This is a genomic window from Bradyrhizobium sp. SZCCHNRI3043 (assembly GCF_032377735.1).
In the GTDB taxonomy this organism is placed as follows: domain Bacteria; phylum Pseudomonadota; class Alphaproteobacteria; order Rhizobiales; family Xanthobacteraceae; genus Bradyrhizobium.
This window is the reverse complement of sequence record NZ_JAUHID010000003.1, coordinates 225840-339714: the sequence shown is the minus strand read 5'-3', so window position 1 is coordinate 339714 and position 113875 is coordinate 225840. Positions and strand designations below refer to the sequence as shown.

108 protein-coding genes and 1 pseudogene (2 of these 109 only partly in view) are annotated in these 113875 nt (G+C 65.2%); 62 read left to right on the top strand and 47 right to left on the bottom strand.

Features of this window, described 5'->3' with window-relative positions:
- Nucleotides 1-4, top strand: partial view of a glutathione S-transferase family protein gene (locus QX124_RS10355; RefSeq protein WP_315734674.1) — the 3' portion only. 629 nt of this gene lie to the left of the window's left edge; only the last 4 of its 633 coding nucleotides appear in the window; its start codon lies off the left edge, out of view; its stop codon occupies nucleotides 2-4.
- Between the two features lie 107 nt (nucleotides 5-111).
- Here the strand turns inward: QX124_RS10355 and QX124_RS10350 are convergent, their stop codons facing one another.
- The 5 genes from QX124_RS10350 to metF all read right to left on the bottom strand — a co-directional run bounded on the left by QX124_RS10350 (nucleotide 112) and on the right by metF (nucleotide 8106).
- Nucleotides 112-1077 (bottom strand): HlyD family secretion protein, encoded by a 966-nt coding sequence (locus QX124_RS10350; RefSeq protein ID WP_315797080.1) that lies wholly within the window; start codon nucleotides 1075-1077, stop codon nucleotides 112-114.
- A gap of 53 nt (nucleotides 1078-1130) precedes the next feature.
- Nucleotides 1131-1850 carry an ABC transporter ATP-binding protein gene (locus tag QX124_RS10345; protein ID WP_315797079.1) on the bottom strand — a complete coding sequence of 240 codons (720 nt, stop codon included), beginning with the start codon at nucleotides 1848-1850 and terminating at the stop codon, nucleotides 1131-1133.
- Nucleotides 1847-2980 (bottom strand): ABC transporter permease, encoded by a 1134-nt coding sequence (locus QX124_RS10340; RefSeq protein ID WP_315775496.1) that lies wholly within the window; start codon nucleotides 2978-2980, stop codon nucleotides 1847-1849. The genes QX124_RS10345 and QX124_RS10340 overlap by 4 nt, the downstream gene beginning before the upstream one ends.
- 342 nt (nucleotides 2981-3322) lie before the next feature.
- A complete protein-coding gene (gene metH, locus QX124_RS10335; RefSeq protein WP_315797078.1) occupies nucleotides 3323-7189 on the bottom strand; it encodes a methionine synthase in 3867 nt (1288 codons plus the stop codon).
- On the bottom strand, nucleotides 7189-8106 hold the full coding sequence (gene metF, locus QX124_RS10330) for a methylenetetrahydrofolate reductase [NAD(P)H] (protein ID WP_315797077.1): 918 nt from the start codon (nucleotides 8104-8106) through the stop codon (nucleotides 7189-7191). The genes metH and metF overlap by 1 nt, the downstream gene beginning before the upstream one ends.
- A 372-nt stretch (nucleotides 8107-8478) precedes the next feature.
- Between metF and QX124_RS10325 the strand changes: the two genes are divergently transcribed.
- Nucleotides 8479-9498 (top strand): LLM class flavin-dependent oxidoreductase, encoded by a 1020-nt coding sequence (locus QX124_RS10325; RefSeq protein WP_315753467.1) that lies wholly within the window; start codon nucleotides 8479-8481, stop codon nucleotides 9496-9498.
- A 25-nt stretch (nucleotides 9499-9523) separates the two neighbouring features.
- Here the strand turns inward: QX124_RS10325 and QX124_RS10320 are convergent, their stop codons facing one another.
- Nucleotides 9524-10192, bottom strand: a complete 669-nt coding sequence (locus QX124_RS10320) for an SDR family oxidoreductase (RefSeq protein WP_315772621.1) — start codon at nucleotides 10190-10192, stop codon at nucleotides 9524-9526.
- Nucleotides 10193-10277: 85 nt separating this feature from the next.
- Nucleotides 10278-11147: an NmrA/HSCARG family protein gene (locus QX124_RS10315; protein WP_315797076.1), complete on the bottom strand. Its 870-nt coding sequence runs from the start codon at nucleotides 11145-11147 to the stop codon at nucleotides 10278-10280.
- 101 nt (nucleotides 11148-11248) lie between these two features.
- Here QX124_RS10315 and QX124_RS10310 point away from each other — a divergent pair, with 101 nt between their 5' ends.
- Nucleotides 11249-12172 (top strand): LysR family transcriptional regulator, encoded by a 924-nt coding sequence (locus QX124_RS10310; protein WP_315797075.1) that lies wholly within the window; start codon nucleotides 11249-11251, stop codon nucleotides 12170-12172.
- Here QX124_RS10310 and QX124_RS10305 read toward each other — a convergent pair.
- Nucleotides 12153-13013, bottom strand: a complete 861-nt coding sequence (locus tag QX124_RS10305; RefSeq protein ID WP_315734654.1) for a prephenate dehydratase — start codon at nucleotides 13011-13013, stop codon at nucleotides 12153-12155. The two genes, QX124_RS10310 and QX124_RS10305, sit on opposite strands and share 20 nt — an antisense overlap.
- Before the next feature lie 18 nt (nucleotides 13014-13031).
- On the bottom strand, nucleotides 13032-13772 hold the full coding sequence (locus QX124_RS10300) for a 3-deoxy-manno-octulosonate cytidylyltransferase (RefSeq protein ID WP_315783707.1): 741 nt from the start codon (nucleotides 13770-13772) through the stop codon (nucleotides 13032-13034).
- Between the two features lie 255 nt (nucleotides 13773-14027).
- Between QX124_RS10300 and QX124_RS10295 the strand changes: the two genes are divergently transcribed.
- The 8 genes from QX124_RS10295 (at nucleotide 14028) to QX124_RS10260 (ending at nucleotide 23679) form a co-directional block, all read left to right on the top strand.
- Entirely contained in the window at nucleotides 14028-14576 is a 549-nt protein-coding gene (locus QX124_RS10295; RefSeq protein WP_315734650.1) for a c-type cytochrome, read from the top strand.
- A gap of 368 nt (nucleotides 14577-14944) precedes the next feature.
- Complete coding sequence (locus QX124_RS10290; RefSeq protein WP_315797162.1) at nucleotides 14945-16789, top strand: extracellular solute-binding protein; 1845 nt, start codon at nucleotides 14945-14947, stop codon at nucleotides 16787-16789.
- The gene (locus QX124_RS10285; RefSeq protein WP_315797074.1) at nucleotides 16786-18663 is read left to right on the top strand and encodes an extracellular solute-binding protein; all 1878 of its coding nucleotides are present in this window, start codon (nucleotides 16786-16788) and stop codon (nucleotides 18661-18663) included. Before QX124_RS10290 ends, QX124_RS10285 begins: the two co-directional genes overlap by 4 nt.
- Nucleotides 18664-18666: 3 nt before the next feature.
- Entirely contained in the window at nucleotides 18667-19779 is a 1113-nt protein-coding gene (locus QX124_RS10280; protein WP_315734646.1) for a microcin C ABC transporter permease YejB, read from the top strand.
- Entirely contained in the window at nucleotides 19779-20957 is a 1179-nt protein-coding gene (locus QX124_RS10275) for an ABC transporter permease (RefSeq protein ID WP_315797073.1), read from the top strand. Before QX124_RS10280 ends, QX124_RS10275 begins: the two co-directional genes overlap by 1 nt.
- A gap of 5 nt (nucleotides 20958-20962) precedes the next feature.
- Entirely contained in the window at nucleotides 20963-22600 is a 1638-nt protein-coding gene (locus QX124_RS10270; protein ID WP_315797161.1) for an ABC transporter ATP-binding protein, read from the top strand.
- Nucleotides 22601-22659: 59 nt separating this feature from the next.
- Entirely contained in the window at nucleotides 22660-22950 is a 291-nt protein-coding gene (locus QX124_RS10265; RefSeq protein WP_315775487.1) for a hypothetical protein, read from the top strand.
- A 441-nt stretch (nucleotides 22951-23391) separates the two neighbouring features.
- Nucleotides 23392-23679 carry a hypothetical protein gene (locus QX124_RS10260; protein WP_315775486.1) on the top strand — a complete coding sequence of 96 codons (288 nt, stop codon included), beginning with the start codon at nucleotides 23392-23394 and terminating at the stop codon, nucleotides 23677-23679.
- A 743-nt stretch (nucleotides 23680-24422) separates the two neighbouring features.
- Here QX124_RS10260 and QX124_RS10255 read toward each other — a convergent pair.
- The 5 genes from QX124_RS10255 to QX124_RS10235 form a co-directional block, all read right to left on the bottom strand.
- Nucleotides 24423-25229, bottom strand: coding sequence for a DsbA family protein (locus QX124_RS10255; protein ID WP_315734642.1), 807 nt, complete (start codon nucleotides 25227-25229; stop codon nucleotides 24423-24425).
- 87 nt (nucleotides 25230-25316) lie between these two features.
- Nucleotides 25317-27806: a hypothetical protein gene (locus QX124_RS10250; protein WP_315797072.1), complete on the bottom strand. Its 2490-nt coding sequence runs from the start codon at nucleotides 27804-27806 to the stop codon at nucleotides 25317-25319.
- A 38-nt stretch (nucleotides 27807-27844) separates the two neighbouring features.
- Nucleotides 27845-29029, bottom strand: coding sequence for a hypothetical protein (locus QX124_RS10245; protein WP_315797071.1), 1185 nt, complete (start codon nucleotides 29027-29029; stop codon nucleotides 27845-27847).
- Nucleotides 29030-30424: 1395 nt separating this feature from the next.
- On the bottom strand, nucleotides 30425-31270 hold the full coding sequence (locus tag QX124_RS10240) for a C40 family peptidase (protein WP_315797070.1): 846 nt from the start codon (nucleotides 31268-31270) through the stop codon (nucleotides 30425-30427).
- Complete coding sequence (locus QX124_RS10235) at nucleotides 31263-32645, bottom strand: leucyl aminopeptidase family protein (protein ID WP_315797069.1); 1383 nt, start codon at nucleotides 32643-32645, stop codon at nucleotides 31263-31265. Before QX124_RS10235 ends, QX124_RS10240 begins: the two co-directional genes overlap by 8 nt.
- 193 nt (nucleotides 32646-32838) lie before the next feature.
- Here QX124_RS10235 and QX124_RS10230 point away from each other — a divergent pair, with 193 nt between their 5' ends.
- Complete coding sequence (locus QX124_RS10230) at nucleotides 32839-33648, top strand: tetratricopeptide repeat protein (protein ID WP_315753449.1); 810 nt, start codon at nucleotides 32839-32841, stop codon at nucleotides 33646-33648.
- 9 nt (nucleotides 33649-33657) lie between these two features.
- On the opposite strand, the gene QX124_RS10225 is transcribed toward QX124_RS10230, so the two are convergent.
- The 10 genes from QX124_RS10225 to QX124_RS10180 all read right to left on the bottom strand — a co-directional run bounded on the left by QX124_RS10225 (nucleotide 33658) and on the right by QX124_RS10180 (nucleotide 43907).
- Nucleotides 33658-34899: a Zn-dependent hydrolase gene (locus tag QX124_RS10225; protein WP_315797068.1), complete on the bottom strand. Its 1242-nt coding sequence runs from the start codon at nucleotides 34897-34899 to the stop codon at nucleotides 33658-33660.
- A gap of 84 nt (nucleotides 34900-34983) precedes the next feature.
- Complete coding sequence (locus tag QX124_RS10220) at nucleotides 34984-35958, bottom strand: type II secretion system F family protein (RefSeq protein ID WP_315775479.1); 975 nt, start codon at nucleotides 35956-35958, stop codon at nucleotides 34984-34986.
- Between the two features lie 8 nt (nucleotides 35959-35966).
- The gene (locus QX124_RS10215; protein WP_315734628.1) at nucleotides 35967-36941 is read right to left on the bottom strand and encodes a type II secretion system F family protein; all 975 of its coding nucleotides are present in this window, start codon (nucleotides 36939-36941) and stop codon (nucleotides 35967-35969) included.
- 11 nt (nucleotides 36942-36952) lie between these two features.
- Nucleotides 36953-38416 (bottom strand): CpaF family protein, encoded by a 1464-nt coding sequence (locus tag QX124_RS10210; protein WP_315734626.1) that lies wholly within the window; start codon nucleotides 38414-38416, stop codon nucleotides 36953-36955.
- Nucleotides 38417-38437: 21 nt separating this feature from the next.
- Complete coding sequence (locus QX124_RS10205; RefSeq protein ID WP_315797067.1) at nucleotides 38438-39706, bottom strand: CpaE family protein; 1269 nt, start codon at nucleotides 39704-39706, stop codon at nucleotides 38438-38440.
- Nucleotides 39703-40443, bottom strand: coding sequence for a CpaD family pilus assembly protein (locus QX124_RS10200; protein WP_315797066.1), 741 nt, complete (start codon nucleotides 40441-40443; stop codon nucleotides 39703-39705). The genes QX124_RS10205 and QX124_RS10200 overlap by 4 nt, the downstream gene beginning before the upstream one ends.
- A gap of 22 nt (nucleotides 40444-40465) precedes the next feature.
- Nucleotides 40466-41947 (bottom strand): type II and III secretion system protein family protein, encoded by a 1482-nt coding sequence (locus QX124_RS10195; protein WP_315714366.1) that lies wholly within the window; start codon nucleotides 41945-41947, stop codon nucleotides 40466-40468.
- Between the two features lie 17 nt (nucleotides 41948-41964).
- Complete coding sequence (cpaB, locus tag QX124_RS10190) at nucleotides 41965-42765, bottom strand: Flp pilus assembly protein CpaB (RefSeq protein ID WP_315713815.1); 801 nt, start codon at nucleotides 42763-42765, stop codon at nucleotides 41965-41967.
- Nucleotides 42766-42891: 126 nt separating this feature from the next.
- A complete protein-coding gene (locus QX124_RS10185) occupies nucleotides 42892-43416 on the bottom strand; it encodes a prepilin peptidase (RefSeq protein WP_315734617.1) in 525 nt (174 codons plus the stop codon).
- Between the two features lie 326 nt (nucleotides 43417-43742).
- The gene (locus QX124_RS10180) at nucleotides 43743-43907 is read right to left on the bottom strand and encodes a Flp family type IVb pilin (RefSeq protein WP_231317342.1); all 165 of its coding nucleotides are present in this window, start codon (nucleotides 43905-43907) and stop codon (nucleotides 43743-43745) included.
- 452 nt (nucleotides 43908-44359) lie between these two features.
- Here QX124_RS10180 and QX124_RS10175 point away from each other — a divergent pair, with 452 nt between their 5' ends.
- From QX124_RS10175 to QX124_RS10160, 4 genes are all read left to right on the top strand, one after another.
- On the top strand, nucleotides 44360-45187 hold the full coding sequence (locus QX124_RS10175; protein WP_315775478.1) for a sterol desaturase family protein: 828 nt from the start codon (nucleotides 44360-44362) through the stop codon (nucleotides 45185-45187).
- A gap of 135 nt (nucleotides 45188-45322) precedes the next feature.
- Complete coding sequence (locus tag QX124_RS10170; protein ID WP_315734613.1) at nucleotides 45323-45823, top strand: pilus assembly protein N-terminal domain-containing protein; 501 nt, start codon at nucleotides 45323-45325, stop codon at nucleotides 45821-45823.
- 324 nt (nucleotides 45824-46147) lie between these two features.
- Nucleotides 46148-46693, top strand: coding sequence for a TadE/TadG family type IV pilus assembly protein (locus QX124_RS10165; RefSeq protein WP_315734610.1), 546 nt, complete (start codon nucleotides 46148-46150; stop codon nucleotides 46691-46693).
- An 82-nt stretch (nucleotides 46694-46775) separates the two neighbouring features.
- Nucleotides 46776-47336 (top strand): TadE/TadG family type IV pilus assembly protein, encoded by a 561-nt coding sequence (locus tag QX124_RS10160; protein WP_315775477.1) that lies wholly within the window; start codon nucleotides 46776-46778, stop codon nucleotides 47334-47336.
- Between the two features lie 205 nt (nucleotides 47337-47541).
- Here QX124_RS10160 and QX124_RS10155 read toward each other — a convergent pair whose 3' ends face one another.
- The 3 genes from QX124_RS10155 to QX124_RS10145 all read right to left on the bottom strand — a co-directional run bounded on the left by QX124_RS10155 (nucleotide 47542) and on the right by QX124_RS10145 (nucleotide 49780).
- The gene (locus QX124_RS10155; RefSeq protein ID WP_006612155.1) at nucleotides 47542-47754 is read right to left on the bottom strand and encodes a cold-shock protein; all 213 of its coding nucleotides are present in this window, start codon (nucleotides 47752-47754) and stop codon (nucleotides 47542-47544) included.
- 301 nt (nucleotides 47755-48055) lie between these two features.
- On the bottom strand, nucleotides 48056-48346 hold the full coding sequence (gene infA, locus QX124_RS10150) for a translation initiation factor IF-1 (RefSeq protein ID WP_315734606.1): 291 nt from the start codon (nucleotides 48344-48346) through the stop codon (nucleotides 48056-48058).
- 24 nt (nucleotides 48347-48370) lie between these two features.
- Nucleotides 48371-49780 (bottom strand): DEAD/DEAH box helicase, encoded by a 1410-nt coding sequence (locus QX124_RS10145; RefSeq protein WP_315797065.1) that lies wholly within the window; start codon nucleotides 49778-49780, stop codon nucleotides 48371-48373.
- Nucleotides 49781-50289: 509 nt separating this feature from the next.
- Here QX124_RS10145 and urtA point away from each other — a divergent pair.
- From urtA to QX124_RS10070, 15 genes are all read left to right on the top strand, one after another.
- A complete protein-coding gene (gene urtA, locus QX124_RS10140; protein ID WP_315753429.1) occupies nucleotides 50290-51612 on the top strand; it encodes an urea ABC transporter substrate-binding protein in 1323 nt (440 codons plus the stop codon).
- 132 nt (nucleotides 51613-51744) lie between these two features.
- Nucleotides 51745-53307, top strand: coding sequence for an urea ABC transporter permease subunit UrtB (gene urtB, locus QX124_RS10135; RefSeq protein WP_409997686.1), 1563 nt, complete (start codon nucleotides 51745-51747; stop codon nucleotides 53305-53307).
- A complete protein-coding gene (urtC, locus tag QX124_RS10130) occupies nucleotides 53304-54467 on the top strand; it encodes an urea ABC transporter permease subunit UrtC (RefSeq protein WP_315797063.1) in 1164 nt (387 codons plus the stop codon). Before urtB ends, urtC begins: the two co-directional genes overlap by 4 nt.
- Nucleotides 54468-54471: 4 nt before the next feature.
- Nucleotides 54472-55233, top strand: coding sequence for an urea ABC transporter ATP-binding protein UrtD (urtD, locus tag QX124_RS10125; protein ID WP_315783679.1), 762 nt, complete (start codon nucleotides 54472-54474; stop codon nucleotides 55231-55233).
- Between the two features lie 111 nt (nucleotides 55234-55344).
- Nucleotides 55345-56040 (top strand): urea ABC transporter ATP-binding subunit UrtE, encoded by a 696-nt coding sequence (urtE, locus tag QX124_RS10120; RefSeq protein ID WP_315734594.1) that lies wholly within the window; start codon nucleotides 55345-55347, stop codon nucleotides 56038-56040.
- A gap of 60 nt (nucleotides 56041-56100) precedes the next feature.
- Complete coding sequence (locus QX124_RS10115; RefSeq protein WP_315797062.1) at nucleotides 56101-56937, top strand: urease accessory protein UreD; 837 nt, start codon at nucleotides 56101-56103, stop codon at nucleotides 56935-56937.
- A gap of 48 nt (nucleotides 56938-56985) precedes the next feature.
- Entirely contained in the window at nucleotides 56986-57288 is a 303-nt protein-coding gene (locus tag QX124_RS10110) for an urease subunit gamma (RefSeq protein WP_015669637.1), read from the top strand.
- A gap of 131 nt (nucleotides 57289-57419) precedes the next feature.
- Nucleotides 57420-57725, top strand: coding sequence for an urease subunit beta (locus QX124_RS10105; RefSeq protein WP_315775472.1), 306 nt, complete (start codon nucleotides 57420-57422; stop codon nucleotides 57723-57725).
- A 4-nt stretch (nucleotides 57726-57729) separates the two neighbouring features.
- Nucleotides 57730-58269 (top strand): HD domain-containing protein, encoded by a 540-nt coding sequence (locus QX124_RS10100; RefSeq protein WP_315797061.1) that lies wholly within the window; start codon nucleotides 57730-57732, stop codon nucleotides 58267-58269.
- 54 nt (nucleotides 58270-58323) lie between these two features.
- Nucleotides 58324-60039 (top strand): urease subunit alpha, encoded by a 1716-nt coding sequence (ureC, locus tag QX124_RS10095; protein WP_315775470.1) that lies wholly within the window; start codon nucleotides 58324-58326, stop codon nucleotides 60037-60039.
- 47 nt (nucleotides 60040-60086) lie between these two features.
- Nucleotides 60087-60386, top strand: coding sequence for a putative quinol monooxygenase (locus QX124_RS10090; RefSeq protein WP_315734580.1), 300 nt, complete (start codon nucleotides 60087-60089; stop codon nucleotides 60384-60386).
- Between the two features lie 27 nt (nucleotides 60387-60413).
- Nucleotides 60414-61031, top strand: a complete 618-nt coding sequence (locus tag QX124_RS10085; RefSeq protein WP_315775469.1) for an urease accessory protein UreE — start codon at nucleotides 60414-60416, stop codon at nucleotides 61029-61031.
- Entirely contained in the window at nucleotides 61012-61740 is a 729-nt protein-coding gene (locus tag QX124_RS10080; RefSeq protein WP_409997685.1) for an urease accessory protein UreF, read from the top strand. The genes QX124_RS10085 and QX124_RS10080 overlap by 20 nt, the downstream gene beginning before the upstream one ends.
- 69 nt (nucleotides 61741-61809) lie before the next feature.
- Nucleotides 61810-62433, top strand: a complete 624-nt coding sequence (gene ureG / locus QX124_RS10075) for an urease accessory protein UreG (protein ID WP_315797060.1) — start codon at nucleotides 61810-61812, stop codon at nucleotides 62431-62433.
- Between the two features lie 296 nt (nucleotides 62434-62729).
- The gene (locus QX124_RS10070; RefSeq protein WP_315797059.1) at nucleotides 62730-64385 is read left to right on the top strand and encodes an HWE histidine kinase domain-containing protein; all 1656 of its coding nucleotides are present in this window, start codon (nucleotides 62730-62732) and stop codon (nucleotides 64383-64385) included.
- Between the two features lie 137 nt (nucleotides 64386-64522).
- Here the strand turns inward: QX124_RS10070 and QX124_RS10065 are convergent, their stop codons facing one another.
- Both QX124_RS10065 and QX124_RS10060 read right to left on the bottom strand, forming a co-directional pair.
- Nucleotides 64523-65071 (bottom strand): sigma-70 family RNA polymerase sigma factor, encoded by a 549-nt coding sequence (locus tag QX124_RS10065; RefSeq protein WP_006612137.1) that lies wholly within the window; start codon nucleotides 65069-65071, stop codon nucleotides 64523-64525.
- Complete coding sequence (locus QX124_RS10060; protein WP_315734569.1) at nucleotides 65072-65308, bottom strand: NepR family anti-sigma factor; 237 nt, start codon at nucleotides 65306-65308, stop codon at nucleotides 65072-65074.
- Nucleotides 65309-65504: 196 nt separating this feature from the next.
- Here QX124_RS10060 and QX124_RS10055 point away from each other — a divergent pair, with 196 nt between their 5' ends.
- The gene (locus QX124_RS10055; RefSeq protein WP_315713838.1) at nucleotides 65505-66308 is read left to right on the top strand and encodes a response regulator; all 804 of its coding nucleotides are present in this window, start codon (nucleotides 65505-65507) and stop codon (nucleotides 66306-66308) included.
- Nucleotides 66309-66394: 86 nt separating this feature from the next.
- Here the strand turns inward: QX124_RS10055 and QX124_RS10050 are convergent, their stop codons facing one another.
- The gene (locus QX124_RS10050; protein ID WP_315772607.1) at nucleotides 66395-66835 is read right to left on the bottom strand and encodes an energy transducer TonB; all 441 of its coding nucleotides are present in this window, start codon (nucleotides 66833-66835) and stop codon (nucleotides 66395-66397) included.
- 420 nt (nucleotides 66836-67255) lie between these two features.
- Here QX124_RS10050 and QX124_RS10045 point away from each other — a divergent pair, with 420 nt between their 5' ends.
- Nucleotides 67256-67693, top strand: a complete 438-nt coding sequence (locus tag QX124_RS10045) for a hypothetical protein (RefSeq protein WP_315797058.1) — start codon at nucleotides 67256-67258, stop codon at nucleotides 67691-67693.
- A 73-nt stretch (nucleotides 67694-67766) separates the two neighbouring features.
- On the opposite strand, the gene QX124_RS10040 is transcribed toward QX124_RS10045, so the two are convergent.
- From QX124_RS10040 to QX124_RS10030, 3 genes are all read right to left on the bottom strand, one after another.
- Nucleotides 67767-68210 carry a hypothetical protein gene (locus tag QX124_RS10040; protein ID WP_315772605.1) on the bottom strand — a complete coding sequence of 148 codons (444 nt, stop codon included), beginning with the start codon at nucleotides 68208-68210 and terminating at the stop codon, nucleotides 67767-67769.
- A 103-nt stretch (nucleotides 68211-68313) separates the two neighbouring features.
- Nucleotides 68314-68685 (bottom strand): YqjD family protein, encoded by a 372-nt coding sequence (locus tag QX124_RS10035; protein WP_315734561.1) that lies wholly within the window; start codon nucleotides 68683-68685, stop codon nucleotides 68314-68316.
- Between the two features lie 80 nt (nucleotides 68686-68765).
- Nucleotides 68766-69884: an AI-2E family transporter gene (locus QX124_RS10030; protein WP_315797057.1), complete on the bottom strand. Its 1119-nt coding sequence runs from the start codon at nucleotides 69882-69884 to the stop codon at nucleotides 68766-68768.
- Nucleotides 69885-70096: 212 nt separating this feature from the next.
- Between QX124_RS10030 and QX124_RS10025 the strand changes: the two genes are divergently transcribed.
- Complete coding sequence (locus QX124_RS10025; protein WP_315797056.1) at nucleotides 70097-70846, top strand: L,D-transpeptidase; 750 nt, start codon at nucleotides 70097-70099, stop codon at nucleotides 70844-70846.
- A 15-nt stretch (nucleotides 70847-70861) separates the two neighbouring features.
- The gene (locus tag QX124_RS10020; RefSeq protein WP_315797055.1) at nucleotides 70862-71518 is read left to right on the top strand and encodes a DUF2865 domain-containing protein; all 657 of its coding nucleotides are present in this window, start codon (nucleotides 70862-70864) and stop codon (nucleotides 71516-71518) included.
- Nucleotides 71519-71531: 13 nt separating this feature from the next.
- On the opposite strand, the gene QX124_RS10015 is transcribed toward QX124_RS10020, so the two are convergent.
- Nucleotides 71532-73625, bottom strand: coding sequence for a HAMP domain-containing methyl-accepting chemotaxis protein (locus QX124_RS10015; RefSeq protein ID WP_315797054.1), 2094 nt, complete (start codon nucleotides 73623-73625; stop codon nucleotides 71532-71534).
- Between the two features lie 176 nt (nucleotides 73626-73801).
- Between QX124_RS10015 and QX124_RS10010 the strand changes: the two genes are divergently transcribed.
- Nucleotides 73802-73957, top strand: a complete 156-nt coding sequence (locus QX124_RS10010) for a Thivi_2564 family membrane protein (RefSeq protein ID WP_315734551.1) — start codon at nucleotides 73802-73804, stop codon at nucleotides 73955-73957.
- A 73-nt stretch (nucleotides 73958-74030) separates the two neighbouring features.
- On the opposite strand, the gene QX124_RS10005 is transcribed toward QX124_RS10010, so the two are convergent.
- Complete coding sequence (locus QX124_RS10005; protein WP_315797053.1) at nucleotides 74031-76199, bottom strand: malate synthase G; 2169 nt, start codon at nucleotides 76197-76199, stop codon at nucleotides 74031-74033.
- 1086 nt (nucleotides 76200-77285) lie between these two features.
- On the opposite strand from QX124_RS10005, the gene QX124_RS10000 reads away from it, so the two are divergent.
- The 4 genes from QX124_RS10000 (at nucleotide 77286) to QX124_RS09990 (ending at nucleotide 79211) form a co-directional block, all read left to right on the top strand.
- The gene (locus tag QX124_RS10000) at nucleotides 77286-77660 is read left to right on the top strand and encodes a type II toxin-antitoxin system RelE/ParE family toxin (protein ID WP_315734547.1); all 375 of its coding nucleotides are present in this window, start codon (nucleotides 77286-77288) and stop codon (nucleotides 77658-77660) included.
- Nucleotides 77644-77967: a DNA-binding transcriptional regulator gene (locus QX124_RS09995; protein ID WP_315734545.1), complete on the top strand. Its 324-nt coding sequence runs from the start codon at nucleotides 77644-77646 to the stop codon at nucleotides 77965-77967. Before QX124_RS10000 ends, QX124_RS09995 begins: the two co-directional genes overlap by 17 nt.
- Before the next feature lie 97 nt (nucleotides 77968-78064).
- Nucleotides 78065-78391, top strand: coding sequence for a DUF4926 domain-containing protein (locus QX124_RS31850; RefSeq protein WP_409997682.1), 327 nt, complete (start codon nucleotides 78065-78067; stop codon nucleotides 78389-78391).
- A gap of 121 nt (nucleotides 78392-78512) precedes the next feature.
- The gene (locus tag QX124_RS09990) at nucleotides 78513-79211 is read left to right on the top strand and encodes a GIY-YIG nuclease family protein (RefSeq protein ID WP_315783648.1); all 699 of its coding nucleotides are present in this window, start codon (nucleotides 78513-78515) and stop codon (nucleotides 79209-79211) included.
- Between the two features lie 42 nt (nucleotides 79212-79253).
- On the opposite strand, the gene QX124_RS09985 is transcribed toward QX124_RS09990, so the two are convergent.
- On the bottom strand, nucleotides 79254-79616 hold the full coding sequence (locus tag QX124_RS09985; protein WP_315797052.1) for a DUF1493 family protein: 363 nt from the start codon (nucleotides 79614-79616) through the stop codon (nucleotides 79254-79256).
- A gap of 271 nt (nucleotides 79617-79887) precedes the next feature.
- On the bottom strand, nucleotides 79888-80613 hold the full coding sequence (locus tag QX124_RS09980; RefSeq protein WP_315783644.1) for an MgtC/SapB family protein: 726 nt from the start codon (nucleotides 80611-80613) through the stop codon (nucleotides 79888-79890).
- Nucleotides 80614-81072: 459 nt separating this feature from the next.
- Between QX124_RS09980 and QX124_RS09975 the strand changes: the two genes are divergently transcribed.
- Nucleotides 81073-82059, top strand: coding sequence for a cytochrome-c peroxidase (locus QX124_RS09975; protein WP_315797051.1), 987 nt, complete (start codon nucleotides 81073-81075; stop codon nucleotides 82057-82059).
- Between the two features lie 287 nt (nucleotides 82060-82346).
- Here QX124_RS09975 and cysC read toward each other — a convergent pair whose 3' ends face one another.
- Together cysC and cysD are read right to left on the bottom strand one after the other, a co-directional pair.
- Nucleotides 82347-84263, bottom strand: a complete 1917-nt coding sequence (cysC, locus tag QX124_RS09970; protein ID WP_315797050.1) for an adenylyl-sulfate kinase — start codon at nucleotides 84261-84263, stop codon at nucleotides 82347-82349.
- Nucleotides 84264-84277: 14 nt separating this feature from the next.
- On the bottom strand, nucleotides 84278-85072 hold the full coding sequence (cysD, locus tag QX124_RS09965) for a sulfate adenylyltransferase subunit CysD (protein WP_315735681.1): 795 nt from the start codon (nucleotides 85070-85072) through the stop codon (nucleotides 84278-84280).
- A 234-nt stretch (nucleotides 85073-85306) separates the two neighbouring features.
- On the opposite strand from cysD, the gene cysG reads away from it, so the two are divergent.
- From cysG to QX124_RS09895, 14 genes are all read left to right on the top strand, one after another.
- Nucleotides 85307-86737 carry a siroheme synthase CysG gene (gene cysG, locus QX124_RS09960; RefSeq protein ID WP_315797049.1) on the top strand — a complete coding sequence of 477 codons (1431 nt, stop codon included), beginning with the start codon at nucleotides 85307-85309 and terminating at the stop codon, nucleotides 86735-86737.
- A complete protein-coding gene (locus QX124_RS09955) occupies nucleotides 86738-87052 on the top strand; it encodes a DUF2849 domain-containing protein (RefSeq protein WP_315734528.1) in 315 nt (104 codons plus the stop codon).
- A gap of 10 nt (nucleotides 87053-87062) precedes the next feature.
- The gene (locus tag QX124_RS09950) at nucleotides 87063-88718 is read left to right on the top strand and encodes a nitrite/sulfite reductase (protein ID WP_315797048.1); all 1656 of its coding nucleotides are present in this window, start codon (nucleotides 87063-87065) and stop codon (nucleotides 88716-88718) included.
- Nucleotides 88705-89223, top strand: a complete 519-nt coding sequence (locus tag QX124_RS09945; RefSeq protein ID WP_315783638.1) for a DUF934 domain-containing protein — start codon at nucleotides 88705-88707, stop codon at nucleotides 89221-89223. Before QX124_RS09950 ends, QX124_RS09945 begins: the two co-directional genes overlap by 14 nt.
- Nucleotides 89220-89945, top strand: a complete 726-nt coding sequence (locus QX124_RS09940; protein WP_315797047.1) for a phosphoadenylyl-sulfate reductase — start codon at nucleotides 89220-89222, stop codon at nucleotides 89943-89945. Before QX124_RS09945 ends, QX124_RS09940 begins: the two co-directional genes overlap by 4 nt.
- A gap of 481 nt (nucleotides 89946-90426) precedes the next feature.
- Nucleotides 90427-91416, top strand: a complete 990-nt coding sequence (locus QX124_RS09935; RefSeq protein ID WP_315734518.1) for a sulfate ABC transporter substrate-binding protein — start codon at nucleotides 90427-90429, stop codon at nucleotides 91414-91416.
- Nucleotides 91417-91624: 208 nt separating this feature from the next.
- On the top strand, nucleotides 91625-92461 hold the full coding sequence (gene cysT, locus QX124_RS09930; RefSeq protein ID WP_315734516.1) for a sulfate ABC transporter permease subunit CysT: 837 nt from the start codon (nucleotides 91625-91627) through the stop codon (nucleotides 92459-92461).
- 8 nt (nucleotides 92462-92469) lie between these two features.
- Nucleotides 92470-93378 carry a sulfate ABC transporter permease subunit CysW gene (cysW, locus tag QX124_RS09925; RefSeq protein WP_315783634.1) on the top strand — a complete coding sequence of 303 codons (909 nt, stop codon included), beginning with the start codon at nucleotides 92470-92472 and terminating at the stop codon, nucleotides 93376-93378.
- Entirely contained in the window at nucleotides 93368-94405 is a 1038-nt protein-coding gene (locus QX124_RS09920) for a sulfate ABC transporter ATP-binding protein (RefSeq protein ID WP_315734512.1), read from the top strand. Before cysW ends, QX124_RS09920 begins: the two co-directional genes overlap by 11 nt.
- Nucleotides 94406-94855: 450 nt before the next feature.
- Nucleotides 94856-95371, top strand: a complete 516-nt coding sequence (locus tag QX124_RS09915; protein ID WP_315783630.1) for a CAP domain-containing protein — start codon at nucleotides 94856-94858, stop codon at nucleotides 95369-95371.
- Between the two features lie 139 nt (nucleotides 95372-95510).
- On the top strand, nucleotides 95511-96686 hold the full coding sequence (locus tag QX124_RS09910; RefSeq protein ID WP_315734508.1) for a patatin-like phospholipase family protein: 1176 nt from the start codon (nucleotides 95511-95513) through the stop codon (nucleotides 96684-96686).
- Between the two features lie 4 nt (nucleotides 96687-96690).
- Entirely contained in the window at nucleotides 96691-97482 is a 792-nt protein-coding gene (locus tag QX124_RS09905; RefSeq protein WP_315772584.1) for a 3-hydroxybutyrate dehydrogenase, read from the top strand.
- A 113-nt stretch (nucleotides 97483-97595) separates the two neighbouring features.
- Nucleotides 97596-97847: a SemiSWEET transporter gene (locus tag QX124_RS09900; protein ID WP_315713865.1), complete on the top strand. Its 252-nt coding sequence runs from the start codon at nucleotides 97596-97598 to the stop codon at nucleotides 97845-97847.
- A 10-nt stretch (nucleotides 97848-97857) separates the two neighbouring features.
- On the top strand, nucleotides 97858-98409 hold the full coding sequence (locus QX124_RS09895) for an RNA 2'-phosphotransferase (RefSeq protein ID WP_315783627.1): 552 nt from the start codon (nucleotides 97858-97860) through the stop codon (nucleotides 98407-98409).
- Nucleotides 98410-98439: 30 nt separating this feature from the next.
- Here QX124_RS09895 and QX124_RS09890 read toward each other — a convergent pair whose 3' ends face one another.
- The 3 genes from QX124_RS09890 to QX124_RS09880 form a co-directional block, all read right to left on the bottom strand.
- Nucleotides 98440-99099, bottom strand: coding sequence for a L,D-transpeptidase (locus QX124_RS09890; RefSeq protein WP_315797046.1), 660 nt, complete (start codon nucleotides 99097-99099; stop codon nucleotides 98440-98442).
- A gap of 175 nt (nucleotides 99100-99274) precedes the next feature.
- Nucleotides 99275-100651, bottom strand: coding sequence for a lipopolysaccharide biosynthesis protein (locus tag QX124_RS09885; protein WP_315797045.1), 1377 nt, complete (start codon nucleotides 100649-100651; stop codon nucleotides 99275-99277).
- A gap of 111 nt (nucleotides 100652-100762) precedes the next feature.
- On the bottom strand, nucleotides 100763-101602 hold the full coding sequence (locus QX124_RS09880; RefSeq protein ID WP_315797044.1) for a protein-disulfide reductase DsbD domain-containing protein: 840 nt from the start codon (nucleotides 101600-101602) through the stop codon (nucleotides 100763-100765).
- Nucleotides 101603-101738: 136 nt separating this feature from the next.
- Here QX124_RS09880 and QX124_RS09875 point away from each other — a divergent pair, with 136 nt between their 5' ends.
- Nucleotides 101739-102389 (top strand): YqgE/AlgH family protein, encoded by a 651-nt coding sequence (locus tag QX124_RS09875; RefSeq protein ID WP_315713870.1) that lies wholly within the window; start codon nucleotides 101739-101741, stop codon nucleotides 102387-102389.
- 204 nt (nucleotides 102390-102593) lie between these two features.
- Here the strand turns inward: QX124_RS09875 and QX124_RS09870 are convergent, their stop codons facing one another.
- Nucleotides 102594-103481, bottom strand: coding sequence for a TauD/TfdA family dioxygenase (locus QX124_RS09870; protein WP_315797043.1), 888 nt, complete (start codon nucleotides 103479-103481; stop codon nucleotides 102594-102596).
- Nucleotides 103482-103617: 136 nt separating this feature from the next.
- Complete coding sequence (locus QX124_RS09865; RefSeq protein ID WP_315797042.1) at nucleotides 103618-104397, bottom strand: SDR family NAD(P)-dependent oxidoreductase; 780 nt, start codon at nucleotides 104395-104397, stop codon at nucleotides 103618-103620.
- 136 nt (nucleotides 104398-104533) lie between these two features.
- Between QX124_RS09865 and QX124_RS09860 the strand changes: the two genes are divergently transcribed.
- The 3 genes from QX124_RS09860 to QX124_RS09850 all read left to right on the top strand — a co-directional run bounded on the left by QX124_RS09860 (nucleotide 104534) and on the right by QX124_RS09850 (nucleotide 106977).
- Nucleotides 104534-105676 (top strand): PQQ-dependent sugar dehydrogenase, encoded by a 1143-nt coding sequence (locus QX124_RS09860; RefSeq protein ID WP_315797041.1) that lies wholly within the window; start codon nucleotides 104534-104536, stop codon nucleotides 105674-105676.
- Nucleotides 105677-105796: 120 nt separating this feature from the next.
- Nucleotides 105797-106531, top strand: coding sequence for an SDR family oxidoreductase (locus tag QX124_RS09855; RefSeq protein WP_315734491.1), 735 nt, complete (start codon nucleotides 105797-105799; stop codon nucleotides 106529-106531).
- Nucleotides 106532-106605: 74 nt separating this feature from the next.
- Nucleotides 106606-106977 (top strand): CsbD family protein, encoded by a 372-nt coding sequence (locus QX124_RS09850; RefSeq protein WP_315783615.1) that lies wholly within the window; start codon nucleotides 106606-106608, stop codon nucleotides 106975-106977.
- A 138-nt stretch (nucleotides 106978-107115) separates the two neighbouring features.
- Here the strand turns inward: QX124_RS09850 and QX124_RS09845 are convergent, their stop codons facing one another.
- A complete protein-coding gene (locus QX124_RS09845; RefSeq protein ID WP_315797040.1) occupies nucleotides 107116-108864 on the bottom strand; it encodes a DUF459 domain-containing protein in 1749 nt (582 codons plus the stop codon).
- 139 nt (nucleotides 108865-109003) lie between these two features.
- Nucleotides 109004-110398: a lytic murein transglycosylase gene (locus tag QX124_RS09840; protein ID WP_315734484.1), complete on the bottom strand. Its 1395-nt coding sequence runs from the start codon at nucleotides 110396-110398 to the stop codon at nucleotides 109004-109006.
- Between the two features lie 219 nt (nucleotides 110399-110617).
- On the opposite strand from QX124_RS09840, the gene QX124_RS09835 reads away from it, so the two are divergent.
- The gene (locus QX124_RS09835; RefSeq protein WP_315734482.1) at nucleotides 110618-111499 is read left to right on the top strand and encodes a UTP--glucose-1-phosphate uridylyltransferase; all 882 of its coding nucleotides are present in this window, start codon (nucleotides 110618-110620) and stop codon (nucleotides 111497-111499) included.
- Nucleotides 111500-111545: 46 nt separating this feature from the next.
- Here QX124_RS09835 and QX124_RS09830 read toward each other — a convergent pair whose 3' ends face one another.
- Nucleotides 111546-113054: a diguanylate cyclase gene (locus tag QX124_RS09830; RefSeq protein WP_315797039.1), complete on the bottom strand. Its 1509-nt coding sequence runs from the start codon at nucleotides 113052-113054 to the stop codon at nucleotides 111546-111548.
- A 142-nt stretch (nucleotides 113055-113196) separates the two neighbouring features.
- Here QX124_RS09830 and QX124_RS09825 point away from each other — a divergent pair, with 142 nt between their 5' ends.
- Nucleotides 113197-113454: a hypothetical protein gene (locus QX124_RS09825; protein ID WP_315734477.1), complete on the top strand. Its 258-nt coding sequence runs from the start codon at nucleotides 113197-113199 to the stop codon at nucleotides 113452-113454.
- 54 nt (nucleotides 113455-113508) lie between these two features.
- Nucleotides 113509-113875 (top strand): annotated as a pseudogene (locus QX124_RS09820) (peptide ABC transporter substrate-binding protein); its annotated part runs 34 nt beyond the window's last position; the annotation flags it as partial.

Genomic DNA, 113875 nt, shown 5'->3' with positions numbered 1-113875 from the left:
TTGATGGAGTCCATCGAGACGTCAGACCGTGCCGCTTGCTCGGTGCTCACCCTCCCCCTCCAGGGGCGGGTGGGCAGCAGCGCGCGAGGCGTGGGCCGAACGGCGCGGCCCTCACGGCCGGAAATACACGTCCACCTTCATGCCCACCGCGAACGGGCCCGGCTCGGCCAGATCGACCAGCACCTCGACGACATCGACATCGGTCATGTTGCGCTGGCTGAGCGCAGCAGCGCGGCTGCTCTCGACCAGGGGGGCGATGGCGGCGACCTTGCCGGCGACGTCGCGGCCGCGGAAGGCGTCGGAGCGGACCACGGCCTGCTGGCCGACCTTGATCTTGTCGAGGTCGCGCTGGTCGAGCTCGGCGCGCACGCGCAGCGACGACGTGTCGCCGAGCAGCACCATCGGCTGGGTCGCCTGCGGCGAGGCGATCTCGCCGGTGCGCGCATTGACCTGCAGCACCGTGCCGTCGAGCGGTGCGCGGATGGTGAGCTTTTCCAACGTGGCGCGGGCGCCCTGCAGTTCGCTGCGGGCGACGTTGAGCTGGCCCTCGGCGCTGATCGGCAGTGGCGCATCAGCGGTGACCTTGCGCAGCTCGTCGGCCTGCTGCTCCAGCTTCGCCTGCGCGACTGTCAGTTGCGTGCGTGCGGTGTCGACATCGGCATCGGCGCCGTGCCCTGCGCGCCGCTCGGCCACCGCCTTGTCGAGCGCAGCACGCGCGTCGAACACGGCCGCCTGCGCGTCGGCGACGCCGTCTTCGGCCCGGCGCCGCGGACCCGCGCCAGACGGTGTCGACTCCTTGTTGCGCACGCGCTTGCGCATCGCGACCTGCGCCTCGGCGCTGGCGAGCTGCGCGCGGGCTTCGGCGTCGCCGAGCCGCACGAGGGCCTGGCCGGTGAACACGGTCTCGTTCGGCTTGACCAGCACCTCCTGGATCGGCCCGACCACGGGCGCGCCGAGCTTGATCAGGCCGGATGCCGGCTCGACCCGGCCGGGCGCGACGGCCAGCCAGCGTTCCTCCTGGGCATTGGCGGCGCGCGCTGTCGGTGGAATCGAGGTCGGCGTGACGGTGATAGCCAATGCGGCCGCTGCGACGAGCCCGAGCAGGTGAGCGCGTTCTGGAATTCCCGATATCATGCGTGCGAGACTTTCTTCATGGACTCGCCGCCGCTCTCCTCGCGGACGATGCGGCCGTCCTCGATGTGAATGACGCGATTGGCGAACGGCAGGATGCGCGGATCGTGCGTGACCACCAGCACCGCGCGTGAGGGATCCTTGGCGATGTCCGCGAGCAGGGTCATGATGGCATGGCCATTGGCCGTATCGAGCGCGCCGGTCGGCTCGTCGGCGAGAATGACCTGCGCCTTGCCGACGATGGCGCGGGCGATCGCGACGCGCTGCTGCTCGCCGCCCGAGAGCTCGCGCGGGAACGACCGCTTCTTCGGACCGAGGCCGACCCTCTCGAGCACCTCGCGCGCCGCCTTCTTCGCAGACCCCGCGCGTTCGCCGCGCACATCGAGCGCGAGCCGCACATTGTCCTCGGCGTTCAGCGTCGGAAACAGATGATAGGATTGAAAGATGAAGCCGATGCGCTCGCGGCGCAGCTTCGCCAGCGCCTCGGGATCGAGCCCCGCGACCGGCTGGTTGGCAACCCGCACGGCACCGCCATCCGGCGTCATCAGGCAACCCAGGATCGACAGCAGCGTCGTCTTGCCGCTGCCCGAAGGGCCCATCAGCAGCGCCAGCTCGCCGCCCTTCAGCGACAGGCTCACGCCCTTCAGTGCCTGCACCCTGCCGGCCCCCTGGCCGAGGTGATGCACGAGATCGGTGGCCTCGAGCACGGTGTCGGTCATCGCGAGAATACCAGGGTCGGGTCGATGCGCATGACCTTGAGGATCGCCGCGATCGCCGAGCCGACGCACATCGTCACCGTCAGCACGAACAGCGCGACCGTCAGCGTCGGTGTCATGATGACCGGCAGCGCCGATTCCGCGGTCGCCGCCGCCACGATCTTGCCGATCGCCGCAGCGCCGGCGAAGCCGACGATGGCGCTGAGCAGCGCCTGCCAGATGATGACGGTGTAGATGTAGCGGCTGGACGAGCCGATCGCGCGCAGGGTCGCGAACTCGTTGATGTGATCCTTGGTGCTGGAATAGAGCGTCTGCGCCACGATCACGGTGCCGACGATGAGGCCGAGCAGGGCGCCGGCGAACAGCGCGGCACCGGCGCCGGTGCCGAACAGCCAGAACGAGCGGCTGCGGCTCGCGAACTCGGCTGCGGTCAGCACCTCGACATTGGACAGGCTGTCGCGCAGCGCCCGCTGCACGGTCCAGAGGTCGGCCTCGGCCGCCAGCTTGACCACCAGATAGGACGCCTTGTTCGAGGCGATGCCGGTATAGGCGCGGGCGCGGTCGACGTCGGTGAACACGTAAGGCGTTGTCGTGAACGAGCGGATGCCTTTGGTGACAGCCATCACCTGCACCTTCTGGTCGCGGAGCTCTGCAGCCTGGCCGGCGCCGCCGATGCCGAGCCGCTCGAAATAGGTCTGGTCGATAGCGACCGCGCCCGGCACGGACAGGTCGTCCAGCCGTCCCTCCACCACGTTCCAGGGATGCAGCCCGAGCCCGCGCAGTTCCGAGCCGACCACGAAGACCGGCGTCGTGGTGCCCTGCGGCAGCCGCCATTGCGCATAGCCGATCACCAGCGGCGTCGCCTCCGCCACGCCGGGAACCGCCAGCGCCCGGAACCGCTGCCGCTCGTCAAGCAACGAGGGATCCTCGAAGCATTTGGTGCCGACCGGCATGATCCACAGCTCGGCCGGGGAATGGTCGATCATGGTGGTGACCATGCGGCGGAAGCCGACATAGAGGCCCATCTGCACGGTCACCAGCACGATCGAGAAGATGATGCCGATGATGGTGGCAATGAAACGAAGCCTGTCATGGAACAGGTTTCGGGACGCAAGCCTGAACTGCAACGACATGAACGAAAAACCACCCGGAGGCCCCGGCGGCATTTCAGCCGGTTAGCGGGGATAAGTCCACGCTGCATCGCATGGCGCCGGCTGTGGCGCTTTGTCATTCGCGGCGGCCGTGGCGCGGGGGACACGGGGACGGGTCACATGCGGTGCTGCCCCTGCGAACGCATATGGGAGGCGACGGCGGTCCGCCATAACTGGTGTCGTCCCGGCGAACGCCGGGATCCATAACCACAGGGAGGTGTCGTTGCGCTCGGTATCGACCACGGCGGCCGACAGATGCATCACGCGGTATGGGTCCCGGCGCGAGGCCGGGACGACAGTTTGGGGTGGGAGACTGCGCGCCGGCTACTTTGCGCCGACCGCCTTCCTGCGCCAGGCGAGATGAACGGCACAGGTGCAGCCCACCGGATGGCTCGCGAGCTCGGCGGGTGCGGCGTCGTTGGCCGGAGCGGGCGAAGCGACGGCGCGCGCTGCCGCGTCCGCCTGCTGTCCACTCCTTGCCGGAATGTAGTTCAGGATCGGCGCCAGCCAGCGCTCGACCTCGGCCACCGTCATGCCCTTGCGCGCGGCGTAGTCCTCGACCTGGTCGCGCTCGATCTTGCCGACGCCGAAATAGAAGCTCTCCGGCGAGGCAAAATAGAGGCCCGACACCGACGAGCCCGGCCACATCGCAAAGCTCTCGGTCAGCCGCACGCCGGCATTCTTCTCGGCGTCGAGCAGTTCGAACAAGGTCGCCTTCTCGGTGTGGTCGGGCTGCGCCGGATAGCCGGGCGCGGGACGGATGCCGTGATACTTCTCCAGGATCAGATCGTCCGGCGAGAGCGCCTCGTCCGGAGCGTAGGCCCAGAACTCGCGGCGGACGCGGGCATGCAGCCGCTCGGCGAAGGCCTCGGCGAGGCGGTCGGCCAGCGCCTTCACCAGGATCGAGGAGTAGTCGTCATTGGCGTTCTTGAAGCGGTCGGCCACCGCGTCCTCGCCGAGACCGGTGGTGACGACGAAGCCGCCGACATAGTCCGGCACGCCGGAACCCACAGGCGCGATGAAGTCGGAGAGTGCGGTGTTGAAGCGACCCTCGCGCTTCTCGAGCTGCTGGCGCAGGGTGTGCAGGGTCGCGACCGCCGTGGTGCGGCTGTCGTCGGCATAGAGCACGATGTCGTCGCCCTTGGCATTGGCCGGCCAGAAGCCGATCGCGGCGCGCGCCGTGAACCACTTCTCGGCGACGATGCGCTTCAGCATCTTCAGCGCGTCGTCATAGAGCGCCCGTGCGGCCTCGCCGACCTTGGCGTCGTCGAGAATCGCAGGGAAACGGCCGGCGAGCTCCCAGGTCTGGAAGAACGGCGTCCAGTCGATATAGGGCACCAGCTCGGCGAGGTCGTAATCAACGAAGGTCTTGACGCCGAGGAAGGTCGGCTTCACCGGCTTCGCCTTGGCGAAGTCGATCTTCGGCGCGTTGGCGCGGGCGTCCGCGAGCTTCAGCCGCTTCTTGTCGGCCTGGCCGCGCAGATGCGCAGCGGCGATCTTCTGATACTCGCTGCGAATCTCCGTGGCGTAGGTATCCTTGCGCTCCGGCGACAGCAGCGAGGAGGCGACGCCGACGGCGCGGCTGGCGTCGTTGACATGAACGACCGGGCCATTCCGGTAGTTCGGATCGATCTTGACCGCGGTGTGGACGCGGCTCGTCGTGGCGCCGCCGATCAGGAGCGGCACGTTCAGGCCCTGGCGCTCCATCTCGGTAGCGAGATAGGCCATCTCGTCGAGCGACGGCGTGATCAGGCCGGAGAGCCCGACGATGTCGGCGTTCTCGGCCTTGGCGGTCTCGATGATCTTGGCGGCGGGCACCATGACGCCGAGGTCGATGACCTCGAAATTGTTGCACTGGAGCACGATGCCGACGATGTTCTTGCCGATGTCGTGGACGTCGCCCTTGACGGTGGCGAGCACGATCTTGCCGGCGTTGGAGCGCTCGTTGGCGCGGCCCTTGTTGGCGGCCTTCTCCGCCTCCATGAACGGCATCAGATAGGCCACCGCCTGCTTCATCACGCGTGCGGACTTCACGACTTGCGGCAGGAACATCTTGCCGTCGCCGAAGAGGTCGCCGACCACGTTCATGCCGGCCATCAGCGGGCCTTCGATGACGTCGAGCGGCCGCGTCGAGGCGGCTCGGGCTTCCTCGGTGTCCTGCTCGATGAACTCGGTGATGCCGTGCACCAGCGCGTGGGAGAGCCGCTTGCCGACCGGCCATTCGCGCCAGGCGAGATCGGCCTCCTTGGTCTGCTTGCCCTGGCCACGGAATTTCTCGGCCAGCGCCAGCAGCCGCTCGGACGCGCCGGGGTCGCGGTTCAGCACCACGTCCTCGCACACCTGGCGCAGCTCGGGATCGATGTCGTCATAGACGATCATCTGGCCGGCATTGACGATGCCCATGTCCATGCCGGCCTTGATGGCGTGATACAGGAACACCGAGTGCATCGCCTCGCGCACCGGCTCATTGCCGCGGAACGAGAACGACAGATTCGAGACGCCGCCGGAAACGTGGGCATGCGGCAGGTTCTGCCGGATCCAACGTGTCGCTTCGATGAAGTCGACGCCGTAATTGTTGTGTTCCTCAAGTCCGGTCGCGATGGCGAAGATGTTGGGATCGAAGATGATGTCCTCAGGCGGGAAGCCGATCTGCTCGACCAGGATCTTGTAGGCGCGGGCGCAGATCTCGGTCTTGCGCTTGTAGGTGTCGGCCTGGCCGGTCTCGTCGAACGCCATCACGACGACGGCGGCGCCGTGGCGGCGCGCGATCTTCGCTTCATGGATGAACTTCTCCTCGCCTTCCTTCAGCGAGATCGAGTTCACCACCGGCTTGCCCTGCACGCATTTCAGGCCGGCCTCGATGACATGGAATTTCGAGGAGTCGACCATCACGGGCACGCGGGCGATGTCCGGCTCGGCAGCGACGAGGTTGAGGAAGGTCCGCATCGCGGCTTCCGAATCCAGCAGGCCCTCGTCCATATTGACGTCGATGACCTGGGCGCCGTTCTCGACCTGGTCGCGTGCGACCTGCAGTGCAGCCGTGTAGTCGCCGGCGGTGATCAGCTTGCGGAATTTGGCGGAGCCCGTGACGTTGGTGCGTTCGCCGACGTTGACGAACGGAATGGCGGGCGTCAGCTCGAACGGCTCCAGGCCCGACAGCCGCAGCCGCGGCGCGATCTCCGGCACGGCGCGCGGCTTGTGCGGGGCGACCGCGGCGGCGATCGCGGCGATATGGTCCGGCGTGGTGCCGCAGCAGCCGCCGACGATGTTGACGAGGCCGGCGCTCGCGAACTCGCCGATCAGCCGCGCCATATAGGCCGGCGTCTCGTCATACTGGCCGAACTCGTTGGGCAGGCCGGCATTGGGATAGGCGCAGACCAAGGTATCCGCGACGCGGCCGATGTCGGCGACATGGGCGCGCAGATCCTCGGCGCCGAGCGCACAGTTGAAGCCGATGGTCAGCGGTTTCGCGTGGCGGACCGAATTCCAGAACGCCTCCGGCATCTGGCCCGAGAGCAGGCGGCCGGACTTGTCGGTGATGGTGCCCGAGATCATGACGGGCACGTCGACGCCGCGCTCCTCGCAGAGCTCGGCGATGGCGTACAGCGCCGCCTTGGCGTTGAGCGTGTCGAAGATGGTCTCGAGCAGCAGGATGTCGGCGCCGCCGTCAAGGAGACCGCGCGCCTGCTCGCCATAGGCGAGACGCAGGTCGTCGAAGGTCACGGCGCGGTAGCCGGGGTTGGACACGTCAGGCGAGATCGAGGCGGTGCGGTTGGTCGGGCCCATCGCGCCGGCGACGAAGCGCTGTTTGCCGTCCTCGGCCGCAACACGCGTGGCCGCATTGCGGGCGAGCCGGGCGCCCTCGCGGTTGAGCTCGTAGATGATGTCGGACAGGTCGTAGTCGGCCTGCGCGATCGATGTCGCCGAGAAGGTGTTGGTGGCGACGATGTCGGCCCCGGCGCGCAGATATTGGGCGTGGATGTCCTCGATCGCTTCGGGCTGGGTGAGGATCAAGAGATCGTTGTTGCCGCGGAGGTCGCGATGGAAGTCCTTGAACCGCTCGCTGCGGAACGCGGCCTCGTCGAGCTGCAGCGCCTGGATCATCGTGCCCATGGCGCCGTCGAGAATCAGGATGCGCTTAGCTGCAGCGGCAAGGAAGGCGGTACGCGCTGGGGATACGGGGGCGAGCATCAGGCAGCAGCCTTGTTGGCGGACTTCGGACGGATGCCGAGCAGATGGCTGATCGCGAACACGAGGTCGGCGCGGTTCATGGTGTAGAAATGGAAGGTGTCGACGCCATGCTTGGCGAGCTTCTGCACCTGGCCGGCGGCGACGGTCGCCGCGACCAGCTTGCGGGTCTCTGGATCGTCGTCGAGACCGTCGAACTTCTCCGCGAGCCAGTGCGGCACCGTGGTGCCGGCGCGGGTGACGAAGCCGCGCGCCTGCTTGAAATTGTGCATCGGCATGATCCCTGGCACGATCGGAATGTCGATGCCGCGGGCGCGGACACGGTCGAGGTAGCGGAAGTAGAGGTCGTTGTCGAAGAACACCTGGGTGATGGCGCGGGTGGCGCCGGCGTCGACCTTGGCCTGGAGCATGTCGATGTCGGCGTCGAAGTCGCGGCTCTCGGGGTGCTTCTCCGGATAAGCGGAGACCGAGATCTCGATGTCGGGGTGGCGCTTCTTGATGCCGGCGATCAGCTCGGGCGAGGTCTGGTAGCCGTCGGCACGGGTGGAGTAGGGGGTGCCGATGCCGCCGGGCGGATCGCCGCGAAGTGCTACGATGTGGCGGACGCCGACCTCATGATAGCGGTCGACGACCTCGTCGATCTCCCGGCGCGAGGCGCCGACGCAGGTGAGATGGGCCGCCGGCAGCAGCGCGGTCTCCTTCAGGATGCGCGCGATCGTGGCGTGGGTGCGCTCGCGGGTCGAGCCGCCGGCACCATAGGTTACCGAGACGAAGCTCGGCTCCAGCGGCGCGAGGCGCTCGATCGAGGCCCACAGCGTCCGGTCCATCTCCTCGGTCTTCGGCGGAAAGAACTCGAACGAGATCTTCGGCCTGGGAATCGCGGTGTGGCCGTCGGCGATGGCGGTGGCGAGGTCGGTCATGGCAACGCAGGTTCCGAATGGGGCGTAAATTTCAACTCAAGAGGGGCGTCCCCCTCGTGATGTGCCAAGATAAGGGAAGTGCGTCGCAAGTGACAGCCCACCATAAATGGGATTTGGCCCACCGGGCTGCGAATATTGCTGTTTTTGTCGCTGAGCCTGGCTTGATTGTGGGCGAAGAAAACATGAGTTATATCAAAGGGTGTCTGTGTGTCCCGGACGGCTCTCGCTGAAATATCCAGTGGGAGATGCCAGATATCATCCTGTATACAGGCGGAATGTCCCAACTTCGTTGCGGTCGATCTCTGCATTCGCGGCAGGTCACGGTCGCGATCAGCCCATTGTGGCGCGACGCGCAGGCATTAGGTTGAGCCAATGATCCCGCTTTCCGTCCTCGACCTCTCCGTCACCACCACGGCCACCAGGCCGTCGGCGGCGTTGCGCAACAGCATCGATCTGGCCCGCCATGTCGATCAGCTCGGTTATGTCCGCTATTGGCTGGCCGAGCATCACAGCCTGCCGTCGGTGGCGAGCCCGTCGCCCGACATCATGATCGGGCAGATCGCGGCGGTGACGCAGCACATCCGCGTCGGCTCCGGCGGCGTGATGCTGCCCAACCACGCGCCGCTGGTGGTCGCCGAGCGCTTCAAGATGCTGGAGGCGCTGTTTCCCGGCCGGATCGATCTCGGTCTGGGACGCGCGCCCGGCACCGACGGCACCACGGCCTATGCGCTGCGCAGCCGGCTCGATCGCCGCGAGGGTGATGACTTCCTGGAGCGGCTGCACGAGCTGATGCTGTGGGAGACCCGCGAATTTCCCGCCGGCCATCCCTACAACAACGTCGTCGCCATGCCCGACGACGCGCCGCTGCCGCCGATCTGGCTGCTCGGCTCCAGCGACTATTCCAGCGAGCTGTCGGCCCAGCTCGGCATGGGGTTTGGCTTTGCGCATCATTTTGCCAGCCACGACGCGGTCGACGCGATGCGAACCTACCGCGCGCATTTCACGCCGTCGCGCTGGCGGTCGCAGCCGCATGCGATCCTAGCGGTCGCGGTGGTGACGGCCGAGACCGACGCCGAGGCTGAGCGGCTGGCGTCGTCGATGGACCTCAACCGTTTGCGGCGCGACCGCGGCCAGTTCCTGCCGCTGCCGAGCCCCGAGGAGGCGGCGGCCACCATGTATACAGACGCGGACCGCGCCTCGATCGCCCGCAACCGGTCGCGGCTGTTCGTGGGTAGCCCGGCGACGGTGCGAGCCAAGCTCGATCCGATGATCGCGGCAAGCCAGGCCGACGAGCTGATGGTGATCACCGCGACCTTCGACCACGACGCCCGCAAGCGCTCCTACAGCCTGCTCGCCGACGCCTTCGGCCTGGAGCGGAAGGCGGCGGCGTGAGCATCGACGCCGCGCGTCGCTGGTCTCACCACGTGATCAGGGGCGAGCGATGCAGGAAGCTGTCGTCGCTCACCTGATCCAGGACGAAGCGCGCGACGTCGGCCCGCGCGATCGTGCCGCCATGAAAGTCGGTGAGATCCGTCAGCGCGCGCACTGTGTGTCCGCCCGGCTTGTCGTTCAGCACCGAGGGACGAACGACCACCCAGTCGAGCCCGCTATTGCCGATGATCGCCTCCTGCCGATTCTTATCGGCGTAGACCTTGCGCAGCAGCAGCGGAAAGATCAGCCGGTCGAACAGAAAGCCGCCGTGCCCGGCGCTGTCGCCGGCGCCAATTCCCGTGATGGCAACCAGCCGCGAGACGCGCTCAGCCCGCATTGCGTCGAGCAGCGAGCGCGTCACGGTCGAGAGCAGCGTCACCTCCCGGAATGGACCGGCCGGCGTGCCCAAGGCACTGATGACGGCGTCCTGACCCTTCAGCGCCTTCCGCAACGTCGCTTCGTCACGGGCGTCACCGACGATCAGATGCGCGCCTTGCAGATCGCCGGCCTTCCCCGGCGAGCGCACCAGCGCGGTGACATTGTCGCCGCGCGCCAGCGCCTCGCGCACGATCAGCCGGCCGGTGCCGCCGGTCGCGCCGAGAACCAGGATGTTCGGCTTCGCGCCATTGGCGCTATCACGCGTGGAATGAGTCATGATGACCTCCTGAGACTTGGCATGGGACGCGTCCGCGGAGGCGCCCCACAGTTTGGCTTTGGTGGATGATCAGGGCTTGTTGCCGTCAGGCGGCGGTCGCGATGTCAGCGACGAAGTCGCGATAGGAGCGCAGGGGACGACCCAGCAGCGCCGTCAGGCGCGCGACGTCGCCGGCCTCAGGCACCATGCCGTCGGTCAGGAAGCGCTCGGCCATCAGCCGCATGTCGAACGCCATCCAGCTCGGCATGACCTGCCGGAGGTTGGTCTCGAACTGCGCGGTGTTGTCGCCGCCATAGGCGATCGTGCGGCCCAGCACGTCAGACCAGATCGCAGCGGCATCAGCGCCGGTCAGCGTGTCCGGACCGACCAGGTTGATGCGATCGAGCGGCAGCGGCACGGCTGACTGCTCGCGGCGGATCAGCTCGATCGCTGCGATCTCGCCGATGTCGCTGACGTCGATCATGGCAAGGCCCTTGGCTCCGATCGGCATCGGGTAGATGCCGTAGCCGAGCACGATGTCCTTGATCGCGAGATCGTTGGTCATGAAGTAGGCCGGGCGCAGGATGGTGGCGTTCAGGCCCATCTGCTCAATCATCCGCTCGACGGCGAACTTGCCGGCGAAGTGCGGCACGTTGACGTAGACGTCGCTGTGGATCACCGAGAGATAGACGATCCGCGCGATGCCGGCCTCGCGGGCAACGTTGAGTGCGACCAGTGCCTGGGTGAATTCATCGGGCGCGACGGCGTTCAGCAGGAACAAGGTCGAGACGCCCGAAAAGGCAGAGCGCAGCGAATCGATGTCGAGCAGGTCGCCCTGCGCGACCGCGACGCCCGCCGGAAACCTCGCCTTGGCAGGATCGCGGACGAGGGCACGGACGTCGGCGCCGCGCTTGACGAGCTGGTCGACGACGTGACGGCCGACGGTTCCAGTGGCGCCGGTGACGAGGATGGTCATGGGATCACTCCGGGTTGGTTGTTGAGACACCCCGAAAATAGCGATCCATATGCGAGCCAATAGACGCTATAAATGGACAGGTCGTCTCATTGGCGGAACAGATGGATCTGCTGGCGCTCGCCGATTTCACACTGGTCGCCCGTCACGGCGGCTTTGGCCGCGCCGCCCGCGCCAGCGGTCGCCCCAAGGCGACGCTGTCGCGCCGGGTCGCCGAGCTGGAGGCGAGCCTCGACATCAGGCTGATCGAGCGCGGCGGGCGCGCGCTGAAGCTGACCGAGGAGGGGCGGGCGCTGTTCGAGCGGGCGGGCGCGCTGCTCACCGAGCTCGACGAGACCGTGGCTGCGATCTCCTCGGGCGGCGACACGCCTCGCGGCCGCCTGCGGATCAGCGCGCCGCTGCTGTTCTCGCAAACCGCGATGGGCAAGCTCGCCGCGTCGTTCGCGCTTCGATATCCCGAGGTCCGGCTCGACGTGACGACCGACGACCGGGCCGTCGACATGGTCGAGGAGGGCTATGATCTGGTGATCCGGGTCAATCCCGATCCCGATGACCGGCTGGTCGGGCGCATCTTCCTGCGCGACCAGATGGTGGTCGTGGCGAGCCCAGCCCTGACGAGGCCGGCGGACGGCGCGCGCGTTCCTGCGGTCGTTCGCAGCACCGAGCAGATCGCAGCGTGGGACGTCACGGCTACAAAGGGACGATCGCGCATCGCAATCGATCCGATCCTGCGGCTGTCATCGCTGATCATGGTGCGCGATGCGGTCCGTGCCGGGGTCGGCGCCGCATGCCTGCCGCTCTCGCTCGCCAGCCACGACCTCGCTGCAGGCCGGCTCGTGCAGTGGGCGGATCTCGACGCGCCAGCGGTTGCGCTGTGGGCGCTGTATCCGTCGCGGCGGTTGTTGAGCGCGCGCGTCTCCGCCTTTCTCGACCATCTGAAGCAGGCGTTCCCGATGGGAACGCCGGCCGAGCTGGCGGCCTATCTGGAGCTGCGAGATGACGGTCCGATCACTCCATCCGCTCGCTGAATGTCGCCCGGAACGGGTGCGCCGGATAGACGCCGACGATGCGCAGCTCGCGCGAGAAGAACTTCAGCTCCTCCAGTGCGAAAGCGAGGCCCTTGTCGTTCGGGTGGCCGTCGACATCGGCATAGAATTGCGTGGCGAAGAAGTTGCCGTCGACCATGTAGCTTTCGAGCTTGGTCATGTTGACGCCGTTGGTGGCGAAGCCGCCGAGCGCCTTGTAGAGCGCAGCCGGCAGGTTGCGCACGCGGAACACGAAGCTCGTGACCAGCGGCCCGGAATTCTGCTCGGCCCACTGCTCCTGGCGCGCCAGCACGACGAAGCGGGTGGTGTTGTGGGCTTCGTCCTCGATGTCCTCGGCGAGGATGTCGAGGCCGTAGATCTCGGCTGCCAGCCGCGAGGCGATCGCCGCGACGCTCCTGTCGCCGCGCTGGGAGACGTCCCGCGCGCTGCCCGCGGTGTCGCCGGCCACGATCGGCCGGACGCCGAGCTGGCGGATGATGCGGCGGCACTGGCCGAGCGCGTGAACGTGGCTTTCGACGGTCTTGATGTCGGCGAGCTTGGTGCCCTTCAGCGCCATCAACTGGTGGCGGACCGGCAGGAACCACTCGCCGATGATGTAGAGGCCGGAGGCCGGCAGCAGATGGTGGATGTCGGCGACGCGGCCGGCGACCGAGTTCTCGATCGGAATCATGCCGAGATCGGCCTCGCCGGAGGAGATCGCGCTCAGCGCGTCCTCGAAGGTCGCGCAGGGCATGGCCTCGGCGGTCGGATAGGCCTCGGAGATGGCGATGTGGGAATTGGCTCCCGGCTCGCCCTGGAATGCGATTTTCAAGATCTTGCTCATGTGGGGCCTTGTAGCAGCTTAGGTCTTGGACAGCAGCCGGCGTGCGGTTTCGAGATCGGCCGGGGTGTCGACGCCGCGGGGCACGGCGTCGACGACCATCACGTCGATCCGCATGCCGGCTTCCAGCGCCCGCAGCTGTTCCAGCTTCTCCTGCTGCTCCAGCGGGGATGGCGGCAGGCTGACGAAGCGCTCCAGCGCCGCCCGCCGGTAGGCATAGAGGCCGATATGATGGTACCTTGGTCCGTCGCCATGCGGCGCCGTGGCCCGGGTGAAGTACAGCGCGCGCATGCGCCGCCCGCCGAGAGGCGACCCGACCGCCTTGACGACGTTCGGATTGAGGCTCTCCTCCTCGGTATGAATCTGCGCGGCAAGGGTCGCGATGTCGACCGCGGGATCCTCGAGCGGGGGCAGCACGTCGCTGATGTTCTGCGGGTCGATGGTCGGAAAGTCGCCCTGCAGATTGACCACGATCTCCGCCTCGCGGGCCGGGTCGAGCTTGCACATGGCCTCGTAGATGCGGTCTGACCCGGAGGGATGATCCGGCCTGGTCATCACCACCTCGCCGCCCGCCGCGGCGACGGCCGCGGCGATTTCGGGCGTGTCGGTGGCCACGGCCACCCGGCCGATCGCGGCCTCCTGCGCGCGCCGGAGCACCTGCACGATCATCGGCTGGCCGGCGATGTCGAGCAGCGGCTTGCCCGGCAGGCGGGTCGACGCCATGCGGGCGGGAATCAGCACGAGAATTCGGGATTTGGTCATCCGGGAACGGCAGGTCGGAGCCGGTCGCAACAGCGCGGGCCGGACTGGATGGGGACAGCAGAAGCGGCCCGCTTATACGGGTTGCCAGAGCACGGGCAAACCGATATCTCACTTCTGCCGCAGGGGGAGGCGCGACGGCTCGATTCCGCTCGATGCCTTGACGAGTCCTTATCTCGACTCCTGGGGCGATTCGCGGTCGCGGCCTCGCGGCCTCCGACAGAACAATGAAATCCGCCCTCGGAGCCTGATTCCAAGATGGACTCCTTCGAACTGAACAAAATCATCGGCGCCGTGCTGGCTGCCTGTCTGGTCGTGCTGGTCACGAGCTTCTCCGCTGGCGCGATCTTCGCGCCGAAAATGCCGGAGAAGCCGGGTTTTGAGATCGCCGTGAAGGAGGCCGAGGGCGCCGCCAAGGGTGGCGCGGCGCCGGCCGCGGCCGAGCCGATCGAGAAGCTGCTGCAGACCGCCTCGGTCGAGAAGGGTGCTGCCGCCGCCAAGAAGTGCGCGGCCTGCCACACCTTCGCGAAGGGCGAGAAGAACGGCGTCGGTCCCAACCTCTACGGCATCGTCGGCGACAAGATTGGCGAAGGCCGCGGCTTCAACTTCTCGGCGGCGATGAAGGCCAAGGGCGGCACCTGGACGATCGACGACCTCAACAAGTTCATCGCCAATCCGAAGGGCTACATCCCGGGCACCGCGATGGGCTTCGCCGGCATCCAGAAGGACTCGGAGCGGGCCGACGTGCTGGCCTATCTGAACTCGCTGGCCGACAGCCCGGCGCCGCTGCCCACCGCAGCCAAGTGATCGGCTGCTGACCCACCAATTTCCGACGGCCGGGCCCCAAGCCCGGCCGTTTTGCTTTGCGGGGCGAATTTCGCCGCATTTGGGACCTTTGGTCGCATCCACCTCGTTCACAACCCGGTATCATGAGGAAAAAGCAAGGTTATTGGTCGAAACCTTGCCGTATATTGGTCCCCTGAATGGAACGGGTTCGCGGGAGCACCTCGCTGAGGCCGGCGAAACCTGCCCTTGCGAATTGGGTTACGATCAGACGTTGGATCTGGGAGCAGCAGCGGCCACGGCTACCACCTGCTTCAAGCGGTCTTATTCAGAGGAAGTCTCATTTGACGATTACCCGACGACAGCTCCTGCAGAGCAGCGTGCTCGCTGCGATGACCCCGGCGCTCGGCACTGCGGCCAGCCTTGCCCCTCTCGACGCCGCCCGGGCGCAGGCCGGCGAGCAGCTGGTCTGGCGCCACGGCCTGTCGCTGTTCGGCGAGATCAAGTATCCGGCGGACTTCAAGCGCTTCGACTACGTGAATGCGGATGCGCCGAAAGGCGGCGTCGCGCGGATGATCTCGCTCGGGACCTTCGACAATTTCAACATCGTCGTAATGTATGTGAAGGGCAACATCGCGTCCGCGGCGGGGCTGGTTTACGAGACCTTGATGACGCGGTCGCAGGACGAGGTGTCGACCGAATACGGCCTGCTCGCCGAGTCGGCGGCCTATCCGGACGACTACTCCTGGGTCATCTACCGCCTGCGCAAGGAAGCGCGCTGGAACGACGGCAAGCCGGTGACGCCCGAGGACGTCATCTTCTCGCTCGAGGCCCTGAAGAAGAACAGCCCGCACTACTCATCCTACTATCGTCATGTGGTGAAGGCCGAGAAGACCGGCGATCTCGAGGTCAAGTTCACCTTCGATGGTCCGGGCAATCGCGAGCTGCCGCACATCGTCGGCGAGCTGCTGGTGCTGCCGAAGCACTGGTGGGAAGGCACCGACGCGCAGGGCCGCAAGCGCGACGTCACCGCGACCACCCTGGAGCCGCCGCTCGGGTCGAGCCCGTATCGCATCAAGGAGTTCGTGCCCGGACGCTCGATCAAGATGGAGCGCGTCAAGGACTATTGGGGCGCCAACCTGCCGGTCCAGATCGGCCAGAACAATTTCGACGAGCTGCAGTTCGAATACTTCCGCGACAACATCGTCGCCCTCGAAGCCTTCAAGGCCGACCAGGCCGACTGGATCAACGAGAACTCGGCCAAGCAGTGGGCCACGGCCTACGACTTCCCGGCCATCAACGACAAGCGCGTGGTCAAGGACGAATTCCCGATCAGCGATTCCGGCCGCATGCAGGGCTTCGCCTTCAACCTGCGGCGTCCGCAATTCCAGGATGCGCGGCTGCGGCGCGCCTTCAACTACGCCTTCGATTTCGAGGAGATGAACAAGCAGCTGTTCTACGGCCAGTACAAGCGCATCAACAGCTACTTCGAAGGCACGGATCTGGCCTGCTCCGGGCTGCCGCAGGGCCAGGAGCTGCAGATCCTCGAGGGCCTGCGCGACAAGGTGCCGCCGGACGTGTTCACCACGGTCTACCAGGCCCCGGTGGGCGGCAATCCCGAGAATGTTCGCGCCAATCTGCGCGAGGCCACCAAGCTGCTGAGGGACGCAGGCTTCGAGATCAAGGACCGCAAGCTCGTCGATCCCGCCGGCAAGCCGGTCACGGTCGAGCTGCTGGTCCAGGACCCGTCGTCCGAGCGCATCGTGCTGTTCTACAAGCCGTCGCTGGAGCGCCTCGGCGTCGCGGTGACGGTACGCCAGGTCGACAACGTCCAGTATGAGAACCGGGTGCGCACCTTCGACTACGACATGATCATCGATGTCTGGGGGCAGTCGCTGTCGCCCGGCAACGAGCAGCGCGATTTCTGGGGTTCCAAGGCCGCCGACGAGTCCGGCTCGAAGAACACGATTGGCATCAAGAACCCCGCTGTCGACGCGCTGATCGAGAAGATCATCTACGCCAAGGATCGCGCCTCTCTCGAAGCGGCAACGCATGCGCTCGACCGGGTGCTGCTTTGGAATTTCTACGTCGTTCCGCAGTTCACCTATCCATTTGCCCGCAGCGCACGCTGGGACCGCTTCAGCCATTTCACGCCGTTCCCGAAATATGCGCGGTCCGGCTGGCCGAATCTGTGGTGGTACGACGCCGACAAGGCTGCCAAGGTGAAGCGCTCTTGAGCACGCTCCATCACCTGTCGCGCCGCGGCGTGCTCGGGCTTGGGTTCGGCGCGCTCAGCGTCCCCCTCCTGAAGCCGGCCATGGCCGCGGAGTTCGGCGCAGACTCGCACGGCACGTCGGCGTTCGGAGACCTGAAATACCCGGCCGATTTCCACCATTTCGATTACGTCAATCCGGATGCGCCGAAGGGCGGGATGTTCTCGCTGATCCCGTCGGTGCGCGCCTACAACCAGTCCTATCAGACCTTCAACTCGTTCAATGCCTACGTCCTGAAAGGTGAGGGCGCGCAGGGCATGGACATGACCTTCGCGTCGCTGATGGTGCGCGCCAGCGACGAGCCGGATGCGGTCTATGGCCTGGTCGCGAAGTCCGTCGCGATATCAGCGGACAAGCTGACCTATCGCTTCACGCTGCGTCCCGAGGCGCGCTTTCACGACGGGTCCAAGATCACGGCGCACGACGTCGCCTTCTCGCTGAATACCTTGAAGGAGAAGGGCCATCCGCTGATCGTGGTGCAGCTGCGCGATTTCGTGAAGGCCGAGGTGCTCGACGATGCGACGGTCGTGGTGACCTTCGTCGAGAAGCGCGCGCGCGACGTGCCGCTCTACGTCGTGACCCTGCCGATCTTCTCGAAGGCCTGGTATGCGAACCGTGCGTTCGACGAGGGGCCGCTCGACGTGCCGCTCGGCTCGGGGCCGTACAAGGTCGGCAAATACGAGATCAACCGCTACGTCGAGTTCGAGCGCGTCAAGGACTGGTGGGCGGCCGACCTGCCGGTCAGCCGCGGCCTCTACAATTTCGACATCGTGCGCTACGAGTTCTACCGCGACCGCGACGTCGCATTCGAGGGCTTCACCGCCAAGAGCTATCTCTATCGCGAGGAGTTCACCTCGCGCATCTGGGCGACGCGCTACGATTTCCCGGCGATCAAGGACGGCCGCGTCAAGCGCGAGCTCTTGCCGGACGAGACGCCGTCGGGCGGGCAGGGCTGGTTCATCAACACCCGCCGCGATAAGTTTCGGGATCCGCGCGTCCGCCAGGCGTTGACCTATGCGTTCGACTTCGAATGGACCAACAAGACCATCATGTACGGCGCCTATGCGCGCACCGTGTCGCCGTTCCAGAATTCCGACATGGTCGCGGTCGGACCGCCGTCGGCGGAAGAGCTGAAGCTGCTCGAGCCGTTCCGCGGCCAGGTGCCTGACGATGTGTTCGGCGAGCCGTTCGTGCCGCCGGTCTCGGACGGCTCCGGCCAGGATCGCGCGCTGCTGCGCAAGGCCATGCAGCTCTTGCAGCGGGCCGGCCTGCCGGTCAAGGACGGCAAGCGACTGCTGCCGTCCGGCGAGGTGTTCGCGATCGAGTTCCTGATCGACGAGGTCTCGTTCAAGCCGCACCACGGCACCCTGATCAAGAACCTGCAGACGCTCGGCATCGACGCCGAGTTGCGCATCGTCGACGCCGTGCAATATCGCGCGCGGGTCGAGGACTTCGACTTCGACATCGCCATTCAACGCATGTCGATGTCGCCGACCCCCGGCGACGGCCTCAGGGCTTACTTCACCTCGGACACGGCAAAGACCAAGGGCTCCTACAATCTCGCAGGGATCAGCAATCCCGCGATCGACGCGCTGGTCGCCAAGGCGATCGCCGCGGAAAGCCGCAGCGAGCTGACCTTGGCCTGCCGGGCGCTCGACCGCGTGTTCCGCGCCGGCCACTACTGGATACCGCAATGGTATCGCCAGACCCACCCGATCGCCTATTGGGATCAATTCGACCATCCGCCGAAGCCGCCGAAATACGCCTCGGGCGTCGGCGCCCCCGACATCTGGTGGTACGATGCCGCCAAGGCCGCAAAGCTGGAGCAGGCGAAGTAGTTCATGGCCGCCTATATTGCCCGTCGCATCTTGCTGATGCTCCCGACCCTGCTCGGGATCCTCTTCATCTCCTTCGTCGTGGTGCAGTTCGCGCCGGGCGGTCCGGTGGAGCGCGTCATCGCGCAATTGACCGGCGCCGACACCGGCGGCACCTCGCGGATTTCAGGCGGCAGCGGTTCGGATTTCGGCGCGCGTCCGCCGGGACAGGTCGGATCCGGCGGCGAGCTGAACTCGAAATATCGCGGCGCGCAGGGGCTCGATCCCGCCTTCATCAAGCAGCTCGAAAAGCAGTTCGGCTTCGACAAGCCGGCGCCGGAGCGGTTCGCGCTGATGGTCTGGAACTTCGCGCGCTTCGATTTCGGCAAGAGCTATTTCCGTGACACCAGCGTGCTGCAGCTCATCAAGGAGAAGCTGCCGGTGTCGATGTCGCTCGGCCTCTGGATGACCCTGCTGACCTATTTGATCTCGATTCCCCTGGGGATTCGCAAGGCGGTGCAGGACGGCTCGCGCTTCGACGTCTGGACCTCCGCCGTGATCATCGTCGGCTACGCCATTCCGGGCTTCCTGTTCGCGATCCTTCTGATCATCCTGTTCGCTGGCGGCTCGTTCCTCAACATCTTCCCGCTGCGCGGGCTGACCTCGGATGGCTGGTCGGACTTCCCGTGGTATTGGAAGATCATCGACTATTTCTGGCATCTCACGTTGCCGCTGGTGTCGATGGCGCTCGGCGCCTTCGCGACCATGACGCTGCTGACCAAGAACTCCTTCCTCGACGAGATCCGCAAGCAATATGTCATGACGGCGCGCGCCAAGGGCTGCAGCGAGAACCAGGTGCTGTACGGCCACGTCTTCCGTAACGCCATGCTGATCGTGATCGCCGGCTTTCCCGGCACCTTCATCCACGCGTTCTTTTCCGGCTCGCTGCTGATCGAGACGATCTTCTCGCTGGATGGGCTCGGCCTGCTCTCGTTCGAGAGCATTCTCAATCGTGATTATCCTGTCGTGTTCGGCAATCTCTTCATCTTTTCGCTGCTTGGCCTCGCGATCAACCTGGTCTCGGACCTGACCTACATGTGGATCGATCCGCGGATCGACTTCGAGGCGCGGGAGGTCTGATGACGATCACGGCCCCCCCTCCGGTCGAGACCACGGCGCCGTCGCCGCTCGGCGCGGCCGTGCCGCCGACGCGGCATCGCTTCCGGCCGTCACCGCTCAACCAGCGCCGCTGGCAGAACTTCAAGGCCAACCGCCGCGGCTACTGGTCGCTGTGGCTGTTCCTGTTTCTGTTCGTCGTCTCGCTGTTCGCCGAGCTGATCGCCAACGATCGGCCGTTCCTGATCAAGTTCGACGGCCACCTGTACTTCCCGGCGTTCGTCACCTATCCGGAAACGGCATTCGGTGGCGACTTCGAGACCGCCGCGGACTATCGTGATCCGTATCTGCAGAAGCTGATTGCGGACAAGGGCGGCACGGTGATCTGGCCGCTGGTCCGCTACTCCTACGCCACGCACAATCTCGATCTGCCGACGCCGGCGCCATCGCCGCCGACCTGGATGCTGACGGAGGCACAGTGCAAACCCGTGGTCGAGAAGAAGGGGCTGAAGAGCTGCCGGGATCTCGAATACAACTGGCTCGGCACCGACGACCAGGGCCGCGACGTCGTCGCACGGCTGATCTACGGCTTCCGCATCTCGGTGTTGTTCGGCCTGTCGCTGACGTTCTTCTCCTCGATCATCGGCATCGCCGCCGGCGGCGTGCAGGGCTATTTCGGCGGCTGGGTCGATCTTCTGTTCCAGCGCTTCATCGAGATCTGGAACGCCATTCCCTATCTCTATCTGCTCCTGATCTTGTCCGCGGTGCTGGTGCCCGGCTTCTTCACGCTGCTCGGGATCATGCTGCTGTTCTCATGGGTCTCGCTGGTCGGCCTGGTGCGGGCTGAATTCCTGCGCGGCCGCAATTTCGAGTACATCCAGGCGGCGCGCGCGCTCGGCGTCTCCAATGCCGTCATCATGGTCCGCCATCTCCTGCCGAACGCGATGGTCGCGACCATGACGTTCCTGCCCTTCATCGTGTCGAGCTCGGTGATGACCTTGACCGCGCTCGACTTCCTCGGCTTCGGCCTGCCGCCGGGATCGCCGTCGCTGGGCGAGATGCTGTCGCAGGCCAAGTCCAACGTGCAGGCGCCGTGGCTCGGTCTCACCGGCTTCTTCTCCGTCGCGATCATGCTGTCGCTGCTGATCTTCATCGGCGAGGCCGTGCGCGACGCGTTCGACCCGCGCAAGACGTTCAGGTGACCGACATGGATGCGATCAGCCAGCCGCTGCTCTCGGTCAGCGATCTCTCGGTGGCCTTTCATCAGCAGGGCCGCCTGTCGACCGCCGTCGACCATGTCTCGTTCGAGATCAAGCGCGGCGAGTGCGTCGCCCTGGTCGGCGAGTCCGGCTCGGGCAAGTCGGTCAGCGCGCTGTCGGTGCTGAAGCTGCTGCCCTATCCGGTCGCCTCACATCCGTCGGGCAGCATCCATTTCAAGGGCCGCGATCTCCTGCCGTTGTCCGAACGCGAGATGCGCGAGATCCGCGGCAGCGACATCTCCATCATCTTCCAGGAGCCGATGACCTCGCTCAATCCGCTGCACACGATCGAGCGGCAGATCGGCGAGATCCTGCAACTGCATCGGCCGATCTCGAACAGTGCGGCGCGGACGCGCACGCTCGAGCTCTTGACCCAGGTCGGCATTCCCGAGCCGGAGACGCGGCTCGGCAGCTATCCGCATCAGCTCTCCGGCGGCCAGCGCCAGCGCGTGATGATCGCGATGGCGCTCGCCAACGAGCCGGCTCTGCTGATCGCCGACGAGCCGACCACCGCGCTCGACGTCACCGTGCAGGCGCAGATCCTGGCGCTGCTCGCCGATATCCGGGCACGCCTCGGCATGAGCCTTCTGTTCATCACCCACGATCTCGGCATCGTCCGCCGCATCGCCGATCGGGTCTGCGTCATGAACGGCGGCAAGATCGTCGAGCAGGGCCCGGTCGAGCAGGTGTTCACCGCGCCGGCTCATCCCTACACCAAGGCGCTGCTCGCCGCCGAGCCGAAGCCGGACCCGGCGCCGCCGCGACCCGATTCGCCGGTGGTCATGCAGGCCAAGGATCTCAAGGTCTGGTTTCCGATCAAGCGCGGCTTTTTTCGCTCGACCGTCGGTCACATCAAGGCCGTGGACGGCGTCAGCCTTGCCGTGCGCAAGGGCGAGACGCTCGGCGTCGTCGGCGAATCCGGCTCGGGCAAGACCACGCTCGGGCTGGCGCTGCTGCGGCTGATTTCCTCCGACGGCCTCATCGTCTTCCTCGGGAAGGAGCTGCAGGGGCTGTCCTTCAAGGAGGTCCGCCCGTTTCGCCGCGACATGCAGATCGTGTTTCAGGATCCGTTCGGCGCCTTGAGCCCGCGCATGTCGGTCGGCGACATCATCGCCGAGGGACTGAGCGTGCATCAGCCGAAACTGACGGATGAGGAGCGCGAGGCCAAGGTCGTCAAGGCGCTCAAGGAGGTCGGGCTCGATCCGGAGACGCGCTTCCGCTATCCGCACGAATTCTCCGGCGGCCAGCGCCAGCGCATCTCGGTGGCCCGCGCGGTCGTGCTCGAGCCGAGCTTCGTCGTGCTGGACGAGCCGACCTCGGCGCTCGACATGCTGTTCCAGTCGCAGATGGTCGATCTCCTGCGCGATCTGCAGCGCAAGCGCGAGCTGACCTACATGTTCATCTCGCACGATCTGCGCGTGGTCGCCGCCCTCGCCTCCCATCTGATCGTGATGCGCAACGGCAAGGTCGTGGAGGAGGGGCCGGCGGTCGAGCTGTTCAAGGCGCCGAAGACCGACTACACCCGCGCGCTGTTCGCGGCGGCGTTCAGGAACGAGACGGCGGAGAATGGGACGGCGGCGAGCTAGATGTCGCTTGTCGGCAGCCACTCTGCTGCAACTGATGGCGCGAATCCGGAGAGCGTGCCGTGACTGATGCTCCAGGACGTCCAGAATGGATTTCTGGAACCACGCATAAGGATTGGCTGCGTGACGGCTATCGCGTCACCGAAGAACAATGGGCTGATCTCGATTGGAATCGCGCCTGGGTCGATATGGGTCCGTCGCCGGCAGGCAACCTTGGCCCCTACTGGCACGTCCCGCTCAAGAGCGGAGAGACCGTGCACAGGCTCTATCCGAGGCTGCCCTCGAAATGGCGTCGTTTGGTGCAGCAGGCCATCGTCGAGTTGAGCGCATCGGGAAAGAGCGAGCGGCCTTAGGAAACGCACTTGCGAACGTCGACAAAGCTGCTGGGGGATCACCTCTGGTCAGTTCAGGTCATCGGTCGTACCGTGGAGCCGATCAATGGGTCCGGAATGGGCCAAGACGAATTTGATACATTCGCGCGTCTCCAACCTGCATCGGCGCGATCCTGCGATCGAGAGAGGCCGAAGCAAACGGAAGCAATAGGAATGTCCGGCAGGGACACGGTTCGTTGGACCAAGGGATATACGCAATCCGAGCTCGACAGGGCGCAACGTCGATTTGGGTTGGTCTTTCCTCCCGATTTGATGGCGCTTCTGAGACGAAGGCGGCCGACGAATGGACACGACTGGACGGACGATCGTGCGATAAGACGAGCGCTTGAATGGCCGTTTGAAAGTCTTCGTCACTCTGTCGAGAACGGACAATTGTGGTGGTCGGAATGGGGAAGGCTACCTTTGACCGCACGCGCCCGGGAAGAGGCGCTTCGGGAAATCGTGTCCCGGGCGCCAAAACTAATTCCGTTGATTGCTCACCGATATTTGCCTGAGCAGCCGCATGAGTCAGGTAACCCGGTCTTTTCGATCTACGGCGTCGACGCCATCTACTATGGTGCCAATCTGAACGACTATTTCGAACGAGAGTTCACGGGCTGGAGCAGCAAACCCTGGCCTCCGCAAGTCAAGCACATTCCGTTTTGGTCCGACCTCGTCGAGCGATTTGCGCAGGACACAAACACATCGTGATTCCGTCAGTGTAGCTCAGCGCGTTTGCGGGCCACGAGGACCCTATCGTTCGCCCCCGTGGCATGGAAAATGATTTCCCGACGGGCCGTGTCTGCGAAAGCCCGTCCAGCCCCTCCTGAAAAAATATTTCTGTTTCTTATTTTCGGAAATCGTGCATGCTCCGCCCCGTCCTGCCCCACGAGAGGGACGTACGCGTCGTCAGCGATTGCCCGAGCGGGGTGCCGTAGCGCTCCGATTGCTGGAGCGCGAGGCAGACCGACTTCACGCGAGGCGCAACGCCGCGCCATCAACCGACTGCGCCAATCAGCGCCATCAGGATCGACACCTCATGACCGCACAACCGCCATTCTGCAAAGCTGCTCGTCGTGCCCGCCGCTCATCGACCGGCCCGGTGGAATGCGCCCAAACGTCCATCTGTCGTCGTCAATCCGCCGACAATTGATCGCTTGCCACGCCATCCACCGCTCATTCACCCGCCGCGCCATCGTCGCGAAGCTCGCTGCACCATTTCGAGCTCAATCAGCCGGCTCGCCTGCAGCGCTCAAGTCCCCATAGAGCCTGCCGCACCAGTCCTGCCCACCATGCGCGGTTTCCTCCTTTGGAGGCTTTCGGACGCCGGCCGCCCGAATATGCCGCGCCGTCAATCATGCTGCCGGCATCCGAAACCCTTCACAGCAGCGGAATTGCGCGCTGCACAAATCGAGACCTCGGGCGTCGATGCATATCTTCGCTATCGGAGCGTACTACTGGCGAGCCTGCTGAATTCTGGCCTTCAGCGTGGCAAGTCCGACCGCGCCGACGATGACATTCCCGCCGATGACATAGCTCGGCGTCCCGTTCAATCCCAATTTCTGCGCAAGATTGCCGCTCTCATCGAGGCTTTGGCGCACCTCCACGCTGTCCATGTCCTTTTCAAGCTGAGCAACGTCGAGACCGATCGTCTGCGCGATGGCCAACGCGCGCGCCTTGTCGGCGGGTCCGCTGCTTTGGAGAAGCCGCTGATGAAAGTCGAGGTATTTCGCGCCCGTCGGGTCTTGCATGCGTACCGCTACCGCGACGCGCGCCGCCTCCAGCGAACCGGGGCCGAGGATCGGAAATTCCTTGAGCACGATCTTGAGCTTGGGGTCGCTCTTCAACAATTCGAGTATATCGCCGAGCGCACGCTTGCAGTAGCCGCAGCTGTAATCGAAGAACTCGACCAGGGTGACATCACCCAGCGGGTTGCCGAGCGTGACCTGGTGCGCTGACGCGAACAAGGCCGGCGCATTTTGCTTCACCAGTGCAGTCTTGTCGGAACCGGGCGCTGCCGCCGGCGTCGCGGCTTGCCGCTTCTTGATCAGGTCGGAGATGGCCTGTTGCACGGCCTCGGGGTGCTTGGCGAGGTAGTCCTTCACGACCTGCTCGATTTCTTCGGGATGGGTCGCTATATAGTCCTTGACGATCGCCTCGATGTCGCTGCGCGAACTCTCCGCTCGGCCGGGCTGCACGCAAAGCAAAGACAGCGTGAAGACGGCAGCCGCCGTGGCAACGCTACGGATCAAATTGGTCATCGGTCATCCTCCATATGGCTGCCGACTTCCGCAGTTGGCGTGCAGTAATGATTTGCGAATTCGTATCCTCATGCATCGCTGCTTCCTTCATCGTCGCGGCATCATCATGCCGGGCGGGGGGGCCGGTCTGAACCCCGGCATGCGCGGCGCAAATCGGCCGGCCGGCCGGCAGCGCGCGCCAAGCGGCCCCGGAACCCAACCGGGGGGGCAGACGATCGGGCGACCGACATCCGGCGCCCGCCGGTCCCGCGTCACCCCCGGTTTGCGTGCCACGCACACGCCGTTGGCATTGCGCCGCTCACCAGGTTGGCACGTCGTCGGCAGCTTCGGAATCACGGGGACGACCGTGGTGGACTTCTTCTCGATCTTCTTGGAGCACTGGCTTCGATCCTTTGGGTCGACCGGGGCCGCGCAGCACTCGCCGCTCGTCGTCAGATTCGCGGGCGCGCAGCATTTGCCATTCGCAGTCGGCAAGAAGCCCGAGGCGCAACACTGTGAAAGTCTCGGCAGCCAGTGCAGCGGTATGCATAGCGTGCCGTCGGGGCTCGCAATCTGGCCGGCCGGGCAGCACTGTCCCTTCGACGTCGCCTGGCTCTTGAGACAGCACTTGCCGGCGATCTTCACATAGCCGGGCGCACAGCAGCTGGGGCATTTCCAGTCCGGAATTTTCGGCTTCAACGGATCGCACACGCCGTTCACCACGGTCGTCCCGCAGCAAAGTTGTTGGCCAATCGGGCCGGAATAGATCTGGCTGTTCTCGCAGCATTCATTGTTCGGGCCGATCGCCGTCTGGTTGACGCCGCACATCGGCTTGGCGATATCAGTCGACGGATTGTTGTTCGAACAGATGCCCCTCGGCTGCAGGTCTTTGGGCGAGCAGCATTGGCCATTGACCAGAACATTGGGCGGGGCGCAGCTCGACGCGCAGCTCTTGGTCTTGATGATCCAGATCTGATTGGGCGGACAAACCGATCCGTCCGAACCGCAGACATGGGTCTTGCAGGTCTGCAGACCCGGCGGCTTCGGCATGCCGGCGGGAGGCGGCGCGCCGGCTGGACGCGGCGCAAGCCGTATCTGTGCGGCTTCCCTTGTACACGCGCGCAAGATGGCGATATCTCCCATGTGCCCGCGAGCTGATAGATCGGGCGGCGCGTCGGCATAGTCGATGAAGTAACTGAGCAGCGGTGGCTCATCGCCGCGGCGGATGCGCCAGATCGGATTCCCCTGCAGTCCGTCGATCGCAAGCGCGTCGTTCTGGCCGAGTTGAGCCACGAGCTTGGGATCGGTGGCGTGGCGCAATTGTTCGCCGGTGGTCCAGACGAAGCCGCCGCAGGAGGCCGGATTCATGGTACCGCCCATGTCGTAGCTGTAGCCGATCGCGACGCCGCCATTGCCATTGCGGAAACGTTCGGGGAATCCCACCGCATATTCGTCCGGCAAGGGCTGCCAGATCGGCTGCTTGATCTCAGTGACACCAATCAGCGTATAGCGCAGCACGCGGCCGATCGACGGCGCGGACAAGGCCTCGAAATCCTGCGCCCCGGTCGGCGCCGGCCGCTCGGCCAAAAACATCCGTCCCTCATCGTCGAAAGTAATCCTGGAGATCTCGGTGGGGCCGGCGGCGGACGGCGCGACGACTTCGATTCTGGCGTCCGCACCGAACGAGCCGTTCGCGTTGAGCCCGACCGACCACACCCGCAGGCCCTCGGCGACCGCGTAGTAGAGCCGGCGGTCGCGAATGGCGAGGCCGAACACTCGCCGATCCGGTGCCGCGTAGCCCCAGGTCTCGGGCTGCGCGCTGTCGAATTGAGGATTCGTAATATCGACGCCTGGCCCGGCCGGCGCCGGCGTCGTCGGAAGTCCCGCGGCTGCGTTGCCGGCGACGCCGTGATCATAGACACCGAGGTCGACGCCGTTCGGGCCGAAGCGATGGATCAGCCCGGTCTCACGGTCGGCGACGAACAGAGACTTGGTCGCCGGATCATAGGCCAATCCCCCGAGCGCCGCGCCCGAATTGGCCTTGTCGCCCGTGGTGACATTCGCGAACAGCGTCACCGCGCCGGTGGCGCCATTGATCTTCCAGATCGATCCCGGGCCGCCGCCCGGACCCCATTGTGCCGGCATGAAGGTCGCGCCGTTAGTCCCGAGCCTGACATGTTGCGGTCGACCTTCAGGTCCCGGCGCGACGATCGAGAGACCATAGGCGGATGTCGCCGCGACGTAAATGTTGGCGGGGGAACTGTCGTCCAGAGCGACGCCAAACACCTGCCCGATCGACTTCGCGCTGACGGTGAACGGCTTCGGCGCACCGACCAATTGCGCCTGGGGCGGACCGCCCATGCGTCTCAGATCGACGATGCGCAGTGACGGCCCTCCAGGATCGATGATGGTCCGAACGTCGGGATCCTGACCGGGCTCGATCTCGAACGGGCGAATAGCCCCGGAGAATCCGGTGACTGCAGCATCGCCGGGGGTGTAAACGCCGGGCGGCGTTTGCGCCGACGCGGGCCCCCCGAGTGCGAGAGGCAGGATCAGCAGCCAGGCGAGGCGCCGCATCGCACGGACGGCGGCTGTCAAGGACGTCTGTCGGCCAAGCTCGATCATGTCGGTCCGCCTCATTTCGGCTGCTTGGGCCGTGGCTCGCAGGAGCCGGTCTTGACGTTGGGCACGGTGTCCGGCGGGCAACATTCTCCACAATTGGTCATCTGCGCGGGATTGCAGCAGCTCCCGTCAAAGGCCATTCCCTGGCTCTTGTCGGAGCAGGGCGTGACACAGGGGCTGTTCTTGTTGCCGCCGAGTCTTGTCTGTCCGGCCGGGCAGGCCGCGGGCGGACACATGCCGTAGGGCGCAAAGCCGAAAGCCGCCATCTGGTTGGTGTCGTCGCACAGGCACTCGGAGAGCCCGTCCGACTTCAACGCGCCGGGATGGGTGTCCTTCGGGCAATCGCACGAGAACACGTACTTGCTATCGCCGGATCCGGGGTTGGGGACCTGTTGCCAGTGCGGCACCATCGGTTTCGGACAGGTGCAGTAACTGCTCCCTGTGTGGCAGGCATAGGCGCCGGGATCCGTGACCACCAGCGTCCCGTCGCCGGTTTCCACCATGCCCACGCCATATCGATCGTATTGATCCTGATAGACGCCTTTGCTGGAAGGGCTGAAGATCGAGCCGGGACCGCCGATGCCTTGACATTCCGGGTACCTCCACCACTCCATGTAATGTACTTTTTCGCACGTCGCGTTGATCGCGGCGCATGTGGCTTGAACAGGCGGAAGGACCTCGCAATCGCCGCAGGACTGCATGCCAAGCTTTTCCTGCCCCCAGCACAGCGCCTCCTGAAGACATGAGCCGACTTCGGAACCCAATCCAACGGTGCTCTGCTCGCTCTTGCAGGCGCATTTCACGACGTCTGCGGCCGCGCCAACGGCTGCGAGCTCCTTGGAAAGATCGCCGAGAACATTTTCTGCGATCGCGTTGCCAAAGATCGTGTTCAGCTTGCTGACGACTTGGTCGGCGTTGCCCTGCGCCTCTGCGCAGAATTGATTGACCAGGGCTTGCCCTTTCCCCGTGTCCGACCCTGACAAGGCGACGCCGCTGAGTGCTGCGGTCAGTGCAATCGCTGCGTAGCGGCTTGCGTCATTCTCATAGACCGACTTGCACACATATGCGGCGGACAGCGTCCCGATAAAGGCATCCGCGATGTCTTCTGGACTGCAGCCGGCCCGCGCCGGCGACGCCAGCAGAATCATCGCGGCGACGATGGCCGCTCCTTGAACCCGCCAGCGTCCTGCGCGCCCCATGATCCGCCCCTCTGTCGCATCAACGTGGCCGTTCTTCTCAATGTGGCCGTTCTTCTCAATTCCAGCCTTGCGCTAGATCAACAGAGGCGACGGCAGCCGCGCCATCAACCGACTGCGCCAACCAGCGCCATCAGGATCGACACCTCGTGACCGCACAACCGCCATTCTGCAAAGCTGTTCGTCGTGCCCGCCGCTCATCGACCGGCCACGGTGGAACGCGCCTCCGCACCAGTCCTGCCCACCCATGCGCGGTTTCCTCCCTTGGAGGCTTTCGGACGCCGGCCGCCCGAATATGCCGCGCCGTCAATCATGCGGCCGGCATCCGAAACCCTTCACAGAAGCGGCAATCGTCTGCCGGGCACCAATCTGTCGCTATACTCTCGAGATCGGGCGAATTACCAAAAGCGCCGACAGTCAGAATCTCAGATCTCTTGGGCTGCGGCGAGAACCCACGCGATTGCGGGTGATTTGGCCGACGGGCGCGGTCCGCTTACGCCTGTCCAGTCCTCTCGCGAAAAATATTCATCTTTCTTTTTTTCGGAAATCGTGCATACTCTGCCCCGTCCTGCCCCACGAGAGGGACGTACGCGTCGTCACGGACGTCGGGTGCGGGATGCGATGGCCGCGATGATGTTGCAGTGTGCATTCGCGCACCGACGAACGGTGTCATGCGGACGGCGAAGTCGTGTGGTCCTGGCGCCCCGATGCTGGCGTCAAGGTCGCGGGAGCCGATGAGGCCTGCGGCCGACAGGGGCAAGAAAGCCGGTCCCTGGGGAGATCACGAAGTAAGTCGCAAAACATCGCGCAGGGAAGGCCGGATGTTCGGCCCGTACCTGTGGTGACTACCGCGTGCTTGTTGCACGCAACCACGGGTGCGGTCGGCACCCGGCCTTCCCTGCGCCCTCTCATGTTTTCGAGGGCGGATGATTGCGCAAAGCTCGGGCCCATGAGGCCGCGAGAATGCCGACGCTCGTCCTCATGCTGTTTGAGATGTGAAGCTTGATGATGGCTTGATGCACGGCCTGATGAGAGCCGCTGCATACTCCGATGCTCGCTGCCTGATCATGGCACGTCGTCATTGCGAGCGCGGCGAAGCAATCCAGACTGCCGCCGCTGAGAGATCCAGGGTCGCTTCGCTACGCTCGCAATGACGGAGGAGAGAGAGTGTCTCTCTCTGTGCTCATGTGCGCGATGCGCCACGGGCCGCGAACGAGTCGCGATATTTGTTGTTCGTAGGGTGGGCAACGGCGCATGGCGAGCTGGCTGCGCCAAGTGCATCTGTTGCGTGGCGCCGTGCCCACCGTTCGAACCACGCGCTCGTATCTATGACGGTGGGCACGTCACGATCCGCGACGCTGGCGCGTCGCCGATCGCGCCTTTGCCCACCCTACGATTTCAATCGAGCCGCTTGATCGCGAGCACGTCGCTGCCGCCGGCCTGGATGCGCGCGATTGCGCCGCGCGTCGGCTCGATCCGCGTAGCCATATGAAAGGCGTTGGCGTGGACGATCGTGTCGGCATCGCGCACGATCGCGACGTGCCCCTTCCAGAAGATGAGATCGCCGCGACGAAGCTGCGCACGTTCTTGGTCATCGAGCACGCGCCCGAGCGCTGCGAGCTGCATGTCGCTGTCGCGCGGGCACTCCATGCCTGCAGCATTCAGCGCGACCTGCACCAGGCCGGAGCAGTCGATGCCGAGGCTGCTCTTGCCGCCCCACAAATAGGGCGTACCGACGAAGCGCTCGGCGGCGGCGACGTAGTCCAACTCGACATGATCCAGCCCAACAACGTGCTGCTTCGGCACGAACCAGCCATCCGCCGTCACCACGAAGCTGGCCTCCTCGCGCGTCACGGCGATGGTCGATCCCATGAGCAGCGTCTCGACCGGCGGCAGCTTGATCGACGGACCGGGGAACGCGAAGCTGCGCAGCGCGCTGATCTTGTGCGTCGGTGCTGCGGCGGGCGCCGCCAGCGCCGACTCCGGCAGCCAGCCGACATAGCCGTCGGCGGCGAGTTGGCCCCAGGCCCAGCCCTCGCCGTTGCGATCATAGATCGTGACGCGCTCGCCCCTCAGCGCCTGCGTCGCCAGCTCGGCGCCGGAGAACGGCTGCTGGCGCAGCGGGGCGATGGAATCGGCGACCACCAGCATCTCGCCCTCGACGAAGCGCGCGGCCGTCACTTGGCCTTCGAGATGCTTGGCCGCGATGTCGCCGCGCGCGGGCGTGAGGCGCGGATCAGCCATAGCGTTCGCTCAGAAGCTTGTAGAGCGCGCGTGCGGCCTGGCACTCGCCGCCTTCGGGCCGGCCCGGCTTGGCCGACGGCGTCCAGGCGAAGATGTCGAGATGCAGCCAGCTCCTCGCGTGCTCGACGAAGCGCTGCAGGAACAGCGCGCAGGTGATCGAGCCGGCGAAGCCGCCGGACGGCGCGTTGTTGATGGTCGCGACCTTGGAGTCGAGCCACGAGTCGTAGGGCGCCCACAGCGGCATGCGCCACAGCGGATCGTTCTCGGCGGCAGCGCAGCGCGCGACATCGGCTGCGAGCGCCTCGTCCTGGGTGTAGAATGGCGGCAAATCGGGACCGAGCGCGACGCGCGCCGCGCCGGTCAGCGTGCCCATGTCGATCAGCAGGTCGGGCTTGTCCTCGTCGGCCAGCGCCAGCGCGTCAGCCAGGACCAGCCGGCCCTCGGCATCGGTGTTGCCGATCTCGACCGTGATGCCCTTGCGCGAGGGAAACACGTCGAGCGGACGGAAGGCGTTGCCGGCGACCGCGTTCTCGACCGCTGGAATCAGCACGCGCAGATGCAGCTTGAGCTTGGCATCCATCACCATCTGCGCCAGCGCCAGCACGTTGGCGGCGCCGCCCATGTCCTTCTTCATCAGGAGCATGCTGCTCGACGGCTTCAGGTCGAGCCCGCCGGTGTCGAAGCAGACGCCCTTGCCGACCAGGGTCACCTTGGGATGTGATGGATCGCCCCAGACGAGCTCGATCAGGCGCGGCGCGCGGGTCGAGGCGCGGCCGACGGCATGGATCAGCGGATGGTTCGCTTGCAGCAGGTCGTCGCCGACGATGCTGGTGAAGCGGGCGCCGAAGCGGTCGGCGAGCTGCTTTGCAGCGGCCTCGAGCTCCTCGGGCCCCATGTCGTTGGACGGCGTGTTGACGAGGTCGCGCGCCAATGTCGCCGCGTCGGCAAGTCGGTTCAGCTCGGCGGCGTCGACGCCATCCGGCGGAACGAGGCGAACCTCCGGCGTCTCGGTCTTGCGGTAGCGGCCGAAGCGGTAGCTGCCGAGCGCGAAGGCGAGCGCCGCCAGCCGCGCATCATGGGGAGCATTGGCAAAGCGGTAGGTGCCCGCAGGCAGCAGGCCGGGCAGGGCGCCGGGCCGGAACAGATCGCGGTGCCCGGCGTCGTCGTCCTCGATGCCGAACAGGACCTGCGCGATGCGGCCGTCGGCGGCTGGCAGCGCCAGATAGCTGCCGGGCTTGGCGGTGTAGACGTTGGCCTCGGCGAAGTTGCGCGCTTCAACCGACAGGCTCTCCTTGATCCCCGGCCAGTTCGCCTTCGTCACGAAGGTGATCGGGATGGCGGACGTTGTGGAGGCGGTCTCGAACATCGACGGCATGCCTAATGGTTCCCTAACTGGCGCGCGGCAGCCAGACTTCGCAGAGTTTGGAGGCCGCTGCAATCGCGCCGGCCGCATCGCCTGCAAGCCGACGCAAATGTGACGGCTGCGCCTGGAACACGCCATTAACCGGCTGTTAGCGTTAACAGTTTATTGCTGGCGCGTTCAATTCGCCCGTTCGAGTCCAAGTGACATGCGTCAAGCGCCTCCCATTCCCCGGCTCCTCGCGTCCGTTGCCCTCGCCGCGCTCGTCGCTGCGGGCCTCGGCGGCTGCCAGACCATGTCCGACGTCACGGGCTCGCTGCGCAGCCGGGCCGAGCCGCCGCCGCCCGCGACCCCGCAGCGCGCGGTCGAGGTCTATGGCGAGCGCTACCGCGCCAACCCGAAGGATGCGGCCATCGCGCTCGCCTATGGCCAGGCGCTGCGCAACAACGGCCAGCGCGAGCAGGCGGTCGCCGTGCTCGAGCAGGCCACGCTCGCCAACGCCGGCAACAAGACCGTGCTCGCGGCCTACGGACGTGCACTCGCCGACAACGGCAATTTCAAGCTGGCGTTCGACGTGCTGTCGCGCGCGCACTCGCCCGACAATCCCGATTGGAAGCTGCTGTCGGTGCAGGGCACCGTCTTGGACCAGATGGGCCGCCACGACGAGGCGCGGCGCTATTACGACAGCGCGCTGAAGATCGTGCCGGGCGAGCCCTCGGTGCTGTCCAATCTCGGCCTGTCCTACATGCTGACGCGGGAGCTCCCGAAGGCCGAGGAGGTGCTGCGCCAGGCCTACGGCTCGCAGCGAGCGGACGCGCGGGTGCGCCAGAACCTCGCGCTCGTCGTCGGCCTGCAGGGACGCTTCGCGGAGGCCGAGCAGATCGCACGGGCCGATCTGCCGCCGGACGAGGCCGCCGCCAACGTCGCCTATCTCAAGCAGATGATTCAGGGGCAGAGCCAAGGCAAGGGCAAGGCGCGCAACGCGGCGCCGATGGCCGCGCTCAACCAGCCGGACTGACGGCGTGCCCTATCGTGTCGCGCCCGTGAGCAGGCGGCGGCATGTGTCGACGAACACGTCGGCGCCGGTGACGATGTCGGCGTCGGCGGTATTCTCGGTCCAGTGATGGCTGATGCCGCCGATCGACGGCACGAACAGCATGCCGGCCGGCATGATGGTGGCCAACACCTGCGCGTCGTGCCCGGCGCCGCTCGGCATCCGCAGCGACTTGCCGCCGGCGAGATCGCGGCTGGCGGCCTCGATCGCATCCTGGAACGTGCCGTCCATCATGGCCGGCGCGCCGGTGCGGATGCGCTCGACCCCGACCTGACAGGGACCTGCTTCGGACGCCTGCGTGGCCATCTCACGCAGCAGCTCTTCGAGCCGGTCGACCACGGCGGCATTGTCGTCGCGGATCTGGAACAGCATCTCGGCCTGGCCGGGGATGATGCTCGGTGCGCCCGGATCGAGCGTGATGCGTCCCGTGGTCCACACCGTGCGCGGGCCGCAGGCGGCCGGAAAGCGCGCATCGATCGCCACACAGAACTTGGCGAGCGCGAGCCCGGCATCCTTGCGCACCGCCATCCGCGTCGTGCCGGCATGGTTCTGCTCGCCGGTGAAGGTGATGCGGTATTGCCAGATGCCGACGATCGAGGTGACGACACCGATCTTGAGCCCGCTCGCCTCGAGCGTGTCGCCCTGCTCGATATGGGCTTCGAGATAGCCGATATGCCGGCCGCGCTCGGCCTGCAGGCGCGGCCGTCCGGCGAGGCCCATCTCGGCAAGCGCCTCGCGCATCGTGCGCGGGCTGCTGCGGTCGCGGGCAGCATCGATTTCGGCCTCGCTGACGTCGCCGACATAGGACCGGCTGCCGAGCATGCTGCCGAAGTGGCCCTCCTCGTCGCACCAGGAGGCGACCTCCACCGCACCGTTGATGGACGGGTCTGGATTGAGCACGCGCGCCGCCTCCAGCGCGTAGATGACGCCGAGCGGGCCGTCGAGCCAGCCGGCCTGGTTCTGGCTCTCCAGATGCGATCCGGCCAGCAGCTTGCGTCCCGGCTTGGCGCTGGTGCCGAGCACATTGCCGATGCCGTCGATATCAGGCGTCAGCTGCGCGTCGGGCAGGCGCTCGGCGAGCCAGGCCAGCGACTGCCGGTGGGCGTCGGAGAAGGTCGGCCGGTGCACGCCGGTCTTGTAGGTGCCGAAGGCGCGCAACGCGTTCAGATCGGCGAGGACGCGGGCGCCATCGGCGCGGCGGAGCTTGTCGGACATCAGGCGGAGACCTCGATCATGCTCAGCCTAGCTTCCAGGGTAGAGCCGCGACCGCAAGCGAAATTTCTCGCGAGCGGTCTACGTCTACTGCATGGCCGCGACCTTGATGCCGGTCGGTCCCAAAATGACCACGAACAGCACCGGCAGGAAGAACAGGATCATCGGCACCGTCAGCTTCGGCGGCAGCGCCGCGGCCTTCTTCTCGGCCTCGTTCATGCGCATGTCGCGATTTTCCTGCGCCATCACGCGCAGCGACTGTCCAAGCGGCGTGCCGTATCGCTCCGATTGCTGGAGCGCGAGGCAGACCGACTTCACGCCCTCCAGGCCGGTGCGGCGGGCGAGGTTCTCATAGGCGACCTTGCGGTCCTGCAGGTAGGAGAGCTCCGCGGTGGTCAGCGTGAACTCCTCCGACAACGCGATCGACTGGCTCGAGATCTCGATCGCCACCCGGCGGAAGGCGGCCTCGATCGACATGCCGGACTCGATGCAGATCAGCAGCAGGTCGAGCGCGTCGGGAAAGGCGCGCTTGATCGACAACTGGCGCTTGGAGATCGCATTGCTGAGGAACAGCATCGGCGCCTGCAGGCCGAGATAGGCCATGCCGACGCAGATGCCGATCTTGACCGGCATCGACTTCTGCAGATGCGCGATCACGAAGACGTACAGCACGGAGCCGACGAACAGCACCAGCGGCGTCACCATGCGCGCGAACAGGAAGGTGATGTAGGGCGCCTGGCCGCGGTAGCCCGCCATGATGAGCTTCTCGCGGGCCGCTTCCTGGGCGAGCCATTTGGTGAGGTTGAAATCCTCCACGACACGAGAGATGAGCTGCTTCGGCGTCTGCCGCAGCGAGACCTTCTCGCCGGCGTTCAACCGCTCGCGTTCACGCTGCTTGATCCGCTCGCGTTCGCTGGCGACCGCCTTCATGCGCTTGTTCAGGTTTTCGCCCGCGAACAGCGGCATGATCAGCGTATAGACGGTGGCCGTCGCCGCGATGGCGGCGAAGAACATCGTCATGAAGTGCGGGTCGTGCAGCTTGGTGACCAGAAAGTCGACCATGGTCCACCTCAGAAATCGAAATTGATCATCTTCTTCATGACCAGGATGCCCATCGACATCCAGATCACGCAGCCGACCAGCATCAGCTGGCCGGTCGGATGGGTCCAGAGCAGCGAGATGTAGTCGGGCGTGCTCAGATAGACCAGCAGCATCACGATCGGCGGCAGCGATCCGATGATGCCCGCGGAGGCCTTGGCTTCCATCGACATCGCCTGGATCTTCTCGCTCATCTTCTTGCGGTCACGCAGCACCTTCGAGAGGTTGCCGAGAGCCTCGGAGAGATTGCCGCCCGACTTCTGCTGGATCGCGATGACGATGCCGAAGAAGTTGGCTTCCGGCAGCGGCATACGCTCATACAGCCGCGCACAGGCCTCGCCGAGCGGCATGCCGATCGCCTGGGTTTCGATGATCGCGAGGAACTCGCTGCGCAAGGGCTCCGGCGCATCGGCGGCGACGACCTTGATCGATTCGAACAGCGGCAGGCCCGCCTTGATGCCGCGCACGATCACGTCGACGGCGTCCGGCAATGCTGCCAGGAATTTCTTCTCGCGCCGCTTCTTGAGGTAGCCGAGGATCCAGCGCGGCAAACCGAGACCTGCAGCGAAGCCGAGCCCGAGCGCGCCGAGCGGGCCGCCACCGGCGAAGAAGGCGACCGCACAGACGACGAAGCCGAGGACGCCGGAAACGATCCAGAACTTCTGCACGGTCCAGTCGAGCCCAGCCTGCGAAATCCGCATATTCAGCGGGACTTTGCTCTGCTTCTGGGCCTTCGCCTCGAGATCCTTCAGCGACGACTCGACCTGCTCGCGGCGCGAGCGCTGACTGCGTTCGGCCTGGCGGACCACCGGCTCGGACTTGGCGACGGTGCTGCGCCGCTGCTCGGCCTTCCGCTCACCCGACAGCAGGGGATAAAGGAACACCCAGGCGATGCCGCCGATGGCGGTGGCGGCGAGGAAGGCAAGGGCGAGAGCCTGAAGCTTCATGGGGTCTCTCCTCAGTCCTTGCTCGCGACTTCGGCGGCGTCGAGTGCAGCCGCAAGCCGCTTCTCTTCGCCGTAGTAGCGCGCACGCTCCCAAAACCGCGGCCGACCGATTCCGGTCGAGCGGTGGCGCCCGATGATCTTGCCGTTCGCGTCCTCGCCGATCATGTCGTAGAGGAAGATGTCCTGGGTGATGATGGTGTCGCCTTCCATGCCCATCACCTCGGTGATGTGCGTGATGCGGCGGGAGCCGTCGCGCAGGCGCGCCGCCTGGACGATGACGTCGATCGAGGCGCAGATCATCTCACGGATGGTCCGCGACGGCAGCGAGAAGCCGCCCATCGTGATCATGGATTCGCAGCGGGACAAGGCTTCGCGCGGGTTGTTGGCGTGCAGCGTGCCCATCGATCCGTCGTGACCGGTGTTCATGGCCTGCAGCAGGTCGAAGGCCTCGGGGCCGCGGACCTCGCCGACGATGATGCGTTCGGGTCGCATACGCAGGCAGTTTCTCACCAGCTCGCGCATCGTGACCTGGCCTTCGCCTTCGATGTTGGGCGGCCGGGTTTCGAGGCGCACCACGTGCGGCTGCTGCAGCTGGAGCTCGGCGGCGTCCTCGCAGGTGATGACGCGCTCGTCGTGATCGATATAGTTGGTCAGGCAGTTCAACAGCGTGGTCTTGCCCGAACCGGTACCGCCGGAGATCAGCACGTTGCAGCGGACGCGGCCGATGATCTGCAGGATTTCTGCGCCCTCCGGCGAGATTGCGCCGAACTTGACCAGCTGATCGAGGGTCAGCTTGTCCTTCTTGAACTTTCGAATGGTGAGCGCGGGGCCGTCGATCGCAAGCGGCGGAACGATGGCGTTGACGCGCGAGCCGTCGGCGAGACGCGCGTCGCAGATCGGCGAGGATTCGTCGACGCGGCGGCCGACCTGGCTGACGATGCGCTGGCAGATGTTCAGGAGCTGCTGGTTGTCGCGGAACCGGATGCCCGTGCGCTGGATCTTGCCGTTGACTTCGATAAAGACCGTACCGGCGCCGTTGACCATGATGTCGGCGATGTCGTCGCGCGACAGCAGCGGCTCCAGCGGGCCATAGCCGAGGACGTCGTTGCAGATATCGTCGAGCAGCTCTTCCTGCTCGGCGATCGACATCACGATATTCTTGATCGCGATGATCTCGTTGACGATGTCGCGGATTTCCTCGCGCGCGGATTCGCCGTCGAGCTTGGCCAGCTGAGCGAGATCGATCGCTTCGATCAGCGCCCCGAAGATCGTCGCCTTGACCTGATAGTAACTGTCCGAACGCCGGGCCTCGACAACCGGTGGCGGCGGCGGCGGAGCCTGCCGGGTCGGAGCCAGAGGTGGCGACGGCACGGCCGGAGACGCCGCGCGTGGTGCTGCCGGCGCCGGCTCGGGCGCTGGCGCAGCCGGCCTGAGGGTCCTGGTATCGTTGTCCAATCCGCTACGCTTACCAAACACGACTTAGAACTCCACGCGTGCCTACTTCGCCCTCAGCTTGTCCAGCAGAGGCGACAGGAAGGAGCCTTTCGGCTTCTTGGTCTCGCTGCGGCCGGTGAGCCGCTGCGCAATCTGGAGAAACATCTCCGTCGTCCGATGACTGGGAGACATTTCCGCAATCATCTGGCCGTTGTTGGCGGCGGCGCCGAAGATCTGCGGCTCGAACGGGATCGTCGCGATCGGCGGGCTTTCGATCGCCTTGGCGAACTCGCTCGCATTGATCTCGGGCCGCTTGGGAACGCCGACCTGGTTCAGGCAGTAGAGCGGCATGCGATCGTTCGGCCGGGCGGCCTTGAGGAGATCGAACATGTTCTTGGTGTTGCGCAGCGAGGCGAGATCCGGCGCCGCCACGATCAGGATGTCGTCCGCGGAGATCAGCGCCCGCTTGGTCCAGCCTGCCCATTGATGCGGAACGTCGAGCACGATGCAGGGCATCGAGGCCCGCAGCGTGTCGAAGACCGCATCGAATGCCTCGGCGCCGAAATCGTAGACCCGGTCGAGCGTCGCGGGCGCGGCCAGCAGGCTCAGATGATCGGTGCATTTCGACAACAGCCGGTCCATGAAGGCGATGTCGATCCGGTCCGGCGAGAACACCGCGTCCGCGATGCCCTGCGCGGGATCCTGGTTGTAGTCGAGGCCGGCGGTGCCGAACGCCAAATCAAGGTCGGCCACGACGGAATCCATCGACAGGTTGCGCGCGATCGCCCAGGCGATGTTATGGGCGAGGGTCGAAGCTCCGACGCCACCCTTGGCGCCGACGACGGCAATGATGCGCCCGACGGCCTTGGCCTCTGGCGCCGAGAACAGGTTGCAGATCGAGCGGACGACGTCGATCGGCGTCACCGGCGACAGCACATAGTCGCTGACGCCGCGCCGCACCAGCTCGCGATACAGCGTGACGTCGTTGACGCGGCCGATCACGACGACGCGCGTGCCCGGGTCGCAAACCGTGGCGAGCTGATCCAGGCCTGCCAGGATGTCGGTGCGCGCATCCGTCTCCAGGATGATGACGTTCGGGGTCGGTGCCGACCGGTAGGCCTCGATCGCCGCCGCCATGCCGCCCATCTGAACCTTCAGATGCGCCTTGCCGAGGCGCCGGTCCTCACCGGCGGCCTGAACCGTCGCGGCGGTTTCCACCGTCTCACAGAACGCCTGCACGGACACGCGCGGCGCGGGCGCGATGTGATCGTCGGCCGGCGGCGGCACGACGTCAGGGTGCTCCTCTTGGGTCTGTCGGGCGTAGCTGATCATTTGCCTGTGTCGCTGAGTTTGGCCTTGTCGGCCTCTGGATACGTGATCGCGGTTGATTGTCCCTTGCGATATTTGTCGAACAATGCCGTGCGCCGGGTGGTATAGGACGGCGTTTCGGATCGCGGCTGCACGAGATCCGACGGGTTGGCGACCATTGCCGCCATGTTGCGCTGGTAGGCGCAGCCGTAGTTCCAGTCGGGCTTGTTGTCGAACCAGTTCTTGTTCTTGATCGACGGCCCGAGGTCATCCGGCCAGATCCCGCAGGGCCCCACTGTGGCCGACATTTTTGGATAGCTCAGCCGGATCGCGGCCATCTGGCGCGGGTCCTTCGGCTGATAGTTGCGTACGGTAATGCCGTGCGGCGGGACGCCGGCGGCGGCCAGTAGGGAGTGGATCTCCCGCATCGAGTCGGCGGCCGCCCGTGCGTTGGGGGTGCCGCTCGGTACGTCGGCGCTGATCGCGCCCGTGCCTTGGCGAATCCAGCTCTGGGCCAGTCCCATCACGTCGGCGCGCTGCTCGGCCGTCAGGCCGCCACGACCCTGGCCGATGAAGACCACCAGGGAGTCCGGGGCCTCCTGGATCGCGATCGGGTGGCGCAGCCGGTAGTCGTCGGGGATGCTCGCCGTGGTGGCGGCGTCTCTGGTGTAGTTGCAGGCGCCGAGCAGGGCTGCGGCTGCGGCGAGCGCTGCGGCAAGGGGCAGGCGTCGGTATCGGGCGGGGCTGGATGTGGTGGTCATCGTTGCAGGTCCTTGTCCCGGCTCAGTCCGTGATGAAGCCATAGGTGCCGCGATAGTTGCGTCCGGGTTCGACCCGGCCGGGTACGCCGTAGATGCGGTTGATGCTACCCAGGAGATCGGCCTGGGGGTCGGACGCGGCCGCAAAGCCGTCGTCTGGGCGGGAGAGATCCTTCTGTGCCACGGCGCGGACCACGAACGGCGTCACCAGAACCATCAGTTCGGTCTGGTTGTTGACGTAGTCGCGGCTGCGGAACAGCGCGCCGAGGACCGGCAGCTGCATCAGGCCCGGCATGCCGCTGATCGCCTGCTTGGTCTGCTGCTGGATCAGGCCGGCCATCGCCATGGCGCCGCCGGAGGGAATTTCGAGCGTGGTCTCGGCGCGCCGGGTCTTGATCGATGGAACCGTCAACGAGTTGACCGTCGTCGAGCTGACGGCTTGCGACAGCGTGATCGAGTTCTCGTTTGAGAGCTCCGAGACCTCGGTCATCACCCGCATCGAGATCCGGCCCTCGCTGAGCACGACGGGCGTGAAGTTGAGCGAGATGCCGAACTTCTTGAAGCTGATCTGCGTCGTACAGACATGGGTCGTCGGATCGCAGGAGTAACCGGCGGGAACCGGAAACTCGCCGCCGGCGATGAAGGTCGCGGACTCGCCCGAGATGGCGGTCAGATTGGGTTCGGCGAGCGTACGGATCACGCCCGCGTTCTCCATCGCGCGCAGTGTCGCCTGCACCGTCGGGGTCGCCCCGCCCAACGCTGCGGTCACGGCGTTGTTGGAGACGAGATTGCTACCGTAGGCGGTGAATGGATTGGAGTTCGCGAATTTGACGACAGCAGTTCCGTAGTTGAGCTGGCCGGAGAGATCGATGCCGAGCTGCTTGACGACCGAGCGCTGCACCTCGGCGACGGTCACCTTCAGCATCACCTGGTCCCGGCCGCGCACGGTGATCGAGTTGACGACCTTGTCGGCGCCGCCGGCGAGCCGGGCGGCCAGTTCGCCGGCCTGCTGGGCTTCGATCTGGCTCGACGCCGAGCCGGTCAGCACGATGCTGTCGGCGAGGCCCTCGATCTGGATATCGGCATTCGGCAGCAACTGTTTCAGCGCCGCTCGCGCGCCGTTCAGGTCGCGCTTGACCGCGATGTCGTAGGCCGCGATCTGCTGGCCCTGCGCGTCGAAGAAGACGATATTCGTCTGACCGATCGCCGCACCAATGATGTAGGCGCGCTGAGAGGAGCGCACGACGGCATTCGCGATCTTCGGATCGGCGACAAGAACGTCCTTGATATCGCGCGGCAGATCGATGACGACGGACTTGCCGATGCCGAGCGCAAGGAAACGTGCATTGATCTGGCCGTCCGCGGCGGCGGCTGCAGTCGCCGGGCGATAGTCTGCCGCGATCACCGGCGCGATCGCCGGATTGAGGGTCAGCGCAGCGGCGGCCGAAAACGACAGCGCGCGGACCAGCAGGGTCCGCATCTTCCGCTGATTTTCGCTGCAGGTCATCTGGGTGGTCCTCTTGCTCACTTCTGCGTCGTCATCGTGCTGGGAATGCCGAAGCGGACGACGGCAACGCTGTCGCTGCGCTTGCGGCTGGTCTCGTCCGTGCGGCGCTCGGCCACGTTGACGTCGGCGATGCTGCGGAGCGCCAGGGACAGCGTTCCGGTTTGACGGGCACGCGCGAGCGTCTCGGCCTGCTCCGGCTTCAGCTCCAGCGTGACGGTCTTGCCGACCACCGTGGTCTGGCCGTCCTTTTCCTTGGGGGCCTGATCGATCGCCAGAACACGGATGTTCGACAGGATGATATCGGAGCTGACGACGTCGCCCGCGTTGGGCTGATCCGGATTGCGTTCGCGCTTGGACAGGATCACGTCGACGCGGTCGTTCGGCAGGATGAAGCCGCCGGCGCCGGTCTCCGGAGAAATCTCGGTGGAAACGGCGCGCATGCCGGCCGGCAGGATCGCGGCCATGAAGCCCGAGCCGTCGGCCTTGACGAGCTTTTGTTCGCGGATGGGCTCGCCGGCAATGAACGGCGCCCGCGCGATCGTGCCGGTTATCTGCGTCTGTCCTTCAGGCCGCTCGTTGCGGCGGATGAAGCTGGCACTGGCCGTGGCCGCCGGCCAGCTCTGCCACTGCAGATCTTCGGGCTTGAGGGATTGGCCGAGGGCGATGTCGCCCTTGGCGACGAGAACGTCGACGGTCGGCATCTGCGGCGCGGGCGCGGCGACTTGAGCCGGCCGGTCGTCGGACCCGCTCGCGAGATATGCGGCCACGCCGCCAGCGCCTACAGCGATGGTCAGAACCACAATGCGTGCGGTATTCATACGCTTCACTTTCCACATGACGCCGCGACGTTTCCGCCGCCGTGATGGGAGTTGAGCAGTTATTCGTCAAAGCATGGTTAATGAGGCGTATCTAAATCGCCTTAACACCGCGTTGACACGGTGCTTTCAGAGCAATGCAAGACGCGCAGCGTCGATCGCCTTCACCCAATCGGTCTCCGGATAAACCATCAGAGCGCCCAGGGCGAGCGCGATGCCATAGGGCACGCCGCTCTCCTTGGCGTGCAGGCGTGCAAGCCAGGGTTGCCCCGCCAGCATGTAGGGCAACGGCCATTGCCGGAACTGCATGAGGGCGAGAGTGAGCACGCCGCCGAAGATCGAGGCGTACAACAGGTAGTTCATCAGGTGGGCGAAGCCGAACCACAGCGCGGCGGCGGATGCGACCTTGGCGTCACCGCCGCCGATCCAGCCGAATGCAAAGCAGGTGAAAGCAATCACCAGCAGAGTCGCGCCGGCGCCGAGGTGCATGAGCATGTCAGCCATGCTCATGCCGCTCAGCGGCGCCAGAACCAGAAAGCCGGCGACGAGCGCAAGGGAGACCCGGTTCGAAATGGTCATCGTGAACAAATCGCTCGCCGCGGCAAAGGCCATCAGGGCCGGAAACAGCAGAAGGCGCGCGAGATCGAGGGTCATGGGCTCTCAATGGCATCGACGCGGCGCGTGGGTGCGCCGCTGCGCCAGAGTCTAGCTGCAAGAAATAAACGATCGGGAAACAGCCGGAATGGCCGGTTGGCTGTCGATCTCACCAGACGCTGACGATGCGGGCCGCGAGAGCGAGGATGGACAGGCCGAGGCCGCCGCAGATCCAACGCAAGGCGACGTCGGCCCCGCTGGGCGGGGGCCGGGACGCGGCTGCGGACAAAACGTGGTTACGCATCACTGAACGCCGCGAAGCTGAATGTGGAAATGATAAAGGCCCCGGATGTCCGGGGCCTTCTTTGCTCGGCCGTGACGACCGCTTACTTCAGCGAGGTGTTGATCGCGCCGAACTTGGAGCTCAGGCTGGAGCCGAGACCGTTCACCGCGGCAATGATCGCGAGCGAGATGCCGGCGGCGATCAGACCGTATTCGATCGCGGTCGCGCCGGATTCATCCTTCACGAAGCGAGCAAGAAGATTCTTCATAGGTAACTCCATGTACACGTGGCTGGTCGAACAAACTCTGGTCGTTGCGGCGTTCTCAGCACCGTGACCATGCGGCCACCCTAGGGGGCAGGAATTTCGGCGTAGTTAATTCGGTCGCCGAAACACGGCGACAAATGGCTGTTATTGTGCAGAGTAAACATAGGATGAAGCGCGGCGCGATCATTCGAAATGATGCATGGTCGCGCCGCGGTCGGTCTCGTTGAAAAGATGAGCGCAGGGTTTCGGCGATCATGCCCGACCGGTCCATCGCGGGGCCTGCTCCGCATTCCGCACTATATGCATATGGCCGTGTCGACCTGGCTGGCGGAGCATGTGGCTCGATGTCGATCGCGCTGGGCCGATAGGCAGAGCGGTTTTGCCGGCGCCGAGGTTCACGGCTCCTTAAGCGCCAAGGAGTACCCCTCGGAACAGTTCATGAGATGAGGAATGTGATGTCCGGTCTGCCATGGGAAGTCGCGCTGATGCTCGGCCAGACCATCGAGAAGGTGTTGCCGATCACCTTGGTGCTGGCGGTGGTGTTCTCGGTGCTCAGTCACTTCTGGGCCTGCAATCCCGGCAAGCCGTGGTGGCAGAAGCGCGAGCTCGTCACCGACGTGGTCTACTGGTTCTTCGTGCCGGTGTTCGCCCGGGTGCTCCGCATCGGCTTTCTCGTGCTCGGCGCCAGCGTTCTCTTCAAGATCCGCGACGCCGACGAGTTGATCGCCTTCTATGAGAACGGGCACGGCCCGTTGGCGCAGCTTCCCGAATGGCTGCAGGGGATGCTCTTCCTCGTGCTCTCCGACTTCATGCTGTACTGGACGCATCGTCTGTTCCATGGCGGCGAGTTCTGGAAATACCACGCGGTTCACCACTCGTCGGAGGATCTGGAGTGGATTTCGGCTGCCCGCTTCCATCCGATCAACTTGATCCTCGGCACGATCGCGGTCGACGTCATCCTCTTGATGGCCGGCATCTCGCCCAATGTCATGATCTGGGTCGGACCATTCACCACGTTCCATTCGGCCTTCGTGCACGCCAATCTCAACTGGACGCTGGGCCCGCTGAAATATGTCCTCGCCACGCCCGTCTTCCACCGCTGGCACCACACGTCGATGGAGCAGGGCGGCAATACCAACTTCGCCGGCACGTTCCCGATCTGGGACATCCTGTTCGGCACGTTCCGGATGCCGGCGGGGCAGTTGCCCATGGCCTACGGCAAGGACGAGGCGACGATGCCCGGTGAGTTCGGCGGCCAGCTCGCGTTTCCGTTCCGGCGATGAGGGGTTTTGCAACCGCCCCAGATCAAATGGCGACGTTTGCAGATCATTCACCAATTGAGCGCAGATTTGCCGCGTCGGGCGCCGTCACCGCTGCGTATCGCTTGAGACGGCTCGTCAATGTCCCGGGGTTTGAGTATGTCGTTCTGTGTGTCGCGTCGTCCTAGTGTTTCCTTCGCATTGCGGGCAGCTGTCGCCGCGGTGCTGCTGTGGCCGGCTGCCGCCTTGGCGGAGCCTGATCCCGCCATCGCCGTGAATGTCGACCAGGCCAAGCTGGTCAAGCTGCCCGACCGGGTCGCGACCCTCGTCGTCGGCAATCCGATGATCGCCGATGTGACCTTGCAGAGCGGCGGCATCATCGTCGTCACCGGCAAGAGCTATGGTGCCACCAACTTCATTGCGATGGATCGTGGCGGACAGGTGCTGATCGATCGCCAGATCCAGGTCGCCGGGCCCACCGACCAACTCGTGACGGTGTATCGCGGCGTCGACCGTGAGACCTATAGCTGCATGCCGATCTGCCAGCGCCGGGTGACCTTGGGCGACGGCGACAACTACTTCAAATCGGTGCTCGACCAGGCTGGAACGATGTCCAGCACGGCGAGCGGTAACGCGGCGGCGGCCTCGAAGACCAACTGAGCGCTGGCCTTGCCACGCCTGCCCGGGTCGATGGCAGCGCTTGACCGCCTCTCCACGCGTGTCCGCGCCGACGATGCGGCGAGCCTTGCCGCTGGTGCTGCGGCTGGGTCGCCCGATTCGTTTGGTTTCTCGTTTGGTTTCGATGATCGGATCGGGCGGTGACGCGCTGTCTCGAAGGGCTGGCTGCGTGCGAACCCCCAAGCACGGTTAGCGGGACGTTGATGCGGCAGGCCATACTGTCCGCATCGTGGGAAACCCTTTCCCAAGGAGTTTCCGCTATTCCTTTCGCTCAGATTGATGTGCCTTTCCAGTCCGGATGAACCCATGCAAGCCCCCGTCTCCTCGACCGCTTCGATGCGCCGGATGCTGCGCCGCTTCCGACGCAACCGGCGGGCGTCGGCCGCGCTCGAATTCGCGCTGGTCGCGCCGGTCTTCTTCGCGCTGCTGTTCGCGATCATCGAAACGGCGCTGATGTTCTTTGCCGGGCAGGTGCTCGAGACGATCACGCAGGACTCGGCGCGCATGATCCTGACCGGACAGGCGCAACAGGGCGCCTATACGCAGGCGCAGTTCGCGAGCTACGTCTGCACCCAGGTTCCCGCGCTGTTCGACTGCAACAAGATCTATATCGACGTGAAGAGCTACTCCTCGTTCGGGAGCGTCTCGATCAGCAACCAGATCGACAACAGCGGCAACTTCGTCAACAACATGACCTACAGCCCGGGTGCCGCCGGAGACATCGTCGTCGTCAGGCTGTTCTATCAATGGCCGATCTTCGTGACGGGGCTCGGCTACAACATCGCCAACCTGAGCGGCAGCAAGCGGCTGCTGGTGGGCACGGCCGCATTCAAGAACGAGCCGTATTCATAACACGGCTCTCACGACAAGGCTCTCGCGAGCTCCTTCAGAGGGACACCAGGAATTCATCATGCCGTTGGGAAGAATGCCGGGTATGTCTTCGAGCCTGCGCCTGTGGCGTCGCATCGACGCCTTTGCCGCCGATCGACGCGGTGTCGCGGCCACCGAATTCGCATTCATCGTGCCGCTGATGCTGGTGATGTTCTTCGGCACGGTCGAATTCTGCTCGGCGATCGCCGTCGACCGCAAGGTCACCTTGATGGCGCGAACCCTGTCGGATCTGACATCGCAATCGACCACGGTCGGCGATAGCGACATGTCGAACTTCTTCGCCGCCTCGACCGGCATCATGTACCCCTATTCCACCACGCCGGTGAATGCGACGATTACCGAGCTCTATGTCGATCCCACCACCAAGCAGGCGACGGTGAAGTGGAGCAAGGGGTCGACACCGCGAACCGTCGGCATGACGGTCGGCGTGCCGGCTGAATTGCTGGTGTCCGGCACCTATCTGATCTTCAGCGAGGTGAACTACCAGTACGTTCCGACGATCGGCTACGTCATGGGCAAGACCGGCGTCAATCTCAGCGACGTCGCCTATACCCGCCCGCGGCAGTCGACCTGTGTGATGTATAGCCCGGCGACCTACTGCTGAGGTGAGGGCTGCCGCAACGGAGCCCGCCCGCCCCCGGGGCCGCGGTCGCACGCGCCTGCGAACCGGCGCGACATGCGGTCTTTCGGGCGAGCAGAGCGCGACGATGGGCATTCAGGCAGCAAAAAGCAGGCAATAAAAAAGGCCGCGCAAGGCGGCCTTTCGTTGTCCAGGCGGGCAATCGCGCAGGCGATTACCCTGGCGTCGCTCAATTGGCGGCGCGGAGATTATCGGCCGACGACTTGCCCGAACGACGGTCCGCCACGATCTCGTAGGAGATCTTCTGGCCTTCGCGCAGCGTGCCGAGACCAGCGCGTTCGACGGCGCTGATGTGCACGAACACGTCGTTGCCGCCGTCATCCGGCTGAATGAAGCCATAGCCCTTGGTTGCGTTAAACCACTTCACGGTTCCCATGCTCACGGGGGTAGTTCCCTTCTCAGATATCAAATGCGTAACCCAGATTCCTGGGCTGGTTAGATCGAATTTTTGGAAGGGTCGTCAGCGTCTGAACCGGCTGTACCGGTAATAGCTAATCTCGTCCGGCCGAAAATCGATTGCGGGATATACTATTGGAAATGCCCGCGCAAAACAATCCTGAGCTGCGCGAGGGCGCATGATTTTTTGACGCGCCGGCTCGAGGCCGACGCGCTGAATTGTCGCTGATTGCGCAAGAGTTGATCAATTCGCTGGGTTGGGCGGAACCATTGCTCCGCCCAAGGCTCTAGCGCCGCCGGAACTGGCCGCCGCGCTGCGCTGCGCCACGCGGAGGTCCGCCGGTCGAGCTGGGGCGCTCGTCCTTGTGGCGGAAGATCAGCCGGCCCTTTTCCAGATCATAGGGCGACATCTCGACGGTCACGCGGTCTCCCGCGAGCGTCTTGATGCGATTCTTTTTCATCTTGCCGGCGGTGTAGGCGACGATTTCGTGCCCCGCATCGAGTTGTACCCGGTAGCGCGCGTCGGGAAGGATTTCGGTGACCAGCCCTTCGAACTGGATCAGCTCTTCCTTAGCCATGTCTCTCTCCAGATCGATAGACGTCTAGTTTGGCCGTTGGTTGCGGTTGTGAGCGTGGTTTTTGGGTCTGCCCTCGCGATGCAGGAAAGCAACGCCTTGAATCGACCCGGCCTTGCCGCCGCCTTGCGACGGCCGCTGGGGCTCCTGACGATTGCCTGGCAGAGACGCCATCTTAGCATTGGAACGACGGCGACGGCGAGGGCCTTTTGCGGCGGTGCCACCCTCGTTGGTCCGCGCATTCTGCATGCCAGGGCGGCCGCTACGCTGAGGCGGTTTGGCCGGTGCCGCGGCCTCGCGGAGGCCCGGCGTGCGACGATCGTCGCGCGGCAGCGAGATCTTGATCAGCCGCTCGATGTCGCGAAGGTAGGACAGCTCGTCCGCTCCGGCCACGAGCGAAATCGCGATGCCTTCAGCGCCGGCGCGTGCCGTGCGGCCAATGCGGTGGACGTAGGTCTCCGGCACGTTGGGCAGGTCGAAATTCACGACATGGCTGACGCCGTCGACGTCGATGCCGCGGGCCGCGATGTCGGTTGCGACCAGGGTTCGGATCTCGCCGGTGCGGAACGCTGCGAGGGTGCGCTCGCGGTGGTTTTGCGACTTGTTGCCGTGAATGGCCTGGGCGGGGATGCCGGCCTTTTCCAGGCTCTTCACGACCTTGTCGGCGCCGTGCTTGGTGCGGGTGAACACCAGCGCGCGGTTGACCGGCTCCTGCTTGAGCAACTGAGCCAGAAGGTTCGGCTTGGCGGAGTGGTCGACATGGATCACGCGCTGGGCAATGCGCTCGACAGTCGAGGAGACCGGGGTCACTGCGACCCGCGCCGGATCCCGCAGCATGGCATCGGCGAGCTCGGCGATGTCCTTCGGCATGGTGGCCGAGAAGAACAGCGTCTGCCGCTTGATCGGCAGCTTGGCGACGATCTTCCGGATGTCGTTGATGAAGCCCATGTCGAGCATGCGGTCGGCTTCGTCGAGCACCAGGAACTCGACGTGGGTCAGCTTCAAAGCGTTGCTCTGGACGAGGTCGAGCAGCCGGCCCGGCGTTGCGACGAGCACCTCGAGGCCGGGCATCACCGCGCGGACCTGGCGCCCCATCGGCACGCCGCCGATCGCGAGGGCCGAGCTCAGCCGGATGTGGCGGCCATAGGTGTTGAAGCTGTCGAGGATCTGGCCAGACAGTTCGCGGGTCGGGCTCAGAACGAGCACGCGCGCCGTCTTCGGCTGCGGCTTGATCCGGTTCTGCAGCAGGCGGTGCAGGATCGGCAGGGCGAACGAGGCGGTCTTGCCGGTTCCCGTCTGGGCGATGCCGATCACGTCACGGCCTTCGAGGGCGAGCGGGATGGTCTGTGCCTGGATCGGGGTGGGGGTGGTGTAGTTCTCTTCCTTCAGCGCGCGCGTCAGCGCGTCGGCGAGGTTAAAATCCTGAAAGGATGTCAAAAGATTGGGCTTTCCATAAGAGGATGAGGCCCGTGTCGGCAGCCAGCCGGACGCGGGTGGGTGGTTGAAGAGACACCCGCGTGTTTGGAGCGTCGAGATTGGATGGGTGAGAATGCGAAGCCAGAAGCTCTGAACGAGCTAAAGAACACGCGGCTTGCAAAGATCCGGCCGATTCGCCTCGATCTATCAGATATATGGAACAGACTGGCGGCACTTTCAAGGCCGGTGCGCAACGGATCGGCGATTGAGCCGGTACTCTTCTGCTTTAATTTTAGCCATTCAAAACAAAGTGCATAAATCGTGTGCTCGATGCCAGCCGAATAATCACCGTGCCTGCCTAAGCCGGCGGCACGAGATTGCGACCTTCCGTCGCGATTGGCCAAAGTTCCAGATTGGGATCAATGGCTTACGAGATGTGAACGGCATGGCATGCTTCTTGCGATTCTTCCGCCGCAGACCGCCGGCCGCCTTGGCTGTGAAGCACATCTGCGTCAGGGAGATATTACCTCATGCTTACTCGACTCACTCAGGAATTAACGGCGCCATTCAGCCGCCGTCGCTGGCTGGCTGCTGCTGCCGGCCTGGCGCTCGGCGTCGCCGGCTTCGGCCCGGCCATGGCTGCCGACGACACCATCAAGATTGGTGTTCTGCATTCTCTGTCCGGCACCATGGCCATCAGCGAAACCACGCTGAAGGATACGATCCTGTTTCTGATCGACGAACAGAACAAGAAGGGCGGCGTGCTCGGCAAGAAGCTCGAGGCCGTCGTCGTCGACCCCGCTTCGAACTGGCCGCTATTCGCCGAGAAGGCGCGCGAGCTGATCACCAAGAACAAGGTCGCGGTCGTGTTCGGCTGCTGGACCTCGGTGTCACGCAAGTCGGTGCTGCCGGTGTTCAAGGAACTCAACAGCATCCTGTTCTACCCGGTCCAGTACGAGGGCGAGGAGAGCGAGCGCAACGTGTTCTACACCGGTGCGGCGCCGAACCAGCAGGCGATCCCGGCGGTCGACTACCTGATGAAGGAAGAGAAGGTGAAGCGTTGGGTGCTGGCCGGCACCGACTACGTCTATCCGCGCACCACCAACAAGATCCTCGAGGCCTACCTGAAGTCCAAGGGCGTGGCTCAGGATGACATCATGATCAACTACACGCCGTTCGGTCACTCCGACTGGCAGACGATCGTCGCAGACATCAAGAAGTTCGGCTCGGCCGGCAAGAAGACCGCCGTGGTCTCGACCATCAACGGCGACGCCAACGTTCCGTTCTACAAGGAGCTCGGCAACCAGGGCATCAAGGCCAAGGACATTCCGGTGGTCGCGTTCTCGGTGGGTGAGGAAGAGCTCGCCGGCATCGACACCAAGCCGCTGATCGGCCATCTCGCCGCCTGGAACTACTTCGAGTCGATCAAGACTCCGGCCAACGAGAAGTTCATCAAGGATTGGCAGGCCTACACCAAGAATCCGAAGCGCGTGACCAACGACCCGATGGAAGCGCATGTGATCGGCTTCAACATGTGGGTGAAGGCGGTCGAGAAGGTGAAGTCGACCGATCCGGACAAGGTCATCGACGCTCTCCCGGGCACCGAGGCGCCGAACCTGACTGGCGGCGTGTCGAAGATGCTGCCGAACCACCACATCACCAAGCCGGTGTTCATCGGCGAGATCAAGGGCGATGGCCAGTTCAGCGTCGTCTACAAGACCAAGGATCTCGTCCCGGGCGACGCCTGGTCGAAGGAGCTCGAGGGCTCCAAGGACCTGATCGGCGACTGGGTCGGCAAGAAGTGCGGCAACTTCAACGTCAAGACCAACAAGTGCCTGGGCTCGGGCACCTGAGATCGATCTGACGTCCAAGTCACGACTGGAGAAGGCGGTGGATAGCGCCGCCTTCTCACTTCCTCCTGCCGGGGTGGTCCAGTGCCTGCAATTGCTCGCGCGATTCTTCGCAGCCTTCTTCTTTCTATTGTCCTGATTGCCGTCGCCGCGCCTGCATTCGCGGCCAGCTTCGAAGAGTCCGTCGTCAAGTTCGCCAACGACGATTTCTCCGATACCGATGATGCGGTGGGCGAGATCGCCGTGTCGGGCAATCCGCTGGCCTATCCGATCATCAGTGCGCTGCAGGATGAGCGGCTGATGTTCGATGCCGACACCAAGAAGGTCTATGTCAAGCGGACCGACGGCAAGATCATCGATGCCGCCACCGGCGCCACCGTCGAAAAGCTGCCCGACAACGCCGCGGCGGTCAGCCTCAACAACCGCCTGCGCCGCAGCGTCGACGCCGCGCTGGGCGGTCTGACCCTGCTGTCGCCCGACGCGAACACGCGGCTGTCAGCCGCCAAGTCGGTGTTCAAATCGCATGACGAGGCGACGCTGCCGACGGTGGAAACGGCGCTCGCCAAGGAAACCAATCGTTCGGTCAAGCAGGCGCTCGCCGAGGCCCGCGCCGCAATTCTCCTGTTCAAGTCCGATGCCAGCGAGGTGGACAAGCTCGAAGCGGTAGCCACCGTGAAGGCGCGCGGCGACCAGGAGGCGCTGGCGCTGCTCACCGAGATCAGCAGTGGCGATCAGCCCGCAAGCGTCGCCAAGGCCGCGGCAGGTGCCATCGCTTCGATCCAGAGCTCGCTCGCGATCTGGTCCGGCGTGCAGAATGCCTGGTACGGCCTGTCGCTCGGCTCGGTGCTGCTGCTGGCCGCCATCGGGCTTGCCATCACCTTCGGCGTCATGGGCGTCATCAACATGGCCCATGGCGAGATGGTGATGCTCGGCGCCTACACCACCTTCGTGGTCCAGGAGGTCATCCGCACCAGCTATCCGGCGCTGTTCGACTACTCGCTCTTGATTGCCGCGCCGCTCGCCTTCCTGGTGGCCGGAGCCATCGGCGTGCTGATCGAGCGCACCATCATCCGCTTCCTCTACGGGCGGCCGCTCGAGACGCTGCTCGCGACCTGGGGCCTCTCGCTCATCCTGCAGCAGGCGGTGCGCTCCGCGTTTGGCCCGACCAACCGCGAAGTCGGCAATCCCTCCTGGATGAGCGGCGCGTTCGAGCTCGGCCAGATCACCATCACCTATAACCGGCTCTGGATCCTCTGCTTCACGATGGCCGTGTTCGCGATCCTGCTCGCGATGCTGCGCTACACCGCGCTCGGTCTGGAAATGCGCGCCGTGACGCAGAACCGGCGCATGGCGGCGTCGATGGGCATCGCCACCTCGCGCGTCGATGCGCTCACCTTCGGGCTGGGGTCGGGCATCGCCGGCATCGCCGGCGTGGCGCTGTCGCAGATCGACAATGTCAGCCCCAACCTTGGCCAGAGCTACATCATCGATTCCTTCATGGTCGTGGTGTTCGGCGGGGTCGGCAATCTCTGGGGCACCCTGGTCGGCGCCTTCACGCTCGGCATCGCCAACAAGTTCCTGGAGCCGGTCGCCGGCGCCGTGCTCGGCAAGATCGCGATCCTGGTGCTGATCATCCTGTTCATTCAGAAGCGCCCTCGCGGCCTGTTCGCGCTCAAGGGCCGGGCGGTGGAAGCATGATGCCGCATATGCTGACGAGGTCGCTGGACCGCGCCGCGACCATCTTCGTGCTGATCGTTGCGGCCTGCGGCATCCTGATCCCGCTGTCCAACCTGCTGCTGCCGGCCGGCTCGGCGCTGCAGGTGCCGACCTATCTGGTCGCGCTGTGGGGCAAATATGTCTGCTACGCCATCCTGGCGCTCTCCATCGACCTGATCTGGGGTTATTGCGGCATCCTCTCGCTCGGTCACGGCGCGTTCTTCGCGCTCGGGGGCTATGCGATGGGCATGTATCTGATGCGCCAGATCGGCACCCGCGGCGTCTACGGCAATCCGATCCTGCCGGACTTCATGGTGTTCCTGAACTATTCCAAGCTGCCCTGGTACTGGCACGGCTTCGACATGTTCTGGTTCGCAGCTTTGATGGTGCTCGTGGTGCCCGGCCTGCTCGCCTTCTGCTTCGGCTGGCTCGCCTTCCGCTCGCGCGTCACCGGCGTGTATCTGTCGATCATCACCCAGGCGATGACCTACGCGCTGCTGCTCGCCTTCTTCCGCAATGATTTCGGCTTCGGCGGCAACAACGGCCTGACCGACTTCAAGGACATCCTCGGCTTCAACGTCCAGGCGGAGGGCACCCGTGCCGCCTTGTTCGCGCTGAGCTGCGTCGCGCTCATTCTCGCCTTCCTGATCTGCCGGGCCGTGGTGTCGTCGAAACTCGGCAAGGTGCTGATCGCGATCCGCGACGCCGAGTCGCGGACGCGTTTCCTCGGCTATCGCGTCGAGTCCTACAAGCTGTTCGTGTTCACGCTGTCGGCGTGCATGGCTGGCGTCGCCGGTGCGCTCTACGTTCCTCAGGTCGGCATCATCAACCCATCCGAGTTCGCGCCCGGCAATTCGATCGAGGCCGTGATCTGGGTCGCGGTCGGCGGCCGCGGCACGCTGGTCGGCGCTGCGCTCGGCGCCGTCGTCGTGAACTACGCCAAGACGTTCTTCACCTCGGGCGTGCTGGCACCGTACTGGCTGTTCATGCTCGGCGCATTGTTCGTGCTCGTCACCCTGCTGCTGCCCAAGGGCATCATCGGCACGTTCAATACGTGGTGGGATCAACTCGGCACCAAGACGCCCAACGCCGAGAGCGCCGCCCGCGAGGACGGCGTCACCGAACCCAAGATGGCGGAGTGAGCGCATGAACGTGATGGATACCCGCGCGACGTCGTCGCTGCTCTATCTCGACGGCGTGCACGTCTCCTTCGACGGCTTCCACGCCATCAACAATCTCTCGCTGACGCTCGAGCCCGGCGAGATGCGCGCCGTCATCGGCCCGAACGGCGCCGGCAAGACCACGATGATGGACATCATCACCGGCAAGACCAAGCCCGACGAGGGTACGGTGCTGTTCGACGGCAAGACGGATCTCACTCGCCTCGACGAGACCCGCATCGCCGAGCTCGGGATCGGCCGCAAGTTCCAGAAGCCGACGGTGTTCGAGAGCCAGTCGGTCGAGGACAATTTGCTGCTCGCCCTCAATGTCGACCACAGCGTCAAGGGCACGCTGTTCTGGCGCGGATCGAGAAGCGAAGCCGAGCAGATCGACAAGGTGCTCGAAACCGTGCGGCTCAAGGACCTCAGGCGCAAGCTCGCCGGCAGCCTGTCGCACGGCCAGAAGCAGTGGCTGGAGATCGGCATGCTGCTGGCGCAGGACCCGAAGCTCCTGCTGGTCGACGAGCCGGTCGCCGGCATGACCGATGTCGAGACGCATCAGACCGCCGAGCTGCTCAAGGAAATCAACAAGGATCATACCGTCATGGTCGTCGAGCACGACATGACCTTCGTTCGCGAGCTCGGCGTCAAGGTCACCTGCCTGCATGAAGGCACGGTGCTGGCCGAGGGCACCATCGATCAGGTGTCGTCGAACGAGCGGGTGATCGAGGTCTATCTGGGCCGTTAGTCGGCCGGCGAATGGCGAGTAGCGAATAGGGCAAGGGACGATGACGCAGAGAATTCAATCTATTCGCTATTCGCCATTCGCCATTCGCCCATCAGCGGCCGGAGGTCGCTGATGCTCACCGTCGACAACATCAACCTCTATTACGGCGCCGCCCAGGCGCTGCGCGGCGTCTCGATCGCGGCGGAGCCCGGCAAGGTCACCTGCGTGCTCGGCCGCAACGGCGTCGGCAAGACCTCGCTGCTTCGGGCGCTGGTCGGGCAGTATCCGCTGGCCTCCGGCACCATCACCTTCGACGGCGCCGACATCACCCATCTCAAGCCCTATGAGCGGGCGCGCAAGGGCATCGGCTTCGTGCCGCAGGGCCGCGAGATCTTCCCGCTGCTGACGGTCGAGGAGAACCTCAAGACCGGCTTCGGCCCCCTGAAGCGCGCCGACCGCAGCATCCCCGATGACGTGTTCTCGCTGTTTCCGGTGCTCGAATCGATGCTCGGTCGGCGCGGCGGCGATCTCTCCGGCGGCCAGCAGCAGCAGCTCGCGATCGGCCGCGCCATGGTGATGAGGCCAAAGGTCCTGCTGCTGGACGAGCCGACCGAGGGCATCCAGCCCTCGATCATCAAGGACATCGGCCGGGCGATTTCGTATCTGCGCAATCTCGGCAACATCGCGATCGTGCTGGTCGAGCAGTATCTCGACTTTGCCTGCGAACTCGGCGACAACTTCGCGGTCATGGATCGCGGCGCGGTAAAATTTACCTGCACCCGCGCCAACCTCGATCCGGCCGAGATCAGCCGCCAGATGGCGCTCTGATCATCACGTAGCTTCTCGACGCGGACTCGCCCCGCGTCTGGTCCCAGGGGGAGGGGATCGATGCGGGCCGATCCCGCCAACGCCGCCGCCGACATCTTCGAGGCCAACCGCGCCCGCGGCGCGGTGCGCTTCGACGTGCGGCTGCAGGACGGCATGACGCGGCGTCATCATCTGCATGAATCCGGCTCGCTGCGGGTGCGCTTTCCCTCGCCCGAGGACGACAGTCTGTCGGCGATGTTCGTCAATACCGCGGGCGGAATCGCCGGCGGCGATCGTTTCGCAATCGAGGTCGCGGCCGGCGAAGACAGCCGCGTGACGCTCTCGAGCGCCGCAGCGGAAAAGGTCTACCGCGCGGCCGGAAAGCCGGCGGAGCTCGACATTGCGCTGACGGCCGCGGCGAACGCGCACATCTCCTGGCTGCCGCAGGAGACCATCCTGTTCGACCGCGCCCGTATCCATCGCCGCATCGACATCGACCTTGCCGATACCGCCTCCCTCCTGCTCTGCGAGATCGTCGTGTTCGGGCGCACAGCCATGGGGGAGACGATGCGGGAGGGCGAGTTCGTCGATCGCTGGCGGGTTCGGCGCGGCGGTAAGCTCGTGTTCGCCGAAACGATCCGCCTCGACGGCGACATCGGCGCAAAGCTTGCGCAGCCCGCCATCGCCAAGGGCGGCGCGGCGATCGGGACCGCGCTTATCGTGCCCGGGGACGCCGCGCTGGTCGAGCGTATCAGGGAGAGCCTGCCGGCCTTCCGGGGCGAGGCCGGGCTGTCGGCCTGGAATGGATTTGCAATGGTGCGCTTCTGTGCCCAAGATGCCGCGAGTCTGCGCGCCGACATGATGGCGGTGCTCGGCTGTGCTTCGAATAAACCGCTGCCGCGGTTGTGGCTCAACTAGACGTTTACAAACCGACGAATACCAGAAGACGATCACCAGAGAGTCCGCATGAACCTGTCTCCCCGCGAAAAGGACAAGCTCTTGATCTCGATGGCGGCCATCGTGGCGCGCCGCAGACTCGAGCGCGGCGTCAAGCTGAACCATCCCGAGGCGGTCGCGATCATCTCCGATTTCATCCTGGAAGGCGCGCGCGACGGCCGCACCGTGGCCGAGCTGATGCAGGCCGGCGCCCAGGTCCTGACCCGCGACCAGGTGATGCCCGGCATCCCCGAGATGATCCATGACATCCAGGTCGAGGCGACGTTTCCGGACGGCACCAAGCTCGTCACGGTGCACGAGCCGATCCGGTGAAGCGAGCCCAACTCTTTCGGTCGTCATGCCCCGGCTTGACCCGGGCATCCACGCTGTTCGATCTGAATGGAAAAACGTGGATGGCCGGGTCAAGCCCGGCCATGACGCAGTGGAAACCTGCGAGGTAACTCATGATCCCCGGCGAACTCTTCATTCAGGACGGCGACATCGAGCTCAATGCCGGCCGCAAGACCGTGACGCTCTCGGTCGCCAACACCGGCGACCGCCCGATCCAGGTCGGCTCGCACTACCACTTCTTCGAGACCAATCCGGCGCTGAAGTTCGACCGGAAAAAAGCGCGCGGCATGCGGCTCGACATCGCCGCCGGCACGGCGGTGCGCTTCGAGCCTGGCCAGACCCGCGACGTGCAACTGGTGGCGCTTGCCGGCAAGCGCATGGTCTACGGCTTCCGCGGCGACGTCATGGGCAAGTTGTAAGCCGATGCTGACCGGATTACGCCTCGTCTCCGAAGCCGCCGAACTGGCGGCGCGCCGTCATGCCGGCCAGCAGCGCAAGGGCCGCGACGAGGAGCCTTACATCAATCATCTCGCCGAGGTCGCGAACATCCTGTCGGCAACCTGCGACGGCGAGGACGCCGAGCTCGTCGCGGCCGGCTGGCTGCACGACACCATCGAGGACACCGACACCACCCACGACGAGCTGACGCAGCGCTTCGGCCCGCGCGTCGCCGGGATGGTGGAGGAGGTCACCGACGACATGACCCTGCTGAAGAGCGAGCGGCGCGCGGTCCAGGTTATCGCGGCTCCCGGCAAATCGGCTGGTGCTAAGCAGATCAAGATCGCCGACAAGATCAGCAATATCCGCGCGCGCATCTTCTTCGAGCCGGACCTCGAGCAGCAGTTGGAGCTGATGGAGTATCTTGGCTGGGCCGAGCAGGTCGTCGCCGGCTGCCGCGGCGTGAACGCGCGGCTCGATGCGCTGTTCGACGAGACGGTTGCCAACGCGCGGGGGACGCTGTGAGCGGTTCGCCAGCGTCTCGAAATCAAGACAAGCAGAGCTGAGTGGGGGCCATCGATGTCCGTCAAGATCAAGCGTTCCGTCTATGCCGACATGTTCGGCCCGACCACCGGCGACAAGGTCCGGCTCGCCGACACGGACCTGATCATCGAGGTCGAGAAGGACTTCACCACCTACGGCGAGGAGGTGAAGTTCGGCGGCGGCAAGGTGATCCGCGACGGCATGGGCCAGTCGCAGGCGACCAACAAGCAGGGCGCTGCCGACACGGTCATCACCAATGCGCTGATAGTGGATCACTGGGGTGTCGTGAAGGCCGACGTCGCGATCAAGGAAGGCATGATCTCTGCGATCGGCAAGGCCGGCAATCCGGACATCCAGCCCGGCGTGACCATCGTGATCGGCCCGGGCACCGACGTGATCGCAGGCGAGGGCAAGATCCTCACCGCCGGCGGCTTCGACAGCCACATCCACTTCATCTGCCCGCAGCAGATCGAGCACGCGCTGATGTCTGGCGTCACCTCGCTGCTCGGCGGCGGCACCGGCCCGTCGCACGGGACCTTCGCGACCACCTGCACGCCCGGCCCGTGGCACATCGGGCGGATGATGCAGTCGTTCGACGCGTTCCCGGTGAACCTCGGCATCTCCGGCAAAGGCAACGCATCGCGCCCGGCCGCGCTGGTCGAGATGGTCAAGGCCGGCGCCTGCGCGCTGAAGCTGCACGAGGATTGGGGCACCACGCCGGCTGCGATCGACAATTGTCTCTCGGTCGCCGACGACTACGACGTCCAAGTGATGCTGCATTCGGACACGCTCAACGAATCCGGCTTCGTCGAGGACACCATCAAGGCCTTCAAGGGCCGCACCATCCACGCCTTCCACACCGAAGGCGCTGGTGGCGGTCATGCGCCCGACATCATCAAGGTCGCTGGTTTGAAGAACGTGCTGCCGTCGTCAACCAACCCGACGCGACCGTTTACGCGCAACACCATCGACGAGCATCTGGACATGCTGATGGTGTGCCATCATCTCGATCCGTCGATCGCCGAGGATCTCGCTTTTGCCGAAAGCCGCATCCGCAAGGAGACGATCGCGGCCGAGGACATCCTGCACGATCTTGGCGCGCTCTCGATGATGTCGTCGGATTCGCAGGCGATGGGCCGGCTCGGCGAGGTCATCATCCGGACGTGGCAGACCGCCGACAAGATGAAGAAGCAGCGCGGCGCGCTGCCGCAAGACAAGGGCAAGGACAACGACAATTTCCGCGTCAAGCGCTACATCGCTAAATACACGATCAACCCGGCGATCGCGCATGGCGTGTCGAAGCTGATCGGGTCGGTCGAAAAGGGCAAGCTCGCCGACCTCGTGCTGTGGTCGCCCGCCTTCTTCGGCGTCAAGCCGGACTGTGTCATCAAGGGCGGCACCATCGTCGCCGCGCCGATGGGCGATCCCAACGCCTCGATCCCGACCCCGCAGCCGGTGCATTACCAGCCGATGTTCGGCGCCTTCGGCAAGTCGCTGACGGCATCGTCCGTGATCTTCACCTCGAAGGCGGCCGTCACCGGCGGACTCGCCCGCAAGCTTGGCCTTTCGAAGAAGCTCTACGCAGTGCAGAACACCCGCGGCAGGATCTCGAAGAAGAGCATGATCCACAACGATGCGACGCCGAACATCGAGGTCGATCCGGAGACCTATGAGGTGCGCGCCGACGGCGAGCTCCTGACCTGCGAGCCGGCCGAGGTGCTGCCCATGGCGCAGCGCTACTTCATGTACTAAGCTTCCGCCCGGTACCAGAACCAGAAAAGTACCGGGAGGACGAGTTCGTGATCTATGTCGTTGCCACCTTGACCATCAAGCCCGAAACCCGTGCGGAATTCATCGCCGCTGCGACCGCCTGCATTGCGGGGACCCGCAAAGAACCCGGCAATATCGCCTATGATTTGCATGAGAGCGTCACCGATCCGAGCAAGATGGTGTTCGTCGAGCAGTGGGAGAACGCCGAGGCCTTGGTGCCGCACCGCGCGACCGAGCACATGAAGACGTTCGGGCGCGTCGCGGTCAAATGCATGTCGGCCCCGCCGAAGATCGAGATCATCACGCCTGAGAAGGTCGATGTCCGCTGAGCGGAAAAAGAGAATGAGGGTTTCAGCATGATCCGCGCGACACGCGTGTTTGGGCAGCATCGTTGGAAAGAGGCTGCCGCCGATTCCGTCCTGCTCGATTTCGACGACCGGCATCGGCGGCGGCTGGCCATGACCGGAACGCGCGGGTTGGAGTTCCTGCTCGACCTCGAGCACGCCACCGCACTGCGCGGTGGCGATGCGCTGGTGCTGGAGGACGGCCGGCTGATCGAGGTCGTCGCGGCGGCCGAGCCGCTGCTCGAGATCCGCGCCGCTGATCCGCATCACCTGGTGCGGCTGGCCTGGCACCTCGGCAACCGGCACCTGCCGACGCAGATCCTGGCCAAGAGCCTGCGCATCCGCCGCGACCACGTGATCGAGGCCATGGTCAAGGGTCTCGGCGCGCGTGTCATCGAGATCGAGGCGCCGTTCGATCCGGAAGGCGGTGCTTACGCCGAGCCGAGCCATGCGCATGGCGATGATGATCATGATCACCACGGCCACGATCATCATCACGATCATGCCGGGCACGATCATGCGCATCACGGCCATGACCACGGCCACGCGCATGATCATCACGTGCATGACGAGCACTGCGGCCATGACCATCACGATCACGGTCATTCCCATGCTCACGAGCACAAATGAGCCGGAGCTTCGGCCGGCCTCGATCAGCGCCGCGGATTCGGCCGCGCTGTATCGGCTGCTGACGTGGCTGTCGCCGGCGTTTCCGATCGGCGGCTTCTCCTATTCGAGCGGCATCGAATGGGCCGTCGAGGCGGGCGACATCGGCGATGCGGCGGGGCTGCGCGGCTGGCTTGCGACGATGCTGACCAATGGCTCCGGCTTCTGCGATGCGGCTTTCCTCGCGCACGCGTATCGCGCGGTCGAGCTGGACGACAGGACCAGCCTCCGCGAGGTGGCCGAGCTCGCGGCGGCTTTCGTACCGTCGCGCGAACGTCAGCTCGAAACCACCGCGCAGGGCCGTGCCTTCGTCGAGATCGCACGGTCAGCCTGGAACAGCGCAGGTCTCGACGAGGCGGTGGCGCAATGCGAGACGATCGTCTACCCGGTCGCCGTGGGGCTGGTCGGCGCGCTTCATGGCGTTCCTCTGGCGGCCCTGCTGCACGGCTTTCTGCACGCGGTCACGTCGAACTGGATTTCCGCCGGCAGCCGTCTCGTACCGTTGGGGCAGACCGACAGCCAGCGCGTGCTCGCCGCATTGGAACCTGTCGTCGCCGCGACGGCGGACCGCGCTCTGTTCGCCTCGCTCGACGACATCGGCGGCGCAACATTCCGCGCCGATCTCGCCAGCCTTCATCACGAGACGCAATATACAAGGCTGTTTCGGTCGTGATGAAGCGGGGCAAGGGTTGCTCCGATCACGGCTCCGCGCGGTCGCGCGAACGATAGAAGGGTAGATGACATGGCATCGTCTCACGGTCCGCTCCGCGTCGGCGTCGGTGGCCCAGTCGGGTCCGGCAAGACTGCGCTGATGGATCTCCTGTGCAAATCGATGCGGGAGAACTACGACATCGCCGCGATCACCAACGACATCTACACCAAGTGGGACGCGGAGTTTCTCGTTCGCTCGGGATCGCTGACCCCGGATCGTATTGCCGGCGTGGAGACCGGCGGCTGTCCGCACACCGCGATCCGCGAGGACGCGTCCATGAACCTCGCAGCCGTGGCCGACATGCGCGCGAAGTTTCCTGGGCTCGACTTGGTGTTGATCGAATCCGGCGGCGACAACCTCGCGGCAACGTTCTCGCCGGAACTGGCCGACATCACGATCTATGTCATTGACGTTGCGGCGGGCGACAAGATCCCGTCGAAGGGCGGGCCGGGTATCACCCGCTCCGACCTTCTGGTGATCAACAAGATTGACTTGGCGCCCCATGTGGGCGCTTCTCTGGAGAAGATGGAGACGGATGCCAAGCGCATGCGCGGCGCACGGCCCTTCGTCATGACCAACCTGAAGCAGAGCCAGGGGCTTGACCGGATCATCGGCTTCATCGAAGCCAAGGGTGGTCTCAAGCCGTCGGCGTGAGCGCGGGGACCGATCTGCGTCGCACCGTTCTTCGTTGCGCGAGGTATCTGCTGCAACGGCAGACGCAAAAAAGCCTCAACCGGCCGGAACAACTTGAGCCCCTGGGTGTTGCCTCGGCCCGGGGTGCGCCTTGCTCAAGGCGTCTCGGCGGCCGATGGACGGCCGGTATCCTGGGATCGCTTTCCGCTGATCGCTCCGATCGCTCCCGTCGCCCCGAGGTGCGTCCTTGAGTTGCAGGCCCGGTTATTGGATGACTCGTCTCCTTCGCCACCAACCCTTTACCTCAGAGTAAACGAGTGCTCCGGCTGGGTGTCATCATCGGCTTGATCGCGCTGCTCGGGACGGCGCTATCCGGCTTGGCTGCCTACCGCGTACACGACCAGGAGCTGGCGCTCGATCGCATTGCGCTGGCCCGCGCCATCGACGTCCATGCCAGCCTGGTGCAGGACCGGCTGACCGAACGTGAGCTGCTGGCCCGGGTGGCCTCCGGGCTGTTCCGCGCTCCCTCCGTGATCAAGGCCAATATGCTGGAGCCGCTGCGATCGTCGATCTACGCGTTCAAGACCGACTTCTTGGTGGCGTCGTGGATCGCACGGCTGCGGCCGGATGAGCTTCCCATTGCGCAAGCCGAGCTGCGCCAGGCCGGCTTCCCGAATCCGACCATTCGCAATTTCGATGACACGCCGCTGGGGCCGAACGTCGATCGTCCGTTGGACGTTTTAATGGATCTCGAGCCACGCAATGCCGAGACCTCCAAGCTTCCCGGTATTGCCCTCGACCGGCAGCCGATTGTCGGACCGATGCTCGCGCGGGCCATGGCTGAGGGCAAGCCGGTTGCGTCCGATCCCACTCCGCTGGTGCGGAGCGATGGTCCGATCGGGATCGTGCTGGCAGCCCCGGTCGTCCCGCAAGGCGCCACTGCACCGGCGGGCTTCGTGACCTTTTCGTACGAGATCGGGCCGCTGCTGCTTACCAATGACGATCTGTCGTTGTTCTCGGTGGCGTTGAAGGACCCGCGCAACGCGTCGGACGAGCTGGTTGCCAATGATCAGGGAGCGGTGACGAGCCGGACCCGCGGGCCGGACGATCCTGCTCCGTCGTCGACCCGCACCGTGGCCTTCGGCAATCACGACTGGTCATTGGTCTATTACGCCAAGAGCAATGCGGTCCGGCGTGCGCAACAGACCGCGGCGATCGTCGGCGTCATCGGGATGGCGCTCACCGGCATCATCTGCGGCCTGTTCGGCTACGTCGCCTACAACAATCTGCGCCTGAGCCGCGAAATCCAGGTGCGGATCGGCTTCGAGCGCCGACTGACGGCGGTCATCGACGAGCTGAACCACCGGGTCAAGAACATCCTGGCGGTGATCCAGTCCATCGTGACGCGAACGCTGCGTCATGGCAGCGACATGGACGTCGCGCGCGAGCTGCTGATCGGGCGGATCCATGCGATGTCGAACGTCGTCACGCTGCTCAGCGAGAGCCAGTGGCAAGGCGTGCAGCTGCGCGGGCTGTTCGAAGCTCGCGCCATCCCGCATGCCGAGAGGATTGCGGTCAACGGACCCGACATCACCGTGAGCGCGCGTGCCGCGCAGAGCCTTTCGCTGCTGTTCTTCGAACTCGCCTCGCACTCGGACGAGGGCCTCTCGCTGGTGGGAAAGCACCCGCACATCACCGCCAGATGGGAGGTGACGGGCGAAGAGCCGAATGCCGTCTTCCACTTCCGTTGGGAGGAATTGAATACCAGTGAAGCGACGCGGCGGCCCGACAGCGATTTCGGACTGATCCTACTCGATCGCGTTGCGCCGGAAGCACTCGGTGGCACGTCAAAACGCTTCTTCACCGAGGCGAGCTATGTCTATGAGCTGACCGCTCCGATGGAGACCGTCATCGACATGACCGAGCGCGATCGCACCGAGCAGTTCTCCGCGCCGGTGCATCCGCCGCGATAGCTCGCCGGGCTCGTCAGTGAACAGGATATCAAGGCGCACGATGCCCGGCGTAACTGTTCAACAAAGTTCAACAACAAGAAGAGGCGGCTCTTTCGGGAGCCGCCTCTTTGCTGGCTTGTTTGCGACGGCTTGGCTGATCAGCCGCCGCTGCCGCCGATCACCGCCCGCACGGTCTCGTCGGGGCCGAAATCCTCGGCGCCTTCGACATAGAGCAGCGCTGCCAGCTTCGAGCGCGCGCGGTTCACGCGGCTCTTGATGGTGCCCACCGCGCAGCCGCAGATCGCTGCCGCATCCTCGTAGGAGAAGCCCGATGCACCGACCAGGATCAGTGCCTCGCGCTGGTCCTGAGGCAGCTTCTCGAGTGCCGCACGGAACTCCTCGAACTCAAGATGCGCGCCCTGCGAGGGATGCGTCTTGAGCGTCTTGGCGTAGTTGCCTTCGGCATCTTCCACTTCGCGCCGGCGTTTGCGGTAGTCGGAGCGGAACAGGTTGCGCAGGATCGTGAACAGCCAGGCAGGCAGATTCGATCCCGGTTGGAACGAGTCGATGTTGGCCAGCGCCCGGAGCAGGGTTTCCTGCACCAGGTCGTCGGCGCGATCGCTGTTACCACTTAAGGAAATCGCAAATGCGCGAAGGCTGGGGACGGCCGCGAGGATATCGTCCCGCAAGGAATCAGTGAGAGGCATTCACTCCCTCCCGTCGGTTTGGTCGTTGGATCCCCCGCCGTTTTCCACGTGGGACTGTGCTGCCGGCGCATCAAGCTTCCGCACCAACTCCGCGAAGCGGTCCGGCACTCCCTGACGGACGACGTCGTCGTACATCGCGCGGAGTTGATGACCGATCCTGGATTGAATTTCCGCGTTCAGTCCGCCGGGCTTGCGCGGTGCCGCATTCTTGCTGGCTTGAGACTTTACATCTTTCATGACCTTTTCCACGTTTCCCCGAGAGTTAAGTCCCTGAAGCTTCAAGAATTATTCTCGCCACCGAGAGGGTCTGCCGGGAACTAATGCGACGGGGCGACAAAAGTTCCACGGGTTTGGGGAACTTTTCGTCGGTTCGGGCGTAATCAGCCCATGATGGAACCCGGGCGGGAAGCCCAGATGACCGAATGGAGTGGGGATGAGCCGATCACAGCTTGTTGCTGAACATTTGCCGCTGTTGCGCCGGTATGCGAGGGCCCTCACTGGCAGCCAGGGTTCCGGAGACGCCTATGTCGGAGCGATGCTCGAGGCCCTGATTCAGGATCCGGCTCTGCTGGACGAGCGTTATGGACCGCGGGCTGCGCTGTTCCGGCTGTTCACGCAGATCTGGAACTCGGTGGCCCTCAACGACGACGCCGAAGTGGCGACCCTGCCGATGCCGCCGGAGCGGCGGCTGTCAAACATCACCCCGTTACCCCGCCAGGCGTTCCTGCTGCTCTCGCTCGAAGGCTTCCCCGAGGAGGAAGTGGCCTTCATCCTCGATATCGACGTTGCCGAAACCCGCCGGCTGGCGGATGCCGCCGGACGGGAGCTCGCCGCCGAAATCGCTACCGATGTGCTGATCATCGAGGACGAGACTTTCATCGCGATGGACCTCGAGAGCTTGGTCAAGAATCTCGGCCACAACGTCATCGGCGTGGCGCGAACCCATGCCGACGCGGTGGCTCTCGCCAAGAACAAGAAGCCCGGTCTGATCCTGGCTGATATTCAGCTCGCCGATGGTTCGTCCGGCCTGGATGCCGTGAACGAGCTGCTGCGCACCTTCGAGGTTCCGGTGGTCTTCATCACCGCCTATCCGGAGCGCTTCCTCACCGGTGAGCGGCCCGAGCCGGCGTTCCTGATCTCCAAGCCGTTCCAGCCGGCCATGGTGTCGGCAGTCGCCAGCCAGGCTCTTTTCTTCCAGCGCAACTCGCGCAACCGGATGCCGAAGCCGGCGGCCTGATCAGGTCACGGTGTACGATGTCGTCCCGGCGCGTTCGTCATGGAGCGCGCCGGCTTCGTTTGTAGCCCTAGCAACAAAGGGCGAGATCAGCAGCCGCGGCAGACGCCGTCGAGCCGTGCCTTTAGCACCGCGTCGTTCGGCTTGGTCTCTCGGAACTTCAACCTGTTCTCGTCGAGCTGGAAGATTTCAGACGTCCGCCGCGGCGCGAAGACGATTGGCACGAGAAAGGTCAGATCACCATCCGCCAGCTCCGGCGGCGGTGGAGCAAATGGCTGGGCTCGCTCGACCATGGCGACCGCTTCCCGGTCGAGCGCCGGATCGCCAGTCGTTTCCGCCAGCACGGCCGAGATGAGATGACCCTCGCGGTCGATGTGAAACAGGACCTTGGCTGTTCCGCCCTCGCCCGAGGCCTGCAACGGGTAGCGGCGCTGAATCTTCAATTGCGCGACCAGACTCTTGATCCAATTGTCCCTGGCGCTTTCGGCAGCTCCAATCGCAGGAAAGAGGCCTACGAGAGCCAGAGCCAATCCAATCCCCCGCCATACGCCGACGCTATCCAACGTGCTCAGCATTTCGTCCCCACGCGCGGACCATGAAGTCAGCCGCGCCGCTCCAACATATACCTCAGACGAAATGGGGATAAAGCGCCGCGACGGGTGGGCGGAGATCTGACCGGTAGTGCTGGATCAGAAAAGAATGCGGGGCACCGCCGGCATCACCACGGCAGTGCCCCGCGTCGCCGGTCAATGGGGCAGGGGGAATAACCGGCTGCCGAGATGACGCGTGACCCGAAAAGTCGTTCCGTGTGAGACCGATTTTTTTGACGCCATAAAACTGAAGAATGTCGCCGCAGTTTACACACGGTTAAGTGATTTGCCCGACCGAGAACCCGGTTCCTGCGACTTACGTTGGTATGCCGATCGCCTTGCGGCGAGGGGAGCAGAGACATGTCGCAGACCAAGAAAGTTGCCGTTTTGGGTTCGCTTGCGGCGTCCGCCATGCTCGTAGGCGCAATGCAACTGGCTTCCGGCCATGATCTTGGCGCCAGCCTGGCGGTTCAGAACACCACTCGCGAGACGATCGTCGCAACAGCGAACGACGTGAACCGGGCCGCCAAGTCTGACCGCGCCAACCAAAACGGTACTGCGGCGCCGTCACAGACTGTATCGATCAAGCTGGCTGCTTTCACGGATACCTCCTTCCTGGTGCGGCTTCCCGTCAACCCCACGGGTGTAAGCGCGGGCTCCCCGCCGTCGCCGCAGGGATCGCAGCTCATCACCACCGGCAACGAGAAGGCCGCCAAGCACCCGGTGGCCTGCGAGCCGTCGGTGTCGGTGCTGACGGAGATCGCCAAGCGCCTGCAACCGGGACGATGTGTGACTTAGCTACAGCAGCGCCGCGCCCGGTCCGAGGCGTAAGCAGTCGATCAACGCCGGGCAATGACGGTCAGGGCAGCCCTCACTCCGCAGGCGTTTGTTCTTCCGCCGCTTGGCGGCTGACCATGAATCCGAGCGCCAAACCGCCGACAGCCAGAATGGGAATCAGCCGTTTGATGCCGATCATGCGGACGATCTGCAGGCCGCTCGCCAGCAACATCGGGTCTGCAAAAGCGGACTGGACCGCGGACCGCGCCGTTTCCGCGGTCCGCGCGGCACGGATCGCGATCGCGCGCTTGCGCGCCATGTAGCTGATTGCGGCGATCAACGTCACCACGAAGAAGATGGCGGCACCGGTGAGGCACGCGGCCACGAGCCCGTATCGATTCAGCACGGCGACGAAAGCTGCGGCGCACAGAAAGCTCGTGGTGACGAACAGTCCGACCGCTGCAGCGATCGCGAGCGACGTGAGCCGAACGGCATGCCCGGTCGATTCCTGGAAGTCCGCAATCAGGCGCTGCAGCATGTCATTACCCTCGGCGTCTCATTCATCTGCGCAACAAACTCAAATCGGCGCCGAAGACGCGGCGCCGAAACAAGACAAGCCTCTGGATTTCAGGGGCCGCCGCTTAGCGTCTCCAAGCGGCGCCGATGAGGAATCCAAGTCCGAGCGCAAGACCCACGGTGGCAAGTGGGCGATGGGAGATCACGTCCTCGAGGCGCTCCTCGAGTGAGTTTGCGGCATCCTGGGCTGCACCAAACATCGCGGTGCCCCGCTCGGACATGTCGTCGAACGTCTGGTCCACGTTGTCGCGTGCCTGGCGATAGCCGCTGCGGGCCTGCTTGCTGGCCTGCCCGGCGAAAGCATTGAGCGCATCGGTGATCTGTTCGGTGAGGGCTGCGATATCGTTTTTCACGGCGTGGACATCCTTCTGCAGGCGTTCGTAGTTCGCTTTGTCGACGAGATCCTTCAGGGCGGTCTCACCGTCAGTCGGTGGCATGGCAAGCTCCCGGAGCAAGGTGATTGCGTCTGCTCGACAAACGCTGGGTCTCGGCCGAAGTTCCGACGGTGGAAACCGAATTAGTCTGCCGGCAGTTGCGGCGAATCGTCCGGAAGCAGGTGCTCCTTCACGATGAGGGCGACGATCAGGAGCGGCGAGGCGAGGAAGGCTCCCATCGGGCCCCACAGCCAGGTCCAGAATGCCAGCGCGATGAACACCGCGAGTGCGTTGAGCGCAAGGTGCCTGCCGATGATGGTCGGCGTGACGAAGTGGCCTTCCATGAAGGTGATCACGGCGAAGATGGCGGGCGCGACCATGCCGGCGCTCAAGGTCGGGAATGCGATTGCGCCGACCAGGACGAGCACCGCGAACATCGCGATGGGCCCGATGATGGGGATGAAGTTCAGCGTCGCCGCAAGCGCCCCAAGGCCGGCGGGATTGGGCATGCCGGCGATGGCGCAGGCGAGGCCGGCCGCAATGCCGACACCGGTGTTGATGAGCGTCACCGTCAGGAGGTAGTTGCCGAGGTGCAGCTCGAGCTCGTTGAGGATGCGGAGCGTCCGCAGCCGGACCTCGTGATCACCAAAGGTCATGATCAGCGCCCGCCGTAGATCGCGCCAGCTTGCGATGAACAGCACGAGCGTGGCGAAGAACAGTAGGAATTCGGTGAAGGTCGGCGACAGGAATTCGATCGTCGGCTGAACCCAATCGAATTTGGGCAGCTCCAGGCTGGCCGAGGCCGGTGCGCTTCCGCCGCCGATGGCCGCCTGCATTTCGTGCCACAGCGCCAGCGGCCGATCGAAGACGTGCAGCTTCGACTTGAGCGTGGCGGCAAGCTCGGGAAGGCGATTGGTCCAGTCGAGCACCGGCGCCGAGATCAGGCCGATGATGAAGGCAAGCCCCGCCGCAACCGCGAGCACGATCAGCACGGCGCCCACACCGCGCGGCACGTGGAAGCGTTCGAGAAAGTTGGCGGCCGGCGACAGCATGGTGCCGACCACGAAGGCCATCACGATCGGGAGAAAAAATCCTCGGGCGACATAGAGGACACCCGTCACGCAGACGGCCGTGAGGATGATGAGAGCGATGGCGACGACGTCAACCCGTCTTATCACGGGAGGTAATTCTTGGCGACTTTCATTCAGGGCTGAATCGTCGTTCCCGCTGGCGAGCAGCCGCTCGGTGGGAAGTACACGCACCATGAATCTCCCGATCGAGTCGTTCGCGCACAGCTCGCGTGACTTGTCATCTAACAGCCGGGGGGGCATCCGGTTCCGTCGCGCAAACGTGAGAGCTCACACGCTTGACTGACGCAGGGCGACCACACCGAAGCCGGAACTACGACGAGACGTTCGGCGTTTGGAAGGTAATCACGCATCGCACCGCGATGCTCGCATGACAGGGGCATTCCATGACACAGCTCGCTTCCGGCCATCGCCGCAATTCGCGGCGGACGGCTTCGCTGATCGCCGGCGTCGCGGTCCTCTTGCTCGCAGGTGCAACTGCATCTCACGCCCAGATTCTCGGATATGCGCCGGTCAAACAGCAGGCATTTCCGCCGGACGAGGCGACGGCATCTGCGGTGGAGCAGGATGAGGACAGCCGGCTGCCGGACCGTCTGCGCCGCACGATCGTCAACCTCGATACGCGGGAAGCGCCGGGGACGATCATCATCGATACGAGCAACACCTATCTGTACTACGTGCTCGGCGGCGGCCGTGCATTGCGCTACGGCGTCGGCGTCGGGCGCGAAGGCTTCACCTGGGCCGGCGTGCAGACCGTGACACGCAAGGCGGAGTGGCCGGACTGGCATCCGCCGGCGCAGATGATCGCGCGGCAGCCCTATCTGCCGCGTTTCATGGCCGGCGGCCCGGGCAATCCGCTCGGCGCGCGGGCCATGTATCTCGGCTCCAGCGAGTATCGCATCCACGGCACCAACGATCCCACGACAATCGGCAAATTCGTGTCGTCGGGCTGCATCCGCCTGACCAATGAGGACGTCTCCGACCTGTTCAGCCGGGTGCAGGTGGGGACGAAGGTCATCGTGCTGCCGAAAGCCGCCTCGCTGCAGGCGCGCACCAATGCCGGCCGTGCGCCGCGGGTGACGTCGCTGCCGTCGGGGCGGCAGGCGATGTCGCTGCCGGTTGCGGCCGTCAATTAAGCGGGGAGTTGGGTCATGAACGGCCGACGTGCCCTCGCTGCCATCGCAGTGGCAACCATGGCAACCGCGGGCGCGTTGGCAGCGCCGACCACGGCGGAAGCGCAGGATTTTATCTCCGCGCTGTTCGGCGGCTTCAACGCGCCGCAGCGCCAAGCGCCCTATATCCGGATGCCGTTCGCCGACGAGGCGCCGCCGGTGCAGCGTCCAGCGCCGCGCAGCCAGCCGGTCTATTCCGGTGGAGGCAGCACCGCGTGGTGCGTGCGCACCTGTGATGGCCGCTATTTCCCGCTCGGCGCCACCGGTGACCAGAGCAAGGAGGCCGCCTGCAACAGCTTCTGCCCGGCGGCCAAGACCGAGATCGTCTATGGCAGCTCGATCGACGGCGCCGAGACGGATGGCGGCAAGCCGTATTCGGCGCTGCCCAACGCATTCAAGTATCGCACCGAAATCGTCGACGGCTGCACCTGCAACGGCAAGGACCATTTCGGCCTCGCCAAGGTGTCGATCGCCAACGATCCGACCTTGCGCAAGGGTGACGTCGTTGCCAGCGACGACGGCCTCAAGGTCGCCAACCGGACCGGCAGCGGCAAGCGCGCCGAGCTGAACTTCTCGCCGGCGCCCGCGGCGCTGCGCGCGAAGTATGAGCGCGCGCCGGTGATGGCGTCCGACTGATCCTGCGAGACCGTCAGGCCGCGCGGATCTTGCCGAGGAAGTCCGTGACCTGATGACCAAGATTTCTGCTCTGGCTCTCCAGCGTCTCTGAGGCATTGCGCACGTTGTCGGCTGCGGCCGCAGCCGCGTCCGCGTCCGACTTCACGCCGGTGATGTTCTCGGAGACGTTCTTGGTGCCGTCTGCAGCGAACTGGGTGCTGCGCGAGATCTCCTGCGTCGCCGCGCCTTGCTCCTGCACGGCAGCGGCGATCGCGGTCGCCACCTCGTTGACCTCGCCGATGATGCCACCGATCCGCTTGATGGCGTCGATCGCGTCATTGGCGACGCGCTGAATGTCGGCGATCTGCTCGGAAATCTCGTCGGTCGCCTTCGCGGTCTGGCTCGCGAGCGTCTTCACCTCGGAGGCGACGACGGCGAAGCCCTTGCCGGCCTCGCCGGCGCGCGCCGCCTCGATGGTCGCGTTCAGCGCCAGCAGATTGGTCTGCGAGGCGATGCTGTTGATGAGCCCGACAACCTCGCCGATCCGGTTCGCCGATTGCGCCAGCCCCTGCACCGTGCCGTCGGTCATGCGGGCCTGCTCCACCGCCCGGCTGGCGATGCCGGCGGCATGGGAAGCCTGCTTGGAGATGTCCGCGATCGACGCATTCAGCTCCTCCGCCGCGGAGGCGACCGTCTGCACGCTCATCGAGGCGTCGTTCGAAGCCCTCGCGGCGACCTCGGCGCGGGTGTTGGTTTGCCGCGACACGTTGGTGAGGCCGGCCGACGTGGCCTGCATGTCGGTGGAGGCCTGGCCGAGCTGCTCCAGCGACCCGCGCACCAGACTTTCGAACTCCGCGACGTAGGACTCGATCGCGCGCTGGCGCGCAGCTGTCGCGGCGTTGCGCTCGCGCTCCTGGGCCTCGATCGCGAGCTTGTCCTTGGCCTGCTGCTTGAAGGTCTCGAGCGCGTTGGCAAGCGCGCCGATCTCGTCCTGCCGCTGGGTGTAGCCGGTGTCGACGCCGAGATCGCCGCCCGCGACCGCGAGCATGGCATTGCGCATCCGGTGCAGCGGCCGGATCACCCGGCCGCTCACGGCGGCGATCGCTGCGCCGCCCAGTGCGACGGCCAGGAGCAGCAGCGTCAGCTGGAGCATCAGCGACTCCGTCGCAGCGCTCTGCTGCGCGCTGGAATGGTCCTTGGCTGCGTCGAGCGCCGCCTCGGCCAGGGCGACCGCGCTCGTCATCTTGTTCACGGAGAATGGACTCCACTGATATGGCGTCAGCTCGGGCTTCTCGCCCTTTTGCACCGCTGCCAGCAGACGTTCGCGCAGGCCGGCATACTCCGCAGTGAAATAGGCCTGCTCCGTGCCCGACATCGCCGCAGAGAGCGCCGGCGGCAGGCTCATGCCGGAGGTGGCGAGCTGGACCGCCTTCCATGCGGCATCGATGCCGCCGACCAGCTTGGTGTAGGCCAGCACGGCTTCGGGCGACACCTTGCCGGCCGTCAGCGCATTGCTGACGACGAGCGACGCTTCACCGGCCGTGTTGCGCATCAGCCAGGCCATCTGCTTGATCAACAACAGCTGATCGACGGTCGCACTTTGATGATGGACGCTGGCGGCGATATTGACCGTGATCTTGTCGAGCAGGACCAGTAGCGCGTCGAACGTCTCGCCAAGCTCCTTGGGCAGGCCGGCGCGGCGGGCCGCCTTCGGCTTGACGATCTCGGTCCAGAATTCGCTGTGCTCCGCGGTCAGCGTCTTGTTGAGCCGGTCGAGGTCGGCGACCAGGCTCTGATTTTGTTGGAAGTCGATGCTTGGCAGCAGCTCCAGGCTGCGGTTCAGCGCTGGGACATAGATGCCACGCGCGGAGCGCAGGAATTTCTCGGTGTCGCCGTCCATGGCCTGATCGGCGTTGAGGACGCGGATCGTGGTCGAACGGTCGCTGCGCATGCTGTTCATCGCCTTGAACAGGACGCCGGAGACCTCCGAAACGCGCGCGATCCGCTGAGCCGATTGCAGCCTGCTCCAGGAGCTCCAGGCGTTCAGCGCGAACAGGGCGATGACGGCGAAGGCGGCGGTGATGATGACCGTCTTCAGCAGTGAAGAAATGGTCAGGCGGTTCAGCATTTTGATCTCCGATTCACTGCATTCGAGCGCAAACCGGTAAAAGAACTGGATCAGCAGCGACCCGTGGAACTACGGAGAAACAGATTGCGATCGCAAGTTCCGAGAGTGGAACCGCAAGCCGCCGAGTGGGTTAGCTCCACAGCGCCAGCGCATTCTTCATCTCCCAGGGGACTCCCATGCTCATCAGTGCTCTCGTCACCTTCCTCGTCGTCATCCTCATTCTGTATCTGATCAACCTGTTGCCGATCGACGGCCGCGCCAAGCAGATCTGCCGCGTCGTCGTGATCGTGCTCGGCGTGATCTCGCTGCTTCGCTACATCGCGGTCATATGATCTGAGGATCATGTTACCTCTCGCCTGATCAAAAAAAGCCCCGGCGGATCGCCAGGGCTTTTTCACATCAGGCCTAAGCCTTCTCGTTCTGCTTGGCCTCGCGGCGCCGGGCGGTGAGGATGTACTCGGTGTAGCCGTTCGGCTGGGTGCGGCCTTCGAACACGAGGTCGCAGGCTGCCTTGAAGGCGACGCCGTCGAACGACGGCGCCATCGGCTGATACAGCGCGTCGCCGGCGTTCTGCTTGTCGACCACGACGGCCATGCGCTTCAGCGAATCCATCACCTGCTCCCTGGTGACGACCCCATGGTGCAGCCAGTTGGCGAGATGCTGGCTGGAGATCCGCAAGGTGGCGCGGTCCTCCATCAGGCCGACATCGTGAATGTCGGGCACCTTGGAGCAGCCGACGCCCTGGTCGATCCAGCGCACGACATAGCCGAGAATGCCCTGGCAGTTGTTGTCGATCTCCTGGCGCACGTCGTCGGGCGCCCAGTTCGACTGCGACACCGGGATGGTCAGGATGTCGCCGAGCTTGGCGCGCGGGCCCGCCTTCGCCAGCTCATCCTGACGGGCGTGCACGTTGACCTGATGATAGTGCAGGGCATGCAGCGTCGCCGCCGTCGGCGACGGCACCCATGCGGTGGTGGCGCCCGCCTGCGGGTGGCCGACCTTCTGCGCCAGCATGTCCGCCATCTTGTCCGGCGCCGCCCACATGCCCTTGCCGATCTGGGCATGGCCGGGCAGGCCGCAGGTCAGGCCGTTGTCGACGTTCCAGTCCTCATAGGCCTTGATCCAGGGCTGTGCCTTCATCTCGTTCTTGCGGATCATCGGACCCGCTTCCATCGAGGTGTGGATCTCGTCGCCGGTGCGATCGAGGAAGCCGGTGTTGATGAAGACGATGCGCTTCGATGCCTGCTGGATGCAGGCCTTGAGGTTGACCGTGGTGCGGCGCTCCTCGTCCATGATGCCGACCTTCATGCTGTTTTCCGGCAGGCCGAGCAGCTTCTCGACGCGCGAAAACAGCTCGACCGTGAGCGCCACCTCGTCCGGGCCGTGCATCTTGGGCTTGACGATGTAGATCGAGCCGGTGCGGCTGTTCTTGACCTTGGAGTTGCCCTTGAGGTCGTGCATCGCCAGGAGGCCGGTGACGGCGGCATCGAGAATGCCCTCCGGCACCTCCTCACCCTTGGCGTCGAGCACGGCGTCGGTGAACATGTGGTGCCCGCAATTGCGGATCAGCAGCAGGCTGCGGCCGTGCAAGGTGAGCGTCCCGCCGGACGGCGTGGTGTAGCTGCGGTCGCTGTTCAGCGCGCGGGTGAGCGTCTTGCCACCCTTCTCGAAATCGGCCGACAGCGTGCCGTTCATCAGGCCGAGCGTGTTGCGGTAGACCAGCACCTTGTCCTCGGCGTCGACGGCGGCGACCGAGTCCTCCATGTCGAGGATGGTCGAGACCGCGGCCTCCAGGATCATGTCGGAGACGCCTGCCGGATCGTCCTTGCCGATGACATGGCTGCGGTCGATCACGACCTCGACGTGGAGGCCGTTGTTGGCGAGCAGGATCACGGAAGGGGCGTCGGCCGAGCCCTGGTAGCCGGCGAACTGGTCGGCGTTCTTGAGCGCGGTGGCGTTGCCGCTCTTCAGCTTGGCGGAGAGCTGGCCGGCGATGACGCTGTAGGCGGTCACGTCGGTGTGGCTGCCGGTGGCGAGCGGTACGGCGGCGTCGAGGAAGGCCTTGGCCTTGGCGATCACCTTGTCGCCGCGGGCCTTGTTGTAGCCCTTGCCGGACTCGCTCGGATCGTGCGGGATGGCGTCGGTGCCGTAGAACGCGTCGTAGAGCGAGCCCCAGCGCGCATTCGCCGCGTTCAGCGCGTAGCGGGCGTTGGTGAGCGGCACCACGAGCTGCGGCCCGCAGATCTTGCCGATCTCTTCGTCGATATTGGCGGTCTCGACTTTGTGCGTGGCCGGCTCCGGCAGCAGGTAGCCGATCTCCTTCAGAAACGCGGTGTAGGCGCCGAGGTCGAAGGCCTTGCCCTTGTTGGCGAGGTGCCAGGCGTCGATCTTGTCCTGCAGGGCATTGCGGAGGGCGAGCAGGTCGCGGTTCTTCGGGGCGAGATCGCGCAGGATCGCGCTGAGGCCGGCCCAGAATGCGTCCGGATCGATCCCGGTCTTCGGCGTGGCCTCCTTGGCGATGAAGTCGAACAAAACGGGGGCGATCTTCAGTCCATGGGCGTCGATACGGGTCATGATGAGACGTTTCTCTCGAATAAGGGCGACGTTGCGCGTGTCTTGGGCATGCTGAAATGGCCGCCTCGAAGGCGGCGTGTGCAGTGCATTTAGCGCCAAAGCGGGGGCCACGAAAGGGGGGAGGGGTATCGCAGTTGGTCGGGGGGCAGCGGACAGGCGGGCTGGTTCCGGGCGGAGTGATGCCAAGTAATTTCGCAGGACCGCCTCAGAGTTCGGCCGCGAGCCCACAACCGTGCGGAGCTCTCGGATCGGGCACGCTGCCACCCTCCCCTGGAGGGGGAGGGTCGACTCGCAACGAGCGAAGCGAGATGCGAGGCGGGGGTGGGGTGATCTCTCCACGAGCGCCGGTGCGCGTGGCATCACCCCACCCCGTCGCGCATCGCTGCCGCGACGCGCGCCCTCCAGGGGGAGGGTGACAACGCAAAGCGTGCCGCAAATGGCGTTCCGACGTACACCAAACGGCTGCGGACAACTCAACGAAGGTGATCGCTCGTGGAGGTGATGGCTCATGCGACTTCGTCCTCGCGGCGCGTGATCGCGTCCGAGCTTTGCTGACGTGCCGCCCCTCGATCACGAGAGGCGCGGGGAAGGCCGGGTGCAGGCTGCACCCATGGCCCGCCTGCAGAAAAAAATGCAGGCGGCAGTCACCACAGGTACGAGCCGGACATCCGGCCTCCCCTGCGCGATGGCTCTACGGTTGCTCCGTGGTCTCCCCGGTGCGCCGGGCTTTCTGGTCACCGTTGCCCGCGCGACGCATTGGCGTCATCGCAAGCGTGGCATCAGCATCGGGATGCCAGGACCCCACGGCTTGGCCGTGCGCCTCGGGACTGTCCGTCGACATGATTGCTCACGCCGCAGCCCAAAGCGCCCACCGCATCCCGCACCCGACGTCCGTGACGGTCGCGAACTGTCCCTCGTGTGGGACGGGATGCTCAGAGATAAGCATGAATTCGGAAAAAAGGAAAGAGGAATATTTTTGGGCCGAGGACTGGATAGGGCAAATCAGCTTGGCCGGACGAGGGAAACAGGCTTTTCCATGCGAGAGGTGCGCGTTGAAATCTGTAGCACCTAGTGCTATATAAAACCATGGCTGGCCAATTCAAGCGAGTTTTCAAAACCGCATGGTTCTCGAAGGCGGCACGCAAGGCTCGTATCAGGGACATCGAGCTCTGCGAGGCCGTCGAGGCAGTCATCAAGGGCCAGGCTGACGATCTGGGAGGTGGGGTCTTCAAGAAGCGTCTGAACAAGAACATGCACCGGAGCATCATCCTCGCCAAGAGCGGTCGATACTGGATCTACGAATATCTATTCGCCAAGAAGGATAGAGCGAACATCGACGATGATGAGCTGGAAGACTTCCGAACTCTCGCAAAGAGCTATGCCGCATTGAATAGCGCACAACTCGCGCAACTCCTGGCGGACGAAGACTTGGTGGAGATCTGTCATGACGAAAAAAAATAGGTTCAAGAGCGACCTCTCGGAAGCGCTTCATTCGTCCGCCACGATGCTTCACAAAGTCGGCGCGCTCGACAAGGCGACGATGCGGGACTTCGATTCCCGTCATCTAGCCGTCGCCAGTGAAATGAAGCCTGCTCAGATCAAGCGGCTCCGTGAGGCCAACAATGTCAGTCAGCCGGTGTTCGCCCGATATCTCAATACGAGCGAAAGTACCATCGAGAAATGGGAGACTGGAGCCAAGCGGCCGAGCGGCATGGCGCTCAAGCTGCTGACAATCGTCCAGAAGCACGGGTTGAAGATCCTCGCCTGATGCAGTCAGTACCTCGTGGCGGGCGGCTAAACCAGCGTGAACGGGGCGATATATAGGTCTGGCCTTCGGTATCGCTGTTGCTGATACGGAGCTACACGTGTTCCGCACTTTCCGAGCCTGCCTTGCGAGCCTCCGGCGGCGGAAGCGGCTGTTCAGGGAGTACGACGTCGTTCGTCTTCGGAGGTTGGTGCCAACCATACCTCTTCCGATCGGCGCGCAAGGTACCATCGTGATCGATCATCGTTCCAGGCCGCCGGCATATCTGGTCGAGTTCTTTTCTGACGGAGAGCATGCCGGGCTTTATGACGTCGTGCCTGAGGACATCGAGTTGATGATCCCATACGAAGGATGGTTCGTGAAGGGGAGCCCGCGTGAGCTCTCGCGACACGCGGTGCCTGCTCGAAGTGATTGGCGACTGAAATGATCGGCGCGCGTCGTCTCGCCGGCTCTACGGTCTGTGGAGTTTGCAGCGCAATCTTGCTTACTCAAGCGGGCATCAAATAGAGTATTCTCGCAGCAGACTCGATAAATTGTAGAAATTGACAATGCGCGCCAGAATCTTGAGTGAAATAGAGAGACTTGCGGAGGCTAACGGCGGTCAGGCTCCAGGTGTTCGCGCGTTCGAGAGCGCAACCGGCATTACCGAGGGGACTTGGCGCGGCCTGTATTGGGCTCGTTGGAGTGATGCCCTAGCCGAGGCTGGCTACGCGGCGAACAAGTTTCAAGGTAAGTCTGAGGCCGATCATATTCTGGCGAGCTTCGTGGAAGCGGCCCGATACTATAAGCGGCTGCCGACCATTATGGAAATTCGGATGTTCAGGCGGCAGCGCGAGGACTTCCCGAACGAGAAGACAATCCACTCTTATTTTGGATCAAAAGAGGGATTGATCTCGAACCTCAGGGCATGGTTGGAGGGCAGGTCGGGATACGACGATATCGTCCAGATGCTCGGCCAGAAAGTGGAGGCCGAAACTCCGACCAACTCGAGGGAAGGTCTAGTTTATCTCATAAAATCCGGTACCCACTACAAAATTGGCCGCAGCGATGAATTGGAACGCCGAGTCAAAGAAATTCGTATCGCTCTTCCCGAAGCCGCAACGCTTGTTCACTCGATCCGCACCGATGATCCCGCAGGCATCGAGGCATATTGGCATCGTCGCTTCGTAGACAAGCGAGCGAACGGTGAGTGGTTTAAGCTGACTAACGCGGACGTAGCGGCATTTAAGAAGCGAAGATACCAGTAGCGCATCATCGTCAGGCACTGGATGTCGCCCCGTTCATCCCGGCTACGCGCCGTTGTGAGGCCACCGCCTGAGCCGTGCCGCCTCGACCAGCATTCCGATCGTCAAGGGCTGCCGTAGGTGGCGCAAGCTGAGAAGCCGTAGGACAAACCCGGTCAACGTGAAGCCCTCCGGTCCAAAATGACGGTCGAACGCGAAGTCGGGCAGGTCGACTTCGAACTGCCGTTGAAATGCAAGCAGGAATTCGCGCGCATCCTCGCCGTCCACGCCGAGGTCGCGGGCGACGTCGGTCTCGTCGAAGAGCGGCCTGCGCGTCGTCGTCTGCGCCGCGACGAACTGCAGGACGGATTGACGGAGCAGGTCTGTTGTCTGTTGCATTATCTCGTGCCTGACTCTGCATGCTGCCACGCGCCGACTGCCAAAGTCGCTTTTGCCCTCCTACGCAACAATGGATCTATGCCCACGCCATCCCAATCACGATGGCCGGACCGTCGCTTTCCTTGTTGGATCCCTTGGTCACGGGCCTCCGGACGCTTGTGCCGCGCTCGCGCCGTTGCTGTGGCTACAACGCGCCGAAGGTGACGAGCCGGAGCTTCAACCAATCCGAGGGCGGCACATCGCTGGCTTGTCCGATCGGCCCAGTTGCGATCGACGGCCGTATGCTTCCGTCCTGCTCCCCTCATGCCCTTGACGGCGCCAGGCGGAATTCGACCACGTCCTCGGCCGTGGACAGGTCGCGCGCCATCTGGGCGGTCTCGAACCGGCCGGCGGCCTGCAGCACCAGCTCGAAATGGAATTGCCGCTTCGCCTCGCTGTATTCGTAGCACCAGTCCAGCACGTCGAAGCCATAGGCCCGCATGCATTCGCGCAGTTCGGCCTCGCTCGGCTGCAGACCATGGCGGTAGACGACCGACAGCGACAGCGTGGTTTGATGCGGCAGCCATTGTTCGACCTTGCCGAGCAGGGTCATCGCGGCCAGGGACAATGCCGTGGCGCAAAGCGCGGTGCCGTAGAGGCCGATGCCGATGATGATGCCGATCGCCGACGTCATCCAGATCGAGGCGGCCGTCGACACGCCGCGGATGGTGAAGCCGTCCTTGATGATGACGCCGGCGCCGAGGAAGCCGATGCCGGTCATCAGGCCCTGGATCACGCGCGTCGGATCGGAGACGGTCGGCGACACCGCCATGCCGCCATACCAGCTGCCGGGAAAGCCGTTGATCGCCGTCAGCAAGGTCGATGCGACGCAAACCAGCGCGTAGGTCCGCATGCCGGCCGCGCGTCCGTGATAGGTGCGCTCGTAGCCCAGCAGCAGGCCGACGGCTGCTGCACCCATCAGGTGCAGCAGCAGAATCCCGTTCGTCTCCAGTTCTGCCCTCGACCAATAGGCCGCCAGATGCTCCATCCTGCGCCTCGACAGCGTTGCTGCGCGTGCCGTGAACTGTGCGGATCAAGTGCTAATTTCTGCTTGCAGATCGTACGGCGGCCCCATGGGCAGGCTTGGCGTCCAAGAGCGAACCGGCGCACTCCTCCGTAGGTCTTCGGGGAGAAGGTGACCACGCTTGGCTGCGGCTGTCGCTCTGCTCGCCGATGTCGCGCGTGACGTCACGAGGCCGAATTTGAGCCAGGCTGCGGACGGCACCTCGGGTGAGGCGTGTGTGCGGTCGACGATGTCGATCAAGCCGGGGTCGATGTCCCTCTCGCGCAAGATAGCGCGACCTGCTCGCCAAGAGGTGTGGTCCGGCCGGCGCGATGCTGTCGCTCGATCCCGCCCGCGCCGATTCATTGCCCCCGCACAGTCCCACTTCGGACGTAAAAGCTATCGATAACTACTTGCATCTAGCGGGGGTGGGGGAGGCGCATCATGTCGTTCACTGGGCTGCGGTCGATCGTCCTGTGTCTCGGTCTGCTCGCTCTGCCCGCACTCGCAGCCGACAAGTCGACGGCACCGTACCTTGCGGCGGCTCCGGAAAAGCCGACCTTGCTGCAAATGCTCGCTTCGGCGCTGAAGCCGAAATCCGCGCACCCGGCTGCGCCTGAGCACAGGCCGAGAATCCGCCAGGCTGCGGCGACCAGGAAGCCGAAGGCTTCCTCAACACCTGCTGCGACCGAGGAGCCGGCGGCCCTGCCCACCACGGTCGGTGCGGCCGCGACTCCACCTGCACCCCTCTCCGAGGCAGACCCCGCCGCTAAGGGGCTGGCGCTGTTCAACGACGTGAGCCTGTCGGACGGCGGCAAGGCGTCCTGCGCCACCTGCCACTTCTCGACTGGGCATACCAACAACAAGACCTATGTCGGGCTCGACGTCGTCGCCGACGGCGACCCCAACGGCAGGAATACGCCGACCCTGTGGGGCGTCGGCGAGCGCTCGGTGTTCGGCTGGGCCGGGCAGGCGGCGACGCTGGAGGACAGCATTCGCGGCATCATCGTCAACCGCATGAAGGGGCCGGAGCCGTCGAAGGAGACGCTGGCGGCGCTGGTCGCCTATGTGCGGACGCTGAACTATCCGGCGAACTGGCAGGTCAAGGACGACGGCACGCCGAGGGACGATGCCAGCGCGGCCGTGAAGCGCGGCTATGAGCTCTATGTCGGCGATGGGGGCTGCGGCACCTGCCACGTGCTGCCGAGCTTCGACAAGAAGAGCCGCGACGACATCGGCACCGGCGGCAAGTTCAAGGTGCCGACCCTGCACGCGGTGGCGTCGACGGCGCCGTATTTCCACGACGGCCGCACCGCCTCGCTGCGCGACGCGGTCAAGCTGATGTGGGAGGTCTATGCCAAGAAGATGGATTCGCGGCTGCCGACCGAGGCCGAGCTCGACGATCTCACCGCCTATGTCGGCGCGCTGTAGCGTGGCACTGACAAGAAGCTGGCGTCGCGTCTTCACCGTTATTCCGGGCGATTGGCAATGCGAAGGCGCGAAGCGGCTTCGCATTGACGATCGAACCCGGAATCTCGAGCTTGTTAAGAATGGACGCAAGACAATGTCGAGATTCCGGGTTCAAGGCCTGCGGCCTTGCCCCGGAATGACAGTGCGTATCACGAGCCTGACAGGCAAACGTGAGAGGCTTGACTATCTGCCAACCCTGTCATGGACCGCGCGTGCGCGCGGTCCATGATCATGCAGTGACGACGCAATCAGATGTTGGCGCCGAGATCGGCGATGTCGTCGAACAGCACGCCCGTTTTCGACAGCAGCGATTCGAGTTCGTCGGTGGCGTCGGCGATGCCGCGCGTCGCGGTGTCGATGACGAGCTCCGCATCCAGCGGCGGCTCGTAGTCGGTGCCGATGCCGGTGAAGTTCTGCAGATTGCCGGCGCGGGCCTTGGCGTAGTGGCCCTTGGGGTCGCGACTCTCGCAGATCTCGGCGGCTGTGGCGACATAGACCTCGCGGAACAGGTCGCCGGCGACGCGACGGGCGGCCGCGCGGTCCTCGCGCGCGGGCGACACCGCCGCGACGATCGCGATGTGGCCGTTGCGGGCGAGATGGGTCGCGACCTCGGCGAGGCGGCGGATGTTCTCGGCGCGGTCCTCCGGCGTGAAGCCGAGATCCTTGTTGAGGCCGGCGCGGACGGTGTCGCCGTCGAGCAGCACCGGGGCGCCGCCGCGGCCGAACAGCCGCCGCTCCAGCGCACGCGCCAGCGTCGACTTGCCGGCGCCGGGCAGGCCGGTCATCCAGACCACCGCGCCCTTGTGGCGGTAGCGGTCGGCGCGCTCCTGCGGCTGCAGCGCCGATTCCACCGGCATGATGTCGACCGGCGCGGCGCGCTTGCCGGCGTCGACCGTGAGCACCAGACCGCCGCCTGCAATGCGGCCCTGGACCTCGATGACGAGGCGGCCGGTGCGGGCGTTCTCGGCGTAGGGATCGATGGCGACCGGCTGTGTCAGTGCGATCTCGATCTCGCCGACATGGTTGCGCGCGATCGCGGCATTCTGCTCGTTGGACAGCGAGCCCGGATCGACCGCCTTCTCGATCGCGACCACGCTGCCGCGCGCCTCGCGGGTGCCGAGCCGCACCAGGATGCTGTCCCCCTTGGCGAGCGGCTGGTCGTGCAGCCAGAAGATGCGCGCGTGCAGGCGTCGAGCCGCCTGCGGCTCGCGGCCGACATGGGCGATGACGTCGCCGCGCTCGATGAACAGCTCGCGGTCGAGCGTGATGCCGACCGAGCGGCCGGCGCCCTGCGGCGTCGTGACGGGCGTCTGCGGCCAGCCCTCGACGGACTTGATCTTGGCGATCTTGCCGGCCGGCATGATCACGATCTCGTCGCCGGTCTTCAGCTCGCCCGCCTCGATGCGGCCGGCGACGATGCGGCGGTCGTCGAATTTGTAGATCGCCTGCACCGGCAGGCGCAGCGGCAGGCTCGACAGCGGTCGTGCCGGCTCCAGACCGTCCAGCGCCTCAACCACGGTCGGGCCCTTGTACCAGCCGATCCGCGAGGTGTGCTGGGCGACGCCGTCGCCGTCGCGGGCGGAGATCGGGATCACGGCCACCGGCTTGACGCCGAGACCCTCGAGATGCGTCGAGATCTCGGCCTTGATCTCGTCGAAGCGGGACTGGCCGAAATCGACCCGGTCCATCTTGTTGACGACGACCGCGACCTGCTTCACGCCGAGCAGATGTAGCAGATAGCCGTGGCGCCGGGTCTGGTCGCGCACGCCTTCGAGCGCGTCGATGATCAGCACCGCGCCGTCGGCCTGCGAGGCGCCGGTGATCATGTTGCGCAGGAATTCGGCATGGCCGGGCGCGTCGATCAGCACGACCTCGCGCGCATTGGTGCGGAAGCGGATCTGCGTGGTGTCGATGGTGATGCCCTGGTCGCGCTCGGTCTGCAGCGCATCGAGCAGGAACGACCATTCGAACGGCATGCCGCGCCGGGCCGAGACCGCCTGCAGCATTTCGAGCTTGCCCTCGGGCAGGCTGCCGGTCTCATGCAGCAGGCGGCCGACCAGGGTCGACTTGCCGTGGTCGACATGGCCGACGATCACGATGCGGACCTGCGGACGGGTGGTGCCGTTCGGCGTGGCGGGGGCGGCTGACGGGACTCGCATGTTCATCGCCTCGTCCCCGCTCACAGATAGCCGGCGACGCGAAGCCGCTCGAAGGCGTCCTCGGTCTCGTGGTCGAGCGCGCGGCCGGCGCGCTCCGGCACCTTGGTGCTTTCGAGCTCGGCGAGAATCTCGGGGATGTTGGAGGCGTTGGACGCCACCGGGAAGGTGATGTCCTGATCGCCGAGCGAGCGGTAGCGCTTGCCGTTCCTGGACAGATAGAGCGGAATGATCGGGATGTTCTCGCGCGCGGTGTAGGCCCAGATGTCGGCCTCGGTCCAATGCAGGATCGGATGGATGCGCAAGTGAGCGCCCTGCGGCGGCGAGGCGTTGAAATGATCCCAGAACTCAGGTGGCTGATCGCGCACGTCCCAATGGCCTTCGGCGCCGCGCGGCGAGAACACGCGCTCCTTGGCGCGCGTCGCTTCCTCGTCGCGGCGGATGCCGGCGATCAGGCCGTCGAAGCCGTGCTTGGCGAGCGCCATCTTCAGGCCTTCGGTCTTGCGCGCAGCCGAGCGGGCCGCGGGGGGCAGGGTCGGATCCACCGCGTCGATCGGCGGGCACGGCTCGACCTTGAGATCGAGGCCCCATTCCTTCGCGTAGGTGTCGCGGAAGGCGTACATCTCCGGAAACTTCTTGGCCGTGTCGACATGCATGGCCGGAAACGGCACACGGCCGAAGAACGCCTTGCGCGCCAGCCAGATCATGACGTTGGAATCTTTTCCGAGCGACCAGAGCAGCGCGAGCTTCTTCAGCCGTGCAAAGGCCTCGCGGAGAATGTAAATGCTCTGCGCCTCGAGCTGATCGAGATGATCCATGGTCGGCGCGGCGCTGAGGACGCGCGGCATGGAAGATGCTTGCTCGATCTCGGAGGAGGGCAACCGATCTCTGGAAACGTCGTTGGTAAGAATGTGCATGCTATCAGCCATCGCCTGCTTGGGAGAAAATTCTATGGCGAAGCCAAGGAATAATTTTCTCTTTACGTGTGCGGCGTGACACTTATATAGAAAATAATTCCAGTCAACCCCGAAGAGTCGAAACCGAAGAGCGCGATGCAATATCTGCCGGTGTTTCTCGATCTGAAGACCGGCCCCGTGCTGCTGATTGGCGCGGGCGAGCTCGTGCGCGCCAAGCTTCGCGTGTTGCTGTCCGCGGGCGCGCGCATCCGCTGGTTCGCCACCGACGGCGACTTCGATCTCGCGGGTCTGCGCGATGAGCACGGCCAGATCGAGCGCGCCGAAGGCGACCCGCTGAGCGCCGATCTCACTGGCGTCATCGCCGTGCTGTGCGCGGGCGCCGGCGACATCGGCGTTGCGATGTCGGCGCGGGCACGCAGCGTTGGTCTGCCCGTCAACGTGATGGACGATCTCGCGCATTCCAGCTTCATCTTTCCGGCGATCGTCGATCGCGGCGACGTCGTGGTGGCGATCGGCACCGGCGGCTCCTCGCCCGTGGTGGCACGCCGCGTGCGCGAGCGCATCGAGGCGCTGCTGCCGGCGCGGATCGGCGAGCTCGCGAGCTTCATCGGCGACTTCCGCAGGACCATCAATCCGCTGATCACCGAGATGCCGCTGCGCCGCCGCTTCTGGGAGCGCATCGTCGACGGCCCGATCGGCGCGCTGGTGCTGGCGGGGCGCAAGCACGAGGCCGCGGCGGCGCTGCATGGCATCGCCGATCCGACCGCGTTCGCGGGCGCGGATCATGCGGGCCGCAGCGAAGGCCATGTGACCCTGGTCGGTGCGGGCCCCGGTGATCCGGACCTGCTGACGATCAAGGCGCTGCGCGCGCTGCAGGATGCCGACGTCGTGTTCTATGACGAGCTGGTCACGCCCGAGATTCTCGACCGCATTCGCCGCGACGCTTCGCGCGTGCCGGTCGGCCGCCGCGTCGGCAAGCCCGGCATCGGCCAGGATGCCGTCAACAGGCTGCTGATCGAGGCGGCGCGCGACGGCAAGCGCGCGGTGCGTCTCAAGGGTGGCGATGCCTACGTGTTCGGCCGCGGCGGCGAGGAGGTCGACGCGCTGCGCAACGCCGGCGTGTCCTACACGATCGTGCCCGGCATCACCGCCGGCCTCGGTGCCGCCGCGCAGTTCGAGGTGCCGCTGACCTTCCGCAGCAAGGCGCTGCGCATCACCTTCCTCACCGCGCACAAGGAGCGCGATGCCGAGGCGGTGGACTGGTCGGCGCTGACGGACATCAAGATGACGGTCGTGGTCTACATGGGCATGACGGCCGCGCCTGCCGTGCGCACCGGGCTCCTCGCCGCCGGCCGCTCGCCGCAGACGCCGGTCGGTGTGTTCGCCAAGGTCACGCGCCCCGACGCGCAGGCCGTGGTCGGCACCTTGGATCAACTGCCTGACCTCGTGGCCAAGATCGATGGCGGTCCGGCCATTCTCATCATCGGTGATGTCGTGGCGCATTCGGCGCCGTGGCGTCAGCAGAACCTCAGTGGCGTGATCGCAAAACTCCTGGAACCCGTCTGAATGACCTCTCCGCTGCAACAGAAGATCAAGATCACCGGTCCCTCGATCATCACCGCGAACCGGACCTGGGACGGCGCGGTGATCTACCGCACCGGCACCAAGAGCTGGTCGGATGAGCTGAGCGATGCTGCGATCGTGCGCACCGCCGACGAGGCACGTACGCTGTTGTCGGAGGCGGTGGCCGACGATCTCGGCGCGATCGGTCCCTATATCGCGCCGGTCGAGGTTGGCACCGACGGTGCGGTCAAGCCCGGCAATATGCGCGAACACATCCGGCTGACGGGCGCCACCATCGCGCTCCCGGCTCAAGCCTGAAGGCTCTCTCATGTACGCTTATGACGAAATCGATCGGACCCTGGTCAACGAGCGCGTCGCCGAATTCCGCGACCAGGTGAAGCGGCGCCTGTCGGGCGAGCTCTCCGAAGACGAGTTCAAGATGCTGCGGCTGCAGAACGGCGTCTATCTGCAGCTCCACGCCTACATGTACCGCATCGCCATTCCCTACGGCACGCTGTCGTCGAACCAGTTGCGCCGGCTGGCCCATGTCGCGCGCCGCTATGACCGCGGCTACGGCCACTTCACGACGCGGCAGAACATCCAGTTCAACTGGATCAAGCTCGCCGAGCTGCCCGACGCGATGGCCGACCTTGCGGAAGTGGGCATCCAGTCGATGCAGACCTCCGGCAACAACATGCGCAACGTCACCTCCGACCAGTGGGCCGGCGTGGCGCCGGGCGAGATCGAGGATCCGCGCATCTGGGCCGAGCTCTTGCGCCAGTTCACGACCCTGCATCCGGAATTCTCGTTCCTGCCGCGCAAGTTCAAGATCGCGATCACGGCGTCCGAGCATGACCGCGCTGCGATCAAGATCCATGACATTGGCCTGCGTCTGCTCAAGAACGCGCAGGGCGAGACCGGCTTCGAGGTGCTGGTCGGCGGCGGCCTGGGCCGCTCGCCGTTCATCGCCAAGACCATCAAGCCGTTCGTCCATGGCCACGACATCCTCAGCTATGTCGAGGCCATCCTGCGCGTCTACAACCAGTACGGCCGCCGCGACAACATCTACAAGGCGCGCATCAAGATCCTGGTGCACGAGCTCGGTATCGAGAAGTTCGCGTCCGAGGTCGAGGAGGAGTGGCAGCAGATCCGCGACGGCGTGCTCAAGCTCGATCAGGGGATCATCGAGGACATCCGCTCGCGCTTCTTCTATCCGGCCTACGAGACGCTGCCGCACATGCCGGAGGAGCTGAAGCAGGCCGCGCACGATCAGAAGTTCGAGGCCTGGCGCAAGAACGCGGTCTTCCCGCACAAGGCGCAGGGCTATGCGATCGTGGTCGTGTCGCTGAAGCCGGTCGGCAAGCCGCCGGGCGATGCGACCGCCGACCAGATGGATGCGCTTGCCGAGATCGCCGACAAATATTCGTCCAGCGAGATCCGCGTCGGTCATGAGCAGAACCTTGCGTTGCCGCATGTGCGCAAGCGTGATCTGCCGGCGGTGTGGAAGGCGCTCGAGGCGATCGGCCTCGCCATCCCCAACGTCAATCTCGTTTCCGACATCATCGCGTGCCCGGGGCTCGACTACTGCTCGCTGGCGAACGCGCGCTCGATCCCGATCGCGCAGGAGATCACGCGCCGCTTCGCCAATCACGACACGGCGAACCTGATCGGCCGGCTGCACATCAACATCTCCGGCTGCATCAATGCCTGCGGCCACCACCATGTCGGCCACATCGGCATCCTCGGCGTCGAGAAGAACAACGAGGAATTCTATCAGATCACGATCGGCGGCCGCGCCGATGAGGGCGCCGTGCTCGGCACCCTGATCGGACCCGCGGTGCCCTATACCGAGGTCGCCGACGTCGTCGAGGACATCGTCGAGGCCTATCTTGCGCTGCGCGCGAGCCCTGAGGAGCTGTTCGTCGATACGGTGAAGCGGCTCGGGGTCGAACCATTCAGGGAGCGGGTTTATGCCACTCGTTAAGGGCGGACACATCATCGCGGACGCGTTCGTCCGCCTCACCGACGATGCCGAGCTGCCGGCGCAGGGGGCCGTCCTGGTCTCGGAGACGCGTTTTCTCGCCGGCCCCGACGCGCTGGTCAGCCGGACCGGTGGCAAGCTCGGCGTGATCTGGCCGAACAATCGCGACGTCGACGATCTCGTGCCGTATCTCGACCGGCTCGCGCTGGTCGCGCTGGTGTTTCCGAGCTTCCGCGACGGCCGCGCCTATACCCAAGCGCGCCTGCTGCGCGAGCGCTATGGCTATCGCGGCGAACTGCGCGCGACGGGGCAGGTGCTGCGCGACCAGTTCGTGTTCATGCTGCGCGCCGGCTTCGATGCCTTCGAGGTCAAGAAGCAGACGGATGCCGAGGCCTTCACCGAGACCGTGAAACGCTATTCGGTGTTCTACCAGCCGACGGGCGACGGCCGTATCTCGGCGCTGCATCAGCGCCTGCAACTGCGCCATTCGGAGAGTGCCGGGCTGTGAGCACGCTGGCTGCATCGCCTTCGGTTGCGGAGATCCCGGTCGCGGCGCTCGACGCCGCGCTGCGCACGGCCGCGCCGCGCGAGGTCATTGCCGCTGCTCTCGAGGCGATCGGTCACGAGCGGCTGGCGGTGGTGTCGTCGTTTGGAACGGAGTCGGCGGCGCTGCTGAAGGTGACGGCCGACGTTGATCCGGCGATCCCGGTGATCTTCCTCGACACCGGGCACATGTTCGCGGAGACGCTGGCCTATCGCGACCAGCTCATCGAGATTCTCGGCCTGCGGGACGTACGCTCGATCAAGCCCGACGCCGCGGCGCTGGCGCGCGAGGATGCCGACAACGAGTTGTGGTTCTCCGATCCCGACGCCTGCTGCCGCATCCGCAAAGTCGAGCCGCTGGCACGCGCGCTGGCGCCGTTCGCGGCCTGGATCAATGGCCGCAAGCGTTTCCAGGGCGGACTACGTGCGGCCATCCCGGTCGTCGAGCAGGACGGCGCGCGTGTGAAGTTCAATCCGTTTGCGAACGTGACGCGAGAGGACATCGCCGAAATCTACCGCTCGGCCAACCTGCCGCAGCATCCGCTGGTCGCCTCCGGCTTCCGCTCGATCGGCTGCATGCCCTGCACCAGCCGCTCGGATTCAGCCGAGGACGAGCGCGCCGGCCGCTGGCGCGGCCGCGACAAGACGGAGTGCGGCATCCACACGGTGGCGACGTCGTCGGTGTAGGCTGCATGCGGCCATGAACATCGTGTTCGTGGAGAGGGACAGCGCGGATATCGAACGACGTCCTTGGCCTCGCGGACTGCTTCACCCCTCATCCTGAGGAGCCCGCCCCGAGGCGGGTGTCTCGAAGGATGAGGCCCGGACCACCTCCGCCGACGGCACTCCAGCCGTGCGTCTTCAACACCGCCACACGCTCCCACTCAGGGGGTGCATTCCGTGGTGAGAACAAGCGATGAACAAAGTCAAGCGCGATCGGGTGTCATGCGAGTTGGATCACGCCCATTCGCTGTGCTTCGCGCCCTCACGACGACAATGTGTCGCGGCGAAGAACAGCCATCCCATTGCGCCCCGCTTCGTAGCACAATGCCCATGTCCGGCCGGAAACAAGAGAATCCGGTTTCGTTGACTCTGAACCGCACATCCGGCGATCTGCAGTGCGCGCCTGCAGCATTGCGGGCTTTGGTCAAGGGAATGGAGAGCTTGGATGATGCGGCGTGTTCTGGCTGTTGTCGCGGGCCTGGCATGGGCGGGGTCGGCCGTTGCTGCCGACGTAAACCTGCTCAACGTGTCCTACGACCCGACCCGCGAACTCTATGTCGAGTTCAACAAGGCGTTTTCAGCCGCCTACCAGAAGGAGACCGGCAAGAGCGTCGAGGTCAAGCAGTCCCATGGCGGCTCCGGTGCGCAGGCCCGCAGCGTGATCGACGGGCTGCAGGCCGATGTCGTGACGCTGGCGCTCGCCTATGACATCGACGCGATCGCGGGCAAGGGTCTGCTCGACAAGGAGTGGCAGAAGCGGCTGCCGCAGAATGCCTCGCCCTATACGTCGACCATTGTCTTCCTGGTCCGGAAGGGCAATCCCAAGGGCATCAAGGATTGGGACGATCTGCTCAAGAAGGGCGTCGAGGTGATCACGCCCAATCCGAAGACGTCCGGCGGCGCGCGCTGGAACTATCTCGCCGCCTGGGGCTATGCGCTGAAGAAGTTCGGCTCGGTCGACAAGGCCAAGCAGTTCGTCGGCGACCTCTACCAGCACGTCCCTGTGCTCGACACCGGCGCCCGCGGCGCCACCGTGACCTTCGTGGAGCGCGGTGTCGGCGACGTCCTGCTCGCCTGGGAGAACGAGGCCTATCTGGCGCTGCGCGAGTTTGGCAAGGACAAGTTCGAGATCGTCGCCCCGCAGCTGTCGATCCTGGCCGAACCACCAGTTGCGGTGGTCGATTCGGTGGCCGATAGGAAGGGCACGCGGAGTGTGGCTGAATCCTACCTGAAATACTGGTATACAAAGGAAGGTCAGGAAATTGCCGCACGCAACTCCTACCGTCCGCGGGATCCCGAGGTCGCCAAGAAGTACGAGGCGGCCTTCGCCAAGGTCGAGCTGTTCACCATCGATGAGGTGTTCGGCGGCTGGACCAAGGCCCAGAAGGAGCATTTTGCGGAAGGCGGTATCTTCGATCAAATCTACAAGAATTGATCGAATCGGAAGGAACGAGTTGGTGGCAGCCGGTCTGATACGGCTTCGAGACAGTAAGGCAACAAGCTGGCGTTGCGGCGATCTGCGACATTGCGCATGAGACGCTGTCCCCGGTCTCGATTTGCCGAGACGAGGCTGGGGGCGGCGGGCGGACACCACAATCGATTCAAGCCCATCGACACCGATCATCAACGGACCAGGCCTTTTTTTGAACGTACTTGCACCACGTCGCAGCACCTTGCCGGGCTTTGGTCTCACCATGGGACTGACGCTGACCTGGCTGTCTCTGATCGTCCTGATTCCGCTTGCGGGGCTGTTCGTCCGCTCGACCGATCTCAGCCTCGACCAGTTCTGGGACATCGTCACCAGCCGGCGCACGTTGAGCGCACTCAAGATCTCGTTCGGCCTCGCCTTCGCCGCAGCCTGCGTGAATCTCGTGATGGGCACCATCGTCGTGTGGGCGCTGGTGCGCTACCGCTTTCCGGGGCGCCGACTGTTCGACGCGATCGTCGACGTTCCGTTCGCGCTGCCGACGGCAGTGGCCGGCGTGGCACTGACTGCGCTGTTCACCCAGAAGGGCTGGCTCGGCGCGCCGCTCGCCGCGATGGGGATCAAGGTGGCGTTCACGCCGCTCGGCATCTTCGTCGCGATGATCTTCATCGGCATCCCCTTCGTCGTCCGCACGGTGCAGCCGGTGCTGATCGATCTCGATCCGGAGATCGAGGAGGCGGCGGCGAGCCTCGGCGCCGGGCGCTGGCAGATCGTGACCCGCGTGATCCTGCCGAGCCTGACGCCGGCGCTGCTCACAGGCTTCGCACTCGCCTTTGCGCGCGCGGTCGGCGAGTACGGATCGGTGATCTTCATTGCCGGCAATCTGCCGAACGTCTCCGAGATCGCGCCGCTGCTGATCGTGATCCGGCTGTCCGAATTCCGCTACGCCGATGCCACCGCGATCGCGGTGGTCATGCTCGTCGTGGCGTTCCTGATCATCTTTGCCGTGAACCGGTTGCAGCGCTGGGCGCAGAGCCGGGCGCCCTTGAACTAGGACCCGACATGAGCGTGGAGATGACCCTGCAGGCGCCGTCCGTGGCATCGTCCGCGACCAGCCCGCGCCTGGCGCAGGCCGGCCGCCCCGATCCGCGCACCGAGCCGCGCCTGGTCCGCATCGTCATCACGACGCTGGCATTGGCGTTCCTGTCGGTGTTCGTGGTGCTGCCGCTGATCGTCGTGTTCGTGGAAGCGTTCGGCAAGGGCATCGCTGCCTATTTTACCGCGCTTGCCGACGCCGAGGCGTGGGACGCGATCCGCCTGACGCTGCTGGTGGCGCTGGTCTCGGTCGGCACCAATCTCGTGTTCGGCCTGTGCGCCGCCTGGTCGATCGCCAAGTTCGACTTTCCGGGCAAGACGTTCCTGATCACCCTGATCGATCTGCCGTTCTCGGTGAGCCCGGTGATATCGGGCCTCGTGTTCGTGCTGCTGTTCGGCGCGCAGGGGTTCTTCGGTCCGTGGATGCAGAGCCATGGCCTGCAGATCCTGTTCGCCTTTCCCGGCATCGCGCTGGCCACCGTGTTCGTGACCTTCCCGTTCGTTGCGCGCGCGCTGATCCCGCTGATGCAGGAGCAGGGCACGCAGGAGGAGGAGGCGGCGATTTCGCTCGGCGCGTCCGGCCTGCAGACGTTCTTCCGCGTCACCTTGCCGAACATCAAATGGGGCGTGCTGTATGGCGTGCTGCTCTGCAACGCGCGCGCGATGGGCGAGTTCGGCGCCGTCTCGGTGGTGTCCGGCCATATCCGCGGCGAGACCAATACGATGCCGCTGCTGGTCGAGATCCTCTACAACGAATACCAGATGGTCGCCTCGTTCGCGATCGCCTCGCTATTGGCGATGCTCGCGCTGATCACGCTGGTCGTCAAAACCGTCCTCGAACGGCAACTCGATGAGGGAGGTCAGCATGACCATTGAAGTCAGGGGTGTCGTCAAGACGTTCGGCACGTTCAAGGCGCTCGACGGCGTCGATCTCAAGGTCGCCGACGGCGAATTGCTGGCGCTGCTGGGCCCGTCCGGGTCGGGCAAGACGACCTTGCTGCGGATCATCGCCGGGCTGGATTGGCCTGATGCCGGCGAGATCCTGTTCGACGGCGAGAGCGCACTCGATCGCGGCGCGCGCGAGCGCCATGTCGGCTTCGTGTTTCAGCACTACGCGCTGTTCCGGCACATGAACGTGTTCGAGAACGTCGCCTTCGGCCTGCGCGTGCAGCCGCGCCGCGTCCGCAAGAGCGAGGCGGAGATCCGCGCGCGCGTGAAGGAGCTGCTGGATCTCGTCCAGCTCGACTGGCTCGCCGATCGCTATCCGAGCCAGCTCTCCGGCGGCCAGCGCCAGCGCATCGCGCTGGCGCGTGCGCTCGCCATCGAGCCGCGCATCCTCTTGCTCGACGAGCCGTTCGGCGCGCTCGACGCCAAGGTGCGCAAGGAGCTGCGGCAATGGCTGCGCACCTTGCATCACTCCATCAACGTCACCTCGATCTTCGTCACCCACGACCAGGAGGAGGCGCTCGAGGTCGCGCACCGCGTGGTGGTGATGGACAAGGGCCGGATCGAGCAGGTCGGCTCGCCGAGCGACGTCTACGACGCGCCGGCGACGGCGTTCGTCCACGGCTTCATCGGCGAGTCGATCATGCTGCCGGTCGAGATCACCGGCGGCGCGGTGCACCTCAAGGGACGCCCGCTCGATCTCGCGGCCGAAGGCGCGGCGGCCGGGGCCTCCACCTTGTTCGTGCGCCGCCACGACATGGTGATCGGTCCGGCCGGCAGCGGAACGCTGGACGGCGACATCACTCATGTCCGCAGCTTCGGCCCGGTGCAGCGCGCCGAAATCGCGCTGGCGGAGGGCGTCGCGACGATCGAGATCGACGCCCCGCGTGACCGCGAGCTCAGGATCGGCGAGCGGGTCGGACTGAAGCCGCGGCATTATCGGATCTTTGCGGGGTGAGGGCGCGTGGCCGCGTGGGCCGCGGCCAGCTCGATCCGGCGATGTATGCCGTGAGCTCCGAGCACTTGCAGCTCTGAGCCGTAGGCCTCAACCAAAAAAAACAGTGTCGTCCCGGACAAGCCCGACAACGCGTAGCGTTGGCGGGCGCCGATCCGGGACCCATACGCCGTGACGTCCGTTGTTGAGCCCGCTCGACCGGCATCGCGTCTCGCCACGACCGCCGCGGCGTCTGGGTGCCGGTGCGACACTAAAATTGTGGCGCCGTCCTTGGCTTGATCGCACGGAGGGTCCGCGCCGCCACGGCGCTTGACCGCGTGGACGTTATGGTTGACGAACCGTTGCCGGCCGGATTGGCCGCAATTGTACCGATGGAACTTACCTCCGATTCACCTTTCAGCCACGGTTGATGTGCAACAACCCGCCTCTCTCGTCGGCATAGGGACTGGTTCATTGAAGCATCTGGCACTCGCTCTCTCCGTTGCATTCCTGCTCGCCGGCTGCGCGGCCGAGACGCCGGTGGTGCAGGCGCCGACCATGTATGCCGACATGGCGGTCGCGGGCGCGAAGCTCGATGCTGTCGCTGCCGCGACGATGATCTCGCAATACCGCCAGAACAACGGGCTCGGCATGGTCGAGGTCGATCCCGAGCTGATGCGGCTCGCGGAATCGCAGTCGCACGCCATGGCCGACAAGAACAAGCTGGATCATGACGTGCGCGCCCCGCTGGCGAAGCGCTTGACCGGCGCGGGATACGATGCGGCGGTCGCGGTCGAGAACGTCTCGGCGGGCTACCACACGCTGGCGGAGGCCTTCTCGGGCTGGCGCGACTCGCCGCCGCATCGCGCCAACATGCTGAAAAATGGTGTCACAAAAATAGGCATCGCAGCGAGCTATGCTCCGAATACCAAGTACAAAGTGTTCTGGACCATGATCCTGGCCGCGCCGGACGGCAAGAAGCCCTCCTGACAGGCAGGGCTGCCGCCGCCCTGCGCAGGCCGCGCGCGCGGCGCTCGCGCGAGTCAGGGCCGACGTAGCCCTTGGGGTGGATTGACGTCACCGCGAAGTGACGCCACGTTGGCGCCTTGCTTTGCTAATGACCGCAGTAATGACGCAACATCCGTTTCCCCCGCTGCCTGCAACCCCCAGCGAATCGCAACGTGTCCTCGTCCTGCAGGGCGGCGGCGCGCTCGGCTCCTATCAGGCCGGCGCCTATCAGGCGCTGTGTCATTTCGATTTCGAGCCGGAATGGGTCGCCGGTATCTCGATCGGCGCCATCAACGCCGCGATCATCGCCGGCAACGACCGGGACAAACGCATCGGCCGTCTCAAGGAATTCTGGGAGATGGTGTCGTCGCCGGTGCCGTGGAAGCCGCTGCTCAATGGCGATCATCACCGCTCGGCCTTCAATGAGGTCAGTGCCGGGCTGATCGCTGCCTTCGGCGTGCCCGGCTTCTTCACGCCGCGCTTTCCGCCGGCGCCGCTGTGGCCGTCCGGCACGCCGCAATCGGTCAGCTATTACGACACCGCGCCGCTCAAGCGGACCCTGGAGCGACTCGTCGATTTCGACCGCATCAACGATCTGAAGACACGCCTCTCCGTCGGCGCCGTCGGCGTCACCACCGGCAATTTCACCTATTTCGACAATGTCGAATTCAAGAAGCAGGGCAAGCGGATCGGACCCGAGCACATCATGGCGTCTGGCGCGCTGCCGCCCGGCTTCCCGCCGGTCGAGATCGACGGCGAGCATTATTGGGACGGCGGCATCGCCTCCAATACGCCGCTGGACTACGTGCTCGACACCGAGACCGATCGTGATCTCCTGATCTTCCAGGTCGATCTGTTCTCCGCACGTGGCGATCTGCCGAGGACGCTGCTGGAGGCCGCCGAGCGCGAGAAGGACATCCGCTATTCCAGCCGGACGCGGATGAACACGGACAAGAACCGCATGATCCACAACACGCGCAAAGCGCTGCGCGAGCTCTATGCCAGGCTGCCGGACGAGCTGCGCAACGATCCGTCGCTCGAGATCCTGTGCAAGGCAGCACAGGAGAACACCGTCACGGTGGTGCACCTGATCTACCGCAGCAAGAGCTACGAGAGCTCGTCGAAGGACTACGACTTCTCCCATGTTGCGATGGTCGAGCATTGGGAGGCGGGCGTTCGCGACGTCCACCAGTCGATGCATCATAAGGACTGGCTGGAGCGGCCGCAGTCCGGCGAGACCATGGTCACCTACGATCTCACGCAGGACGGCAGTCTCGCTGCCGCCAAGAAGGAGTGAAGCAATGACGACGAACCTCAAGGGCAAGACCGCGGTCGTGACCGGCTCCACCAGCGGCATCGGGCTCGCTTATGCCCGCGCCTTCGCGTCGGCCGGCGCCAACATCGTCCTCAACGGCTTCGGCGCCCCCGCCGACATCGAGAAGGAGCGCGCGGCGATCGAGAGCGACTACAAGGTCAAGGCCGTGCACTCGCCGGCCGACATGAGCAAGCCGGCCGAGATCGCCGGCATGATCGCGCTCGGTGAGACCACGTTCGGCTCGGTCGACATCCTCGTCAACAATGCCGGCATCCAGTTCGTCTCGCCGGTCGAGGACTTTCCGCCGGAGAAGTGGGAGCAGATCATCGCGATCAATCTGTCGTCCGCGTTCTACGGCATCCGTGCCGCGGTGCCCGGCATGAAGAAGCGCGGCTGGGGCCGCATCATCAACACCGCCTCGGCACACTCGCTGGTCGCATCTCCGTTCAAGTCGGCCTATGTCTCGGCCAAGCACGGCATCGCCGGCCTCACCAAGACCGTGGCGCTCGAGCTCGCGACCTTCAAGATCACCTGCAACTGCATCTCGCCGGGCTATGTCTGGACGCCGCTGGTGGAGAAGCAGATTCCGGACACCATGAAGGCGCGCAACCTCACCAAGGAGCAGGTCATCAACGATGTGCTGCTGGCGGCGCAGCCGACCAAGGAGTTCGTGACCTCCGAGCAGGTCGCGGCGCTGGCGCTGTTCCTGTGCGGCGACGATGCGGCGCAGATCACCGGCACCAACCTGTCGATCGACGGCGGTTGGACTGCGGCGTAACGATCGCAGAGAGCGCTGAACGAGGCACCAGTTTCGCGCCGAGGCGGGTTTCGCTTCGGCGCGGTCCATTCTACAAGCGTGCGTTTCCACGACCAGCGCACGGACCCCTGACCTTGCTGACCACGATCATCGGCCTCGGCGCCGCCATCTGCACCACGAGCTCGTTCCTGCCCCAGGTCATCAAGGCCTGGCGGTCGCGCTCGACCCATGACATCTCGATGGGCATGTTCGTGCTGCAGACCACCGGCAACTCGATGTGGCTGCTCTACGGCGCGCTGATCAGCGACTTGCCGCTGGTCGTCGCCAACGCGATCACGCTGGGCTTGGTGGCCGCGATCCTCGGCCTGAAGCTGCGCTACGGCTAGGATGCAGACGATGGCCTTCGATCCGGTCCGCTTGAGCAAGTTCCTCAGTCTCGTGCTGCGCCACCAGCCAGATGCAATCGGCTTGGTGCTGGATGCGCAGGGCTGGGCGATCATCGATGATCTGATCGCGCGCGCGGCGGCGGCGGGGACCGTCCTCAGCCGGGCCGATCTGGAGCAGGTGGTTGCGACCAGCGACAAGAAGCGCTTCACGGTCTCGCAGGACGGGCAGCGCATTCGGGCGGCGCAGGGACATTCGGTGGCGGTGGAGCTTGGCTTGACCCCGCGCGAGCCGCCCGCCGTGCTGTATCACGGAACGGCGACGCGCTTCGTCGAAGCGATCATGGCAGAAGGCTTGAGGCCGCAGTCACGCCAGCAGGTGCATCTGTCTTTGGATGAGGCGACGGCCGTCAATGTCGGGCGCCGGCACGGCGATCCCATCGTGCTGCGCGTCGATGCCGCAGCGATGCATCGGGATCGCTTGAAGTTCTTCGTTGCGGACAACGGCGTCTGGCTGACCGACCACGTGCCTCCGGAGTACCTGAGCGTCGACCCCGCGCCGTAACCCGCGCGCGCGTCGCAGAACGTCGCGATATCAGCTGCGGCGCGCGAACACGCTCGCGGTGGTGGACGCGACGCTCTGTCCCGGCGGCAGCACGACCACAGTCGATCCGAGTTGGACGTGATTGTAGAGGTCGGCGACGTCGGTGTTGGTCATGCGGATGCAGCCGGATGAGATCGCCTGGCCGATATATTCGGGCTGGTTGGTGCCGTGGATGCGGTACAGGGTGTCCTTGTTGCCCTCGTAGAGATAGATCGCGCGGGCGCCGAGCGGATTGGCCGGGCCGCCGGCGACGCGCTTCGGATACGGCCCGAGGCGCGCCTGGATGTCGGCGGTGGGAACCCAGTCCGGCCATTCCGCGAGCTTGCCGACCGTGGCGACGCCGGAGAAGGCCATCGCCTCCTCGCCGACGGCGACGCCGTAGCGGATCGCCTTGCGGTCGGGCAGCACGTAGTACAGGAAGCGCGCGTCGGTATCGACGACGATCGTGCCCGGCTGTTCCTGCCGGGTGTATTCGACGATGTGGCGCTGGAACTGTTGCGGGATCTGCGCCTCGGCGTAGGGCGCACGCGACAGCAATTGACGGTCGCGCGGCGTCAACGCCGCATCCGACGTCGGCGACAGCGTCGCTTCCATGCAGCCGGCCAGCATCAAGGTTCCGGCCAGCGAGAGTGCGACCCCCAGTCTCGACATCTCATTCTCCCCCAGCGCGCATTCAAATCATGTGCCCGGAGGATCGCGCCAATATCAAGGCGTTGCACCCAACACTTGCGTGATCGCCGCGCGAGACGAGGTGGGGCGGCACCGCGCCCGCAGTTCCGCCAGGGCGAGGCCAAGATGACGCAACAGATGCGTCAACATGGTTCCCTCAAGATGCCTTGCCGAAGGCGAGGACGTGCAGCCCGAGCCGCTGCTTGACGATGCGGAACAGCAGCACGGTCTCGAAGGCCAGCGACAGCGAGGTCGCGGCCGCGGCGCCGTAGCCGCCGAACTGCGGAACCAGCAGGATGCAGAGCACGAGGTTCATGACGAAGGCCGCCGCATAGGCCATGGCGCAGGCGCGCTGCTGGCCCAGCATGTTCAACAGTCGCTCCACCGGACCGATCGCCGACCGCACGACGAGGCCGATCGCGGCGATGAACATGATGTCGTAGCCGGCGGTGAACTGCGCGCCGAACAGAAACAGCAGCGGCTTGCCGAGCGCGAGCAGCACCAGGGTCGCCGCGAGCGACGGCCAGAATGTCCACTTGATCGCATGCGCGACATAGGCCGACAGCCGCGCTTTGTCGCCGAGCGCGTGGTATTCGGCGAAGCGATGCGCCGTCGTCGCCGACATCGCGTAGTGGATGAACGACACCAGCGCGAGCGTCTTCACCACGGCGAAATAGATCCCGACCTCCTCTGAGGAGCGGAATTGCTGCAGCACCAGCACGTCGGTGTAGGACAACAGCAGATAGAAGCTCTCGACCAGGAGGATCGGCAGGGAGATCGCGAGCCAGCCGCGGAGATCATATTGTCTGGGGCCCGGCTCGATGTGGCGGCCGAGCCTGTTGTTCAGCACCAGCATCTGGCCGAGCATCGCGAGCCACACTGCCGCCGCGCTCGCGGCCATCGCCGCGGTCGCGCCGAGATCGAGGCCGAGCACGAAGGCGCCCGCCGTGAAGCCGATGATCAGCGTCTGGCGGATGATGAATTGCGGCATCAGCCCGAGCGTCATCCAGTCGTGCGAGCGGGCGATGCCGTCCTGGGTGTTGGCAACGACGAAGGCGGGCAGGGTCAGGCAGCCGAGATAGAGCGGCACGCGCTCGCTGGCGTCGATCCACGGCGACAGCAGCGCGATCAGGCCGGCGAGCAGCAGCGCCGCTGCAGTGGACGTCGCCAGCGTCAGCCAGCGTCCGCCGGAGAGGAAGCCGCGCAGCAGCGCCCGCTGGCCCGCGGTGCGGTAGTCCGGAATGATCTTCTGCGCCGAGGAGGCGATGCCAACATCCAGCATGCTGCCGAGCAGCAGCACCCAGGTCCAGACATAGACGTAGGTGCCGTAGTCCGAGCCGCCCATCCAGCGCGCGAGCAGGATCTGGCTGAGATAGGCGAGGCCCGCGCTGAGCACGCGGATCAGGAAGATGGTGCCGGCCAGGCGGCGCGTCAGCGATGCCTCGCCGCTGCCGCCGAGCGCGGCCAAGCGCGCCTTCAGCCGGCCTGCGAGGCCGGTCGATGCGGGGGCGTTGCGGGCATCCATCACGGCCACGGCGGGGTCCGTCTCCACGGCCGCGCGGATGGCGGCGATGGTCCTCCCTATCAACGCAACGTTAAGATTGAGTTGGACCGGCCCCGCCTCGCTCGCCCGGCGCTACGGCCGTCAAGGCAGATTGAAGTTGAACTCGTAGGCCTTGTCGGGGCCGACCAGCGTGAATTTCAGGGCCGCGCCGTCCGGCTTCACACCCGGCGGAACGCCGTCGAGCTCGAAGGCGAAGCGCTTGATGCCCGGCATGCCGCTGTCGCGCACGGTCGGGATCGGCAGCGCCCAGTCCGGCGTCGGCCCCTCGACATAGAGCTGGACACTGCGCGGATCGGCGACGGCCACGTCGACGATGACGTCCTTCTGGCCGTCGCGCTTGACGTCGCGGATCGTCAAGGGATTGGCATCGCCGACGGTGGCCGGCTTCGGCACCGTGTCGAGGGCCGCCGAGAGCGCCGTATCCTCGGTGCTGGCGACGCTGGTGAAGGCGAGCTCGGCCTTCGCTTCGACGGGAATGCAGATCTTCTCGCAGACCGCGTAGCTGATGTCGGCGCGCAGGGTCATCGGCTTGTCGGCGTTCTTGGCGACGATGCGCAGCGGCAGCACGACCTGATCATGATAGCCGAGCGAGTGTCCGCCGGCGCCGTCGTCGAACTTTGTCGGCGCGGGCCACAGAACCGTCACCGCTTCGACGTTCTCCGACTTGGAAAAGTCGAACCGCGGCGGCACGCCTGAATCGCCGGGCGTTCGCCAATAGGTCTTCCATCCCGGCTGCAGCGCAAGGGCGATGCCGCCCAGCATGACCGGACCGCTGCGCGAGCCCGCGAGCAGGCGCACCGCGGAGTGGCTGTCGCGCTGCCAGGGCGAGGAATCCTGCGCCTGCGCACCGAACGCAAGGCAGGATGATACGACGGTCGCGACGAGCAGTGTGGCAGAGTGGTGAGGAACCAAGGCGGACATGAGACGTCTTTAGATTGCGGTTCGGGCGCAAACCATTGAAATGCTTGTGAGCAGATTTCCTCGCGAGGACCTGAACCTTGATTGACAGATGCGCATCCCAATATCAGGATATCAAAGATCATGAGAGTCCTTGCGGATGAATCCTGAGGCAAAAAGGCTGGGCGACATTCGCCGCAAAGTGACAGGGATCGGGGATCACACCTCTCACGGTGGTTACCTCGACGGCCAGCTGCTGGTTGCAATGCCCGTGATGGGCGATTCCCGTTTCGAGCGCTCGGTGATCTATCTCTGCGCGCACTCGGCTGAGGGCGCCATGGGTATCATGGTGAACCGGCCGGCGGGCAGCATCGACTTCCCTCAGTTGTTGATGCAACTGAATATCATCGAGAAGAGCGATCAGATCAGCCTGCCCGACAGCGCCGAGACCATGAAGGTGCTGAGCGGCGGCCCGGTCGATACCGGACGCGGCTTCGTGCTGCATTCGAGCGACTACTTCATCGCCAACGCGACCTTGAAGATCAACGACGGCGTCTGCCTGACGACGACGATCGACATCCTCAAGGCGATCGCCAAGGGCGACGGTCCGAAGCACGCCATCCTCGCCCTCGGCTATGCCGGCTGGCGCGCCGGCCAGCTGGAGGAAGAGATCCAGGACAATGGCTGGCTGCACTGCGACGCCGATCCGGAGCTGATCTTCGGCGACAATGTCGACGCCAAATACGATCTCGCGCTGCGCAAGATCGGCATCGATCCGGGCATGCTGTCCAACGCCGCCGGGCACGCATAGGCCTTATCGTCCGGTTGGAGCCCCCGCGCTCGCTGGGATCAGAGAAGGCTTAATGGGGCGCTCTGCCTCTCCGTCGTCATTGCGAGCGCAGCGAAGCAATCCAGAATGTCCACCGCGGATGCAGTCTGGATTGCCTCTGCGCTTCGCTGCTCGCAATGACGACATGGAGACGGAAGAAGCCGCACATCTCTGCTGAAGGCAGAACTACTCCGCCGCCTGCTGCGCCACCGTCGGCTCGGTGCCGGCCACGGTGGCGCGGCGCATGTCGCGCGGTTGCGACTGATCGTAGCGGCGCACGCGGTGCATGGTCTGCCTGTTGTCCCACATGATCAGATCGTGCAGCGTCCATTTGTGGACGTAGACGAACTCGGGCTGCGTCGCATGCTCTGTGAGGTCGCGCAACAGCAGCCGCCCTTCCGGCATGCTCATGCCGAGCACGGCGCCGGCATGCGACGACAGATACAGCGACTTGCGGCCATGCGCCGGATGGGTGCGGACCAGCCGCTGCCTGACCGGCTTGAACATCTCCTTCTCCTCATCGGTGTAGTCGAGGAAGCCGAGCGAGCCGCGCGAATACATCAGCGAATGTTCGCAGACGAGATCCTCGATCTCGTCCTTGGTGTCCTGGTCGAGCGCGTCATAGGCGGCGCGCATGTCGGCGAATTCGGTGTTGCCGCCCTTCGGGTTCACGATTCGCGCCGACAGGATCGAGTACTTCGCCGGGATCGGCCGGAACGAGCTGTCGGAGTGCCACAGGCAGTTGCCGAGATTGAACAGATGCGTGCGATGGTCTGATGGCAGCGGCTTGCCATCCTTGCCGAGATTGGAGACGTCGTTGAGGCCGGTGGTGAGGCGGTAATCCTCCTTCTTGGTGACCGTGCCGCCGCGCGCCTGCTCGCGGTCGCCGAAGCTGAGCGCGAAGGCGAGCTGCTGCTCGTCGGTGACGTCCTGATCGTGAAATACGAGAACGGCGTAGTGATCGATCGCGGCCTGCAACTGCGCGACCTCGTCCCGAGCGAGACTCTTGCGCAGATCGACACCGGACACTTCGCCGACGAAATGCGGATGCAACTGCCGGATGGCGATCGCCATGGTGTCCTCCTCACGTCCTCATGACGGCGGACTCCTGTCCGCTTCTTCTGAAGCAAGAGGCTACGCCGGCGATGTGCGAAGTCAACGCAAGGCGCGGAGCGCCGCGCGCACGGCTGTCATGCCGGCGCGTCAGACGTCATGCGTTGCGGGCCATCAGCCCGCCGTCCACCGGGATCACCGCTCCGGTGACGAACGAGGCGGCCGGCAGGCACAGGCTCAAGGTCATGTGCGCGACTTCTTCGGGATCGCCATAGCGGCCAAGCGCGGTGCGGCGCCGCGCGTAGACCGCCTTCTGCTCGTCAGGAATGCGCGCGGTCATCGCGGTCGTGATCGGGCCCGGGCAGATGCAGTTGACGGTGATGCCGTCGCGGCCGAGCTCGACGGCGAGCGAGCGCGTCAATCCAGTCACGCCTGCTTTCGCCGCGGAATAGGCGCTGTGCAGCGCCGTTGCGCCGAGCGCCTCGGTCGAGGCGATGTTGACGATGCGCGGGCTGGATGAGCGGCGCAGATGCGGAAGCGCGGCGCGGATGACGCGCTGCTGCGCCGTCAGCATGATCGCAAGCCCTCTCGCCCAGGCCTCGTCGTAAGCCTCGTCGTCGATCGCGACACGGACCGAGATGCCGGCATTGTTGACGAGGATGTCGAGCCCGCCGAAATGCGCCGCGGCCTCGCCGACGACGGCGCTGATGGCGTCGCGGTCGGCGAGGTCGAGCCGCCACGCGCGCGCTGTTCCGCCGCAGGCCAGGATATCCGCCGCCACGGCGCCGGCCCCGTCCTCATCGATATCGGTGACTGCGACGCTGGCGCCTTCATCGGCGAACACGCGCGCGGTCGCGCGCCCCATCCCCGACGCCGCGCCGGTGATCAGGACGGTCAATCCCTTGACCGAGCGGCTGAGTTGCCTGTGCTGGTGCATATTTGCGGCTCACGGAAAAATGCGCATCGCATGCGCGCCGTCGGGATTAACACTGATCGGACGCATTCGGTAGGCACTCATCCGGCGTGGCCGAATTTGCGTTGCCTACGACAGGGATCAACAAACCGGAGTGATCATGGCGCTCTCCAAGATCTTCATGCGCTTGGCGTTGGTGGTGGGACTGATCGCAACCACGGCAGCGCATGCCGACGGCATCAATGCCGGCGGCCGCAAGGCCAGCGCGTTGCGGCCGTTCGACGCGCGGAGCGTTGCCGAGTTCGATACGCCCTGGGCCATCGCCTTCCTGCCCGATGGGCGGATGCTGGTCACGGAGAAGCCGGGCCGGATCTTTCTGGTCACGCAAGGTGGGAAGAAGATCCAGATCGGCAACGTGCCCGCGGTCGCTGCGCGCGGACAGAACGGTCTCCTGGACATCGCGGTGTCGCCGAGCTTCGCGACGACGGCGCAGATCTATCTCACCTACACCGAGCCGAGCGGCGAGGGCAGCCGGCTCGTACTGACCCGTGCCGTGTTGTCGGTTTCGAATGACAACGCCACGCTGACCGACCCCACTGTGATCTGGCGCCAGACGCCGGCCGGCGGCGGTGGGCAGCCCGGCGGCATCGTCGCGTTCGATCCCTCGGGAACGCATCTGTTCCTGACCGTCGGCGACCGGATGCAGCCGAACAGCGCCCAGGATCCGCGGCAGGCGCGCGGCAAGGTGCTCAGGCTCAATCTCGACGGCGCGACGCCGTCGGACAATCCCATGGCCGAGGACAAGGGCGTGCCGGCGCAGACATGGACCACCGGCCACCGCAATCCCTATGGGCTCGCCTTCGCGCCCGATGGCAAGCTCTGGCTGCACGAGATGGGGCCGCGCGGCGGCGACGAGCTGAACCTGATCGAGCCTGGCAAGAACTACGGCTGGCCACTGGTGTCGAACGGCGACAATTACGACGGCACGCCGATCCCGCGTCATGCGACGCGGCCGGACCTCACGTCGCCGCCGCTCTATTGGGATCCTGTGATCGCGCCGGCCGGCCTGGTCTTCTATGATGGTCTGATGTTTCCGCAATGGAAGGGATCGGCGCTGATCGGGGGCTTGCGGGTTCAAGCGCTGGTCCGCGTCGCCTTCCGGCCCGATGGTCAGCCTGACGAGGCCGAGCGCTGGGACATGGGCGAGCGCATCCGCGATGTCGCCGTGGCGCCGGACGGCGCCGTCTGGGTGATCGAGGACGACTCGCCCGGCCGCCTGCTGCGGCTGACACCGATGAAGTAGCTGCGCAGCAGCATTGATGCGAAGGCGCCGATGCCGGTGTCGCCACAGCCGCGATGCCGTTGACAGGGCCTGCGCTGATCTCCACACCATCCGACAAATAACAATAGAAGGAGTGGGGAGATGAACGCGCTCGATTTCACGGGACGCTCGGTGCTGGTGATCGGCGGCTCGAGCGGCATCGGCAACGGCATTGCGCAGGCGTTTCGCGCGCAGGGCGCGCGCGTCGATATCAGCGGCACGCGGCCGAGTGCTGCCGATTATGCCGCAGACGAGGGCTCCGATCTCGTGGGGTTGAACTACCATCAGCTCGATGTGAGCGATCCCGGCGCGATCGAGAGCTTCGCACCGCAACTCGATCGTCTCGACGTGCTCGTGCTGGCGCAAGGCGCGGTGCTCTACCGGCGCGGCGAGTTCGCCATGGACGGCTTCCGCAAGGTGGTCGAGGTCAACCTCATCAGCCTGATGGCCTGTGCGACGAAATTTCACGGCCGGCTGCGCGACGCCAAGGGCGCGCTCATCATCGTCTCGTCGACCGCGGCCTATCATTCCACCATGGGCAACCCGGCCTACAACGCCTCGAAGACCGGTGCGATGGGATTGACGCGAACCCTGGCGGAGGCGTGGGCGGAGGACGGCATCCGCGTCAACGGGATCGCGCCCGGTCTCGTCGACACCAAGATGACCAAGGTGACGACCGCCAATCCGAAGCGTCTCGAGAGCGCGCTGCAGCGCATCCCGCTGCGGCGGTTGGGCACGCCGCAGGACATGGCCGGTGCCGCGCTGTTCCTGGCTTCGCCGCTATCGTCCTACATCATCGGCCAGACCCTCGTCGTCGACGGCGGCCTGATTTTGTAGTGGTCCGGAACCTGCGCCGTGCTGACCGGTTAGCAGGCCAGCAATCCCGCACAATGCAGAGAAGGAGAGCGGCAATGGATCAGGATCGGCTGACCGGTACGGCCAAGGATGTCGCAGGCAAGATCGAAGGCGGCGTCGGCGAGATGTTGGGCGACAAGAGCACGCAGGCGTCGGGCCGTGCACGCGAGGCTTCGGGCGTCGTTCAGAACATGTATGGCCAGGCCAAGGACGCGGCGCGCGAGGCCGGCGATGCGGCGATGGATTTCGCCAAGGATACGTTCGGCAACGGCTCCGAAACGCTCCGTGACGGCACGCAGGCCCTGACCAAGCGGGTTCAGGACAATCCGATAGGTGCACTCCTGGTCGCCGGCGGCATCGGCTTCCTGCTGGCGATGCTGATGCGCTCGCCGAGCCGGCCGCAGCCGCCGCAGCGCTGGCGCTACTGAGGCTGCAACAGCCCCGCTGACGGACGATCAGATGAAAATCGGCCCGCATTCGTTCTCGAATGCGGGCCGATTTGTCATGGTCGTCTTGTTCCGGAATGATCCGCGTCGATCGCCCTCAGCGCCGAAATGCGGTCACGATCAGCGGCCCTGGGTCTCCAGCGCTGCTGCCGAGCGGCCGACCAATCCTGGCGGCCGCGGCGGCGCGTTCGGATTGCGCGCGGCGGGCGGCCGCGCCGGCTGCTGTTGCTGCTGAGGCGCGCCGAAGCCAAAGAAGTCGCGGACGCCCTGATTCGGCTGCTGCGTTTGGGCTGGCGGCTGCTGAGCGGGCGCCGCCGGCGTGGTCAGCCGCTTCTGCCTCGGCTGCGGCGGCACCGGTCCCTGCGCGGCCGGAGTTGCTTCCGCCGGCGAGGTCGCGGCCATTGGCGCCTCCGGCCGGGTGAACTCCTTCGGCGGCTCCTTGGCCTGCTCGCGCCCAACCTCGCGGCGGGGCCAGGCGAAATCGTCGGCGCGGCCGGCGGGCGGGCTCAACGCCTCGCCCTTGACCAGGGTCCGGGCCGCCAGCGCATCGACCGCCGCAGGTCGGGAGCCGGGGCCGCCCAGCAACTGGTCGGTGCCGACGGATGACGCCACCAGCGGCAGGATCGGGCCGGCGACCGGCCGCGGCGCCGGCTGGCCGGGCACGGCATTGGCGTCCGGCGTCGCCGGCTCGTTCGGCAATTCGAGCGGCGCGGAACGGGCCGCGAGCAGCCGGTTGATCTCACGCTCGGCATAGTGGGCGAGCTTGCGTGCGCCCGGCTTGGTGAAATAGACGCCGTCGTAGGAGCGCAGCTGCCGGATCTGGCCTTCGAAGTCCGGCCCCTTCTGCAGGAAGCGGCCGGACTCGTCGACAAAGCCATCCCAGACGTCGACATAGGTGATGCCGGCCTTGCCGGCCGCATCGCGATACAGCGAGTCGAGGAACAGCGTGTCCGCCGTGCCCTTGGGACCGCGAACCGCGGGCAGGCCGACCCAGAGCACGGGCACGCCCTTGCTCTTGGCGATCGCGATCATCTCCTCGATCTTCTTCGTATACAGCTCGACCCAGCGCTCGTCCCGGAACTCGTAGAGGCCGCCCGGCGAGCGGGCGGCCTTCTCCGGTGCCGCAACCGCGGGCGTGTCGTTGTCGGCCTCGTCCTGCGGCAGATCGGTATCGGCAGCCTTGTCGTCGGGCTTGGCCGCCGTGTCGGCCTTGCCATCCGGCTTGGCTTCGCCCGGCTTGGCCTCACCGGGCTTTGTCTCACTAGGCTTGGCCTTGGCATCCTTCTTGGCCTTGTCGCCCTTCTTGTCGTCGGGCTTCTCGGTCTTCTCCATCGCGGGCTCGCGCAGCGAGATGCGGTCGTTGAGGCCGAGCATGATGACGATGGCGTCGGCGCGCTCGGTCGCCAGGATGCCCTTGGCGGCGGCGGCCCAGTCGGCCGGCTCGCCCTTGGGCTGGTACTTGATGAGGCCCGAAGTGGTCCTGATCTTGCGGGTCACGCCCATGTCGGGCTGCTCGGAATAGGCCTCTTCCAGGCCATAGGCGAGCCAGTCGGCCATGGCGTCGCCGAGCACCAGCACATAGCGGTCCGGCGCACCATCACGCTTCTCCGGCGGCGGCGCCTTGGAATAGTCCTGGATCACCCTCTTCGGCTGTTGCTGCGGGAACGGAGTAAAGAAGTCGCCGCCGAACCAACCTCCGCCACCTCCACCGCCGCGCGGCGCCGGGCGGGGCGAGGCGAACGGGTTGAAGTTGAAGAACTGGGCCGAGGCGGGGCCGGCGATGCCGACGAGCATGGCGATGACGACCGCCAGCACGACCAGCGGGCCGGGCTCGTTCAACAGCTTGAGGATGGACTTCAGCTTTGACATGCGCACCCGTCGCGCGGCGAGATCGTGACAATCCATATAATAGGACGCGAATCAGGCCGCAAACGGGCATTCACCGGATGGTGTTGATGGCATCGGTAATCGCCCCACACGGTTACCGGCAGGGCAGATTGGGCTGTGATCAGCGCGCCCGCAGCCGTTCGAGCACGTCCGAGGTGGCAAATCCGTCCGCCGGCGCCCCGATCGAGGCCTGGAAGTTCCGCAGCGCCTCGCGCGTCTGGCCACCGAACTGGCCGTCCGGCGTTCCGCGGTAAAATCCGCGCTCGGCGAGCAATTGCTGCAGCTCCAGCCGCTCGCCGCGCGACAGCGTTCGTTCCTCGCGCGGCCAGGACTGAACGAACGGCGGTCCGCCCCGCAGACGGTCGGCGAAGTGGCCAATCGCCAGCGCATAGGCTTCCGCCGGGTTGTATTTCATGATGACGCGGAAGTTCTGCAGCATCAGGAAGCCGGGGCCCTGGGCGCCGGCCGGCGCCAGCAGATAGGCCTTTTCGGCGCTGGCCGGGAACGGCTGACCGTTGGCTCGCCGCAGGCCGAGCTGTTCCCACTGGCCGAAGCTCATGCTCTTGGCGCGGTCAGCGAGCATGTAGTTGAAGCCCTGGGGCACCACGACCTCGTAGCCCCAGCTCTGGCCGCTCTGCCAGCCGTCCTTCTTCAGATTGTTGGCGGTCGAGGCGATCAGGTCGGCCGGATTGTCGACGACGTCGCGGCGGCCATCGCCGTCGGCATCGACGGCGAAGCGCTTGAACGCGGTCGGCATGAACTGGGTCGGGCCGAAGGCGCCTGCCCACGAGCCGCGCATCTGCTCGGGGCGCAAATCGCCGCGATTGAGGATCTCCAGGGCGGAGAGGAACTCGTCCTTGAAATAGGCCTGGCGGCGGCCGATGCAGGCGAGCGTCGCGGTCGACTGAAGCACGCTGCGGTCGCCGATCTGGGTCGAGTAGTTGGACTCGATGCCCCAGATCGAAGCGATAATGTAACGGTCGACGCCATAGGCGCGCTCGGCCGCATCGAACTGCGGCTTGTACGTCGCCAGCACCTCGCGGCCTTTCGCCAGCCGGTTGTCGTTCACCAGGATGTCGAGATAGTCCCAGATCGACTTGGTGAATTCGGGCTGCGCGTCGAGCAGGTCCATGATGCGCAGGTCCGGCGACAGGCCGGCGGTGAAGCGCTGGAAATTGTCCTGCGTGATGTTGCGCCGTGCGGCATCTGGCCACATGCCGGCGACGCAATTGTCGAAATTGCCGGCGGCTTCGCGGATCGCGGCCGCCGTCATCAGCGGATGGCCGGAGGCGCCGTCCTCGCCGCTCCACGGCTGCGGCCCGCCGGCGGCGGGAGGCTGGTTGGGGGCGGGGTTGCCCTTGGTCGGGGTGCCCGTGAACAGGCCGTCGAGAAAGTTCAGCGGCCCGCCGCCGGATTGCGCGACAGCGGAACCAGACACCACCGTCAACGCCGTGACCAGAACCGCCGCGCCAGCACCGGCCTTCAGAGCTGTCAGCATCACGTTCCGTCGCATCATGTCTCGATCCAGATCGCATGGAAGATCGGGCTCCACGAGGCCCGGTCCTGCTTAACGGGAGATTAACAAGGTTAACGATTTCCGCAGCGAAATTTAGCCGTTCGGTTCGTGTCGAGCGGAACACTGGACCCAACATCCGCCTTTGTTCTCGGCTGCAAACGAGCTACCTAAAATGCGATCGATTTCGCATTCATATCGCCACAAGGTCTAGTCATCCCCATGAAGATCCGCAAAGCCGTTTTTCCGGTCGCCGGTCTCGGCACCCGCGTCCTTCCCGCCACCAAGGCGATGCCGAAGGAAATGCTGACGATCGTCGACAGGCCTCTCATTCAATACGTCTTCGACGAAGCCAAGGAGGCGGGCATCGAGCATTTCGTGTTCGTGACCGGGCGCAACAAGACCGCGATCGAGGATCATTTCGACCGCATGTACGAGCTCGACGCGACGCTCGCGGCGCGCGGCAAGAAGACCGAGATCGAGATCCTGGCGCGCGACCAGCCGGAGGCCGGCGCGGTCAGCTTCACCCGTCAGCAGGCGCCGCTCGGCCTCGGCCATGCCGTGTGGTGCGCGCGCGACATCGTCGGTGACGAGCCGTTCGCGGTGGTGCTGCCGGACGAGCTGGTGCTGAACTCGCCGGGGTGCCTGGCGCAGATGATCGCGGCGGCGAGCAAGCTTCCGGAGAAGAGCAACGTGCTGGCGGTGCAGGAAGTGCCCGCCGACCAGACCCATCAATACGGCATCTGCGGCGTCGGCAAGCGCGACGGCAAGATCTTCGAGGTCGACGGCATGGTCGAGAAGCCGGCCAAGGGCACCGCGCCGTCGAACTTCTCGATCACCGGGCGCTACATCCTGCAGCCGGAGATCTTCCAGATCCTGGCGACTCAGGAGCGCGGCGCCGGCGGCGAGATCCAGCTTACCGATGCGATGATCGGACTGTCGAAGACACAGAAATTCTATGGCGTGGATTTCGACGGCGAGCGGCATGATTGCGGCTCGAAGTCCGGCTTCCTGCGCGCCAACATCGCCTTCGGCATGGCGCGCGCCGACCTGCGCGATGGCCTGCGCGAGGACATGAAGCGCTATCTCGAAGGCAAGGGCTGAGGCCAAGCCGGCGAGAAGTGCCGCGCCTTCGAGGCGGTTGGCGGCATCACGCCGCCAGCGAGGCCGCGAGTGACGGGTGACGCACCGCTGCGCTGGCGCAGCGGTTACGGCCCGCTGCCTTGGCCATGTAGAGGGCGCGGTCGGCGGCGTTCAGCAGGCCGGTCCAATCGGTGTCGCGCGACGGCGTGACGCTGGCGGCGCCGATGCTGATCGAGGTGGTGCACGCTTCTCCCGCCCACAGCTTGACCTTGCTGCGGATCGTCTCCGCGACGCGCAGCGCATCCGCTTCCGAGGTCCCGGGCAGCAGCACCGCGAACTCCTCGCCGCCATAACGCGCGGCGCAGTCGCCGGCGCGCCGCACCGAATCGGAGATGCACACGGCAATGCCGACCAGCACCTGATCGCCGGCCTGGTGCCCATGGGTGTCGTTGTAGCTCTTGAAGTGATCGGCATCGATCATCAGCAGCCCCAGCGGCGCGCCGGTGCGCTGCGCCCGCCACCATTCGAGCTCGATCGTCTCGTCGAACTTGCGCCGATTCTTCAGGCCCGTCAGCGGATCCGTGGTCGCGAGCTGCTCCAGCCTGGATTCGATCTTCGCCCGGAGCTGGATCTCGCGCGCGGCGACCTGCGTCGCGGCCAGGACGAACACGATCAGCGCCAGCATCATTGCCCCGATCTCTGCAGCCTCGTTGCGCCAGTATGCGTAGACGCTGTCCCACGACTTGCTGGCGATCACGACCAGCGGCTCATTGCCGTTGCGCCAGACCAGGAGCCGCGGCAGATCGTCCAGTGCGCCATAGCTGCTCGACCAGCCGGACGGCTCGGTGAGCGCGCGGGTCACGGCCGGCGCCCGCGCCAGATTGCGGCCGATCGCGGCGGAATCGAACGGCGCGCCGACGACGACGGTGCCGTCGCGCCGGAGCACCGTGATGTTGTCGCCCGACCCGAGCGTGAGCCGTGCGAACAGGTCGCGGAAATAGCCGAGGCGGATCGAGCCGGCGACGACGCCGGCGAAGCGCCCGTCCGGCGTCGAGATGCGGCGGCTGAGAACGATGGAATATTGGCCATGATGCTGGGCGGGCCGCCCGACATAGAGTCCGGTGTCGGGCCGGTCGCGATGCACCTGGAAAAAATCGGCGTCGCTGCGGTCCTCCGGCAGCGGGTCGAGCGTCGACGACTCGAGCGACAGCCGTCCGCGGGCATCGAACACCTGGATGGTGCCGAAATTCTTCGCGGTGGACGAACGGTCGAACAGGATCAGTTGGCGGACCGGCTTGCTGACCTCGTTGATTTCGGGCAGCAACATGTTGCTGGCCACCGCCCGCAGCGAGAGATCGTAGAGCTCGACGTTGCGGCTGATGTCGGCGCCGATGCTGGCGGCCATGTTCTCCAGCGCCTGCCGGGCGCGGACCTCCTCGCTCCGGCGCAGGTCGATCATGACGCTGGCGCAGATGGCGGAGAAACCGATGATGGTCGAGATGGAGCAGGTGATCAGCGTGCGCGCCGAGACCCGCCAAGGCTGCGTCGCCCGGCCCGTTCGGCGTTTCCAGCGCATCGGATCGTCCCGTCCCCGTGGAGTCCCGTCCGTAGACTGACGGATAAAGCCGAAGTAACGCATGTTAGGTTAACGAGTCGTTGCGTTCGCCGCGCCTGTCGTCAAGGCGGCCGCACACGCGCTGGTACGATGGAGTCGAGACTTGCCGGACTATGATGCGCTTCGAGACTATCTCAAGCGGCAGACCCGCCCCGAGCTGGTGCTCAGCCTCGACGAGATCGAGGAGTTGATCGGCGACAGCCTGCCGCGCGCCGCGCAGCGCGCCTCGTGGTGGGACAGCCTGCGGAGCCCGCAGGAGAAAATGCCGCAGCGCGAGGCCTGCCTGGCGGCAGGCTATGTCGCGACCCGACTGCCGGATGGCAAGGGTGTCCGCTTCCGCAAGCTGAAGCCGGAGCGCTGAGCTGCATCCGTGCCCGTGGCAATTGGCCTGCATCCTGCTTTCCGGGCGGTGGCGCGCTTCGAGTTCAACGTCGACGAGGCGATCGAGATTTTGGAGAACGCCGGCTGGAAGGAGGGCGCGAGCGGCATTCGCGAGAAGGGCGGCAAGCCGCTCAAGCTCGTAGTCCAGACCTCCACCAACGTCCCGTGGCCGAAGAACCATGTCATCGTCACGCAGGCCCGCCAGAAGGCGGCCATCGAGCTCGGGCCGAAGTCGGTGGTGGCTCGGCGTTCTTCTCCAGCGACGTCGCCAATTCCGACACCTACACGCACGTCTACTGCGACATGGAGATGCTGATGATCACGATGGCGTCGCCGGGTACGCGCGTCAGCGGCATCCGCAAAGGTTTGTAGAGCCGTTCCTCGGAATGGGACAACGACCT

Excerpts from the sequence above, each read along its gene's own strand:
- QX124_RS10345 (WP_315797079.1), bottom strand. The coding sequence starts at position 1,850 with ATGACCGACACCGTGCTCGAGGCCACCGATCTCGTGCATCACCTCGGC.
- QX124_RS10340 (WP_315775496.1), bottom strand. The coding sequence starts at position 2,980 with ATGTCGTTGCAGTTCAGGCTTGCGTCCCGAAACCTGTTCCATGACAGG.
- metH (WP_315797078.1), bottom strand. The coding sequence starts at position 7,189 with ATGCTCGCCCCCGTATCCCCAGCGCGTACCGCCTTCCTTGCCGCTGCA.
- metF (WP_315797077.1), bottom strand. The coding sequence starts at position 8,106 with ATGACCGACCTCGCCACCGCCATCGCCGACGGCCACACCGCGATTCCC.
- QX124_RS10325 (WP_315753467.1), top strand. The coding sequence starts at position 8,479 with ATGATCCCGCTTTCCGTCCTCGACCTCTCCGTCACCACCACGGCCACC.
- QX124_RS10320 (WP_315772621.1), bottom strand. The coding sequence starts at position 10,192 with ATGACTCATTCCACGCGTGATAGCGCCAATGGCGCGAAGCCGAACATC.
- QX124_RS10315 (WP_315797076.1), bottom strand. The coding sequence starts at position 11,147 with ATGACCATCCTCGTCACCGGCGCCACTGGAACCGTCGGCCGTCACGTC.
- QX124_RS10310 (WP_315797075.1), top strand. The coding sequence starts at position 11,249 with ATGGATCTGCTGGCGCTCGCCGATTTCACACTGGTCGCCCGTCACGGC.
- QX124_RS10305 (WP_315734654.1), bottom strand. The coding sequence starts at position 13,013 with ATGAGCAAGATCTTGAAAATCGCATTCCAGGGCGAGCCGGGAGCCAAT.
- QX124_RS10300 (WP_315783707.1), bottom strand. The coding sequence starts at position 13,772 with ATGACCAAATCCCGAATTCTCGTGCTGATTCCCGCCCGCATGGCGTCG.
- QX124_RS10295 (WP_315734650.1), top strand. The coding sequence starts at position 14,028 with ATGGACTCCTTCGAACTGAACAAAATCATCGGCGCCGTGCTGGCTGCC.
- QX124_RS10290 (WP_315797162.1), top strand. The coding sequence starts at position 14,945 with ATGACCCCGGCGCTCGGCACTGCGGCCAGCCTTGCCCCTCTCGACGCC.
- QX124_RS10280 (WP_315734646.1), top strand. The coding sequence starts at position 18,667 with ATGGCCGCCTATATTGCCCGTCGCATCTTGCTGATGCTCCCGACCCTG.
- QX124_RS10275 (WP_315797073.1), top strand. The coding sequence starts at position 19,779 with ATGACGATCACGGCCCCCCCTCCGGTCGAGACCACGGCGCCGTCGCCG.
- QX124_RS10270 (WP_315797161.1), top strand. The coding sequence starts at position 20,963 with ATGGATGCGATCAGCCAGCCGCTGCTCTCGGTCAGCGATCTCTCGGTG.
- QX124_RS10255 (WP_315734642.1), bottom strand. The coding sequence starts at position 25,229 with ATGACCAATTTGATCCGTAGCGTTGCCACGGCGGCTGCCGTCTTCACG.
- QX124_RS10245 (WP_315797071.1), bottom strand. The coding sequence starts at position 29,029 with ATGGGGCGCGCAGGACGCTGGCGGGTTCAAGGAGCGGCCATCGTCGCC.
- QX124_RS10240 (WP_315797070.1), bottom strand. The coding sequence starts at position 31,270 with ATGGCTGATCCGCGCCTCACGCCCGCGCGCGGCGACATCGCGGCCAAG.
- QX124_RS10235 (WP_315797069.1), bottom strand. The coding sequence starts at position 32,645 with ATGCCGTCGATGTTCGAGACCGCCTCCACAACGTCCGCCATCCCGATC.
- QX124_RS10230 (WP_315753449.1), top strand. The coding sequence starts at position 32,839 with ATGCGTCAAGCGCCTCCCATTCCCCGGCTCCTCGCGTCCGTTGCCCTC.
- QX124_RS10225 (WP_315797068.1), bottom strand. The coding sequence starts at position 34,899 with ATGTCCGACAAGCTCCGCCGCGCCGATGGCGCCCGCGTCCTCGCCGAT.
- QX124_RS10220 (WP_315775479.1), bottom strand. The coding sequence starts at position 35,958 with ATGGTCGACTTTCTGGTCACCAAGCTGCACGACCCGCACTTCATGACG.
- QX124_RS10215 (WP_315734628.1), bottom strand. The coding sequence starts at position 36,941 with ATGAAGCTTCAGGCTCTCGCCCTTGCCTTCCTCGCCGCCACCGCCATC.
- QX124_RS10205 (WP_315797067.1), bottom strand. The coding sequence starts at position 39,706 with ATGATCAGCTACGCCCGACAGACCCAAGAGGAGCACCCTGACGTCGTG.
- QX124_RS10200 (WP_315797066.1), bottom strand. The coding sequence starts at position 40,443 with ATGACCACCACATCCAGCCCCGCCCGATACCGACGCCTGCCCCTTGCC.
- QX124_RS10195 (WP_315714366.1), bottom strand. The coding sequence starts at position 41,947 with ATGACCTGCAGCGAAAATCAGCGGAAGATGCGGACCCTGCTGGTCCGC.
- cpaB (WP_315713815.1), bottom strand. The coding sequence starts at position 42,765 with ATGAATACCGCACGCATTGTGGTTCTGACCATCGCTGTAGGCGCTGGC.
- QX124_RS10185 (WP_315734617.1), bottom strand. The coding sequence starts at position 43,416 with ATGACCCTCGATCTCGCGCGCCTTCTGCTGTTTCCGGCCCTGATGGCC.
- QX124_RS10180 (WP_231317342.1), bottom strand. The coding sequence starts at position 43,907 with ATGAAGAATCTTCTTGCTCGCTTCGTGAAGGATGAATCCGGCGCGACC.
- QX124_RS10175 (WP_315775478.1), top strand. The coding sequence starts at position 44,360 with ATGTCCGGTCTGCCATGGGAAGTCGCGCTGATGCTCGGCCAGACCATC.
- QX124_RS10170 (WP_315734613.1), top strand. The coding sequence starts at position 45,323 with ATGTCGTTCTGTGTGTCGCGTCGTCCTAGTGTTTCCTTCGCATTGCGG.
- QX124_RS10165 (WP_315734610.1), top strand. The coding sequence starts at position 46,148 with ATGCAAGCCCCCGTCTCCTCGACCGCTTCGATGCGCCGGATGCTGCGC.
- QX124_RS10160 (WP_315775477.1), top strand. The coding sequence starts at position 46,776 with ATGTCTTCGAGCCTGCGCCTGTGGCGTCGCATCGACGCCTTTGCCGCC.
- infA (WP_315734606.1), bottom strand. The coding sequence starts at position 48,346 with ATGGCTAAGGAAGAGCTGATCCAGTTCGAAGGGCTGGTCACCGAAATC.
- urtA (WP_315753429.1), top strand. The coding sequence starts at position 50,290 with ATGCTTACTCGACTCACTCAGGAATTAACGGCGCCATTCAGCCGCCGT.
- urtC (WP_315797063.1), top strand. The coding sequence starts at position 53,304 with ATGATGCCGCATATGCTGACGAGGTCGCTGGACCGCGCCGCGACCATC.
- urtD (WP_315783679.1), top strand. The coding sequence starts at position 54,472 with ATGAACGTGATGGATACCCGCGCGACGTCGTCGCTGCTCTATCTCGAC.
- urtE (WP_315734594.1), top strand. The coding sequence starts at position 55,345 with ATGCTCACCGTCGACAACATCAACCTCTATTACGGCGCCGCCCAGGCG.
- QX124_RS10115 (WP_315797062.1), top strand. The coding sequence starts at position 56,101 with ATGCGGGCCGATCCCGCCAACGCCGCCGCCGACATCTTCGAGGCCAAC.
- QX124_RS10110 (WP_015669637.1), top strand. The coding sequence starts at position 56,986 with ATGAACCTGTCTCCCCGCGAAAAGGACAAGCTCTTGATCTCGATGGCG.
- QX124_RS10105 (WP_315775472.1), top strand. The coding sequence starts at position 57,420 with ATGATCCCCGGCGAACTCTTCATTCAGGACGGCGACATCGAGCTCAAT.
- QX124_RS10100 (WP_315797061.1), top strand. The coding sequence starts at position 57,730 with ATGCTGACCGGATTACGCCTCGTCTCCGAAGCCGCCGAACTGGCGGCG.
- ureC (WP_315775470.1), top strand. The coding sequence starts at position 58,324 with ATGTCCGTCAAGATCAAGCGTTCCGTCTATGCCGACATGTTCGGCCCG.
- QX124_RS10085 (WP_315775469.1), top strand. The coding sequence starts at position 60,414 with ATGATCCGCGCGACACGCGTGTTTGGGCAGCATCGTTGGAAAGAGGCT.
- QX124_RS10080 (WP_409997685.1), top strand. The coding sequence starts at position 61,012 with ATGCTCACGAGCACAAATGAGCCGGAGCTTCGGCCGGCCTCGATCAGC.
- ureG (WP_315797060.1), top strand. The coding sequence starts at position 61,810 with ATGGCATCGTCTCACGGTCCGCTCCGCGTCGGCGTCGGTGGCCCAGTC.
- QX124_RS10065 (WP_006612137.1), bottom strand. The coding sequence starts at position 65,071 with ATGCCTCTCACTGATTCCTTGCGGGACGATATCCTCGCGGCCGTCCCC.
- QX124_RS10060 (WP_315734569.1), bottom strand. The coding sequence starts at position 65,308 with ATGAAAGATGTAAAGTCTCAAGCCAGCAAGAATGCGGCACCGCGCAAG.
- QX124_RS10055 (WP_315713838.1), top strand. The coding sequence starts at position 65,505 with ATGAGCCGATCACAGCTTGTTGCTGAACATTTGCCGCTGTTGCGCCGG.
- QX124_RS10045 (WP_315797058.1), top strand. The coding sequence starts at position 67,256 with ATGTCGCAGACCAAGAAAGTTGCCGTTTTGGGTTCGCTTGCGGCGTCC.
- QX124_RS10040 (WP_315772605.1), bottom strand. The coding sequence starts at position 68,210 with ATGCTGCAGCGCCTGATTGCGGACTTCCAGGAATCGACCGGGCATGCC.
- QX124_RS10035 (WP_315734561.1), bottom strand. The coding sequence starts at position 68,685 with ATGCCACCGACTGACGGTGAGACCGCCCTGAAGGATCTCGTCGACAAA.
- QX124_RS10025 (WP_315797056.1), top strand. The coding sequence starts at position 70,097 with ATGACACAGCTCGCTTCCGGCCATCGCCGCAATTCGCGGCGGACGGCT.
- QX124_RS10020 (WP_315797055.1), top strand. The coding sequence starts at position 70,862 with ATGAACGGCCGACGTGCCCTCGCTGCCATCGCAGTGGCAACCATGGCA.
- QX124_RS10015 (WP_315797054.1), bottom strand. The coding sequence starts at position 73,625 with ATGCTGAACCGCCTGACCATTTCTTCACTGCTGAAGACGGTCATCATC.
- QX124_RS10010 (WP_315734551.1), top strand. The coding sequence starts at position 73,802 with ATGCTCATCAGTGCTCTCGTCACCTTCCTCGTCGTCATCCTCATTCTG.
- QX124_RS10005 (WP_315797053.1), bottom strand. The coding sequence starts at position 76,199 with ATGACCCGTATCGACGCCCATGGACTGAAGATCGCCCCCGTTTTGTTC.
- QX124_RS10000 (WP_315734547.1), top strand. The coding sequence starts at position 77,286 with ATGGCTGGCCAATTCAAGCGAGTTTTCAAAACCGCATGGTTCTCGAAG.
- QX124_RS09995 (WP_315734545.1), top strand. The coding sequence starts at position 77,644 with ATGACGAAAAAAAATAGGTTCAAGAGCGACCTCTCGGAAGCGCTTCAT.
- QX124_RS09990 (WP_315783648.1), top strand. The coding sequence starts at position 78,513 with ATGCGCGCCAGAATCTTGAGTGAAATAGAGAGACTTGCGGAGGCTAAC.
- QX124_RS09980 (WP_315783644.1), bottom strand. The coding sequence starts at position 80,613 with ATGGAGCATCTGGCGGCCTATTGGTCGAGGGCAGAACTGGAGACGAAC.
- QX124_RS09975 (WP_315797051.1), top strand. The coding sequence starts at position 81,073 with ATGTCGTTCACTGGGCTGCGGTCGATCGTCCTGTGTCTCGGTCTGCTC.
- cysC (WP_315797050.1), bottom strand. The coding sequence starts at position 84,263 with ATGAACATGCGAGTCCCGTCAGCCGCCCCCGCCACGCCGAACGGCACC.
- cysD (WP_315735681.1), bottom strand. The coding sequence starts at position 85,072 with ATGGATCATCTCGATCAGCTCGAGGCGCAGAGCATTTACATTCTCCGC.
- cysG (WP_315797049.1), top strand. The coding sequence starts at position 85,307 with ATGCAATATCTGCCGGTGTTTCTCGATCTGAAGACCGGCCCCGTGCTG.
- QX124_RS09955 (WP_315734528.1), top strand. The coding sequence starts at position 86,738 with ATGACCTCTCCGCTGCAACAGAAGATCAAGATCACCGGTCCCTCGATC.
- QX124_RS09950 (WP_315797048.1), top strand. The coding sequence starts at position 87,063 with ATGTACGCTTATGACGAAATCGATCGGACCCTGGTCAACGAGCGCGTC.
- QX124_RS09945 (WP_315783638.1), top strand. The coding sequence starts at position 88,705 with ATGCCACTCGTTAAGGGCGGACACATCATCGCGGACGCGTTCGTCCGC.
- QX124_RS09935 (WP_315734518.1), top strand. The coding sequence starts at position 90,427 with ATGATGCGGCGTGTTCTGGCTGTTGTCGCGGGCCTGGCATGGGCGGGG.
- cysW (WP_315783634.1), top strand. The coding sequence starts at position 92,470 with ATGAGCGTGGAGATGACCCTGCAGGCGCCGTCCGTGGCATCGTCCGCG.
- QX124_RS09920 (WP_315734512.1), top strand. The coding sequence starts at position 93,368 with ATGACCATTGAAGTCAGGGGTGTCGTCAAGACGTTCGGCACGTTCAAG.
- QX124_RS09910 (WP_315734508.1), top strand. The coding sequence starts at position 95,511 with ATGACGCAACATCCGTTTCCCCCGCTGCCTGCAACCCCCAGCGAATCG.
- QX124_RS09905 (WP_315772584.1), top strand. The coding sequence starts at position 96,691 with ATGACGACGAACCTCAAGGGCAAGACCGCGGTCGTGACCGGCTCCACC.
- QX124_RS09895 (WP_315783627.1), top strand. The coding sequence starts at position 97,858 with ATGGCCTTCGATCCGGTCCGCTTGAGCAAGTTCCTCAGTCTCGTGCTG.
- QX124_RS09890 (WP_315797046.1), bottom strand. The coding sequence starts at position 99,099 with ATGTCGAGACTGGGGGTCGCACTCTCGCTGGCCGGAACCTTGATGCTG.
- QX124_RS09880 (WP_315797044.1), bottom strand. The coding sequence starts at position 101,602 with ATGTCCGCCTTGGTTCCTCACCACTCTGCCACACTGCTCGTCGCGACC.
- QX124_RS09875 (WP_315713870.1), top strand. The coding sequence starts at position 101,739 with ATGAATCCTGAGGCAAAAAGGCTGGGCGACATTCGCCGCAAAGTGACA.
- QX124_RS09870 (WP_315797043.1), bottom strand. The coding sequence starts at position 103,481 with ATGGCGATCGCCATCCGGCAGTTGCATCCGCATTTCGTCGGCGAAGTG.
- QX124_RS09865 (WP_315797042.1), bottom strand. The coding sequence starts at position 104,397 with ATGCACCAGCACAGGCAACTCAGCCGCTCGGTCAAGGGATTGACCGTC.
- QX124_RS09860 (WP_315797041.1), top strand. The coding sequence starts at position 104,534 with ATGGCGCTCTCCAAGATCTTCATGCGCTTGGCGTTGGTGGTGGGACTG.
- QX124_RS09855 (WP_315734491.1), top strand. The coding sequence starts at position 105,797 with ATGAACGCGCTCGATTTCACGGGACGCTCGGTGCTGGTGATCGGCGGC.
- QX124_RS09850 (WP_315783615.1), top strand. The coding sequence starts at position 106,606 with ATGGATCAGGATCGGCTGACCGGTACGGCCAAGGATGTCGCAGGCAAG.
- QX124_RS09845 (WP_315797040.1), bottom strand. The coding sequence starts at position 108,864 with ATGTCAAAGCTGAAGTCCATCCTCAAGCTGTTGAACGAGCCCGGCCCG.
- QX124_RS09840 (WP_315734484.1), bottom strand. The coding sequence starts at position 110,398 with ATGATGCGACGGAACGTGATGCTGACAGCTCTGAAGGCCGGTGCTGGC.
- QX124_RS09835 (WP_315734482.1), top strand. The coding sequence starts at position 110,618 with ATGAAGATCCGCAAAGCCGTTTTTCCGGTCGCCGGTCTCGGCACCCGC.
- QX124_RS09830 (WP_315797039.1), bottom strand. The coding sequence starts at position 113,054 with ATGCGCTGGAAACGCCGAACGGGCCGGGCGACGCAGCCTTGGCGGGTC.